This window comes from Paenibacillus sp. JCM 10914 (assembly GCF_001315105.1).
GTDB lineage: Bacteria > Bacillota > Bacilli > Paenibacillales > Paenibacillaceae > Paenibacillus_AQ.
Map to the genome: position 1 here is coordinate 1 of NZ_BAZR01000005.1, position 115,343 is coordinate 115,343.

A 115,343-nucleotide genomic window follows, 5' to 3' on the forward strand; every position below is an offset into this window, starting at 1 on the left:
TAACAGCGGCTTGTTTTTTGCTATGAAAATACCGACCGGACCCATATGATATAATCGAGTCAAATCTTGAATCTATTGCAGGAGGATCATACTAGAAATGGCGATATTGAAGAATGACTGGGCGTCCGAATTAGAACAGGAGTTTGAGAAGCATACTACTTAAATTTGCGGAAATTCCTGATCGATGAGTATCAAGAGAGGACGATTTATCCGGACCAATACGATATTTTTAATGCCCTGCACTATACATCACTGGCTAATACGAAGGTTGTGATTTTAGGTCAGGATCCTTACCATGGACCGGGGCAGGCTCACGGCTTAAGCTTCTCTGTGAAGGAGGGGGTCCGCACGCCTCCATCCTTGCAAAATATGTTTAAGGAACTGAAGGATGATTTAGGCTGTTACATCCCCAATAACGGCCATTTGTTGACATGGGCCCAGCAAGGGGTGCTGCTTCTGAATACGGTGCTCACGGTCAGGGCGCATGAGGCGAACTCACATAAAAACCGAGGATGGGAAAGATTTACAGATCAAGTCATTGAGACGATTAATCGGAAAGACGAACCGGTCGTGTTCCTGCTGTGGGGAAGCCATGCACAGAAGAAGGCGGAACTCATTATGAACCCGCGGCATCGGCTGATTCGTTCGCCGCATCCGAGCCCATTGTCTGCGCATCGCGGTTTCTTTGGCAGCCGGCCGTTTTCTCGTGCGAACGAATTTCTGCGAGATATGGGGCTTCCAGAAATCGATTGGCAAGTCCCCAATCTGTAAGAATAAGATAGGCTAATATCGAGTTCGAAGGGATGACATCTGAAAAATGTAAGACCACATCCGCATGAGGATGTGGTCTTTGGGCGTGTTCTCGCCTTTAGCGGCATTAGATAACCGATTCCCAACGATACGCCCAAAGATAGCCTTTTGATTCTAGAAGAAGGGCATTCGGACTTTCTTTGGCTATGACGATACTATTGTTGGTATTCATCATGTAACCATCGTTCATTCGTTCAATGACGATGGGAATATCCAACTCCATGAATAGCTGCCGCATCCGATAAATCGTATTATACAAATTGGAAAGAGCCCTTTTCTCCTCTACATTCGTCCAGAGATCATCGATAATTCTCCACTTATAGCACAATTTATTGTCGTGAAGCAAGAAATAATAGAATAACTCCTCCGTTATGCGAGTCGGCCATTTAACAGGCTGCTCTCCTTTCATAACGGATACTTCTCCATATAGCTGGACGTATAGCTTCTTATGGTTCAATTTCTGCCTTTGACCATAATACTTCTGCAGACGCTCATCCAGCTGTTCTACCATATTGGGTGTCATTGGCTTCAGGAGATAGTCCAGAGCCTGGACGCGAAAGGCTTGTATGGCATATTGCTGGTGGGCGGTTGTGAAGATCACGGGCACGTCAATACCGTCCTCCACCAAGTTCTGAGCCAATTGAATTCCCGTCATTCTCGGCATTTCGATGTCGAACAAGAGGGCGTCTGCATCCAGTTTCGGTATTTCCCGCAGTGCATCGAGTGGCGATTGGAAGCAGCCCACAATTTGAAAGGGGCCATAGGTTTCCAGTAATCTGGCATTCATCCCCAGAATCGGTTTCTCATCCTCTACGATAATTACCTTCCACATCATCTCGTCTCTCCTTCATTGAATGCATCCAGGAATGGTCCTTTTTTCCAATAGGCCGTGGAGCATGATCCAGTCCAAAGTACCTATTACTCTCACCATGTGGTCGCATCTCTATGGGTACTATCATATGTTAAACATCTCTCAAAAAGCTACCCATCGCCGGGTCGGATTTGAGAGTTTTTTGAGAGATGTCCCTGATACATTGGAACTAACCATTTTTACAATCTGCTTCGTTGGAGGGTGTTATCCGCATAGTTAATCCATGAATAGGGGTAAGGGGCACAAGAAGTCGTAGGATGTTACCAAGGTTACTAATTTACAGGATGGGTGAAACAATTGAAGAAAAAAATGATTTCAATGATCGTGGCCGTATTGTTCGTTGTTACGAATATGCCCATGGCGTATGCACTATCGCCAGTGGCGGAGGTTTATTATAATGTCGGAACCAGTACCTATGATCCAAGCGAATTTGAAAGCCAATTAAACGATGCTGTCAAAGCCAGACTGATAGCAGAGGGAGTAAATCCTAAATATGTGTCGATCATGGACGCAAGCGCGGATCCGGCAGCGGTAACGGATACGACTCATGTGCATTCCGGTTATGATAGTTGGTATATAGATCGTGGTTATGTGATCCCACCGGCGGTCGAAACCGCTGATTACAACCACGTCCAAATTTCCAACAACGGCAATACGTTGACCTTCTATGGTTATACTTCACCTGCTTACAAGGACTTCATGCTGACGAGAGGGAGCCCTTCAGGCAAAAAGATCATCACCTTTGACATGGACGAATCCAAAGTAGATTACCACAGCATGGAGGGCGGAGGTTTTCTATTTAACACACAGATCGACAGCAACGGGAAGCTGAGCGGCTACGCGATTTTATATATCCAAGGCGCTGTCAAAGTATATAAGATCCATGAGGTAGACGCAGCCGCCCTGCACAATGAAAATTCAAGATCTCTTAGCAGCATGCCAGGCGTTAGCGAAATCGGAAGTTATGCGAAAGGGGCCTCCACCCACCACAGCATCAAAATTGTTGCAACGGATACGACGTTGAATATGTGGGATAATGGCGACCAACTTATTCGAAATTTAGCGCTCTCGAATGTTTACGGCAACGAATTTGGCCCGATCGTGAGTCATGTAGGCCATAGCTGTGGGGTCATCTCGATTTTTGAGTTTGAAAATATGAGATTGTTTTCCACTTCGAGCAAGACATTAGATGTCGCCGTAGATAATATCCAGTGGGGGACAGCACCTTTGCGTTATGTCGTGAACATTAACGATGACCCTCGCGGTGAACTGGACGGTGGATCGAATCAATCCAATTTGACGGATTCGTTCAACAACAGCGGCGCCCAATATGTAGGCGTGACGGACGCAACGTATAAGGACATCGACCAAGCGTTTATTGACGGAATCCTACATGGCGGACTACGTGTCGATTCCGACAAATCCGACACCGATATCATTCAAGAGATTGCTGATCGTATAGCAACTCAACTGATTTCGGATTATAGAGAGGCTATTCTGGCTATTGAAGCGGCCGAGAACAGTACTGACATCCAATATCAACCTGGTGACAACAAGAACTCTGTAAAAAACAATCTGACCTTGAATGAAGACAGTGGTGTAACCACAGTCTGGTCCTCTGACCAGCCGTCGATCATTGCACCAGACGGAACCGTGACCAGGCCTGTTATTTCTCAATCGGGTACTTACGTGAACTTGAAAGCTACCATCACCAAAGACGGGCTTACAAGCGAGAAGACGTTTACCGTTTATGTTATTGCCGCAGATCCTGCTCCTTTAAGCACGTTGGCAGCAGTTGCCGGCAATCAACAAGTGACATTGAACTTCCCTGCGCTAACAGGAGCAACGAACATCGTTGTGGAACAATCTACGGACGGAACTACCTTTGCTCCGGTTAGCCCGGTAGAGACGCTGGATGCCGCTTCAACGAGCGCAACCGTGACCGGATTAACGAACGGAGAGACCTACTATTTCCGGCTAAAAGTTGAATCGGGACTCTACGATGGTCAATCCAATGTCGTCGAAGCTTTACCTTCAGAATCGTTAACCACATTGGCAGCGGATGCTGGCAATCAACAAGTGACATTGCATTTCCCTGCTTTAACAGGAGCAACGAACATCGTTGTGGAGCAATCTACGGACGGAACCACCTTTGCTCCGGTTAGCCCGGTAGAGACCTTGGATGCGACTTCGACGAGTGCAACCGTAACCGGATTAACGAACGGTGAGACCTATTATTTCCGTTTAAAAGTCGAATCGGGTCCACATGCAGGCTTGTCCAATGTGGTCGAATCCATGCCTTCGGAACCGATAACGACCTTATCGGTTGTGGCAGGCCATCAGCAAGTGACACTGAATTTCCCCGCATTAACAGGGGCGTCGAATATTGTTGTTGAACTATCCACGGACGGCATCACCTATATACCGGTTAGCCCGGTGGAGACGTTGGACGCTGGTTCGACGAGAGCAACCATCATCAATCTATCGAGTCGTGAAACCTACCATTTCCGTTTGAAGGTCGAGTCAGGTCCACATGCAGGCTTATCCAATGTGGTCACGATCCGAACAATTGAGCCTTCAGAACCTCCGGCAAATCCGCCGGCAGGGAACACGGAAGTTGTGCAGCCGCCAGCTACAATGAAGCCGGAAGTCATTGTTTCTGATCAAGCCAATGGGGGCAAAGCCGTTCAGGAGAAGATTACGAAGCTCGTCGGAGAGAATTTAAAAGTATCGGGGAAAATCAAATCGGCGACCGGCCAAGAGCTTCATCTGCCGAATATCGTCATGAACCAGGATGGCAGTTTCACGCTTCCGAAAGTCGCGCCTGGCGAGTATACCTTGTCACTGAATGTGATCGCCCCTAACGGCGAAAAATTGGCTGGTCCTGCGGGCAAGCTAAGCGTTGATGGCGATGGAAAGGCAAAGTTATCCGTAGATCTAGTCGATCCGTATGGCACGATTCTCGATAAGGTGACAGGCCAGCCTGTTGCAGGAGTAAACATGCAATTGTATTGGGCCGACACCGAACTGAACCGATCCAAAGGCAGAGTGCCGGGTACGCTTGTTCAATTGCCGGAACTTCCGGATTTTGCGCCGAACAAAAACCATAACCCACAGATGAGCTCGGACAGCGGTGAGTACGGCTGGATGGTTTACGCAGAAGGAGATTACTATTTCCTGGGCGAGAAGAACGGCTATACGATTTTTGACAGCCGGAATGATAAGCGAGAAGAGCGTTTTGGGAATGACAGCTACATTAAAGACGGCATCATCCACGTCGGCGAGACGATCGTCAAATTTAGCTTCTCTGCACAACCGAAAGTGAAGGACTCAGGCGCTCATAGTGCGTATATGGTTGGATATCCTGACGGCACGTTCCAGGCAGATCGCGGGATTGTCCGGTCAGAGATGGCAGCAATCCTGTCCCGTTTGTATGCATCTGCAGCGGGCTCTAATCAAGTATCGTATTTAGATGTCAATGCAAAACATTGGGCTGTGAATGCAATCACGATAGCCACCAACAATAAATGGATGGTCGGTTTCGGCGACAACACGTTCCAGCCGAAGAAACAGATCACCAGAGCGGAATTCGCACAGATCCTCATGAATGTATACCAATGGGACGTCGCCCAGACAAGCACGTATACTGATGTAGCGGGGCATTGGGCTGAAAAAGCCATTGCAACCGCCCAGAAGCAAGGGCTGCTGTTCGATTTCACGGAGGACACTTTCAATCCGGGTCAATCCATTACGAGATTAGAGGTCGTTCGGATTCTGAATCAGTTGCTGGATCGCAAACCTTGGGAAATCAAGGTCGGACCCAAATGGACCGATGTTCCGGAAGATCACATGAATTATTCAGACATTATGGAAGCTTCGATTCCGCATTCATTTGAGCACTTCGAGACTGGAATCGAGAATTGGAAGGAATAGGGGTAGCGGCGAACTATGGTTTTATACAGCCACGGTTTGCCTCCATATCTATGCAAAAAGCCCGCTCAGTGAGCGGGCTTTTTGCATAGTTTTAATGAGAAGGGACTATATTTTCTGTCCTTTCTTCCGCATAGCGCTTTAGTTTTTTTGAAGCGCTCATGGTGAAACAACTCTCGATGTAGTTTCCATTAAGACAACCAGTCCTTCGCTCGGCATTGTTTTTAGCTCTCGTTTTCCATTCCCTGGTATACTAATGACTGGTACTCATACTAATGAATATTAGCGAATACTTCATTATGATTTCACTATTGGTGAACTACAGGAGGATTTATGATACAAGAGGGATGTAACAAGTTTTTCTGGGGATTTTTGTTTATCTTATTTAATTTCAGAATCCAGGGTGTAGATATATTACCGGACATTATCGGGTATATCTTGTTCGCGATGGGATTTCAAGCGCTTGCCGGGTATAGCGAACATTTTGCCAAGGGGAAAATCTTCAATTTGGTTCTAGTGTTCCTGTCTGTATTCACCATATATCAGCAGCCTAATCAAGGGGAAGAGACTCAGATCAATCCGATTGGCATCATTATGGGGGTGGTAACGCTTGTGCTGCTTCTTGTAGTCGTCTATCGTTTGCTAATGGGAATCAAGGACATGGCGTCCAGTCGGAATCGTTCAGATATTATGAAGGAAGCGAGAAGAAATGGAGCTTTTTTCTTGTCTTTCAAATAGCCAGCCTATTTCTATTCGTTCTGATCCTCATCCCACCCTTGTTTATGGTGACGGTTATTGTTATGTTCGTGGTGTCGATTGTTTTAATGGTGTCTTTCATGCGGTTTATGCGGGTGTGTGGCGAGCAGTTATCACATTCTTGAAGATGGACATTCATCGTTAGGAAAAAGTAGGTTGGAGAAGGGTTGACATTGACCATAACAAAAAGACCCAGCAAATGCTGGGTCTTTTAACTATGCAATCCTTACACGCTTAGATCTGATCCTTCGGTGCCAGCTCAATGGCAGAACGGATCGCGGCGAGCATGCTCTTGTCGTCGGCGATGTTCTTCCCTGCAATATCGAAGGCGGTACCATGGTCGACGGAGGTGCGGATGATGCCGCCTTTCAGTCCGACCGTGATGTTCACGCCCTCTTCGATGCCCATGACCTTGACTGGTGCATGTCCCTGATCATGATAGCAGGCAACAACGATATCGAAATCGCCTCTGCCGGCTCTGAAGAATAACGTGTCCGCCGGCAGGGGGCCCACGACGTTAATGCCTTCCTGCTGGGCACGTTCGATGCCCGGCTGCAGTTTCTCCTCTTCTTCGCCGTTGCCGAACAAGCCGTTCTCGCCCGCATGCGGGTTAATTCCGCAGACAGCAACTCTTGGATTGTCGAGACCGGCTTTCTCCAAGGTATCATGGGCCAGCTTGACGACGGTGTACGTTCTTTCCGGGTTGATGCTCTGAATGGCTTCGATCAATCCCATATGCGTTGTGAGGTGAATGACACGCAGATTCGGAGTCGTCAGCATCATCGAGAAGTCTTTCGTGTCCGTGAGATCAGCCAAAATTTCCGTGTGTCCCGGATACAAATGTCCGCCTTGGTGCAAGGCTTCCTTGTTCAGCGGAGCCGTGCAGATGGAGTGGATCTTCCGCTGCTTCGCCAGATCGATCGCTCTAGCCAGGAATTGAAAAGCCGCATCTCCCGCAACCGCGGACACTTCTCCGAATGGGAGGTCAGCGGGAACCAGATCCAGATCGATGACATCTACCGTGCCGAATTCGTATTTGGCCTCGGTCGCATCTTGAATCGCATGTACCTTCAGGTCTGAAGCGATAATGGGCAGCACCCGCTCTAAAATTTTTGCATCTCCGATCACGAGTGGGTTGCAGTTATCGTACATTTCCTGATGGGACAATGCCTTCATAATAATCTCCGGTCCGATGCCTGCCGCATCGCCCATCGTGATTCCAACAGTCGGTTTCATGCTGAATGGCCTCCTTTTAACTTTTGAATCGCATGGATAAATACGTCGGGTTGGCCGAATCCGCCAGCCTTGGTGATGACATATAGCTCATCGTTGCCTAGGAATTTCGAAATCGGCACGCCGATTTCAAGCTCGTCCAGCAATTCAAAACCGCTAATATTCCATTTCATGCAGATCTGTTTAGCGGTATCTCCGCCAGTCATGGATACGCCTGTGAAATACCCGTTCCCGAGCAACTTGGCACAGATTTCACCAATGGCACGTACAATCTCATTACTGACTTCGGTATGATCGAGCCTCTAGCCTCGCCAACGGCACGTGCTTGTTCGATATCACGCTGTTCAGCGGTCGAGTAGAAGACGATATCTTTACCTTCGAGAGCGACGGTCTTTACTTCTTCATATACCCGGCTGATTTCCGCATCGCGCTCGGCTTGCTCGGATACAGCTTTGTAGGAACTGAATGGTACCGGGTAAACATCGGTTTGTTCAAGCAGCTGTTTAAGCTGTGCGCGCGAGTTCTTGTTCACGCTGCCTACGACAGTAAGGATCGGCCCTGGATTGCGCGCGATGGCAAGCTCGACCGAATGGCTGGAAATGCCGTAATGAGCCGGCAGATAGTTGGCAATGCCTGCAGAACCAGCCCATGCGAAACGAAAGTCAAGTTGTCTGGTGATGTGCAGGATTTGCTCTAAATGTGCTTCTTCCGTGGAGTCAACCACCACATACGGAATACGCTGTTTTTTCATTTCGTTCAACTTGATCTCAACGTGGTCTGCTCCAGCATCCAGATCGCTGACTGAAATCATGCCGACGGCATACTTCGTTTGCTGTCGGAGCAAGTCAGGAAGATAGGAATGGGTGACCGGTGTCTTGGGATCGTTAGCGATCTCGGTTTCCGCCAGCGGTATACCATTCAAGTAATGGGTCGCGTTGAGAATGGTGCGATTGTTCTTGGGATAACCCGGGACGATCATCATAAAGTCGGGCTTCACTACGTCATACACGGCATCGATTTCGAGCCCGATATTGCCGCGCATGGTGGAGTCCATTTTCTTAAAAATCGTATCAAATCCGGCTTGCGTTAAAAATTGAGCGGCCCGGCTTACTCGCTGATAAGCTTCTTCCGGGACGATGGAACGGCTATCGGTATCGAAGACGACCGCATCATAATGATGGATGTTGTCTTCGTCCATGTCGAATAACACGCTTGTTTTTAGGCCATGACGAGCGAGTTGGACCCCGCTGTCATTGGCACCGGTCAAGTCATCGGCGATAATAGCTAGTTTCATGCAGTTGCCTCCTCCTAAATAGCTGATGGGATAGAGGGGTTAATCCATACCTCTATGATGTGGGTCTTTGGTTGTATTTCTCCACGCCGCCTGATTTCTCAAGTCGTTTGGACAGGAAACCAATGAAGATGGGCAGAAGAATCGCGGTTGTCACTACGCTTGCGGCAATTTGTACGGTTGCCAGTTCGGCGATGGGAGCAAATGATGCGTTCGCAGCCACAATCGCAGCTGGAGTACCTACTGCATTACCTGCTGTGGAGCCTTCCGAAGCCCCGACGATCGGGTTCCAGCCAATGGCTCTGAATAACAGGAAGCCAATTCCGCCGGTAAGCAATACGGTCAGCACGCCAAGCAAGATACCGCTGAGTCCGCCTTGGATGATGGACGAAAAGTTGATGCCCATACCCAGAGAGAAGGCAAAGAAAGGAACCAGCTTGTCGCTGCCTTTATGCAGCCAATCGGCCATATCCCGGTCCAGGTTTCCGATCACGACACCGACGAGCAGGGGAAGTAGTACCGCAACGAAAGACATCGGCGAGAACATGCCATTAGCAAAGCCCATGGCGCCGAAGATCGAGAGCGCGACCATCGTCAAGAACGGCCCGTCGCTCAGTGCAAGGAAAGGGTAGGCAGCTTTGTCATCTTCTTTCCCGTATTGTCCTGCTAACGCAATATACAGTCCGCCGTTGGAATTCGTCATCGCGGCGATAATGGCGAGCGGGGCAAGACCAAGGAATAATCCATTGGAATCCGCAAACAGAATGGCGATCAAACCTAGTGCCGCACCGATCACCCATTTAAACACCAGCAATGTGACGCCTTTTCCGACGGAAGATCCCGCTGTCTTAAACGTGATTTGCGTTCCGGCAATCAATAAGAAGAGGGCGATGAGCGTACTTGAGCTATTCACGAATAAGGCCTCCGTGAAACCGCCGATCCGCAAAGCGTTTGGTGCAAATGTATTGATACATGCTCCGATGAGGAGAGGAACAACCATCATACCGCCAGGGATACGATCTAATGTTGCTTTGATTTTCATAATATTAGCTCCTTGTGTAATCGTTTTATTGAAGCGTTTGCAGTAATTATAGTAGTCCAAATTGTTTATTTTAGCAACATATAATTTTTGTAAATATTATAATTCCGTAAAAATGTTTAAAATTGCAACATATATGATGAAAAAGAGCGTAAACTTAAAGTTACTCTTTAAGTTTACGCCAAAGTGTGGCTCGATTAATCCCTAATCGTTCTGCCGCTCTCGATTGGTTATTATTTTCCTCATGAAGTACGTGTTGAATAATTTCTTTCTCGATCTCTTTTAGCGTCCCTTCCAGTTGGATGGGGCTTGAGGCGGAATTCCCATCCAGTAGACGCGATAATGTTTCGGCTGAGATTACGTAATCCGCTTCGTTCAAGGCGGCTTGTTTGATGATCTGTTTAAGCTGCCCGATTGTCATACGCGAAGCAGCTTGTCGCAGCAGCTGTAATGCGTCATCCTTAATCTTCACCGCAGTAGTCCCGTATTTCTGATGGTATCGGCTTAAAAAATGCTGAATGAGCGAAGGCAGATCGTCCAAGCGGTCAGACAGCGACGGCATGATGATCGTATTCAGCTTCGCCATCTCGGCTCCAGGTCGGTCAAGCGCCTGCTCGCTAAGCATGAATATGCCAATTCGCCTGTGTTGGCAGGCCTCAATGAATGCTGTGAACCGAGGATCATGAATACCTTGTTCAATATGAAGCAATTCGACATTGCGAACGTTGGACAGCGGAATCTTCTCTAACTGACCCGGGGGAACTTGAGCTGCATCGACCTGTAGCAGCAAGCCGCCTTCCGAGTACAATTGAGAAATGTATTGAACGATGAATGACTTCCCCGTATCTTTCTCCCCGAGCAGATGAATAGGTTCAAGGTGTTTATAAAGGGCTTCGATGTTCTCCAATGTTGAACGCATAGCGGAGGATTCAGCTACGATCGGCTCAGTTAAAGCATCAGTGATTACTTTTATCCCTGGCTGCGTTAATTCATAAGGTTGTTCCTTTTCCAGAGTGTAAACTTTATACGTTGTATGATTCAATGTCGTTTCATACGCCGTGACCGCAAGCTGGAAGTCGTCGACCATAAAGACGTTCTGAATGATGGATTTGTGGAAATCCAAGTTGGTATTGGTTAGGAAAATATGATGATCCGTCAACGGGCTATGGTCGAAATCGGTCAATTGCTCGAATATGATCTCATTCTGATCGTTAAATATGACGAGATTCGGATGTTCCTTCATAACCAGATCGTTCAATATCAACGAGACGACATTGTTTTTGCTAAGGTAGCGATAGATAAGCTGGGCATCCTCAAGGGCTCTTACGATTGATTCCTTGCCGGAATGTATTAACAAACCGTTCAAACCGTATGCCTTGGCTGTATTCACGGTGACCACGTCACCAACAATCTGACGGTAACCGTCGGCCTTCAGCTCTAGTAGTAACCTTGCAACGTCTTCAGAGCTATGTATCGTGTAAACTTTTAAAGGCAAGTCCATCAGATCTATAATCGATTGTGCGCCTGAGGTTATATTGGAAAAGCCGACGATGGCGGTTTTCTCGTTAAACTGGCTCGCTAGTGTCAATGAACGGATCATGTCGTATCCCGAGAGGTGGACGTCAATGACCGGGATGGTCACCGCGTCTTTGATCCGTTGCGCCGTACCGCCGCGACTAATAATTACTTCGGCCCCGTCTTTCTCGGCATGCGCTGCTAATTCGGCTCCTTTCATCAAGTCGCCGACCGCATACTGAATGTCCAGCTCGGGAAAATGGGGAATGCACTCTTGTATTACGGGAATCATTGCTTCATATGGAGCAATCATATGGACGCGTGTACGCATAACTTACCCTGCCTTTACTATAATCATCCAGTCGTATACCCGTATTCACGGAATCAAGATGTTTACTTTTTATTATAGCCAACTTATATCGGAATCGCACCTCGCGAGTATAAGCAGCATGTCCTATGACGAATGCCTATCGGCTATAAGGATCACTACAGATCGGGCTTCCAATGGGATTTTTTGTTCTTTTGCGTAGTACTAGAATCTATTTTATAATAATAGGCTAACATAAACAGCGGTAGGAGGAACCAATGGATTTTATCAGAAACCAACTAGACGGATACGGCATGAGCGAGCAAACGGTGATTTATCTATCCAACATGATCATGGTCCTTTTCATTGCGCTGGTCTCGATTCTGGCTAATTACATCGCGAAGAAGATCGTGCTGAAGACGATTATTCATATCGTCAACAACAATCGGTATACGTGGGACAATATCATCGTGGAGAAAAAAGTGTTCCACAAGCTGTCGCATCTCGTGCCGGCGATCATTATTTATTTCTCGGCGTCGATCTTTCCGGCGTACCAGACCCTAATTGAAAAAGCAGCAATGACGTATATGATCATTGTTACGATCATGGTGTTCAATGCGCTGCTGAATGCGTTTGACGAGATTTATCGCTCGTTTGAAGTGTCCAAGGTCAGACCGATCAAGAGCTACATCCAGGTGGCCAAAATCGTGCTGTTCATTATTGGCGGCATCATTGTCATCTCGAACCTCATCGGCCAGAATCCGCTGATCATTCTCAGTGGGCTTGGCGCCTTGTCGGCGGTTCTGATGCTCGTATTCAAGGATTCCATCCTTGGTCTCGTGGCCGGGGTGCAGTTATCGTCCAATGATATGGTGCGGGTTGGCGACTGGATCGAGATGCCCAAATATGATGCTGACGGCGATGTCATCGACATTACCTTGAACACGGTGAAGGTCATGAACTTCGATAAGACGATCACCATGATTCCCAGCTATGCACTCATTTCGGATTCATTTAAGAACTGGCGGGGGATGCAGGTATCCGGCGGCCGAAGAATCAAGCGGAGCATTTATATCGACACGAGCAGCATCTGCTTTTGTACCCAGGATATGATCGAGGAATTTCGGAAGATCCACTACCTGTCCGACTATGTTGCGAGCCGATTAGAAGAGATTGAGGAGTATAACCTGGAGCATCAGATCAATAGGGATAGCAACGTTAATGGAAGACAATTGACTAATATCGGCGTGTTCCGAATTTATATTCAGGAGTATTTGAAAAATCATCCGAGAATCCATAAGGACATGACGCTCATCGTCAGACAGTTAGCGCCCGGCGATAATGGAATGCCACTGGAAATCTATGCGTTCACGAATGATACGAACTGGGGCATATATGAATCGATACAGGCGGATATCTTCGATCATATCTTTGCCGTTGCCTCGACATTCGGGCTTCGAGCTTTCCAGAATCCAACAGGCCATGATATTGTTCATTTAAAAGAAAGCTCAGATTATGTACGCGAATATGGAAGCTAGGACGCAAATACCATTTCGTTGAAGAATTTGCAAGTGGAAGCATTGCTTCAAGCCCTTGTCTGTCGCACGGCGGATGGACTAGGGTTTGAAGTTTTATTTTTAATATGGTATATGTTACTATATAACCGACAGTCAGTCGGTCGGTATCAAGCAAAGGAGATATATACATGCGAGTTGTAAAACAAGCGGAGGAACGCAGGAATGAAATCCTTGATGCGGCGGACGAACTTTTTGGTCTAAAGGGATTTGACGGCACAAGTACAAACAATATTCTCGAGAAGGTCGGAATTGCGCGGGGGACATTGTATCATCACTTCAAGTCGAAAGAGGATATTATGGACGCGCTGATCGAGCGATATAGTGACCGTCTTCTAAGTGCAGCACAGGAAATTGCCATAGACAAGAGCATACCCGTAGTCGAGCGGCTTACCCGTGTTGTCATGGCACTGAACATAAGTGGTGGAGGCAGCAAAGAAATGATGGAGCATATCCATAAGCCGCAGAATGCGCTGATGCATCAAAAAATACAAAAGGTCATCGTCAATGGTGTGCCGCCGATCCTGACGGAAATCATTCGGGAAGGTATTCAGCAGGGAATGTTCAGCACACCGTTTCCGTATGAATGCATGGAAATGGTGGTGATCTATGCGAATACCCTTTTTGACGATGATGATATGATTACACTCACGAACGAGGAACGCTCTTCACGAATGATGGCTTTTATCTACAATGTAGAAAGATTACTTGGTGCAGAAAGCGGTAGCTTAATGGACGTTATGAAGATGCCTGGCAGTATCTAAGTTGGTCATTCTGTACAACCCCAAATCGGTTGAAAAGCCTGAATCCATGGAGGACTTATGTATTACAGAATCATCCGCAATGATATTTCAAACAGCAAAGGGATCACCTTGACAACCATGATATTTATTGCTGCTGCAGCTATGCTTGTTTCGCTTGCGGCCATCCTCTTTGTCAATCTTTCGGGAGCGTTAAATGAATTCATGACTATGGCGAAAACGCCGCATTTTATGCAGATGCACTCCGGTGAGATCGATCCCAAACAACTTCAGGCTTTTGCAGAGGAAGATACCAATGTCGAGGAATTTCAGGTGCTTGCATTTCTTAACATAGACGGCTCGCAAATACGATTTGGCGATCGTTCGCTTGCGAATAGCGTGCAGGATAATGGGTTCAGTATCCAGAGCGAAAGGTTCGATTATCTCCTGGATCTTGACGGTCGTGTCATAGATGCATCGGATGGAGAGCTTTATGTTCCAATCAGCTACATCAAGGACAGCTACATCCAGGTTGGCGACAAAGCTACCGTGAGCGGGAAGGAATTTACGGTCGCGGGATTCCTGCGAGATTCGCAGATGAATTCCCCGCTAGCCTCTTCGAAAAGATTCTTGATCAGTCCAAATGACTTCGCAGAATTGAAGAATGCTGGCAGCATAGAGTATCTAATCGAGTTTAGATTAAAGGATCTGTCCAAACTCGGCGAATTCGAAACGGCTTATGCCGCGGCGGGACTTGAAGCGAATGGACCCACGGTTACCTATTCGCTTTTCAAAATGATGAACGCACTTTCCGATGGCATGATGATAGGGATTGTTCTTCTTGTAAGCATCCTGGTTGTTGTAATTGCCTTGATGTGTATTCGCCTTACGCTCCTGGCGAACATCGAAGACGATTACCGCGAAATTGGCGTCTTGAAGGCAATAGGGCTGCGTATCAACGATATGAAGAAGATTTATCTTGCGAAGTACGCCGCGATTGCAATGGCAGGCTGCATTCTTGGTCTTGCACTTTCTTTTATGTTCAGAGGTATGCTTCTTGACAATATCCGTCTTCATATGGGGGGAAGCGACAATCGTTCTCTTGCCATCTTGCTCGGAATCATCAGCGTACTGCTTGTATTTCTTGCCATCATCTCCTATGTAAACAGGGTGCTGAGACGCTTTCGGAGAATATCGGCCGCCGAAGCGATCCGGTTTGGCACTTCACAAGAAAAAACCACGGGCGCACAACGTCTGACCTTGAGCGGGAACAGGCTGTTAAGTGCGAATATTTTTCTTGGTGTCAAAGATGTCCTCGCAAGGAAAAAAATCTACGCCACGATGCTGGCCGTACTGATAATCTCTACATTCATCATGATTGTTCCGCAGAACCTCCACAACACGATTTCCTCAAAAAGCTTCATAAAATATATGGGGATAGGTCACAGCGACATGCGCATAGACATTCAGCAGACGGACAATCTTTCGGGAAGAGCCGCTGAAATTATAGACACCATGAACAACGACAATGATATTTCAACGTATTCGAAGCTTGCAACCAAAACTTTTAAGACCAAGGCGGCGGACGGTTCGGAGGAAAGGTTGAAGATCGAACTCGGCGACCATTCCATCTTTCCCGTAGCATATGCTGAAGGTAGAGCACCTGTCGCAGAAGACGAAATTGCTCTTTCCACTATGAATGCCAATGAACTGAGCAAACAGGTTGGCGATACCATTACGTTGGTGATTGAAGGGAAGGAACAAAGACTCACGGTAAGCGGCGTTTATTCGGATATTACCAACGGAGGTAAGACCGCCAAGGCTGTTTTCAGCGACCATTCGACAGACATTATGTGGTACGTGATTTATGCGGAGTTCACGCAACAAACTCCTATCGATCGTAAGGTTGCGGAATATGCGGACAGATTTGATTATGCAAAGGTTTCGGACATTGATGAATATATTGCACAGACATACGGCTCCACCATAAGCTCCGTCGGTAAGGCTTCCAATACCGCAATTGTCGTCGCGCTAATGATAACGGTATTGGTTACATGGTTGTTCATGACAATGCTTGTCGCAAAAGACAGGCATTCCATTGCCGTCATGAAAGCGTTCGGTTTTACAAATTCAGATATTAAGGTGCAGTATGTTTCGCGATCGGCAATCGTTCTGATTGTCGGCATGATTCTCGGCACGTTATTGGCTAACACGCTCGGGGAGATGGTTGCGGGCGCGGTGATTTCTTCCTTTGGAGCGTCGGCGTTCCAGTTTACCGTCAATCCGCTTTCTGCGTATCTGATGAGTCCGATGATGATGGTAGGCTCGGTGCTTATCGCGACCGTGATCGGCACATTGGGCGCGGAACAAATCAAAATTTCCGAGAATATAAAGGAGTAGATTTATGAGGACGTTGGTTATCGGTGATCATATCGTGAAATCTTTCGGCGAGGGCGATGAAAAGCGCAATGTGCTCAACGGAGTGTCGGTTGAAATTAACGAGGGCGAGTTCGTTGCGGTAATGGGTCCTTCGGGTTCAGGCAAATCAACGCTGATGTTTGCGCTGAGCGGGACGGATGGCGTTAACGATGGAAAAATCGTTGTGGACGGCAGGGATTTATCGGAGATGGGGGAGAATGAGCTTTCAGATCTACGCAGAACAACCATGGGATTTGTGTTTCAACAGCCAACGATGCTAAAAAATCTGAATGTCCTCGACAACATCATTCTTCCTGCCATGAGGGACAACAGGAAAAACGTCGCAACAATAACTAAAAAAGCGAGAGCGCTTATGCAAAGAGTAGGTATTGCGGAACTTGAAAAGCGCGACATTACCCAGGTTTCGGGAGGTCAGCTGCAGCGGGCGGGAATATGTCGTGCGCTGATGAACAATCCGAGCATCATCTTCGGCGACGAGCTACGGGCGCGCTCAACACAACATCTGCACAGGAAATGATGGACTTATTTTCCGAAATCAATAGCGAGGGTACTGCGATTATGCTGGTTACGCATGATGCTAAGGTTGCGGCGCGGACGGAGCGTATTATGTTTATGCGTGATGGAACCATCGTAAGCGATTTACGACTTCCAAAGTTTAATGGCACAAATATGGAAGACAGGGTCGAGAAAGTAACCGTGAAGATGAGGGAATTAGGAATATAATGTTAGCGATAGGGGCCTTTTAATAAAAATAGCAGACGCCGGCTTATAGCTGGCGTCTGCTTGTTGTTTAGCTGTTAGAGGGTCCCGTCGCTGCCCTATAAATCCCAGATACGGTACAGAATGACCGTCGCTTCGGCGCGGGTAAGCAGATCTTGCGGTGCCAGAAGGCCGTTCTTGCCGTTTACGATTCCTGACTTTACCAAGATCGCAACGCTGTCCGCTGCATAACCCGAGACGCTTGCCGCATCGCGGTATGCGGTCAAACTTCCACTGCCCGCGGCTGACTTGCCGGCAGCGGATAATGCCCGTGCTGCTAGCGTCATCATATCTTGGCGAGAGATGGGGTTATTCGGTTTGAAGGTACCATCAGCAAAACCGTTCACGATGCCAAGGGAGTGGGCCACGTCCAGCGCACCTCTATAATTAGCGTTAGTTTCTACATCGCTAAAAGTTGCTGTTGGGTTCTCGGAACTCCTCAATTCAAGCGCTCTTACCAGAAGCGTAACGAAGTCGGCTCTGGTGATGGACGTCTCAGGAGAGAAACGGTTCTCGCCACACCCTCGACGACATCGCGTGCTGCCATGTGCTGAATGGCCTGCGCAGCCCAAGGGACACTCGCCAAATCCCCGAAACTGTGGGATACATAGGCTACCGCATAAGTACCGAAGTGAGTGGTTTGGAAGACCACTGCCCCGGAGGATGCGTTATACTGGCTGTTAGGTATAGGAGAGATTCTGCCATCGCTGTCGATGTACCAAGCAACGATCTGATGGGCAAGCTCGCCAGCGGTCGATGTGTAAGGAATTTCTACCGTTACGGGTGCTTTGGGATTACTCCATGCAATCACGCGGTCGCCTGCAGTCAGCTTCAGATGGATCACCGGACGGCTGCCGATTCGTTCACGGTCCACTGAATTTAATTCCACTACCGTATCGGTCTCGATATGGATGGATACCTGTTCTGTGTTGACTGTTACATTGGATAACATGTTGCTTGGAATATGAAGAATTCCGCTTTTCGTCTTTAGTACAAGCGCAAACGCTTCTTGACCTCTTAGGCTGTGACTTGGCAGTTGTACTTCATACGAGTGAACACCCGTTGGTGTTGATGTCATTTCGATCACGATTTGCTTCTTGCCACTAACAACGGAAGTCGCTTGCTTGAGCGCTTGGTTCAGAGTATCGCTCGAAATGGTACCTAAGGCGTGGCCGTTGACTACCTTCACTCCCGGCTTGATCGTTGCCACGCCATCTGCGCTGACGGTGATCTCCGATGGGCTGCCTGCACCATTGCTGCCGCTATTGCTGTTACTGCTGCTATTGTTGTTAGTCCCGTTACCGTCGTTCCCGCCGCCTGGGTTATTCCCGCCTGGATTTCCAGGTTTACCGGTCAGGGTAAGCACGCCGAACACGGACGGATCCTGATAGCCGTTGCCGGTCGTATCATTCCACGCGGCCACACTTTGGCGAGCGCCGTCCTTGGCGTCGTTAACCTGAACGTCGAAGCCGATCTTAACCTCGTTGGCTGGCGTGATCGATTTGAATGGAATTCTGGCTTCAATTGTATAGTTCGTGCCTGACACATTCGCGGCTGAGATGAAACCTGCTGCGATGCCGACAGGATTGAATGACGTCTCATTGTCAAAATTGACGCGGTATTGTCCGTCATCATCTTGATAGAAGGTTGTTTTGGCGTTGTTCTCATCGATGAAGATTTCAACCGAATCCTGCTCCCAGACGTTCGCGCTGGATTTATCGAGCTGAGTGTCGCTGACCTGGATCAATACATACAGATTCTCATCGTCCCAGAGCGCTTTCGCGACGCCGGTCGCTCCCTGCCAAGCCATCTGATACTGGTTGACTGCCATGGCGGGCGCTTGGCTCCAAATCGAATCAACGACTCCGTCTATGGTTGGCGTGCCATACACGGCCGTAGAATGATGGGCATCTCTGGAATCGGGCTTATGTTCTTTGATGAAGGTATCAGGATCGATGACGCCGTAATAAGCCGGTTTGGCTTGCAAATTCTTATCGAATAGCAGCGGGTTGGATGCGGCACGCCAGCTCGTGTTGTCATCCATGCCCCAGAAGGTGACGCGGCTGATGTGATCCGCATGATCACGGAAAATATTCATTAACTGGGCGTACAGATACCCTTGCGCATTGGCAAGCTGCTCCGAGAGCTGGTAGTTACTGCCGGCTTGAATGTCCAGCTCGCTAATCGTGACTTCCACGCCCAGGGAAATAAATTTCTCCAGCGAGCGTTTCACATTCTCCGGATTGGTATTGACATTGTAGTGTCCCTGCATGCCCACGCCGTCGACCAGCTTCTTGCCAGGATGGTCGACCGCATACTTGTCGTTCATCGCCTTCACCATCTGATAGATAGCCTCGGCTTTGTTCTGGTTGTCTTCGTTGTAATCGTTGTAGTGGAGTTTAATGTCCCATTCGATGATCGTCCAGTACTTCTCTTGCGGCCAGGAACGCTTGCTCTACATAATCCGGACCTATGGTTGATACCAAGGCGATTGCCGGAGCGATCCTTGCCAGTTGGCCGGATTCGGCGGATTATCGCTCATCGCTTCATTGACCACGTCCCAGGAGATCACCTTGTCGCCCGAAGTGCTCCATAACCGTGCGGATATGCGTCCGTAGGTTTGCCAGCGCTTCGTCACGACTTAATGGCACGGTGTTTCCTTGCCCATCCTGCGTTGTATTCATCCACACCGGAGACTGCTGATGCCAGACGAGCACGTGACCGTGCATCTGCATTCCTTCGTCCAGCACTTTATCGACCATGGCGTCCGCCGCGGCGAACGTGAAGTTGCCTTTCGTTGGCTGCATTGCATCCGGCTTCATCGCATTGCCGGCCGTGGCGACGTTGTGATGCATGGATAACAACTCTAGTCTTACACCTTCCAAGTCCTCCGCCGTAATCGCGTTGCCGATCAGAAAATCGTCTTGATACGCTTGCTTGATCGGAATCAGGTCTTTCTCGATTTCAATGGGCCCTGCACTGGTTTTTTCAAAGCTAATATCGTCGATATAAAAGGAGGCCGTTGCATTATTTGAACTTTCGATATAGATGGTCAAGTATTCATCACCGACGCTGTTATATCGGTAGGTTCCTTCGAACTGCACCCAGCCGTCGCTGGTGCTGATTGTTTTGGGCGCAAGGGCCACGTAGTTCGCGCTGCTTCCGCTGCCGACTTGGGTGGATAACTGCAGCTGCGAGCTGGTGGGCTCAATCAATTTGACCCATGCCGATACTTTGTATTCGCTGCCTTTGTCCACGTATTTCTCTACTCGCAAGGACGGACCATGCCACGAGGTGGTGCGGCCTTCGACTTTCAAGGCATGCGAACCACCCGGTGTACGGTTGGCTTCATTGGTGACCGTTAACGTTTCCGTACCGGCTCTGCCTTCAAAACCGCCAGTTGACTGGTCTTCAAAATCAATGGTGGCAAAAGGTAAGGCGGGGTCTCTTGGTTGCTCTTCCTCACTGCCACCGGACGATGTTTTCTTGGTGATGCGCATGTCTCCGACGTAGAAGGGCACCGTCTTTCCCTTGCTCTCGGATTTCACCCGTATCGCTATATTTTTGCTTCTATCCACGGTCAATTCTTTACTAAGCAAGGTTGCGCTTCCTGCCTTGAAGTCCCCTTTAATCTCCCAATCGTAGCCTTCCACCGTCTGAAGCTGTGCCTGAGCTCCACTCGGCACATCTACATTGGCGTCCACATAGACGGATGCAGTTACCGTATAGGTATCGCCATTAACCAAACCGGTGTCGACGAATTTAAAGTCAATCCCGTCCCAATCGTTCGTCCTGTCGCTGATATACAGGGCGTGTCCATCTTCATTGCCGTCAAATATTTTGTTCGATACGAGCGTCAAAGTCGGGCTCCCGGCCTGCACGGCTTTGCCCTGCCCATCTGCAAAGGTCTCGTGGTATATCGTTTCGGTATGATCCTCTCCTTGCGCATCTGCGCTAACGTTCCAGGCTCCTAGACCCGATGGAATGAGTAAAGCCGCCGCGAGCATGGCCGAGATGACTTGATGGATCCTGTTTTTCATTTATTGTCCTCCCCTTGACTATATTCGCCGTAATTTAAGCGCTTTCATGAATTTGAATGTTACCTCCTTTCCTCCCGAATTGTACCATCCTGTCATAGGCGAGTCTTTTTGCAAATTAAAGATTATACTTTGTTTTTTATATATCATTCGCGATTGACGGCGTTACCGTTAGCCGATAAGTTAAACATGAAGATAGACAGAAATGATGGTCACTGGGGGCGCTTATTGTGAAATTAATCCGAAGTCCGTGGAAGAAAATCGTGTTGAATCGGTTGATTTTATCCTTTATCTGCATTTTGCTGCCGCTGTATTCACTGGCTATTGTCATTTATAACTGGGGGATTCAGACGCTGAAGACGGAGATATCCAGCTCGATGACCTCGCAGGTGTCGCAATACTTCGCGGGACTTGAGAACGAGTTCAGCCGCATCCTCGATCTGCAGCTCGATGTTTTGACGGACAACAATTTGAATGCGCTTGCAAGCATCCCGGAATCGATGAACGCCATCGAAAAGGTGCAGAAGATATTAGCCTTGCAGCAGCGGCTGAACGCGATCCGCAACAGCAGCGCCTACATCAAGGAAGTGCACGCCTACATTCCGTCGATACAGAAGGATATCTCGGCATTAAGCGTGTCGGATTTCAATCGCAAGAGCTACGTCGAGCATATGAAAATGTCGGGTTTGGATGAGGTGCAGGTCGTGAACATGCAGGGGAGCATGTACATGGTGGCCGCCTACCCTTATGTATTGCCGATGAGTGAGCGCGAACCGATCTTCATCGTCGCCATTGAGCTGTCGCTGGACAACCTGCAAGATGCGCTGCATACGATGCGCAGCGTACCCGAGGAGGGACTGATCTTCAGCAGCCCGCAGTTCATGCTTGCGACCAGCCACGAGACGGATTTGAACGAGACGATGGTGCAGCAGATCGGTCAAGGCCAGGTAGACGACGTTGCTCAGGTTGTCCGCTATGACGGTCAGCGATATTTGAGCGTGAGCACGGCATCGAGCTTTTTCGGTGCGCTGCTGATCAAATATGTGCCGGAAAGCGCCGTATTTCAACCGCTGGAGAAGTTCAGGAACTGGTTTTTGTTGTTCGCGGCCGTCTCCTTGGCGATTATCGTCATTTATTCGTTGTATGTCTACCAGTATATTCATAAGCCGCTGGCCTTGTTGGTCAAAGCGTTTCGCAAAATAGAGATCGGTGACTTTAGCGAACCGATTCGTCATGAGAGCCGAGATGAATTCCAATATATCTACACCCGATTTAACGCCATGCTCGATAACCTGAAATCTCTGATCGATCAGGTGTACAAGCAGCGGATAATGACGCAGAAGGCCGAGCTTAAACAGCTGCAATCCCAGATTAATCCTCACTTTTTGTACAACAGCTTCTTTATCTTGAATACGATGACCCGCCTTGGCGACTATGAGCAGGTAGAACGGTTCGCGAACCAACTCGGCGAGTATTTCCAGTTCGTGACGCGCAACCATTCGGACGAAGTGCCGCTCGGCAGAGAAGTGCAGCATGCGAGGGTATATGCCGAAATACAGGGGATGCGATTTGCGAACCGCGTCACCGTCGCTTTCGGAGAATTGCCGGAGAATTCAGGTCATGTAATGGTGCCGCGGCTGATTCTGCAGCCCCTTATCGAGAACGCATTCGGGCATGGCCTGGAGCAGAAAGCGACCGGGGGCAGGCTGGACGTGCGGTTTGAGAAAACGGATCATGTCATCCGATTGATTGTCGAGGATAACGGTCAACAGCTCGATGATGAAGGGCTTAAGTCAATCCAGCAGAAATTGGAGATGCCGGGTGAAGCCGAGACGACGGGGCTGATTAATATTCATCAGCGGATACGGTTGAAATTCGGTCCGGACAGCGGGTTGACGTTATCGCGTAACGAATGGGGCGGCGTGAAGGCGACCATTACAATTCAATGATAGACAGAGGGGGTTGGAGCAATGTATCGACTGCTCGTAGTGGATGACGAGGCGATCATCGCAGACGGATTAAGCGAAATTTTGCAAGGAATAACGGATTTGGAACTGGACGTGTATAAGGCGTACTCCGGGACGGAGGCGCTCAAGCTGTTTGACCGGACGCGCTTTGATATCGTGTTGACGGATATCCGCATGCCGGAGATGGACGGTCTGCAGTTGTTGGAAGAGATCCGCTATAGGTGGCCCAAATGCCGCGTGATCTTCCTGACCGGATATGATGAATTCTCGTACGTATATACGGCGATTCAGCATGAGGGCGTGAATTATCTACTGAAGACGGAGGGCTACGATAAAGTGATCCAGACCGTTACGCAGGCCGTATCCGATATGGAGGCGGAGTGGAGTGCGGAGACGCTGCTGATAGAAGCTCGGGAACAGTCAGACAAGGCAAAGGAGTTGTTACGCAAGGATTTTTTATACGGGGTGTTAAAAGAACGGATTGACACAAGCGAGGTGACCTCGCGCCAATTCGCAGAATTGGACGTTCCGCTGTGTGCACAGAATCCCGTCATGCTCTTGCTCGGCCGGGTCAATCGGACATCGGGCAGCATGACGTATTCGGGAAAAATCAAACAGCTGTACCATATTAGAACCGTTGCCCGATCCTACTTATCCTCGCATGCGGTGTTCGTTGATTTCGCCCATGAGCAAGATGATCTCGTCTGGCTGCTGCAGCCGCTAAGGGGCAGTGCGGACCTAGTGGATGCGGAACTCAGTGAGGCATGGTCAAGGCTGTCGGCATTTCTGAAAGGCAGTCTGGAGATGGTACAGGCAGCCTGTAAGGAATCAACGGGCTGTGAGCTATCGCTTGTCCTGGATGATGAGCCGGCCGCATGGCCGGCCGCTTGCGAACGATTCGCCCAGCTTCATATGCTGATGAATTATCGCATCGGGCGGTCACATGGGCTGATTCTCGGCAAGCAGGCGGCAAGTCATAGCCAAGGGACGGAATTTCAGAAGGGGAACAAGCTGCGCATAGCCTCGGCTGTATTGGATGCTCTTGCCGAACGGCTGGCACTCGGCAGGAAGGACGAGTTTGACAGGATACTGGAGGAGGCTGCGGCGGAACTGCGCGAACTGAATAGCATGCACCATGTGCATGCTCAGGAAATGTATTACGCAATTGCCTTGATTCTCTTCGCTCATATCAATCGCTGGCAGTTATCGGAAGCGCTGACCCAGATCGTAGGGCTGCACAAATTAATGAATCCGACCGAGCATGAGTCGTGGCCGGCTGCGATCGCTTATTTGGGCAAGGTTGCCGATGCATTGTTTCGGCTGCAGAATCAGGAAGAAGAGCGAAGGGCTATCAGAATCGTCTCGATCATCCAGCAGCATATTCAGAACCATCTCCACGATCCCCATGAGATTTCACTCGTTCGGCTGGCCGAGCTGGCCTTTTTTAACCCTTCCTATCTGTCGAGGTTGTTCAAGCAGGTGACCGGCATCAATGTGTCCGAATATATCGCGGCCGCTCGCATGACGAGAGCCAAGCGACTATTGGAAGAGCCTAGCCTGAAGATACAGGAGGTCTCGGATCGGCTTGGATACGGTACGGCGACGAATTTCACGCGCTCGTTCCGCAAGGCAACGAATATGACGCCACAAGAATATCGGACATCGATCATGAACAAGTAAATTGCTGATCGGAATGTCAAGCAAGGAATATTGTTGAATTACGGGCGTAAGCGCTATCATAAAAAGCGTAAGATCTATGCGTTACACTCTGGGGGGAGGATCATTGAACATGAAACGCAGAACCAATATGGTTATCGCTTTAACAATGGCGGGTATGCTCGCGTTGTCGGCTTGCGGCGGGGGATCAAGCAATAACGGCAGTACGGCGGCTCCGGAAAGTCCACCGAGCAGCACCGAGCAGCCAGTCGATCTGTCTGGAAAGTACGAACCACCTATCGAAGTCTCGGCATGGCGCTACACGGAGTCCACGTACAAGTACGAGAATGGCGACTCGATCGGCAGCAACATTTACACGAAAGCTTACCAAGAAGAGCTCGGCATTCATTTAAACTACAAATGGACGGTTCCAATCGAACAGTTCGAGCAGAAGATGAACGTATCCATCGCTTCCGGCGATTTGCCGGACATCATGTGGCTGACGAACAAGCAGCTTACGGATTTGGCCGACAATGATATGCTCTATGATTTGACCGACTTATACGAGCAGTATGCAACACCGCTCGCCAAGGAGATTCTGCAGCAGGATCAGAAGGCGTTCGACACGGCCAAAATCAACGGCCGCCTGATGGCCATTCCGAAGACCGCTTCTGCGGTAGACGGTCTGCCGATCCTGCACGTACGTACGGATTGGCTGGAGAAGCTGAGTCTGCCAGAGCCAAAGACGATGCAGGATCTCGTAGATATTGCCAAGGCATTCGTGACGCAAGATCCGGATGGCAACAATCAAGCCGACACCATCGGTCTCGGGTTGACGAAGACGTTCCTCACGGATAACCATTTCGGTACGGCGGGCTTCTTTGCCGGCTTCCATGCATATCCGCAGAAGTGGACGACAGATGATTCCGGCAAGTTGGTGTACGGCAGCATTCAACCGGGCGTGAAGGAAGGCTTGCAATGGCTGCAGGATATGTATAAGGAAGGGCTGCTGGACATGGAATTCGGCGTTAAGGACCGCGCCAAGGTAACGGAATCGGTCGCCAGCGGCAAGCTGGGCATGTTCTACGGTGGTATGTCTTCGCCGGGTGCCGTCATCCAGGATAACGCGACGAATGATCCGAATGCGGAGTGGAAGGCGTTCGCACTTGTATCTGCCGATGAAGTGAAGGCGATGCCGATGGGCAAAGTGCCGGTCCAGCTGTATTACGCCGTGAGCAAGAAGAGCAAACATCCGGAAGCGATCATGAAGCTGCTCAATTTCAGCATGGAGGGCTTCGCCCCGGATGCACCGGCGGACACCGGCTTTGGCTTTAGCCCAAGCGGCCTCCCGGTATACTTGTATAACTTTATCGGACCGGAGCCGGCGATGAAGAATCTGAATGCCCATCGTAACGTGCTCACAGCACTGGAGTCGAATGATCCATCTTCGTTGTCGTCGGAAGAGAAGACCTACTACGACAAGATTGTCGATCATCGTGCCGGCAATCGGGAGAACTGGGGACAGGATCGCATCTTCGGAACGCCGAGCAGCTTCGATGTCATTGAACAGTATGTCGACGAAGACAATTATCAGCTCGATGGCTTCTACGGCGGTTCAACGCCGACGATGGTCGAGAAGTTCGCTTCGCTTCAGAAGCTGGAGGAAGAAGTGTTCACCAACATTATTATGGGTCAATCGATCGATTCCTTTGATAAATTCACGGAGGATTGGATGAAACTTGGCGGGGAGCAAATTACGAATGAAGTCAATGAGTGGGCTTCCAAGTTGTAATCTCGCTGCATCGATTGTGGCATAAGTGCGATGGGGAAAGCATTCAAGCGGCTTTCCCCATCTTTATTCCGGAAATGAAGCGGGAGGTAACATCATGTCTTGGAAGAAGATCCTGCAAGAAATGCCCTTGCACATCATGTTAATACCAGGCGTTATTCTGACATTAATATTCAGTTATGTGCCGATGGCCGGCATCGTGATTGCCTTCCAGAAATTCCAGCCAGCCAAAGGCGTGTTCCGCTCGGACTGGATCGGGTGGGAGAACTTTGAATATATGTTGAATCTGCCAAATTTTACGAGCGTGTTATGGAACACCGTATTTATCGCCGTATTGAAAATCATCGCCGGCCTAATCGTACCGATTACCGCCGCGCTTATGCTAAACGAAGTGGCGAAGGCTTATTTCAAGCGTACGGTGCAAACCGTCATCTATTTCCCGCATTTTCTATCGTGGGTCATTCTCGGCGGCATTGTGATCGACATCTTGTCGCCTTCCAGCGGCATCGTTAACCAATTCCTCGGTCTCTTCGGGATCAAGCCGATCTTCTTCCTTGGGGACGAGAACTGGTTTCCGTTCACGCTCGTCATTACGGATACTTGGAAGCATTTTGGTTATGGAACGATCGTCTATCTGGCTGCGCTAACGGCAATTGACCAGTCCTTGTATGAGGCTGCGGTGGTCGACGGAGCGAACCGTTGGAAGCAGACGCTCTATGTTACGCTTCCCGGTATGATGCCAATCATTACGCTGATGACCGTGCTTAGTCTCGGGAACGTGCTGAATGCGGGCTTCGAGCAAGTGTTCAACTTGTACAGCCCGATGGTCTATAGTACAGGCGATATCATTGATACCTTTGTCTACCGGATTGGGCTGCTCGATGCGCAGTATGGTCTGGCAACGGCCGTTGGCCTGTTTAAGTCGGTGATATCCTTTGGTTTGATCGTATTGTCGAATAAGCTCGCGAGCGAATATGCCGGGTACCGGGTGTTCTAAGGAGGAATCAGCATGCACAAACTTTCAATGGGGCGCCGAGTATTCCTCATCGTTAATTATACTTTGTTAGTCGTTGCCGCTTTGTTATGTATCCTGCCGTTGATTAATGTGCTGGCCGTGTCATTCAGTTCCAAAGCGGCGGCAGCTGCCGGCTACGTCAAGCTGTGGCCGGTCGAATTCACGTTAGCTTCTTATAAGTACGCGCTGTCAAAGCCCGAATTCTTGGACGGTTTCCTCGTCTCACTTAAACGCGTGGGTCTCGGATTTATCGTGAATATGCTGCTGACGATCCTGACGGCTTATCCGCTCGCAAAGGAACGGTCGGCGTTTCGCTTTCGCCATATTTACGCCTGGTTCTTCATCGTGACGATGTTATTCAGCGGCGGCCTGATTCCCACCTATATGACGATTAAGGAAACGGGACTGCTCGATTCGATCTGGGCCCTTGTGCTGCCAGGCGCGGTTCCCGTGTTTAACGTCATTCTGTTGATGAATTTCTTCCGCAACCTGCCAAAGGAAATTGAGGAGGCTGCCTTGATTGACGGGGCCGGGCATTGGCGGATTTTATGGCGGATATTCTGTCCGCTGTCCTTACCGGCACTGGCTACCATCACATTGTTTACACTTGTGAATCATTGGAATTCCTGGTTCGACGGGCTGATCTTCATGAACTCACCAACAAACTATCCACTGCAGAGCTATCTGCAGACGGTCATTATTACGCCGGACCTGAACGCCGTGTCGGGCAACGAACTGGTGGATATGAGCGAGGTGTCTGACCGCACCTTCAAGGCAGCCCAGGTATTCTTGGCGGCATTGCCTGTGCTGGTGGTGTATCCGTTTTTGCAGAAATACTTCATGAAAGGTCTCGTTATGGGTAGTGTGAAAGGCTGAAGCGTTAATTACCTGATCAGTGTTGGGAGGTACACATAGATGCTTGAAGGTTATGAACAAGTGGATGCACCGGATACGGGCGACAACATCATTCCATCTCTGCACGAGGCATTTGCAGATTGCTTCCCTGTGGGAGCGGCAGTGAGTCCGGAGGTATTGGAATCAGCGGGTCCGCTCATCGCTCGCCATTATAACAGCTTGACCGCCGAGAATCATATGAAGCCGATCGAGCTTCAACCGGAGGAAGGCGTCTACACGTTCGAGAAGGCCGATCTTATCGCTAATTTCGCAAGAGTGCACGGCATGCGCCTGCGAGGCCATACCCTGGTATGGCATCACCAGACCCCGGACTGGGTATTCGCAGGACCGGATGGTCAGCCTGCTGCGCGAGAGCAGTTACTATCCCGGATGAAGGCGCATATAGACACTGTCGTTGCGCGATATCGCGGTACGGTTTATGGTTGGGATGTCGTGAATGAAGCGATCCACGATAAAGGAGTGGAGCTTCTGCGTCGAAGCCGATGGCTTGAACTGGTCGGCGAAGATTATATTCAGAAAGCCTTCGAGTTTGCGCACGAAGCGGATCCTGACGCGTTGCTGTTCTATAACGACTACCATGAGACGGTTCCAGCGAAACGGGAGAAGATTTATACACTTGTCAAAAGTTTGCTGGATCGCGGTACGCCGATTCATGGAATCGGCTTGCAGGCGCACTGGAACATGTACGAGCCATCGCTGGAGGATATTCGCGCAGCTATCGAGAGATACGCTTCCCTTGGCCTGAAGCTGCAATTCACGGAGCTGGATCTCCCGATGTTCGGCAGCGACGACAAGCGCAGAGACGTTAAGCGGCCTACGGAAGGGATGATTGAACAGCAGCGGCTGCGATATGCCCAAATTTTCGACCTGTTCCGTTCATACAAGGACGTCATCAGCGGGGTGACGTTCTGGGGGGCGGCGGATGATTATACGTGGCTTGATCACTTCCCGGGGAAAGAGCGGAAGACTTGGCCGATGCTGTTTAACGACGCGCACGAGCCCAAGCCCTGCTTCTGGTCGGTGGTTGAGAAGTAAGTAAAATAACCAAGGTTCTCCAGCTTAACCTGGAGAACCTTGGTTATTTGCTATAACGGATCACCTTCGTCATTAGGTACACCCGTATTACCTCAACATCCTACTTATAACTATCCGTTTCCCGTTCGTTGTATTTGCCATCGCCATCGTGTTGCGATTGTTTGCGGCGGTCATTTCGTGCCTGCTGCTCTTGCTGCGCTTCCAGGCTGTTTACCGGCGTATGTTCCAGATCCTTAACCGTATTGACCAGGTTTTTGTCAGGATGATTCGTACTCATTGGATCGTTCCTCCTTGTTGATGGTAATAAGTGATGGCACTTATTATGTATCCGTCCGGGTGAGGTTATTCGCACGGTTCTGCTACTTACTTTTTGACTTCCTTCTCCACGATGACCTCGATCGTCTTGCCGTCGGACAGAAGCAGAATGTTGCCGTTCAGAGCGGTCGAGACGGTGGTGGCCCCGTTCTTCTCATAGCGCTGCTTGACGTCCAGATTTTGAAAAATATTGGCGCTGAGCACCGCGATCTCCGGTGAGGTCGCTTTGACGAACGCAGGAGATGAAGAAGTCTTGTCCCCGTGATGAGGCGCATGGACCAGATCGGCGTCCAGCACAGCTTCATGACGCTCAACCAGATCGTATTCCCCGGATTTATACAGATCGCCCGCGAACAAGAAGATTTTCTCGCCATAGTATACTTTCAATACCAAGGAATGATTGTTGAGATTCTCTGTGGACCACGCTTCGTATTTGTCCGGTGACGTGCCTTTCTCCGGGTTCAGCAGCTCTATGCGAACATGTTCTCCGATGTGAAGCTCATCCCCATCCTCTATGTAATGGAGCGGAATTTGCTGCTGCTCAATCAGATTCATGACGGTACGGTAGGTCTCGGTCGTATGCGCAAGGTTCGGCATATAGAAGCCGCCGATCTTCATCGTCTTCAGCAAGGACGTATAGCCGCCCATGTGATCGTAATGCGGGTGCGTATTGATGGCGTAATCGATCCGGGTAACGCCAAGCTTGTCCATGTATGCTTCCAATTGATCGCGCGTCGCCGGAATGCCGGAATCGATCATGATGTTGAAGCCATCCGGCGTTTGTAGGAGAATGGCATCCCCGGATTTCTCTTCGGAGTCCAGGAAGAAGTAACGAATGGATAGCTTATCCTTATGTGATTCGGTATCGAATACATCGGCGATTTGGATTGTCGGTCCAGAACCGGTTACAGGGCTCTCATTCGATGCATCGATTGAGTTGCTGGCTGGAGAGGTAGTGCCAGAAGCGCCGGCATTCTCTGGAGGATTAGAGCATCCCGCCAGAATCAATACCATTAGAAGAGCAAGCGTGAGGAGTCCCTTGGTCCCGCTGCGCAGCTTTATCATTTTCATCATATTAAGCAGTCCCTTCGTTGCCGAGTCGGCTGGTAATCTTGAAGTCATCTTGCAAATATGGCTGCATGCGCTGCGCCATTAACTTGTAGCCTTCGGCATCAGGATGTAGCTTGTCGGACAGCAAAGCCTGATCGGCCGCACCGAAAATATCGAGCCCGTCAACATAGAACAATTGATGATCTCCATGATTCCGCAGTATTTCATATACCTCGCGCAGCTCTTCGCGGATCTTCACCAGGTTCAGACTGACTTGGTTCTCCTCCGCTTCACGTTCTGGCGCGAATATCGGCGACATCAGCAGGATCGGAATATTCAGATGCTTCTCGCGGATCGTCTGAATGAATCCGATGACGCTGGATTTAAACGTGCGCGGCCCCAGGCTGGCCTGCCCCATGATATTGATGCCAAGACATAAAGAGATGAAGTTGGCCGGAAGATCGCGAATCATTCGTGCAACCATCGGTTCAAGATGACAATTAGCCGAATAGCCGAGACAGGTCAGGTGCAAATCCAGGTTCTGTGCAACCAGCGCAGGCCATGTCTGCGAAGGGCTGGCGGCTGCCTTGCATTGTGTAATCGAACTGCCGTACGTAACCCAGCGCGGCCTAGTGTCTGCGAAATAGGAGAAGCTGGCCTTCGTCTCAATGGCTACTTGTTGAATGCAGACGCTTTGTTTCGGTGACAGATAGATTTCGATCAGCTTTTCGATTGCCGGTAGTGAGTTCCAGGTTACGCTGGTTTCTCCCGGAATAGCCGTGAGCGCAGCGTGCAGTCGGCCGTCAATCAAGCAGTCGAAGCTGACTTCTTGTTCACTTTGAACGAAGCAGACTTGTACGGAGGTGGAATCGCTCTGAAATGCCATGCGCACCCCGGCGGGGACAATAGCCTCGCCGCCAATGCCGTTCGGCGGAAATAATGCAAGTTCACGATAGGGGATGCGCCACGGACGGAAGCCGTCATTATTCATCTCTACGCTAATTGCACCGTGGAATAAAGCTTCGTTGATCGTTATTACGTTCAAATGGGTTCACTCCTCACGAGAAATAGTATGCAGAACCCGGCAAACGAAAAGAGAAGCCTCTGCACCTAGACCTTCAGAAAAAAGGTTTAAATGATGCAAAGGGCTTCTCATATTCTCTGCCCGATATTTTGTAATTAACTCTCATAGTACACGCAACCCTATGGGAGCACAAGTCATATTCTGAGAAGTGACCTGTCCATAACTGGACTTTATGAATCTTTTCGTAATCCAGGCGAATGAGATGATACAATATGGTTCTAAAGCTTGTTGAAGGAGTTGTAATGATGGTCAATACACGAGTGCAATCTCTGGAACGAGAGACCACGATGTTGGTGGGTCTCTCCGTAACCGTCTCGCTCAATGAGGATCTGGAGAACGGCGTTATCGTACAATTGCGTGAAGGCTTAGTGGAAAGCTTGCATAGGATACCCAACCGTGTGGGAGACGGAATTTATTTGGTACAGATTTATCCGGATGGCGAATGGACTCCGGACGTACCGTTTCAAAGCATAGTTGCCGTTGAAGTTCATGCTATGGGAAAGCTTCCGACTGGGTTTACCCAGCATACGTTACCGGCTGGAGTCTATGCCAAGGTGATTCATACAGGGCCTGAATCGCAAATCGGAGAAACGTATGACTTTATTCAAAGTCAGGATATCGCGAGTGCAAGGCCATTTGATTTTGAATATTGGACCGATGTTCATTCGGTTGACGAAGAGGCATCGGTAATCGATATTTATTTGCCGCTGGAGGCGCAGGAGTCATCGTAACCAACAGCTGACTTCTTCTGCTCGATATAGCAATACAATCCACCTTGCTATTTCCTCTAACTTGCGCTATAATAAGTTTATTGGGATTTTGACCTTAGATTCACATATTGCAGAGGGTTATTATTTTGATTATTAACCTTGTGTAATATGTGAATTTTTTGTTTTTAACCAAAAATGAGAAAATCATATAAATTTTGGAGGTGTTTCTATGCAAACAGGAACAGTAAAATGGTTTAACGCAGATAAAGGCTTTGGTTTCATCGAGGTTGAAGGCGGCGAGGATGTATTCGTACATTTCAGCGCAATCACGGGCGATGGCTTCAAGTCTTTGGACGAAGGTCAACGCGTGGAATTTAATGTTGTCCAAGGTAACCGCGGACAACAAGCTGAGAACGTTGTAAAAATCTAGTTAGCTAAAGAGATCCCCGAACGAACCTATCGTTTGGGGATTTTTTTATAAATGCAACATGCGTGGGCTTTATAAATTGTAACATGAGGAGGAAGGTTTCATTGTCATATTCATGGAATAGGCCACTGGAAAATTTGCCGGAAGAAATGACCGCCATCTGGTCCTGTACGAAGGAAGGATGTAACGGATGGATGCGGGATAATTTCTCATTCAAGGAAGTGCCCATCTGTTCACAGTGCAAGTCGTCCATGATCAGCAGCAATAAAATCTTACCGATACTCATATCGTCCGATCAACAGATTAAGCTTTATCGCAAAAATCAGCGCAAAGATACGAAATCGTAAGGTTCGATACGTACGTCTTCCGCTGGTACTTTGTATTCATTAGCTGCGAAAGGTTGCGGATCTAATGCAAGTATTTGAGGATTATAATTTGAAGGTGAAAAAGACGTTTAACGCGACCAGCAACGAAGAAGTGTTAACGGTTTCCGAGGCAGGGCAGCGGCTCGGTTTGTCCAAGGATCAGATGAAAGACTACGTCGATCGGAACAAGCTGACCAAGGTTTCCATTGCAAGAAGCGTGCACCGCTATTTGTTGCTGAAGAGCGAGATCGACCAGATCGTCCATCCCAAATAAGAATCTGCCTTCGTTGAAGGATTTAGCCCGACCTGTGAAGGTCGGGTTTTTTGCCGTGCCGCGTTACTTAAGCAGTGCATGGAGGCTGTTTCTGATGGTTTTAAAATCTTCAAAGTCTGAAGCTGTCTGGAACTCACTCACGGGGATTTGATCGATTTCTTTAATTAATGCGTTAATCTTTTCTTTAACTTTGTAGATTCCGTTGTTTTGCGGAGATTGCTTCGTTCGTAACGAATAAAGTTTTCCATTCTTGACCAGAACACCGTTATCTTTGGTGTGTGCACGGTTTATAATTCCACTACATTGATTTGAGTTAATATTAGGGAAAGCAGTCTCGAGAATTTGCACTAAGTCCCGATATTCCTTTTGTTCACCTATATTTAGTTGAGCCTGTAGCACTTGATTTCCTTCTTCTTGAGAAACCGATATTTTTGCTGGGTTGATACTCATCAGTAAACAACTCCCTCATCTAATTTTATAAATCTATTTTAATTCCGGAACTTCTAGAAGTAAAGAAGTTATTTAAATAAAATAAAAGTTTTGGACGTGAAAAGAGCTGGTGATATATATAACATTAGATTATTTTAAAATTCAATTTTGATTATGCAAGATAATTAATCATCAGCACTCAATATTTTACTTAAATCGACCAGTAAACTTTTGGAATAATTTCCAATCAATTTCGTCAGTTGAAACCTTTCCGCGGGTTATCATGTATTATAGGATAAATGTAAACTTTTCGAGGGAGGAGCATGTGCATGGGAATCTTGTCGAGGTTTAGAGATGTCATGAAGGTGAATGTGAACGCCTTGCTCGATCGGTCGGAAGATCCGGAGCAGACGATTGATCAATATATGCGGAGTTTGCATAGCGATCTGGGGAAGGTAAAGGCAGAGACGGCATCCGTACTGGCGAATGAACGAAGAGCGAAGCGGGCACTGGATGAGTCCAGCGCGGATATTAGCAAGTTCCAGCGATATGCGGAGAAGTCCGTGGAAGCGGGCAATGAAGCAGATGCGCTGAAGTTTCTGGAGCGGAAAGCGGCTCAGACGGAGAAGCATAAAGAGCTGAAGTCCGCATATGATCAAGCAGCAGCGAATGCAGTCAATATGAAACAGATGCAGGACAAACTCGTGTCGGATATGGATAAGTTGTCTGCGCGGCATACGGAGCTTAAGGCGAGAATGGCTAAGGCGAAGGCTCAGGAGCAGATGAATGGCAACGGTACCTCTTCGGGCGGCACAGCCTTTAAGAAGATGGAAGAGAAGGCGGATCTGGCCATATATGAGGCGGAGGCACTGGCTGAGCTTCGCGGTGGCGAACAGAAAGACGATTTCGATGAATTATTTGCTGAGTGGGAGAAAGGGAAATCAACCGTCGATGCGGAAGACGATACCGCTCCACCGAGCGCAGAAGATGAATTAGCTGCATTGAAAGACAAAATGAAAAAGAAGGAATAGCAGGTTCCTTGTAAGCGAGGTGAGTAGATGCCGGTATTAGAATATAAATGTCCCAATTGCGGCAGCGGCATGCTGTTTGACGGCAACACGGGCAAGCTGTCGTGCCCCAGCTGTGGACGCCAGGACAATATCGAAGAAATTCCGGATCCGGTTAAGCAGCAGGTGTTCGCAGAAGGTGAAGTGAAGGAGTACCACTGCAACAGCTGCGGTGCTGATCTCATTACGGAAGCGCAGACGAGTGCGACGACGTGCAGCTTCTGCGGTTCCGCCGTCGTGCTTAGCGACCGTCTGACCGGAGAGCTTGCACCGATGATGGTCATTCCTTTTTCCATTACGAAGGAGGAGGCGATGAAGGCTTTCCGCAAGTGGTGCAGGAACGGCTTGCTCACGCCGGGCGGCTTCATGACGGCGGATCGGATCAAGGGGATTACTGGAATGTACGTGCCTTTCTGGTCTATGATCTACATAACCGAATCGAGGTCCAGGGAAGAGGCACGAAGGTAAGAACCTATACGCGAGGTGACTATCAAATCACGGAGACGCGGCACTTTGAAGTGTACCGGAAGATTCGTCTGAATTACGTGAAAGTGCCGATCGACGCGGCCGAGAAGATGAATGACGAGCTGATGGATAAGCTGGAGCCTTTCCCGTATCAGCAGCTGAAGGATTTCAAGACGCCATATCTGGCCGGATATATCGCGGAGAAATACAGCTATGATGACAAGCAGCTCTTTCCACGCGCGAAAGACAAGATTAAATCCTACATCGAATCTTATATATCGTCCTCGGTCTCCGGCTATACTACGATGAGCTACACCAACAAGCAGATCGATACAAACCCGAAGCGGGCGGATTACGTGCTGCTTCCGGTATGGATGGTTCATTACGATTATAATCAGAAAGAATACACCTTTGCGATGAACGGACAGACGGGTAAAGTCGTTGGTAAACCTCCGATCAGCAAAGGCAAGGTGGCCGGATGGTTCGCTGGTGTGTTCGGCGTGTCCCTATTATCGCTGAAACTGATCTCCTGGATGATGGGAGGCGGATTCCTATGAACCGGAGACATGGACTTATTGTGTCAATTTTACTTTGTATTGCTATAGTTATGGCGGTTCCCGCAGGTGTGATCTCAGCCGCGCCGGAAATGAAAAATCTGATCTATGATGACGCCGGGTTGCTCACCATGGAGGAGCGTAATGAGCTGAACGCGATGGCTAACGAATACGGGGCCGAGCGGGACACGGATTTCATCATCTTTACGACGAATAATGAAGAGAATATCGACGTCATACGCCTTACGCAGAATTTTTATGATGAGTACGAGCAAGGTCCTGGCCGAACACGTGTCAATGCGGCTATTTTAACGCTGGATAGACCGCTGGATATAGAGAATCGGGAATTATATTTAGCGGGTTTTTACAAAGCCGAAGAATACCTGGACAATGCAAGGATGGATAAAATACGTAACCGTATCACCCCCGACCTGTCGAGCGGCAATTACAAGCAAGCTTTTGAAACTTATATCAAAACCGCCCATCGATACATGGGCTTTGAGCCTGGCAGGAATCCAGACAATATTCTGTTTAACCTCTGGTTTCAGCTTGGAGCAGCAGCAGCGTTAGGCGCTATCGTTGTTGGTATCATGGCCTACCGTTCAGGCGGGCGCGTCACCGTCAATCGACGGACGTATGAGGATGCGGCAACATCGGCGGTATTGGAACGCGAGGACCGTTATATACGAACGACGACAACCAAGCGCAAAATTCCGAAGAACACTGGCGGGTCCGGTGGCGGCGGAAGTGGCGGTGGCGGCATCTCCAGAGGCGGTCATTCGCATAGTGGCAGCCGCGGTAAATTTTAATGGAAGGGAAGGGATCGATAGATGGGTTTTTTTAGAAATCAGTTCTCGAATGTGGTGGAATGGGAAGAGTTCCGCGATGATATGATCTTCTGGAAATGGAATAACCGGGAGATTAAGAAGGGGAGCAAGCTGATTATTCGCTCCGGGCAGGATGCGATCTTCGTCAACAACGGCAAGATTGAAGGGATATTCGAGGACGATGGCGTATATAACGTCGACTCGGAGATCATTCCATTCCTGTCCACGTTAAAAGGCTTCAAATTCGGCTTCAACAGCGGGATGCGGGTAGAGGTTTTGTTCGTCAACACGAAGGAGTTCACCGTACGCTGGGGGACCCAGAATCCGGTCATGATTCCAACGCCGCAGCTCCCGGGCGGCATGCCGATTCGGGCCAACGGAACGTTTAATTTCAAAGTGACGGACTATGTTACGTTGATCGATAAGATTGCCGGGATGCGAGACAGCTATCTGGTGGAAGATGTCAAGATTCGCATCACGTCCGTACTGGATCAACTGCTGATGAAGTGGATCAGCCGCGAAGGGAAAGACATGTTCAATCTGCAAGCGAACGCTTCGGATATTGCCAAGGGCATCCGTGAGGACCTGGACATGGAAGTGATGGATAACGGCATTACGATTACGGGCTTCCAGGTCATGAGCTTCAACTATCCGAAGGAAATCCAGGATATGATCACGAAGACGGCTTCCCACGAAATGATTGGCAATCTGGCGAAGTATCAGCAGGTCAGCATGACCGACGGCATTGCTTCAGGCAAGGTGCAGGGCGGCGGCGCTGCGTCCGATATGGCCGGCATGATGATGGGAATGAATATGGCGGGCGAGATGATGAAGAACATCAACCAGAATCAAGGGCAACAGAACCAAAATCAGAACCAGCAGAGTCAAACCCAACAAAGTCAGAACAATCAGAGCAACCAGCAACCTCAAGGAGAGAAGGACTCTTCAAGCTCCGAAGGTGGCAAGAAGCCGAACTTTTGTCCGAACTGCGGTGCGAAGAATGAAGGCGCTAATTTCTGTCCGAATTGCGGTCAGAAGCTGGGTTAAACCCTTGCTATCGTTGGATAATTGGGTATATGTGACACTCCCATCCATGATATAATAGATTCTAATCGTCTATGATCCGAGGAATTGGGACTCATTGGTGGAATACCGGCTTCGGGGGTGTTGCAGAAGATGAAGAGATATAACGTCTGGCGGCCGATCTTTTTGCTTGCGATCGCGCTGCTGACGAAGAGCTTGGTAACGAATTTGGGGATGTTGTTCGGTATGGCGCCGGAAGCAGCAGACAATTTGGGTTTCTTGGCCATGATCATTGCTGCTTTTGTGATGTATTTCCGAATGACGAAGATGCGCCGTAAATAAACAAAGATGATCTATGTCTAAAGCACCCAATTGTTGGGGTGCTTTTCTTTTGTTTTGATATTTTTTGTATGATTTCTGATATAAAGTGGGAAACTTTCTTTACGGTTAATTTCCATAACTATCCGTTTCTGTTTTGGCGTATCACACGGCTTGTGATCCTGGTGTTATCTATAAAGATTGATGGATCAGCTTTTGTTTGAAATCGATTTGGAATTATTGTGCAAACGGTTGCTGAAAAGGACTTAAACCATTCACCGCGGTACAGATGCAATTTGACAGTAACATCCAAAATGTTGTTGAAAATGGGCGGTTTTATTACTATATTGTAAATAGCGCGAATGAAAATTCGGGCATATATACCTAGGAGGGTTATCCTTAATGAAAAAAGGGGTCATATCATTAATCAGTTTGGCGTTGTCTGTTACGATGTTAGCGGGCTGCGGCGACAATTCCAAGAGTGGATCAGGCGGTGCCGGAGAGGACAAGCCGAAGCCAAACTTCTCAGTAGGGATGGTTACGGACGCAGGCACCATTGATGACAAGTCTTTTAACCAAGGAACATACGAAGGTATCGAGATGGCGAACAAAGACTTCAACATGGATTATAAATACTTGAAACCGGCTGGAACCACAGAGGCTGATTATACTAAGGAAATCGCGAATCTCTACGATGCCGGTTACAAATTCATCGTAACACCAGGCTTTAAGTTCGAGACGGCGATCTTCAAAGCACAAGAAAAATATACAGATGCGAAGTTCGTGCTGATTGATGGATCACCTCGTCCTGATCCGGATGCTGAGGCTGAACTTAAAGAAAATACAGTTGCCATTTATTATGCAGAGCATGAAGCTGGTTTCGTGGCTGGTGTTGCTACCGCACTCCATGTGAAAGATGGACAAGCCGGTTTTATCGGCGGCATGGAAATTCCTCCGGTGCAGAAATTCAACTGGGGCTTCCAGCAGGGCGTAACTTATGCGAACGAGAACCTGGGCACGAAACTGGTCATTAACCAGGAAAACGTCATCTACCAAGGAACATTCGATGATGTAGCGGCAGGCGGTCAGATCGCTGCGCAAATGTACGATCGCGGTGTTAACGTAATCTTCGCGGCAGCAGGCGGCGTAGGCGTTGGCGCAATCGGCGAAGCGAAGGATCGCGTGCAAAAGGGAGATGACGTATGGGTTGTCGGCGTTGACGTTGACCAATATGCAGACGGTATCTATCAAGACGAGAAATCCGTAATTCTGACTTCCGCTGTGAAGAAAATCGATCAATCGGCATATGACATGATCAAGGCTGAAACTGAAGGTAAATTCCCTGGTGGTCAAACGTTGATATTCGATGCATCTAACGATGGTGTAGGTCTTCCTGAGAACAATCCGAACTTGAGCGAGGATGTTCTGAAGCAAGTGGATGAAGTGTACGGCAAAATCAAAGCCGGCGAGATCAAGGTAGCTGGAGAGCAAGGCGACTTGATTAAGTAAATTTCCAAAGTTGACAATGTAAGGTTTAAAAAGACGGATAACCTCCGTCTTTTTTTAAGGTTATAAGCCAGCACAATACAGAAAGCGAGGACGCAAAACCATGGACTATGTTGTCGAGATGGTAGGCATCCGCAAGGAGTTTCCGGGTATCGTAGCCAATGACGATATTACGATCCAATTGAAAAAGGGGGAAATTCACGCGCTATTAGGCGAGAACGGGGCGGGAAAATCGACCCTGATGAGCATTCTCTTCGGCATGTACCAACCCGATCGCGGAACCATCAAAGTACGGGGGAGCGAGGTACGGATCGGTAACCCGAACGTAGCCAATAAACTGGGGATCGGGATGGTGCATCAGCACTTCAAATTGGTGGAAGCGTTCACGGTTACCGAGAACATTATACTGGGCAGTGAGACGCGTAAATGGTTCTTCGGACTGGATACCCAGACCGCGGCCAAACGCGTGGAAGCCCTCTCGAAGCAATACGGCTTGAATGTAGATCCACATGCCAAAATCGAAGACATCTCCGTTGGCATGCAGCAGCGGGTAGAAATCCTCAAGATGCTGTACCGCAATGCGGAGGTATTAATCTTCGATGAACCAACGGCCGTACTGACGCCGCAAGAGATTGATGAGCTTCAGAAAATCATGAAGAATCTCGTGAACGAAGGCAAATCCATCATCTTGATCACGCATAAATTGAAAGAGATTAAGGCTGTTGCCGACCGCTGTACGGTTATCCGCCGGGGCAAAACGATTGGTACGGTGGATGTCGCCGATACCAGCCGTGAGGTGATGGCTGAGATGATGGTGGGTCGCAGCGTGTCCTTCAAGGTGGACAAGCAAGAGAGTAAGCCTGGGGACATTGTACTGGAAGTGCAGTCGCTCACGGTGCAAAACAGCAAGAAAACCGACGCCCTCAAATCGTTCAGCCTCACGCTGCGTGCAGGGGAGATCGTAGGTCTCGCCGGTGTCGATGGCAACGGTCAGACCGAGTTGATCGAAGCCATTACAGGTCTAAGGCAAGCGGCGGGTGGATCGGTGAAATTAAATGGCAAGGATATTTCAGGACTCTCCGTGCGCAAGCGCAACGAGAGCGGCATTGGCCATATTCCGGAGGACCGCCAGAAGCGTGGACTCGTGCTGGATTATACCGTGGAGGAGAACCTGATTCTTCAAGTGTATAACAAGCCGCCATTCGCTAAACGAGGACTTCTGCAGCCGTCCGCGATTCGCGAGAATGCGGATCATATTATTCAGAGCTTCGATGTCCGTTCAGGCAGCGGTGCTCGCTCCGTTGTGCGTTCGATGTCCGGGGGCAACCAGCAGAAGGCGATCATTGGTCGTGAGGTAGAGCGCGATCCGGACCTGTTGATCGCCGTACAGCCAACGCGTGGTCTGGACGTAGGTTCGATCGAGTACATCCACCGGCGTCTCATTGAACAGCGGGACAAGGGAAAGGCGGTTCTGCTGGTCTCCCTGGAATTGGACGAGGTGCTCAATCTATCCGATCAGATTGCTGTTATTAACAATGGCGAACTGGTAGGTATCGTGAAGTCCTCCGAGACGAACGAGAGAGAACTTGGTCTTATGATGGCCGGGGTTCACCAAGAGGAGGGTTCGGCATGAATAACGCTGTCAAATCATTGATTGCCGTTCTGCTAGGATTGATTGCCGGTGCGATATTGATGGCGTTGACCGGACACAATCCGATAGAAGGTTACAAATTCCTGCTTCAGGGAGGACTTAAGAACCCGGAGCGGATCGGGAACACGTTAGCCACGGCAACGCCGTTGATCCTGACGGGGCTGTCGGTCGCCTTCGCGTTCCGTACGGGCTTGTTCAATATCGGAGCAGCGGGCCAAATGCTGTTCGGCGGGTTCTGCGCAACTGCCGTCGGCCTGTCTTTTGATCTTCCGCGCCCGGCTTTATTGCTCGTGATGACCCTCGTCGGATTCATCGGCGGTGCGCTATGGGCTGTCGTTCCCGGATTCCTGAAAGCACGCTATAACGTACATGAAGTCGTATCCACGATCATGATGAACTGGATCGCGTACTGGACCGTGTATTACGTGGTTCCGGCCTATTTCAAGGGCACGAGCTTGGAGACGGAATCGCGCCAGCTTCCACCGGAAGCGAGGCTGCATCAACAGTGGCTGAGCGATATGTTTCAAGGTTCCTATGTTAACCTTGGTCTGTTTATCGCGGTCATTGGCGTGATCGTGATCGCTTTTATCATTAATAAAACGACGCTCGGTTATGAGCTCAAGGCCGTTGGCTTCAATCGGCACGCTTCCGAATATGCGGGGATTGCCGTAAACCGCGGCATCGTCTTGTCGATGTTCATCTCCGGCGGGCTTGCCGGACTTGCCGGGGTCGCCCAGTATACGGGAAATGCTTCAAGCTTGCAGATTGGCGTCATGCCAAGCCAGGGCTTTGATGGCATTGCCGTTGCCCTGCTAGGACTTAATGCGCCAATCGGCGTTCTGTTGTCGGCACTATTCTTCGGCGTCTTATACGCCGGTAAAGGCTTCATGAATGCGATGACGGATATCCCGCCAGAGATCGCGGATTCGATTATTGCTATCATCATTTATTTTGCAGCGACAAGCATTCTGATAGAACGTCTCTACCGTAAATTCAAGCAACGCCGTTCGGCGAATAAGAAGCAGGAGGAGTAACGACATGTGGACGACGATTGAACAGATTTTTCCGTACGCGATCGCTTACACCATTCCGCTTCTGATCACCGCGCTGGGCGCACTATTCAGTGAGCGAAGCGGCGTTGTCAACATCGGTCTGGACGGGTTGATGATCGTAGGTTCTTTCATTGGGGCTTTCGTGATTTACACGATACAGGCACAGTTCCCCGGCTCGCCTTGGGTAATCTGGGTTGGGCTTCTGGCTGCCATGGTAGCTAGTGCGTTATTCTCGCTGTTGCATGCTTTTGCCAGCATTACGCTTAGCGCGAATCAGATTATAAGTGGTACGGCGATTAATATGATCGCCGGTGCGCTGACGATTTTCCTGGCGCGTAACATGACAGGTAGCGGTAAGATCACGATCAATGGCTTTTCATCACAGACGATTCCGATTCTTTCTGACATTCCGATTCTCGGCCCGCTGTTGTTCACGAAGACGTACTATACCACGTGGTTTGTGCTGGTGCTGCTGATCGTGAGCGCATTGTTGTTATACAAGACGCCATTCGGTCTGCGGCTGCGCTCCTGTGGCGAGCATCCGCATGCGGCGGAAGCGGCAGGGATTCGCGTGCAGTCGATGCGCTATGTGGGCGTGATGATCTCCGGTGCCTTCTCGGGTCTTGGCGGAGCTGTCATTCTGGTAACGTATTCCGGCGAATTCACCGGAAATGTGGCAGGCCTAGGTTTCCTGGCGCTCGCTTCCCTCATCTTCGGACAATGGAAGCCGCTCGGAATATTGCTAGCGACCTTGTTCTTCGGTTTTGCGACAACGGTCGCCAACGTATCGCAGGTGATTCCGCAGCTGGCGGTCATTCCGCCGGTATGGCTGAAGATTTTCCCTTACGTGGTAACGTTGATCGCGCTTGTCATCTTCTCGAAATCCTCCAACGCGCCGAAGGCCGTCGGGGAACCGTTTGATTCGGGCAAGCGCTAAATGATAGCGGCAAATCATTAATGCGTAATCCCCTTCGTGTCGTTTTTACCTTTACGGTGGAACGGCTGGAGGGGATTTTTTGTCGAATCTGAATAAATCATGATCGTTTGCGTTAATTTACAGTAAGCGCTAGATTTTTCGGACAAAAGGATGTGGATGAATTTGAAGGAGAACAATATCGTGGTCGCTGTATTCCATGAGGATAGTAAGGCATATCAGGCATTATCGGAATCCAAGCACCTGCAGCATGAACAGTTCAAGATACACGAAGCCGCAGTTATTAAGAAAGGATATGGCGGCATTGAGTTCAAGGATGGATATAGTCCTCGTACCGCAACGGATCGAACGCCGCTAAAGGGAGGGCTGCTCGGTTCCGTTATTGGCATTTTGGGCGGACCGCTCGGTATTCTGCTGGGTGGCAGCATCGGGACGATGATCGGGGCCTCGCGGGTGGTCAGCCGGCAGCGGGAAGGTATCAGCCTGATTGAACGTACGGTGGAGGAACTCTATAACGGCGAAGTGGCCTATGTAGCGAACGTGGAAGAATCGAATGAGATTGCGTTTAATCATTTTCTCAACGGGTTCGATCCGGAATTTATTTACCGGAAGGAAGTATCGCAGATGGAAGAGGAGATGACCAAAGCGCGGGAGGCGGAGCGAGAGCTGCAAGAAGAGCAGCAGCAGAAGCGCAAGGAGGAGCGGCAGGAGGATATGAGGCAAAAGGCCGAGGAAATGAAGGAACGGATCAAGACTGAATTCAACAAAATGAAAGACAAGTAAGGAATATGGAGCGAAAGCGATAAGACCTCCGAAGGACCTGCCGGAATGCGGTTGGGTCTTTGGGAGGCTTTTTTACATAATCGATACATATGTTTACTACTGCGCAAACATTTCTGGTATATATAGTTAATAGGTCCATTAATTCAATAGAATAGAGGAGTGAAAATCGGAATGCGCAGTCGATTACATCGAGGCAAACCGCTGCTAAGTTTGTTTCTGGCAATCGTTATACTTGTAGGCATCATTGTACCACTCGGTCCTGCAAGATTAGCAGAGGCTTCCCCTTCAACTGACCAGGTTGTTATTAGCCAGGTGTACGGAGGTGGGGGGAATAGCGGAGCCGAATACAAGAATGATTTTATCGAACTCTTCAATCCTACGAACCACCCGGTTAACCTGACTGGCTGGAAGGTGCGTTATGCCAGTGCAGCAGGTACATTTAACCCAGAGAACGAAACGCAGTTAACAGGAATCATACAGCCTTATTCTTATTTTTTGATTGAGCAAGCCGGAGGGACCAATGGAGCTTCGCTGCCAACGAATGATCTGAAGAATTCGATTAATCTTAGCGCTACGAATGGAAAAGTAGATCTGATCAGCTCCACCGGTCAGCGTGTCGATCTCATTGGCTACGGCACTGCATCAGAGTATGAAAATAGTCCGACGGCGGCTTTGTCCAACGGCACGGCAGCGATTCGCAAAGAATTGACCACTGGTCAATCAGACCGTGGTCTTGATACGGATCATAATGCGCTCGATTTTATCGTTACGAAGCCGGATCCGCGTAACAGTGCAAGTCCAGCAACACCCGTAAATCCAGTTAACGGCCTGGCACGAGTGACGGCAAATCCTGAGCCGAATGCGTGGCCGGCAGGCACAGAGATTAACCTTAGTAACGCTAGTGTGGGCGCTTCCGTCTATGCGGATGTGTATACATCCGGGGGAAACACGGGTTATGAGCTTGTAACAGGCCCGATCGTATTGCAGGAGCCAACGCGCATTGACGCTTACGCGGCCCAAGATGGAGTAGACGATGGCCCGGTGGCCTCGTTTAACTATGATCTGCTAGCCCCGGTTCCTGTTGCAGATGCTCGTCTCAAGCTTAAAGGCGAACATGTGTGGACGGAAGGTATCATTACGCATATCGAAGGCAGAGAAATCTATATTCAAGATGATAACGCCGGTATCGTACTGTATGACTATCCGCTGAGCGCCAAGGTCGGCGACAAGGTCAGCGTAGCTGGTATAATGGAAATTTACAACAATTTGGAAGAGATCAAACCTCATCCGTTGCTACCGAGTCAAGTTGTGCAGGAGAATGCAGGTGTGCCACAGCCGCTCCGCATTGAAGGAGCCGACTTGAGCAGTGCTAACGGAGAAGAGTATGAAGCAAGGCTGGTTTATCTGGAGGATGTAACAATCAAATCCATGAACAAGCCTGGTGAGTATACCGCGGTACAGAACGGGCAGGAATTCAGCATTTATTCCAGCTTGCCGAAGCTTGTGGTCGGCAACACTTTCAGCCGGATTACAGGGGTCATTAAGCAGTTCGGCAATGTATACCAGCTGATTCCGCTCAATAATGAAGCGATTGTGGAGGACATGTTCTCCGTCGTTGCCAGCCCTGGGAGCGGCCCGATTATATCTGGCGGCAAGGTAGAGTTGTCTAGTCCGACTCAAGGGGCAGATATCCATTACACGCTGGATGGATCCGATCCGACAAACTCCAGTCCCCTTTATGCAACTCCGATTTCCGTTGATCAAGATGTAACGATCAAAGCGATCGTGGTATCGGGAGCAGAGGTAAGCAAGGTATACGAATTCAAGTATACGATCACGGACCAACCGCGAATTGCCGACATTCAAGGCGAGACGCACACTTCTCCGTTCAAGGGGCAGACCGTTCAAAACATCGAGGGCGTCGTTACGCAATACGGTTATACCTTCTCGAACGGGAACATCAAAGGATTCTATATCCAAGATCCGCAGCCTGATGACAACCCGAACACATCGGATGCAATCTTTGTATACACTACGAGTCCCAACCGTCCTCAAATCGGTGATCTGGTCACCGTAAACGGTACGGTGGATGAATATAACGAGGGAAGCGCAAGCAACCTGACTTCGACCCAGATCAATCTTCAGTCCTTCCAGAAGCTCGGGACAGAGGAACTGCCAGAGCCCGTGACTTTGGGCAAGGGCGGACGTCCAATTCCTTCGGCTATTATTGACAACGACCAATTCGGGCTGTTTGATCCGGAGGAAGACGCGATCGATTTCTATGAATCACTAGAGGGCATGTTGGTCAGACTGGAGCAGCCGACCATCATCAGCCCATACTGGACAAGCGCAGGTACGTACAATATTCCGACACGTGTGGAGAATCATGTTCCCGATGTGATTACGCCAGCCGGTGGGTTGGTATTGAAGGAAGACCGCAATTATAATCCGCAGCGCCTGCTGATTGCTTATGGAAATCCGGGACAAGAAGTAAGTACCGGGGATGTGTTCGCAGATGATGTAGTCGGCGTGATTGGTTACAACAGCGGCAACTTCAAAGTAATTCCACCTAAAGACGGACTGCCTGCCATCAACAGCAGTTCGTTCCAACAGGAAGTATCTACGATTGAAGTAGATCAAGAGCGCCTGCTTGTGGCTACTTACAATATTGAGAACTTCTACCCTGGAGTAGGCGCAGCCAAAATCAATAAGCTAGCCGAGTCGATGGTCCATCATATCAAGTCGCCGGATATTATCGGCTGGTGGAAGTGCAGGATAATAACGGGGAGAAGAATGATGGAATAACGGCTGCCGATGAAAGCTATCAGGCGCTAATTCAAGCCATTAAAGCTAAGGGTGGTCCAACTTACAGCTACACGGACATTGCCCCTATTCATAATAACGATGGCGGTGCACCGGGAGCCAACATTCGCGTCGGGTACCTCTACAACGCAGACCGAGTTCAATTATCGGACAGCGTGAACGGCAAGAAGGGATCGGCTACGGAAGCGGTAGCTTACGACGCGAGCAAGGATCAATTAACCTACAATCCAGGCAGAATTGATCCGACCCATCCAGCGTTTAATGCTTCGCGTAAACCACTGGCGGCACAGTTCGAGTTTAATGGCGAGAAAGTGATCGTCATTGCGAATCATTTTAATTCCAAGTCCGGTGATCAAGCACCGTTCGGAATCGCACAGCCACCGGCGTTATCGAGTGAGTTCCAGCGACATCAGATCGCAGGTGTCGTCAACGGATTTGTGAAAGAAGTTGTGACTTCTAATCCGAATGCGAACGTGGTCGTGCTAGGCGATTTCAATGATTTTCAATTTACCGAAACGGCTTCGATCCTGAAAGGGAACGAGCTGGACAATCTGATTGACGAGCTTCCGCTGGAAGAACAATACACCTATACGTATGACGGCAATTCGCAGGTATTGGATCATATTCTGGTCAGCAAAAATCTGACCGCCGCATCTGAGATCGACGTGGTGCACTTGAATGCCGATTTCCCGGTTTCCAAGGGACGCGTGTCCGATCACGATCCGGTGTTGGCTCAGATTGATCTGAAGCCGTCGGCGGCAGAAGGCTTTCCGCTAACGATTCTGCATACCAATGATACGCATGCCAATCTGGACACGGTTAACTCACCGAATAACATCGCCAGACGTGTGACTGCCATCAAGGAGGCTAAAGCCGCAGCAATCAATCCACTGCTCGTGGATGCTGGAGACGTATTCTCTGGTACGCTGTATTTCAATCAATATTTAGGACTAGCTGATCTGGAGTTCATGAATCTGGTTCAGTATGACGCGATGACCTTCGGTAATCATGAGTTTGATAAGGGCTCCGAGGTGTTGAATGATTTTATTGAGCAAGCTGAATTTCCATTCGTGTCATCGAATGTGAATTTCTCGGCTGACCCATTACTGCGCGGGAAATTTAAAGATGAGGTTACCCGTGATCCACTGAAGGGCAACGTATATCCTGCGATCATTATGGAAGTAGATGGTGAGCAGGTCGGTCTCATCGGTCTCACTACGGAAGACACAGCTAACATTGCTTCTCCAGGATTAGTTACCTTTGATCATGCGGTGCAAAAAGCTAGAGAGACGGTAGCGATGTTGCAGCTAGAAGGAATCAACAAAATCATCGTACTCTCACATCTCGGTTATGATGAGGATGTTAAACTTGCCAAGCAAGTAGAAGGTATCGATATCATCGTTGGCGGACATAGTCATACCAAGCTGGATCAGGCTGTTGTAGACCGTACTGACAATGAGCCAAAATTAATTGTGCAGACAGGTGAGAAGGGGCAGTTTTTAGGCCGACTCGAGGTACTATTTGACGATGAAGGCGTTCTTCAGAGCTGGGACAGTAATCTGATCTCTATCGATGAGAAGGTCAATGATCAATATGTGGTCCAGCCGGATCCAGAAGCGCTGAATATTTTGAACACCAAGTATAAGCCGGGTGTGGAGCAGTTGAAGCAAACCGAAGTTGGCGTGACAGAAGTGAGATTGAACGGCGATCGTGCCGACGTACGGACAAAAGAAACCAATCTCGGTAATCTGATTGCGGACGGCATGCTGGATGCTGCGCAAGCAGCAGGAACGAATGCGGTCATCGCCCTTCAGAATGGGGGAGGAATCCGTGAACCGATTGAAGCTGGTACAATTACCATGGGTGACGTGATGACCGTGCTTCCGTTTAACAATGATCTAGTCACCATTACGTTGACTGGACAGGAAATCAAGGATGCAATGGAGAACGGCGTTTCCAAGACACCGGCCCAGGACGGGCGTTTCCCACACATCGCCGGCATGAAGTTCTTCTATGATTCTACGAAGCCGGAAGGTTCGCGTGTGCTTCGTATCCAGGTGAAAGGCAAGAACGGTTATGAGCTTCTTGATCTTACGAAGTCGTATGAGGTTGCAACCAATGCCTTCACAGCAAAGGGTGGAGACTTCTATGCGCCGCTGGAGAAGGCCTATAGTGAAGGGCGTGTGAATCTGCTCTATATCCCTGACTATGAAGTATTCTCGAACTATGTGAAAAAGGTAGGAACGATCACAGGCGAAACCTCAGCGGTCGAAGGACGAATCGTCGATTTGAAGGGCGCAGCGCTTCCAGAGGAACCGGGCACCCCTGGTAATCCAGGCAACCCAGGCAACCCGGAAAATCCAGGTAGCCCAGGACCGTCCACGCCGCCAACCAATCCGTCAACTCCTTCCAATCCTGGTCCAGGAACCCCCATTCCTGTTGAACCGGGTAAGGTGAAGGTACAGGCAAAGGTAGAGAATGGAGCAGCAACAGGCGATGTTACCGGAGCAGCGATGAAGGAAGCTCTGAAGCAGCCTGCCAATGGAAGAGTCACAATAGAGGTAACCAGCACGCAGCCATTCGAATCTTCAACAATTACGCTGGACAACGAAGCGCTCCGAGCATGGATTGCTCAGAATCAAGCGCGGGTGTTGGCGGTAGTAACGCCATACGGCAGCTATGAGCTTCCGCAGAATGCGGTCAATCTGCAAGCGCTGGCAGCTCAGGCGGGTGCAGATGCAAGCAGCCTTCAGCTTGTGATTCAGATTCATCTGGATGCTGAGGCACTTAAACTAGCGGCGTCCAAAGGCCATCGTGCATTGCAGGCAGTGAACTATACCGTCACTGTGAAGTCCGACAATGGCAAGACGCTGACGCTGGATACGTTCAACTCCTACGTGAAGCGTACGATCAGCCTTCAACCTACAGAACGAACATCTAGTCTCGCAGTGGTACGACTGGATGGCCCAACGGGAAATGTCTATACTCCGGTTCCATTCAAGGTGAACGGACAAGGAGTAGATATTTATAGCCGCTCTAACAGCACGTATCTGGTGCTGCAACATGCGGTTACATTCGAGGATATCGCATCGCATTGGTCGAAGCAGGACGTGGAATCCCTTGCGGCCAAAATGATTGTCAGCGGCCGTTCGGAACATGCATATGTTCCGAACGCTCCGGTCACTCGGGCAGAGTTCACGGCACTTATAGTGCGTGCTCTGGGCCTGTCTTCCACTACGGGAGCAGCTTCCTTCCAGGATGTAGCCTCGACCGACTGGCACGCAGGAACGATTCAGGCAGCGGTTCAAGCAGGTATCGTCAATGGATATGCGGACGGTACGTTTAGACCGGGCCAGACGATTACCCGCGAAGAAATGGCGTCCATGTTATACAAAGCCATGCAATTTGCGGGCTATGACAATCGGAGTTCGGCATCCGAACGCTTTGCCGATGAAGAGCGCATCGCTTCATGGGCGAAGGAAGCGGTGCATACGCTGCGCGGACTTGGTATTGTGAACGGAGATGGTCAGCAGCGCTTTGTACCAAAAGGGAATGCGACCCGCGGCGAAAGCGCGGCGGTGCTGAACCGTACGATTGAGATTTTGACGTATGTGAAGTAAGACTATAACAGGATTCGGGCTAACCCATCAGGGTTAGCTCTTTTTTTGTACCCAAATGTGACCAAACGACGTCCATAATGGTGTTAAGGGTAAAAGGAGGTCTAACCGCGATGTCAATTGATTCGCTCCGGCCGGGCGGAGATATGAGGGAAGTATATGAATTATATGGCAGCATGCTTTTTAAAATAGCGATGGTCTATCTTGGCAACAAGCAGGACGTGGAAGAGGCTCTCCAAGAGACATTCATCAAATGGATGCATAAATCGCCGGATTTCCGTGATCAGGAGCATCAGAAGGCTTGGCTCATCCGCGTGATCACGAATCATTGCAAGAACATGCAGGGCAGTCTGTGGCGCAGACGGGTAACGAAGCTGGAGCAAATGGATGACTATTTCGAAGAGGCTTCGGAACGCTTGCTGATGGATCATGTGATGAGCCTGCCGTTCAAATATAAATCCGTTATCCACTTGTTCTATTACGAGGATTATTCCGTGCGAGAGATCGCCGGCATCTTGCAGATCAGTGAATCTGCTGTGAAAATGCGTCTTCAACGCGGCCGGAAACTGCTGCGGATGGACTTGGAAGGGGAAGAATGGGCATGAACCGTAACGATTACAAGAAATTGATGAATCGCATAGAACCTGATGAAGGAATGGAGGAACGACTGATGAAGGATATGAATCGAAAGGTAACCAAGCAAGCACGTTCAAGATGGGACCGGATCGGGATGGCGTCCGTCAGCATGGCGGTGGTTCTCGGTGTGGTACTGGTCATTTCGCTCGTATGGAGCCAGCAAGCAGGCCAAGATCAAATGGCGATTGGCGAGCCCCAAGTCTCCGGGGAGGACGGAACGCCACCAACCTCCGGCAACCACGAGTCGGTGACGATACCCAAGATTGAACTCCCTGACGACAGCGGGGTCTCCATGAGCATGATCGGACTAGTGGTATATCAAGGCAACATTTATACCCAGAGTGGGACGGGGATATCACCAGAGACGGCCAAAGCGCTAAGAGGAGAGAAGTTAGGACGGTCGAAGTCCGGCATTACGGAATGGAGCACGTCTTCCGATTATACGGAGCTAGCCTCAACGATCGGAGAGATGGATATCTATTCGGTTCAGGGATACGATACGGAGTTCCGGATTATGTCGTATGCGGAGCACGACGGCCAGATCTTCGCGGAACTGTATGAGCATCTGAATGGCATTACGGTGCATACAGGCGAGGACGTTGTCGGCAAGCTGAAGCTGTTGGATCGAATGATCTCGGCGAACTGGCAGGATTTTGACAGCTGGAATATGGGGGAAGTTCAGTTGAACGAACTGGCGGTGGACGAAGCGCTGCAAGCTTTCGTTCAAGCACTCTATGAAGCGAAGCCGGTTGCGGCCGAGGCGTTATATGAAGCCGGTATATATGAAACAGGGGCGGAGGAACAGAAATTCCTGCATCTGAAACTGGAGGATGAGACCCAAGTACAGCTGCGGCTGTTTAAGAGCGGCCCGTATGTGCGGTACGGCAACGCTGAGGTGTTTCTCCAATTGGATAAAGAAGCCTTTGATGCGCTGTGGGAGCGGATGGAGTAGCTGAATTTGTATTGTAAAAAGAGACCTGTGACAGGTCTCTTTTTTGGGATGATCAGATGATGCCAGCAACATAGCGGTCCAGTTATACATTCTTGATTGATGCTGGGGAATAGAGGGCTGCGCTTTTATACTTCAGCTCTGCGTGATGCTTAAAATGGATTCAGCACATGATAGAATACGTTCGGCGAGGCCATGCGGTAATAATGGCTGCACCAGCCGACGCCTTTGTGGTTGTCGCGGTTGGTTGTGCTAAAGACGAGTCGTTCTTGTTCTAACTCTTCAATGCGGGCCAACCGTCCTTCTGCGAACTCCAAAATGCGAAACGACGCCGTATCCAGGCGGGTAATGACGCCGCCGAAGCGGATGTCGATTACTTCCCAGCCGAAGGGCTTAAACATCTTGTGCCACTGCGTGCGGTGGGCGATCCGCAGCTCTTGGACCGCTTGAGAGATGGCCGGCAGGACGCTCTTGGCCATATGTCTCAACGTATCGAGATCATGGGCATCATAAGCGCTTTTTAAGGCGATGCCGATCTCACTCTTGCGCTTCAGCACGGCGCTTAGCTTCTCCGGCATCTCAAACAGATAGTCCAGTTCGGCGTCTGGGTTACGATGATCACGTATCCGCTGTTCCAGCTCCGCATAGTGGTTGGCCAGGTCGAGCCCTTCAATCTGTTTGTCAAACATTCCGAGTAATACATCCTGATAGAGCAGGAACTTGGATGGATTGCTCTGTTTGGCGTTGTTCGGCTCTTGTCCCGGAATTTCATCCAAGTCCTTCAATTGCAGGAACGCCTCCAGCTCGATGCCGGTGCAGAATTTCACGCGCTCTGCCAGCTGCGCTTGTGTTGGCGGTTGCTGCGAGTAAGCATGCTCAGCATACAGCTGCAGACCGAGCAGCGCCGCGAATGGATTGCCTTCGTTCCCGTCGTCGCCCCACATCGTGGCGTAAACCTCTCGAATCCCTTCCTGCTTGCATACTTGCAGGGCGACATTCGAAGCGTTCAGTGATAGGCCGTAGTTGACGCCGAACGTATTGAAAATCCATACGGCACCTGCAAATACCAGATTGCAGCCTAGTGGACGATGATTGGCAATGAGCTTCTCGTAATCTCCCGGCTCCATGTGCGTGTAATCCCAGTACACCATGTCGACGTCCTTCGGAATTCGGCGAGCCATCTCTTCTGGAATTGAGGTTTCCTTATCGTAATAAGCCGCATCCCCACCTCCGCCAGCGGCGAGCTTGAGGAACATATCGCTCCACATCATCGGCTTCAGGCCTCGTTTGCGGACGGCAGCCAGCACCTTATCCAGGTGCGAGATCATGATATCAAACCGGCTATGGTATCCGTTCGAGTCGAGATATTTACCGCGTCCAAGCTCCTCGGCCTCGTCCATGCCGATATGAATCTTTTTGCTGCGGAACGGAGCGCTGGCTGCCTCGATCATGTGCTCGATCAGCGAGTCGGTCCGTTTGCTGCCGACCAGCAGCGCGCCTTTGGTATCGCGATAATGCTTAATGGGTTCCCACTTGAGGAATTCTTCTAAATGAGCCAGCGTCTGAATGCTGGGAAAAGCCTCGATGCCGAATTGGTCGGCGTAATCATCGATCTCTATCAGTTCAGCCTGTGTATAGCGTCCACGCATGTAGCCGAAGTATGGCTCACCTTCGATCTCATAGGTGTCCTCCATATATAACATCACGCTATTCATCCCCATCAGGGCCAGCTTGCGAAGCATCGATTTGAAACTGTCTACCGTAAGGACCGCATTGCGGGACAGATCGAACATCGGACCGATCTGATCGAATTGCTGCTGTTCTTCAAGCTGGAAAGTATCTTGCTCGCGGCTATGCTGAACAAGTAGGCCTAACCCCCGGAAGAACTGGTGCTTGCTTCCGTAGCGAATGGTTGCCGCATTGCCTTCTCGACTTACCACAAGCGGGCCTTCCGATGGACCGACATGGACGAGAATGCCATCCCCGGCTAATTCCACGCCCAGCTCTGTTAGTAATGCTTGAATACCGGGCATCAAATCCGTTACATCGCCCTCGAAACGAAATTTCATCCGAAACTCCCCCTGCATCCATGATATTTTGGTATAAACATTATATCATTATAATGTTTAATGTTATTGGATTGTGGTAGGGAAAGCAATCATAAAGTTTGGGCCAGGCATAGCGAAGAAAATGAATCTATAACCAGAATCCCCACCACAGATAAGCAAATTCCCTGTTGTAATCCATAACGTATCCACAGATGCTAAAGAGGAAGCCGGATGGTGGGTAGTTACCAAAGAAACTCGTTCCATTCATATCCAAGTGGAAGCTGAGCATGCGGATATGGTGCTATTCTGGACTTCTCCTACAGGCACGGAGGTAGGCAAAGAGCGTGAACTTGTGGGATATGACGTTGATGGTGAGGACGGATGGTCCTTGGAGTGGAATATTGAGGGGCAGATGCTCCACAACCATCTGGATATTCAAGCATTAGGTATCGACGGTGTTTCATATGCCAGGGTGAGCTTTAATGTTCATACCTTATACGAATGAAATCTTGAATAAAGGCCATGCTTCTGGAATCATGCAAAAAGCCAAACTTTACAACGATAAGAACTTTCAAACAAGAAAATAAGCTTGTTTGCTTATGATGAAAGCCATTCTAAAAACTCAAGTCGATTTCCAAAGGGGTCGTTTATATAGAAGCGTCTTACTCCTTCATCAGCTCTTGCTTCATCATCAATTACATGAACATTACTGTGATGCAGATATTCACGCAACTCTTCTAAGTTCTGTACGTGAAATGCCGGGTGAGCCTTTGTAGCGGGAACAAAATCTTTTTGTACTCCGATGTGTACTTGATGATTACCGCATTGGAACCAAACGCCACCACGTTTTTTTAGAATTTCAGGTTTTGGAATCTCCGTCCAACCCAATAAGTTATCGAAAAAATTCCGAGCCTCTGTTTCGCAACCTTCTGGGGCTGCCAGTTGAACGTGGTCAAGACCATAGAAATTGTAAGTCATATAAAATCCCCTCCTTTTAGTTTCATTTAATGAAACTAAGTTTCAAATTATAGTTCCATTTTATAGTAATTCTTAATAAAAATCCAGGTCTTTTTACTACTGCATTGGCATCCATAAGTTCTATTTTATTTATGTTTGGATAATTCTCCTATGCATTAATAACGTCTTGTTTATATGAAAACTACTCTTGCGTAAACGTTTGCGCATTTTATCGTTTCAACACACCAATTATCGATAGTAATCTTGTATGGTACACAGGGTTCATTTTGCCGCTGATATGAGAAATATGGACTAATACCAAGGATATAAAACGCTTTCAGTTCGATGGAAATCAGTTATTATGGATTGACGTTCATCATGAGCGATACTACAATAAGAATGCAAACGTTTTCAAATGTTTGGCATGCTGCTCCATGTCTTGAAATAAGATATTTAGCTACTCCGCACCTGGAATTATGCGTGACTTAGCTTGATAAACCTTAAGCATGCGGCAATTTGCGCAATCGTTTGCTCATCGAGAAAGTTACACCATTTTCAAAAGAAAAAGGAGGCTTACACAATGAGCTTGGCTGCAAAACGCACGTGGTCCATCGTGATCATGGTTTCATTGATTTTATCTATGATCGGCATTCCCCCGGTTGAGGTACATGCCAACGCCGCGAATTCACAAGCGACGGCGAATGCGGATACTCCGATTCCCGCAGATCATTTGCGTGTTCATTACAACCGTTCGGATGCGAATTATAGCCCGATGGGACTGTGGATGTTTGATGATGTTGCGGCACCGTCCGTGAACTGGCCGGCAGGGGCCGTATCCTTTCCGCAGGGACAACTGGACAGCTACGGAGCATTTGTCGACATTCCGCTGCAGGCCGCTGCCGCAAAAGTGGGAATCGTGGTCGTTGACCGTGTTAGCGGTGAGAAAGACGGGGGCGACAAGCATGTAACATTCATCTCTCCAGAGTTGCAGGAAGTATGGCTTCAGGAAGGCTCAGACCGGGTATTTCATTTCGAACCGGCGAAGCTCCCGGCAGATACGATACGCATTTATTATGAGCGACAGGATCAGCAATATGATTCATACGGACTGTGGATATGGGGAGATGACGTCGTAGCGCCTTCTCAGGACTGGCCGCAGGGTGCGACGATGTTTCAATCGAAGCAGGCTGGCCGTTATGGCGCCTATGTTGATATTCCGTTAAAGGCGGGAGCGCAGAAGCTGAACTTTCTCGTACTGGATCCGGCTAAAGGCGACGAAGGCAAAGATGCAGGAGACAAAGGGTTCGCTTTGGTGGACCGCTACCAACATCTCTTTATCAAACAAGGGGACGACACGGTTTATGTATCCCCGTTCGGCGAAGTGGCGACTGGCATGGTGTCCGCTGAAGTATTGGCTCCTGGCAAGCTTCAGTTAGGGTTAACGATGACGGACGGTTTAGAGCCGGATGCATTAAAGAACGAGTTACATATTAAGGATAAGGATGGCAATAAGGTGAACGTAAATCGAGTAAAAGTAAACGGAAACACAGCTGTGGAAGTGTCAGCCAAATTCACACAATCGCAATTACCGCTTGAGGTTACCTATGCCGGGAAGACGGTATCTGCCGCCTCGGGCTGGAGAATGATCGATGAACTGTATGCTTACGATGGTGATGATCTTGGCGCGACCTATCAAGCCGGCGGCGTGCAGTTCAAGTTGTGGGCGCCTACGGCTACGGCCGTAACGGCGAATCTGTACAGTAAGGATGATGCAACGAAATGGATCGGTAAAATTACTTTGCAGCAAGGGGATAAGGGGGTCTGGTCGGTTCAGTTGAAACCAGGCGCTCAGGGGATCTCCGACTTTCGAGGAATCTTCTATCAATACGAAGTGACCAACGACGGTGTTACCAAAAAAGTGCTGGACCCGTACGCCAAATCAATGGCGGAATTCCGAGTGAATACGAAGGGAGAGCCAGGTCCGGACGGGGATACGGTCGGCAAGGCCGCGATCGTTGATCTGAGCCAGACGAATCCTTCCGGATTCGGTTACGCGGACATCCCAGGTTATGAAAAGCGGGAGGATGCGATCATCTGGGAGATTCACGTACGCGACTTCACCTCCGATCCTTCGATCGAGGATGATCTGCACAACGCTACCTGGGGTTCGTACGCCGCTTTCGAGAAGAAGTTGGAGTACATTAAATCACTGGGTGTAACCCATGTCCAGTTGCTGCCCGTCATGGCTTGGTACTACGGTGATGAAGCAGCAATGAAGAACCGGGAACTGGAGTACTCGGCGAAGGATAACGAATATAACTGGGGTTATGACCCGCACAATTACTTCTCCCCTGACGGTGCCTATTCCGAAGATCCGAAAAACCCGGAGCTGCGCATACAGGAATTGAAGGCGATGATTCATGCGATTCATGAAGCGGAGATGGGCGTTGTCCTTGATGTGGTATACACCCATATGGCGAAGGCTGATTTGCTGAATGACATCGTACCGAACTACTATGCCTTCCAGGATGCCAATGGCAAATTCATCGGCGGCTTTGGGAACAATCTGGCCACGAACCGGAAGATGGCGGAGAAGCTGATGGTGGATTCCGTCAAATATTGGTTCGAGGAATACAAAATCGACGGCATGCGCTGGGATATGATGGGCGATGCAACCTATGAGTCGGTTCAGAACGCATATGATGCGGCGGCGGCTATCAATCCGCAAGCCTTGTTTATCGGCGAAGGCTGGGTAACCTTCGGCGGGCATCTGTCCGATCCTTCCTTGGAGGGTAAAGGGGCGGATCAGAACTGGATGGATAAGACAAATGACGTCGGGGTATTCTCGGACGAATTCCGTAACGAATTGAAGTCCGGCTTCGGCCACGAAGGCGAGCCGCGGTTCATTACAGGCGGAGCACGCGATATCAACACCATTTTCAACAATATTAAGGCACAGCCAAGCAATACCAAAGAAGATGATCCGGGCGACATGGTGCAGTATATTGAAGCGCATGACAACCTGCCGCTGTACGATATCATCGCGCAGTCGATTAAGAAGGACCCATCGATTGCCGCCAACGACTTGGAGATTCATAAGCGGATTCGTTTAGGTAATCTGATTACCTTAACTTCGCAAGGAACTGCGTTCCTCCATGCGGGTCAGGAGTATGGCCGGACAAAGCAATGGAAAGCCGCGGGCGTGCCGGAGCAGAAGTATCATGAATTAAAGGATGCTGCGGGTAAGACCTTTGGATATTTTGTTCATGACTCTTATGATTCCTCCGATGCGATCAATATGTTCGATTGGGAGAAGGCGACCAACCAAACGAAATTCCCTGAGAATAATAAGACCCGCGAATATACAACCGGATTGATCGAGTTAAGAAAGTCATCCGATGCATTCCGTTTGGGCGACAAGTCTCTCGTGAATTCGAACGTGACCCTTCTGTCCATTCCGGAAGTGAAAGAACAGGATCTCGTCATTGCCTATAAGAATCGATCCACGGACGGAACCGGCAGTTACTACGTTTTGGTTAACGCCGATAAGCAAGCCAGAACGTTGTCGCTGAACGTAGACCTGACAGGTGGCACGGTATTGGTAGATAATCAAGTTGCCGGCACGACAGGGGTGCAAGAGCCATCTGGCTTTACGCTGACTACCAACGCTATTAAGCTCGATCCTCTGACGGGTGTCGTGATTAAGCTCGATTCGTCTCTGGAACCGGATCCATCGCCATTTACCGATCTTGCGGGCCATTGGGCAGAACAAGCGGTGAGGGAACTTGCTGCCAAGGGCATCGTGAAGGGGACGAGCGATAAGGCATTCAGCCCGGATCTGAAGCTGACCCGTGCCCAGCTCGCTGCGATGCTTGTACGTGCGCTGCAACTGGAAGGTACTAGTGATCGCCACATGTTCAAGGATGTGGATAGTGAGGCTTGGTACGCTAGCGCCGTTGCCGCTGCTCATCAACACGGATTAGTGAAAGGCAGAAGCGAGGATACGTTCGCGCCTCATGCTGTAGTTACGCGGGAGGAGCTGGCCGTCATGCTTAACCGCGCTTATGAACAGAAGGGGAACGCTTCTGCTTCAGGACCAATACCGAGCCTGAAGGATAAGCAGCAGATTTCGGCATGGGCTGCTCGCGAAGTGGAGGCCGCGTTGTCCCACGGATTGATGAAGGGGCGTACGAACGGTACATTTGCGCCTGGAGCAGCAACGACTCGTGCGGAGAGTGCACAGGCTGTACTGAATTTACTTGGTCAACTCAAATAACCTTAGCTATGATGTGAAATGACATATACGCGTGAAAAGAGCTGTCGGGAGAGATGCCGATGGCTCTTTTTTTATTTGCACGAATTGCAGATCAATGTGCTGGGGGAGGCAATGATATGAAAATATTGACACTGCATTTACAATTCCAGTATTTCCCGTTTACAATTCGCTCCTATAATAACAATCAGATGAGATATTTTACCATTAGCGAAGAGAAGGGTGACAAATTCCATGTCGATGAAAAAAACATTCATGGTTACAGCGGTCGCAGCCGTATTAACTACCTCGGTCGTCGGTTCAGTATCTGCCGCACCGGCAGTTTCTGCATCAGGAACCAAATCAGTTGCAGTCCAAGTACAACAAACCAAGTACCGCATTAACGGAAGCGAGGCAGCGATTCGTTCGATCATCCAACAAGGGGAGACTCTCGTTTCGGTGCGCGATATGATCAAAGCGGTCGGTGCTCAGGCTGAAGTAGCCAAAGGCGTGACTACTGTCAAACTGAACGGTCATACCCTCGTCTTAAAGAACAACTCTTCGCAGATTAAGGCAGATGGTGTTACAACGACTCTAGCTCAGCCAGTCACGGTCATAACCGGAACGAGTTACATAGCATTGCGCCCGTTCGTATCTCTGCTTGGCGGTACGATTGGCAAGCGTGCGGGTGTGCTGGAGATTAGCACGATACCCTTGTTGGCAGACGCTGAGAATCCTCGATTTGCAGGTACGGGCAAGCTGATTGTGTCCCGTAGCGACGAGCAGGGGAGAACCGATTATCTGGTCGATACCACGAGCGGTAAGTCTGAACTGCTGCTGACAACAAGCGGCGGATCGGATCTGGTCGTGTCACGAAGCGGCGAACAGGCAGCCTACACGGATGCGGAAGGTGCAGTGTATGTACTGGATCTCAGGAGTAAGGCATCCCGCCTGATTACAAAGGATACGAGCATTAAGCCGGAGCTGGTCTGGTCCGCGGACAGCCGCGCCATTTATTTCTTGCAAGGGGATAAAGGATCGGTTATCGCCAAGCTGGACGTAACGGAGGGCACGATTACCAAGGTTGTGGAAGACAAGGTCGATTATAAGGAGAACCTTAGCGTCTCGGCAGACGGGAAGAAGTTCGTCTATACCGTAACGACACTCGGGACCGTCACCTCGGATGCGACGAATGTCGACGAGGATAACGTATCGATTGATTTTTCCTCCAATCAACAACAGATCTATTCGTTTAACATCGGTGGATCGAAACTGGAGGCCGTAAAGTTGACGACATCCTCAGACGACAAAGTGTTTGTATGGTCCAGAGATGGACTGAAGGCGTACTACGTAAGTATTCCGTCCACAGATGATCAAGCGACGCTCTTGTCCGTCGACGCATCGCAAAAGCCTTCGAGAGTCTTCGCCGATTACGATGTGGAACAAGTGCTTCTGGCTGGCGGAATTCTGTATGTGCTGGCCGCCCAAGACGACAGCAACAGCGTGATTTATTCGATCGATACCCTGACGGGCAAACAGACGAAGCTGTACACCGTATCGGCTGACGTTTCGGCGATCGCCGTTGCAGACTCACAAATCGCGATCGTGGAGAACGGCCGGGTCTTGGTCCATGCAGGCAACAGCTGGAGAGCGGTTACGAAGTAAGAACCTTTTCCTTAACTGATTTATATATGATGAAGCTTTCCTAATTTGAGAGGAGAATATAAACGATGAAAAAATGGATGAAATCCCTGACGGCGATCATGATGGCTGTCTCCCTGATCAGTACTGCTGCGCCTTCAGCCGAAGCAAAGAGTAATCTCAAAGGCAATATCGTCATTAACGGTTCCTCGGCCTTGCTCCCGTTGACCCTTCAGGCTGCAAGCGAGTTTAAGAAAGAGAATCCGAAGGTTAAAATTTCCGCTTCCGCCGCCGGTTCGATTACCGGGCCGCAGTCGGTTCGCAAAGGCATCGCCGATATCGGGGCCGTGGATTGGGACGCTTCGAAGAACGTACCGGGCTTCAACAAATTCGATGGTTTGGTAGCCAACCCGGTGGCTGTAACGGTCTTCGCCGCTGTAGTGAATCCGAACGTGGGAGTAAGCAGCTTGACAACCAAGCAGTTGCAGGACATTTTCTCCGGCAAAGTGACGAACTGGAAGGAAGTTGGCGGCTCGGATGCCAAAATCGTCGTCGTGAACCGCAAGTTCGGTTCCGGTACACGGGTTAACTTCCAACAGAAAGCGCTGGACGGCAAGGAGTTCATGAACAAAGGCGATAATTACAAGGAGGTCGGCTCCAGCGGCGATATGAAAACAAGCATCGAGACGACGCCGAATGCCATTGGTTATATTGACCTTCCGTACGTTACCAGCAAGATGAAAGCTTTGTCAATCAACGGTGTGGCGCCAACCGAGAAGAACGTCTTGAACGGCAGCTATAAGGTATGGGGCATCGGCTACTACATGACCAAGGGTCAGCCAACCGGTGCGACCAAGGCGTTCATCGAGTATATCCAGAGCAGCAAATTCCAGAATGGTTCCCTGAAGAAGCTGAAATTCATTCCGCTTTCTGCTGTGAAATAAACAGGGCATTCGGTATCCGCTCGTCTCAACATGAAAGGGTTAGCCAGCTACAGCGCAGCGACGCTAAAGCTGGCTTCTCCATGTGAAAGGAAGAACCCTATGATCGATATGAATCCATCCAAGGACCATAAAGCAGTGGCAGACACGGGTCAAAGCTTCGTCCAGGTATCCGGAGCCAAGTTCGACCGCAAAGCGCGTCTTCGCTGGTCCAATCAGCTGTTCCGCTGGGTCTGCATCGGCAGCGCCTTATTCGTGTGCCTCGTATTGTTATGCATCTTGGTCCTGATGCTCCAGACGGGCATTCTGACTTTCTCCAACGTTTCGTTAACCGAATTCTTCTTCTCCACGAATTGGGACCCGGAGAATGATCACTACGGTGCGCTTACCTTTATTCTCGGTACGCTCGCGCTAACCAGCCTTACGATGCTGATCTCGATTCCAATCTCCGTCGCGATTGCCGTATTCCTGGCGGAAATGACGCCGAAATGGCTACGAAATCTGCTGCGGCCCGTGCTTGACCTGCTGGTTGGGATTCCTTCGGTGGTGTATGGCTATCTGGGGTTAACCCTGCTTATCCCTTGGCTGCGAGACATAAGCGGGCATGATCTGGCCGACGGTCTGCTCGCGGCATCGATCGTCCTGACGATCATGGTGCTGCCGACGATCAGCCGGATCAGCGATGACGCCATCTCCGCTGTGCCGAACCAATATCGCGATGCTGCGTATGCGCTCGGCACGAATCGGTTCCAGACGGTGATCCGCGTTGTGCTGCCAGCAGCGCGCAGCGGCATCACATATGCTGTGATTCTGGGCATGGCCCGCGCGATTGGCGAGACGATGGCCGTTGTGATGGTCATCGGCAACACCGCGCAGCTGCCGAACAGCCTGTTTACACCGACGGCGGTGCTGACAAGTAACATCGTCATGCAGATTTCAAGCGTGGAATTCGAGTCGACCTGGAATTATGGCCTATATATGATGGGCTTTATTTTGCTGGCGATCTCGCTGCTGATGATTGTAGCTGTAAGAACGCTCCAGAAGAGAGGGGGGCGCTACTCATGAGTGCGAAGAAGAAAGTAGATACGCTTCCCGTTTTTTCATTTGGCAAACGCAGAGGCGCTTCCGTTTGGCTGGATCGTGTCTTTACAGGGTTGGTATGGGGTGTAGGCGTCGCTGTTATTGTATTCATCGTCGGCCTGTTGTTCCTGCTGCTCGAGAAAGGATTGCCGCAGTTAAGCTGGAGCTTCCTGTACGGGCTCCCGAGCGAGATCGAGGAAGGCGGCGGGATTGGACCGGCACTCTTCAATTCCTTCTATGTACTGTTGATCTCGCTGCTTATCGCGATTCCGATTGGCATGGCCGCCGGCATCTACTTGGCGGAGTTCGCCCCGAACAACAAGCTGATCGAGGTAGTCCGCATATGCGTAGAAGGCTTGTCGTCCGTGCCGTCCATCATCTTCGGATTGTTTGGAATCGCTTTGTTTGTGGAGTTTTTTGAAATCGGACTTACAATTCTGGGCGCCGGCATCAGCTTGGCCTTCCTCAACCTGCCCGTGCTGACCCGAGTGACGGAGGAATCGATCAGGGCTGTACCGGCCCAGCTTCGGAACGGTTCCTTTGCGCTCGGGGCAACCCATCTACAGACGATTCGTCGCGTGCTGCTGCCGGTGGCGATGAACGGTATCATCACCGGCATCTGTCTGACGGCTGGACGGGCGTTTGGGGAAAGCGCGGTCATTATTCTGACGGCGGGTGTATCCACCTCGGGCGAGATGTGGGATTTCAATCTTTTATCGCCGGGTGGAACCTTGGCCGTGCATCTATGGTACGTCCAATCGGAAGCGATTGTGCCGGATGCCCAGGAGATCGCGCAGAAGACGACCGCCGTGCTGATCTTCGTTGCGCTGCTCATTAATATCGTCTTTCGGGTACCGCTGTGGCTGAACTCGCGCAAGACGAAGGCTTAATTCAGTCACAAGCGTCATCATTTCATCACCGGGAGGATTATGGCATGCAGCCATTCATCGAAATCAATGAACTGGATTTATATTACGGCGGATTTCAAGCCCTGAAGAATGTATCCATACAGATCCCACAACGGGCGATCACGGCGTTTATCGGTCCGTCCGGCTGTGGCAAATCTACCCTGTTGCGCACGCTGAATCGAATGAATGATCGAATACCAGGAACACGAATCGAAGGGAAGGTCGCGATTGGCGGAATCGATATCTACGCTGGCGACGTACATGTGGAATCGCTGCGTCAGAAGATCGGGATGGTGTTCCAGCAGCCAAATCCGTTCCCCAAATCGATCTATGATAACGTCGCTTTCGGGCCGCGGCAGCATGGGGTTCGGGGTAAGAAGAAGCTGGATGAACTGGTGGAACGGAGCCTTCGCGATGCCGTGCTGTGGGATGAAGTCAAGGACGACTTGAAGCGTCCGGCGCTTAGTCTGTCGGGAGGACAGCAGCAGCGGCTCTGCATCGCTCGCGCGCTCGCGGTTGAGCCTGACATCTTGCTGATGGATGAGGCCACCTCGGCGCTGGACCCAGTCTCCACCTTCAAGATCGAGGAGCTGACGCATGAGCTGAAGGATCGTTACACCATCGTGATGGTTACGCATAATATGCAGCAGGCGGCACGCGTATCGCAGCAGACGGTGTTCTTCCTGAACGGTGAAGTGGTCGAATATGCGCCGACCCAAAAACTGTTCGCGCACCCAGCCGATTCGCGTACGCAGGATTATATCAGCGGCCGCTTTGGCTAATGATGCGACGGATGAAATTCAATCTATCATGATAAAAGTCTCTTCAGATTCGTCTGAGAGACTTTTTTTTGCTTCTTTTGTCATAGAGCCATTGGATTATTTATGTAATTTTGATATATTTGGCCTACCTGAATCATGATTTCGCTTCTTTCCATCCTTCTTCGCCTAACATCGGATTGATAGAATTGACAGCATGGTCTTGAGCCTGCTTTTTGAGGAAAATGCATCTATCTTTGGAAATGCACGTATTATGAGTTATACCCTGAAATTACCTGTTGAATTAACGAAGATAGGCGGTTCAGTTGCCGAAGAACGTTCGCGACAGAAATCAGAGATGGTCTTGTTCTATAGGGGGAGGTGTTCGTGATTGAATGGGTGGAGGTCTGTGAAGCTGGTGCTGCTGATCGCTGTCATTGCCGCGATAAATATAACTTTATTCTCGCCGGGCTTGCTTGGACTTGATATCCAGGGCGGTGATGCGCTTCAGACAGCTTTTGGCGTAACGGTGCTTGTCGTCAGTGGCCTGGTTCTGCTGTATGGCAGTTATGTTCTACTATTTAAAGCTCCGGTTACGAAGCCGGTGCGTAAGATAACAACGCGTGAAGATTACATAGAAGCCCTTCATGATTATCGCCATCATAAAGCGTTGAAGAAGGATATCGCTCTAGCTTTGGATCAATTGGACCGGATCGAGAAGAAGAAGCACACGCTGTTCGGGGTGCTCAGTCAGCGGTTCGAGGAGAACGAGCTTAGCTATAAGAAATTCCACGGGGTCATTATGGAAGTGGAGAAGCTGTTCTATCTGAACATTCGCGGGATTCTGAATAAACTCAGTGTATTTGACGCCTCGGATTTCTCCAGGATGGGCGCACCGCACGGGTCGCAGCCGTTCTCGAACAGATTGGTGCAGGAGAGAAGCGATTTGTATACCGAATATCTATCCTTCGTTACCGGATATCTCGGGGTGAACGAGGAGATTCTGCTCAAGCTTGATAAGTTGCTGCTCGAGATTTCGCTGCTGGGCAGCACCGATTACCGGGATGTGGATGAGATGCCGTGCATGCAAGAGATTGATGCTTTAATCAAGCAGACTAAATTGTATAAACAGTAAGGAATAAAGGGGAGATGGACATGAAGAGAAAGGGTAACGCGTTCGTGGTGCTGCTATCCATTGCGGTAGTGGTGTTTGTGCTGGTGTATGCCGGCATTTACTTTACCTCGAATCTAGGGCAAAGCGCATCGGAAGTCAGTGCCAATGACGCTGCGAAGAAATTGGATAAAGTGTACAAGAACATCAAGGTAACGGTCGAGGATCCAATTAAAGGACAGATTAATCTGGACCCGGTCGTTGTAGCCGACTCGTTGCCGGATATATCGAAATTTCAGGTGTCGGTAGAGAATACGACGCCGAGTTATGTCGAGATCTTCTCATCCACGGAGAAATCGGGCACGGGGATAGATGGCTGGTTGAACGAAGTCGCGAATGATTTTAATAAGGCGAATATCAAGGTAGGCGGTAAGCCGGTTTCGGTCATGATCCGCAACATCGCTTCCGGGACAGCAACCGATTACATAACGTCAGGCAAATATGTTCCGGATGCCTTCACGCCTTCCAATGAGTTATGGGGCGAGATGGTGAAGGTACACGGAGTGAAGGCAGAACTGGTATCGCAGCGTCTGACCGGCAACGTTGCGGCGTGGTGACCCGGAAGGCCAAATACGATGAATTGGTAGAAAAGTACGGCTCCTTAAACGTCAAGACTCTGACGGATGCGATCTCGAACAATGAGCTGGCCATGGGTTACACGGACCCTTTTGCCAGTTCAACCGGTCTGAACTTCCTTGTCACGGCGCTGAATTCGTTCGATAGCGGCGATCTGCTCGGCGCGAAGGCTGTTGAAGGCTTCGAGAAGTTCCAGGCGAACGTTCCGTTCATCGCATCCACCACAATTCAGATGCGTGACGCTGCCAAATCGGGGATGCTGGATGCCTTCGTCCTGGAATATCAGACGTATGTGAACGCAGCCGATATGAAGGGCGGGTTCGTATTCACGCCATTCGGCGTAAGACACGACAGCCCACTCTATGCGCTGGGTAACCTCTCTTCGGAGAAGCAGGAAATCATTAAGAAGTTTGGCGAGTTCGTGACGCAAGATAAGTATCAGAAGCTGGCTACGGACCGCGGATTTAACGGCTTGGACGACTATCAATCGGAACTGGGGCAGATGGATAGCAATATCCTGCCTTCCGCGCAGAAGCTCTGGAAAGAGAAGAAGGACGGCAACAAACCGGTCGCGGCCGTGTTCGTAGCGGATGTGTCCGGCAGCATGGAAGGCGAGCCTCTGCATAGACTGAAGGAATCGCTTCTGAACGGGCAGAAGTACCTCGGCCGGGAGAACAGTATCGGTTTCGTGTCCTATTCATCCGATGTCGCCATTAACCTGCCCATCGGCAAATACGATGCCAACCAGCAATCGATGTTCGTCGGGGCGATCAACAGTCTCGAGGCCAGCGGCAATACGGCAACTTTCGACGGGATTGCCGTGGCGATGAAGATGCTGGAAGAGGAGATGGCTGTTAACCCCGATATTAAGCCGCTGATCTTTGTGCTTAGTGACGGAGAGACGAATGTGGGGCATTCTCTCGAAGATATTCGAAGCCTGATTCAAGCTTACAAAATTCCGATATACACCATTGGCTATAACGCAAATATTCAGGCGCTTCAAAATATATCCAGCATCAATGAAGCGGCCAGCATCAATGCGGATACCGACGACGTGGTATATAAGATCGGTCAGTTGCTGAACGTTCAGATGTAACGGGATTGGGGAACTTGGGGAATTCGCTTGAATAAATGTTTAACCAATATAGATTGTGGGAGGGGTTCGTATTGTCAACATTCTCGATGGAAGTGATCCAACCGGATCTGATCAAAACGGCGATTGAGGAAGAGGTCAAGCCGGAGCCGGAAGAAGTGGTACAGCTCCGAGAGCTTGCCGTAACGAATGTGCAGGCGATCATGGAGCTGGACGTGGAATCGCTGGAGAAGCGCAGGCAAGTGCTGCAGTCTATCGATACTTTCGGGATGAGCTCTATGAGATCATCCTCTGAGAAGAACGCACTGCTGCAAGTTTCAGTGGGTAAATTGTCCAGAACCGGGGATGAGGGAGGCCAGGTGGCGAAGGGGCTGACCGATCTTCAGATCCAGTTGAAGGATCTGGACCCGAGCGTTATTGATTTCGCGAAGGTTGGCATTCTGGGGAAGCTGTTTAATCCGCTGCGCAGTTATTTTGCCAAGTTCCAGAAGGCGGATGCGGTCATATCCGACATCATTCTCTCCTTAGATAAAGGGAAGTCTGTGCTGAAGAACGACAACACGACGCTGGAGATCGAGCAGCAGGTGCTGCGCGACCTAACCAAGAAGTTGCAGAAAGAAATCCAGCTCGGGATGCTGATGGATACGGAGATTGAATCCCAGATTGAGGCGGCGAAACTCCGTCAGGAATCGGAAGACAAAATCCGGTTTATTACGGAGGAAGTGCTGTTCCCACTGCGTCAACGCGTAATGGACCTGCAGCAGATGCTGGTGGTGAACCAGCAAGGCATTATGGCGATCGAGGTGGTCATTCGTAACAACAAGGAGCTCATTCGGGGCGTGGATCGCGCACGGAACGTAACCGTGTCTGCACTTAAAATCTCCGTCACGGTCGCTAGCGCCCTTTATAATCAGAAAATCGTACTGAAGAAGATCGAGCTGCTGAACGAGACGACGAATAATCTGATCAGCGCAACATCTAAGATGCTGAAGGATCAGGGGGCGGCGATTCATAAGCAGTCGTTAGAAACGAGCATCTCTGTAGATACCTTGAAGCAGGCGTTCACGGATGTGTTATCCGCGCTCGATTCCATCAGTACCTATAAGCAAGAAGCGCTTCCTAGAATGCGTGAGACAATTCATGCGTTCAGCGAACTGGCGGAGACCGGCGAGCAGCAAATCCAGCGTCTGGAACGAGGACAGAAGTTGGGGTTGTAACGAAGTAGAATAACGAGGCGATCGAGGGACCAGTCTAGCGGCTGGTCCCTCTTTTTATATAATTGTGGCGAATTATTGAATAATGAATTCGCTTCATTTAGACGGGCAGGGAATAACTTCTATTAAGGGGAATTCTGACATTGACAACCTGATATACATCATATAGTATTTTCATAACTTATTAAACCTACCATTTAACTAAGGTTTGGGGAATAGAGGAGACAACGGGGGGAATGACGATGAAAAAGGGGAAGCTGGGGTTGCTTTTGACATCCATACTGTTGATGCTGTTGGTCGCGGCATGCGGAGGTGGAGGAAGTGATAGCGAAGGGTCTGCAGGAAACGAGGCGGGCACTGGCGAGGGAACGCAAGCAGCCGAATACAAGGATGAACTGAACGTTGCTCTGACGGCACAGCCGCCAACATTAGATACAGCCTTGACGGTATCGGCGGTGGCGCTGGATACGGCAGGTAATATATTCGAACAATTGTACACGCTCAATGCGGAGTACGAGCCCGTTCCGCAGCTTGCGGAATCGGTAGAACGCAGCGAAGACGGGTTAACATATACGTTCAAGCTGCGCCAAGGTGTAAAGTTCCATAACGGCGAGGAGATGACGGCCGACGACGTGGTTGCTTCGATGAACCGCTGGCTGGTGACATCATCACGTGCCAAGGTGCTGCTGACGGGTGCGAACTTTGAGGAAGTAGATCCGTACACGGTGAAGCTGACGGTGGAAGCACCTACCTCGGACGTGTTGATCTTGATGCTTCGCAGGCACAATTCCCGTCCATTATGCCGAAGGAGATCATTGATTCCGCTCCGGCAGACGGCATTCAAGAATACATCGGTACTGGCCCGTATAAATTCCAGGAGTGGAAGCAGGACCAGTACATTCATCTGGTGAGAAACGAGGATTATCAATCGCTGGATTCGGAACCGAGCGGTTTTGACGGACGTAAGGAAGCTCCGACCGAGAATCTGTATTTCCACTTCGTAACTGATCATTCCACGCGCATCGCCGGCGTGAAGACGGGCCAGTATGATGTGGCCGACAGCATCCCGATCGAGAGCTATGATGAGCTTGCAGCCGATTCGAACGTGAACCTTGAATCGTTCCCGGGCGGAGCATTAACGGCATTCTTCAATACGAGTGAGGGATTGCTTGCCGATCAGAAGATCCGCCAGGCGATTCTGGCAGCCTTCAATAATGACGAGATCATGCTGGCGAGCTTCGCCAAGCCGGATCTGTACTCGCTGGCTCCAGGCTACCTGAATACGAATCAGGTGCAGTGGTCTACAGAAGCCGGCGCCGAATATTACAACCAAGCCAATCCTGATAAAGCGAAGGAACTCCTGGCAGAAGCCGGATACAACGGAGAGGAAATTACGCTGCTTACAACGAAGGATTATAACGAGATGTATACAGCAACTCTGGTCATCCAAGAGCAGTTACGCCAGATTGGCATGAACGTGAAGGTGGAGAACTTCGACTTCCCGACCTTCCTGGAAACGAAGAACGATCGTAGCAAGTGGGATATTTTTGTAGCGAGCACGGGCTATCAGATTACCCCGCCGCAACTGCTCGCGGTTAACCCGGATTGGGCCGGACTGGATAATGAGACCGTGAAGCAAGCGCTGGTCGATATCCGTGCTGCGGCAACGCCGGAAGACGCACAGAAGGAGTGGGCAGAACTGCAAGGCTTCATGTACGAGTTTGCTTCCTCTACGGTCATTGGTCACTACAATGGCGTGGTTGCAACATCGAAGAAGCTTGAAGGGTTCGAGCTGTTTGAGGCTCCTGTGGTGTGGAACGCTAAGGTAGCGAAGTAAGTTGAAACAAGAGAGGGTGTTACAAAGTTACCCGCGTAACTTCGCTAACACTCTCTTTTTTTGGAGGGATTCGCAAGTGCTGGCCTATATCACAAAAAGACTATTATCGCTCATTCCAGTCTTGGCCGTTGTCACCATCGCCATATTTCTGATCATTCATATTACGCCCGGAGACCCGGCTGCCACGATTCTCGGCATGGAGGCATCACAGGGAGAGATCGATAATCTGAACAAGGAGCTGGGCCTGGACCGGCCGCTGATCGAGCAGTATACAAGCTGGCTTGGCGGGGTGTTCAAGGGAGATCTGGGGAACTCGATCTTCATGAAGCAGCCGGTTAGCGAAGCGATTGCGGAGCATATCGGTCCGACGCTCTCGCTCGCCATATTGGCTCAGGTCATCGCGATTCTGCTCGCCATCCCATTCGGCATTCTCGCGGCTTACAAGCGTGGATCAGCAGCGGATTATTCATTGATGGGCATGTCCCTCTTAGGCATGGCCGTACCGAGCTTTTTGCTGGCACTGCTGCTCATGCTGCTGGTCGGCGTCAAGCTGCAGTGGCTGCCGGTTGCCGGGTATGCGCCGCTAAGCAAAGGGTTCTGGGAACATATTCAGTATCTAATCATGCCGGGGATTTCTCTCGGAACGATCCAGGCGGCACTGATCACCCGAATGACGCGCTCATCGATGTTGGAGATCTTAAATCTGAATTTCATCAAAACCGCTAGGTCCAAGGGGCTGCATGAAGCGAAGGTGCTGTTCAAGCACGCCTTTCGCAGCGCGTTCCTGCCGATTCTGACTGTCATCGGCCAGACCTTTGGCACCTTGGTTACCGGGGCGGTCGTGGTGGAAGCGATATTCAACATCCCCGGTCTCGGTCAGTTGATCCTGAACTCGATTGCAAGACGGGATGTTGCGGTGATCCAGGGCGTGGTGCTCGTCGTGACGTTGATGTACGTCACCATCAATCTGGTCATCGATCTGTTATACGGCGCGGTGGATCCGCGAGTTCGTTTGGACCGTAAATAAAAGAGGTGTAAGAGATGGCTACAGTTCAGGAGAAAGAAACGATCACACAAATAAGCAAACGGATGAAAAAAGAGCAGCGCGCGATCGGGTTTCGCCGCCTGAAGTCAAATTACGGGCTGCTGATCGGGGCTTCCGTGTTTGGCGTACTCGTGCTGCTGGCCTTGCTGGGTCCGTTGTTCACATCCTATGGACCCAATGACATGAAAGTCGTCGAACGGCTCATGTCTCCGAGCGCGGCGCACCTGCTCGGTACGGACGAATTCGGCCGGGATCTATTGACGCGATTGCTGCATGGCGCGCGGGTATCGCTTGGCGTCGGCCTGATCGTGGCGTTGTTATCTTCCGTGCTTGGCCTGATTATTGGTGTCTACGCGACTTATTATAAAACGCTGGATCATATCCTCATGCGGATCTGTGACGGTCTGATCGCGATCCCGGGGATTCTGCTGGCGATTGCACTCATGGCTGCACTGGGCGCTTCGGCGCTGAACGTGATCATTGCGCTGACGATTGTGTTCACGCCGAACATCGCCCGGGTTGTCCGTTCATCCGCATTGGTCGTTCGGGAACAGACGTATATCGAAGCGATGCAGGTTCAGGGTGCTAGCTCAACACGCATCATCTGGCTGCATATCGTGCCCAATACGTTATCGCCCTTGATCGTTCAGGCTACCTTCGTATTCGCAGAAGCGATCATATCCGAAGCGGCTCTAAGCTTCTTGGGTGCAGGCATTCCTGCCCCGGACCCGAGCTGGGGGAATATTCTGCAGGCAAGCAAACTCGTTATTTTCAAAGCCTGGTGGATGGTGGTCTTCCCTGGAGCGGCGCTGGTGTTGTCCGTATTAAGCCTGAATTTACTCGGTGATGGGCTGCGAGATTTACTCGATCCGCGTACCAAGCATAAACACAAGCTGAGAAAATCATGAGATCAGAGAATGGAGGTATTTCCATGAATCCAGAGCCTCTATTAGAAGTGAAGAACTTAAAGACGCACTTTCATACCGAGCGCGGGCGCGTAACGGCTGTGAATGGCGTCAGCTTCTCGATGAACAAGGGCGAAATTATCGGGATTGTCGGTGAGTCGGGTTGCGGCAAAAGCGTCATGTCCCAGTCGATCATTCGTCTGTTGGATCATACGGATTCGATTGAGTATGAAGGCGAGGTGCTGTTCGAGGACCAGAATCTGCTCACGCTTCCGGCTGCTAAACTGCGGGCGGTGCGTGGCGACGGTATCTCGATCATTTTTCAGGACCCGCTCACATCCTTAAGCCCTGTATATACGATCGGCAATCAGATTGCCGAAGTCATACGCCTGCATCAGAAGAAGAGCAAGAAGGAAGCGCATCGGCAAGCGATCGACATCCTGCGAATGACCGGCATTCCTTCACCGGAGATCCGGGTTAACGAGTATCCCCATCAATTGTCCGGCGGGATGCAGCAGCGTGCCATGATCGCCATGGCACTTGCCTGCGAGCCGAAGCTACTCATTGCCGATGAACCGACAACGGCGCTCGATGTTACGATTCAGGCTCAGATTCTGGAGCTGATCGCGGAGTTGAATGAACGGCTGGGCATGGGCGTATTGTTTATTACGCACGACCTTGGCGTGGTATCCGAGATATGCACCGGCGTAAAGGTCATGTACTTAGGTCAGATTGTGGAGGAGGCTGCTACGGAGCAGTTGTTCCAGAAGCCGCTGCACCCTTATACGCAAGGCTTGATTCAATCGATCCCGAAGCTGGATGGAGATCGTCACGATAAGCTGCATGTCATTGAAGGGTCCGTTCCGTCGCTTGCAAATACCCCGAAGGGGTGCAAGTTCCAGACGAGATGCCCGTTTGCCGATGAACAATGCGTGAGTCAGGAGCCGCCGATGGAGGAGCTGCTGCCGGCCATCGGGTGAAGTGCTGGCACTATAAGGAGATCAACGGGATCGGGAAAGGAGAGGAGCAAATTGGAACCTACAGTAGTCGATGATTCCTTGCTTAAGGTGCGCTCCCTCCATGCCAAGTTCCCCGTGTATGGACCTTTTGGCAAAATCCTCGGGGCCAAAGCCCACGTGAATGCAGTATCGGACGTCTCCTTCGAACTGAAGGAGGGCGAAACGTACGGATTGGTCGGTGAGTCCGGGTCGGGGAAGAGCACGACCGGGCGCGCAATCCTGGGTCTTACGCCGGCAAGTGGCGGTGAAGTGCTGTACCGTGACCGTAACGTTACGGCCATGACCAAGGAAGAGATGAGGAATTACCGCAAGGATGTGCAGCTCGTATTTCAGGACCCGTATTCATCGCTGAATCCCCGAAAGCGGATCGGGCAGATGCTGGAGGAGCCACTCATCATTCATCGCTTGGGCAACCGCGAAGAGCGGCAGGAAAAGGTGTTCGAGATTCTGCGCATCGTGGGGCTGCAGCCGGAGCATTATTTCCGCTATCCGCATGAATTCTCCGGTGGACAGCGACAGCGGCTTGGACTTGCAAGAGCGCTGATCATGAACCCCAAGATTATGATCTGCGACGAGCCCGTGTCAGCCCTGGATGTATCGATTCAATCCCAGATCCTGAACATGCTGCGCCAACTGCAGCGAGAGTTTAAACTGACACTGCTGTTTATCACCCACGATATTAGCGTGGTGCGTTATATCTCGGATCGGATCGGTATTATGTATCTGGGCAAGATCGTGGAAGAGGCGCCTACTGATGATTTGTTCCAAGAACCGCTGCATCCCTATACGCAAGCCTTGTTCTCGGCGGTACCGGATTTTACCCGCAGTCGGCTGAAGGAGCGAATCGTGCTGCGCGGCGAGATTCCTTCTCCGATATCGCCGCCGAGCGGCTGCGTGTTCCACACCCGTTGTCCGTTCGCGACGGACATCTGCAAAGCCGAGATACCGCCGATGCGCGAGGTTCGAACGGGCCACCGCGTGGCATGCCACCTGGTAGAATAGAATAACATCTCATTGAAGAAAAGAAGGAGTGAACATTATGACCACGATCAAAATCATCGACGGCCAGGATCAGATCTTCAATCAAGCCGGGTTTCAGCTTATAGGAAGCCACGCACCGAATACGGAGGGTTTGTCGCCACGAGAGTTGCTTGAAGCATCGCTTGCGCTGTGCGTTTCCATCTCTCTGCAGAAGATCATGGCGTATGACGGTGTCGAATATGATAAATCGAGCATTCATATTGAAGTTACTTCACTAAAGCATGAGGATAAGAAACTTAATAAATTCTCGCATTTCCACGTACAGGTGACCTTGCCGCCGAATCTTGCGCCAGAGTACAAAGAAAAGCTCAAATCGGTGGTGGAGCGGGCATGCACGATCGGCAATACGCTGCGGAGCGAAGCGGTGGTTGAATTGATCGAGGTGGAAGCGATCAGCACGGTAGAGTAATTGGTTAGATAAAAGATGCCCTATACAGATGGATCTGTATAGGGCATCTTTTTGTCCTCGAATATTTTGCGAGCCCATGCAGCTTATTATAAGGTTCCACTCATTGGAATTGATCCCTATTCCGATATTAATGCAAACGGCATTTCCGCCCTCTGCAGCATCAGGCTGCGGTAGACTCTCAATTTTAAGGTGAGAAGGGGATATCTAAGAATAAGCCCTGAATTCAGGAATCGAGGGCTTATACGTAATGAAGCTGTCAGGATTGGGGCTGTGCATTGCGCTCAAAGGCGACAATCCAGTCGCCCTGGATGGCGGCATAGCCGGCATCCCCCTCTACCACAAGACCGTACAGATTCTTGACATCGAGGTATTCTTTTCGTTCCCCGTTATCGAATTCAAGCGTGATGTAGTAATACGTACGAGATGAATTGCTGGAATGCATCATGCCGTTATCCCCGTTGTGGTGATTGGTGTGGTGACGCACATCCATGCGTTTGGCGACCACGCGGGCAAATCGGGAATTGCGCGGAGACTGTACGTTCTTTACATAACGGGCACCGTTTGCGATTAGACCCGCTATAACAACGATGAACACAATCCCGATGATGATCGGTACGAGTGTAAACATAAAATCAAAGCCACCGCCAAAAGATGGTCCTGGGGATATCATGGCTGGTTCCTCCTGTCCTTGTTCGCATTCTAGTGTTGAATATATGTACGGCAATTATAGGATAATGTTTCAAATGGAGGAAGATATATTTTAATTCCATGGATTATTGTTATGATAGAAGGAGTTTGTTTAAGAGGTGATGCGCATGTTAATGATAATTATTTTATCCCTAACGACTTTGGTCTGTTACTTCGCATTGTGGATAACCTATCGACCACAAGCAAAGTACAAGAACGGCATGCTGTTTGCTGTGCTGTTACCGGAGCATGCACTGGCACATCCAGACATCCAGGCGATCCAGGCGAATTTCAAACGGTCATTGAATCGGATCACGCTATGGATGCTGATCGCCTATATTCCGTTCTTGCTGCTCCACGACTGGATGGCTTATCAGATGTTGTACTATTTTGCATGGCTTACGGTGTTCCTCATTGTGATGGTGCTTCCGTTTCGCCGGGCTTTCCGGGATACGCTTGCACGCAAGCGGGAACACGACTGGTTTGTTGGACAGAAGGAAGAGGTCTTGGATAAGGACGGCCAGATCATCTACTCGGAGGGAGATGAATACTGGTCCAGCGGCTTTACCTATCATAACCCGAACGATAAGCGAGTGATGGTTACGAAGCGGGTAGGGATTGGCGAGACAGTTAATACAGGAACCGTAGCTGGGAAGATCGTGATCTGGGGAGCTATCGGACTTGCAGCTGTCACTATACTGGGTACCTCTTTCATGATGATCCGTTCGGAATGGACTTCACCCAAGTTGGCGATAACATCGGACCATCGAATTGAGATCGATTATCCGATGTATTCCTTTGATTTCAGTATGACCGAGATTCAGGAACTGTCATTGGAGGAGCATGTGCCGCCCGGCTCTAAGCGAAACGGCGAATCCATGGATAAGTATGCGAGGGGGCATTTCCGTCTTGAAGGAATCGGAAAGACAAGGTTGTATATATTCAAGAACAATCCACCTTACATTAAGTTCAAGCTGGGAGAAGGTTATGTATTCTATAATGACGAGGACCCTGCACGGACAAGGCAAGTGTATGAGGAGCTGGAGAAGAGGCGGGCGGGGGATTAAGGCTTAATGAGAGCAGATGAAGCGGCCTTCGTTCAGGCCGCCTTTTATTTGCTGTGCATGTTTACGAGTTCTCTCCGTAATGCAGCCCCAACTGATAAGCACGCTCCAGCACCCCCTCCATAATCTCGGTCTTGTACAGTACAAAGAAACCTCTCTTTTTGAATGATTTACCGGACACATCTCTTTTAACAAAGGATAATTTCTTTTTGTTTGATCTGAATGAAAGAAGGGGGCACATGGTCATTTACTGACGACTATGTGCCCCCCCTTGCTAAAACCAGAAAACTTATCGATTCTGTACTTCCTCGATTTCAACCTTAAACCTCTCTTCAACAGCTCTTTTGATAGTATTATGCTTATCTTGGTCCCCCTCATGGCCATGATCTAAGGAGTCTAAAGTCAATGTATCCGAACCTAAGCTAAATCTACCATTGTTCATATTAATAACACCATATTCTCCGTAGGTATTTAGCTTGAGGTACAATACATATTCTTCTCCCTCTTTAATCTCATTGTAATTTTCAAGGGCGATTTTTTGTGATGAACCATCTTGTTCAATTATAGAAACAGGTTCGATAATATCCAACTTCTCATTTTCTATGACAGGTACAGATTCTGGTGTTTTCAATACCTTGAGAACTGTAATTGGGGTTCTTGTGTAGAAATCTTCAATGGCTTGTGGAGAACCCTCTTGGACGGAATCCGGTTCGAAATATTTGACTACATGTTCACGATCCAAAAAATGGGTATCCGTTTCCGCAATGACAACTAAATCAGCATCATTAAACAACGGGGCTTCTTCTTCAAATGCTTTATAATTACCATGCGTCACTATGGTTTCCAAGCCCTCGCCGGTGTTCACGCCTTCACTAGCGTTGTCTACCGGTACATTATTACTGCATGCGAACATGAATAAAGAGAACGAGGATACCAACAGCATAAGTTTAATTCTTTTCATGCAAACCCTCCTAAAATTCACTTTCTAAAACCAGCGTAGACATAACCGTCATTACGGAAAGGTTCTCCACTTTAGATCAACTTGTCCGGAGTCATACGAAGTAATGGAAGCAGGAATCGCCCACCAACCTTGTACCATAACTGAATTTGTGGGAATAGGAACGTGAGCCATTTTAATAGTGTGTCCTATCTCGTGGGCAGCATTATATCTTACATTAGCAGGTTGATGACCGGCTGCCCTCATATTATTATCATACATAGTTACCTCTACATAGACCCAGTACTCATCTGGCAAAGCCAAATTCCCTGAGCTATTGGTTGGAGCAATTTGACCCCATAAATTAGGTGTAGCAGAGTTGCCGATATAATAGGTATCCGGGGGATCTATAGCGTTGTATATCGGTGTTCTAGTAATATTGACCTTTGAATTAGCATTCCAATAGCCTCTGCCTGCATCATAAGCACCTGTATAACCATACTGATTTACAGAGGAATGATAAAAGGCACTTGGATTCGGTCCGCCTTTTCTATTTCCACCCCAATAATCGGCACTTGCAATACTCCCAAACATAACCAGAGCCAAAATAGAAAAAGACAACGTAGACAAATATTTTGCTTTACGCTTCTTCACAGTTCGACCTCCAATTTATCTTTATTTATCAAACAATCCCTCGCTTAATTGCCAAGTTTTACGACGATTTTTGTCCCCCCTTCAATCTCTTAGTTGCCACTCATTTCGATTCTCATCTTTGCTGCCTATAGATGTCGAATTGGAATTAAGTGGGCTTATACTTATAAAGACAACGAAAATAACCAGAAAGTTGCACTTTTATTATAAAAAATCCCATAAAATCCTTTTCTATTCCAAATAACTAGAATTTTTAGGAATGCTGAATCAACCCCTCACAGAATTAAAGTTATCAGGTAGTGGGAGTATAGGTGTCATTACTGTTATAGTGGTGGATGAGGCAGGTAATAAATTTATAGAGAGCCTGCCGTATCACATGATCGAAGATGTGTAGCATATATGATCATTAATTACCGATGAATTTGCTCAGGCAACATCCTCGTAATGCAGCCCCAACTGATAAGAACGCTCCAGCAACCCCTCCATAATCTCGGATTTACCTTCCAGGGTGTCATAGAAGAATTCCACATGGGAGTCCTCTATCCCGGAGTAATTGGAAATACCGACATTCAGGAAGCGGGAGAGCATCGAATCATAGCTTCGCTTCACAAAATGGTCCTCCGACGCGCCTGCCAAGGCCAGCCATAACACCCGCTTATGATGCAGCTTCGAGCCGCCGCCGTATGCAAATCCATGATTCCATACCCGATCAATGTAGCCCTTCAACATGGCGGGGATTCCATACCACCACACCGGGAAGATGTAGGCCAGTGCATCATATTCCTTCATCCGTGCCATTTCAGCCTGAACCTCAGGTGAATAAATCTTCTTACTATCCGACCAATCCGGCTCGTCTGCTTCCCACAGGATCGGATCGAAGCCGATGCGGTGTAGATCCAGCACTTCCACTTCATGCTCGGCGTCCCGAAGTCCCTGCACGAACTTCTCAGTAACCGCAAATGTAAAGGAATCTTCCCTTGGATGAGTAACAACAGTCAGTACTTTCAACAGAGTACACCTTCCTTTTTGTGTTAAGATTTGAATGGTTTCTGGTATAAGTGGATTATGTATCATATAATGACCGAAAGAAAGTACGTACTAATTTGTTATATAGGCACCTAAAAGTACCATTAGAACTCTAGAGTTCCTGTTAGAATTGGCATAATTCTATGGTTCGGGAGGAGAGAAGAGTTTATATGAATGCAGAACGCCAATATAATATTCCCGCTGAAGCCACAATGGCAGTGATAGGCGGCAAGTGGAAGGTTGTTGTACTGTGCCACTTAAGTTATGGACCTAAGCGAACGAATGAGATTAAGAAGCAGCTGCCGGATATTACGCAGAAGATGTTAACCCAGACCCTTCGGGAGCTGGAGGAGGATGGAATTATCACCCGAACCGTTTTTAATCAAGTGCCGCCGAAAGTGGTATACGAGCTGAGTGAGACGGGGATTTCCCTGCAACCGATATTGGATCAAATCTGTGAATGGGGAGAGAAGTACATGGACAGAAAAGCGAAGGTAAGCGCCCCTTGAGGGCTAAAGTAAAAGCTGCTAACCCTTAGGGATAGCAGCTTTTATTGTTCTATTTCTGCAAAGGATACCGCTTCGCTTCAAATTGAAAGCCCTTTCTGGAATATGTGATATACTACGACATAACAGGCATACCATTTATATCAACCTATATATATTAGCCTTATACTTTTATAAGCAAAGGAGATTTCATGATGTTTAATGTTCTTGTTGTTGACGATGAATCCGTTCAAAGAGAAGGCATTAAGGATTTGATCTCTCAGTACCGCTTTCCGTTTCAAGTGCTGGAAGCTGAGAATGGGATAGCAGCGGAGCGGATTCTGATTCAGAACGCGATTGATATCCTTATCACAGACGTCAGAATGCCACTCATGGACGGACTGGAGCTTAGCAAGCAAGCTCGCAAGACACAGCAGGACCTTAAGATTGTCATCTGCAGCGGTTATGGAGAATTCGAGTATGCCCGCAGCGCCATTCGGCTGGGTGTGGTGAATTACTTGCTGAAGCCGCTCGTGAGGGAAGAATTTCTACAGGTGATGGAGGACATCACACAGATTCGTCCCCACAGCGGACCAGGTGAGCTGGAGACGATGGAATCCAAGGTAATTCGTCAGGTCAAGGATTATGTGAAGGACAATCATCAGCGGGATATTTCGTTATCGGAGGCAGCCCATGATGTGTATCTGTCGCCGGGCTATCTGAGCCTGCTATTCAAGAAAGAGACCGGTGAGAACTTCTCGAAGTATCTGACCGATTATCGACTTAGGCGGGCCAGTCATTTGTTGATGCAATCCAATATGAAAATCAATGACATCGCCGGCGCGGTTGGCATCGACAATCATTCTTATTTTGCCAAGCTGTTCAAGGGGAAGTTCGGCATCAGCCGGTACAGTACAGAGAGTGCGGGGGGCTACATGATCGGGTGGATCAAGAACAGGTTCAATGATATCCGGTTCCGTAACAAGCTGCTGCTGTCGCATCTAGTGATTGCCCTCATTCCCATTCTTCTGCTCGGGCTGCTCTCCTTCATCCAATCCTACCGCATTCAGATGAAGGAACTGCGAAGCGAAGCCGAGGCCAGTCTGGAGCAGGTGGCGAATATTATGGACTATAAGATCAATCGGTACAATACGCTGAGCGAGTTCATGGTATTGAACCGCGAGTTATCGCAGATCTTCATCAAGGACTATGAAGAGAACTATTTCAATATGTACTTGGATTTTCGTGACATTCTGGAGCCCCTGATCTCGAACATTCGACTGATGGATGATGATATTGAGGACATCACCTTTTATACATCCGGCAAGTTAATCGGGATTCGCGACAATATTGTGCCGATCGGCGATCTGAAGAGCAAGCGTGGTATGACGGGTTTCGGGGTCGGCGCTGGATCGTGGACGGGGAGAAACTGTATCTCGTACAGGAACTGATCAGCAATCCGAAGGACCGCAATTACATGGTGATCTCGATTCAGCATGACAGCATCTTCGGAGACCTGGACAAGCTGTCGGAGCATGTAGCCGTTCATATCGAGGATGCGAGTCAGCGCATGATTTTCGTGGAGGACAAGAAGGCGGCAGGCAGTCCCACCATCTCTGGAGAAGGGGAAGCTAGCGGTTTGAATCTAAGCCGATCCCTTGCGAACAATGGTTGGACGATTCGCTATCAGCTGCTGAATACGAATGCGTATGCGAACGCGATGAGCTTTTTTCAGATTACACTGTTTGTCATTGCCCTTAGTTTAATCATTACCTTCTTGCTCATTTACGTGATCTCCAATAACTTTACACGCCGAATCATTCATATTAAGAACAAGGTAGACAAGGTGGAGCAGAACAATCTCGATGTGATTATCCAGAGTTCGTCGCGGGATGAATTCGGAGAGCTGACCAACGGCATCGGCAAAATGCTAAGGCGAATCAATAGCCTCATCTCCCAGGTGTATCAAGCCGAGATCGCCAAGCGAGAAAGCGAATATAACAAGCTGATCAATCAGATCAATCCGCATTTCTTGTATAATACCCTCTCTTTTCTTCGATGGCGGGCGGAGAAGAAGGCCGATATCGAAACGAGTTATATGGTGTCGGCGCTGGCACGATTCTACCAGACGACTCTGAATCAAGGACGGCATATGGCGACGATCAAGGATGAGGTGCAGCATATTAAGGCGTATCTGGATTTGCAGCTCATTATGAACGATGGTCGATTCGACGTGGATTACGAGATTGATGAGCAGGTGCTGCATACGGAGGTCATTCATTTTATTCTGCAGCCGATCGTGGAGAACGCCATTAAACACGGATTCGCAGAGACGGAACTGATCCATTGTCATATTCGGATCAAGATCAGTCGGGTAAGCGAAGGCGTTCAATTCACCGTCAGCGATAACGGCGTGGGCATGACGCCCATAGTGGCGGAGCGGCTATTGACCGGTGATCACGGAGGCTGTGGCGTGCGGAATGTGAATGATCGGATGAAGCTGTATTATGGACGAGATTATGGACTCACGATTCATAGCGAGCCAGGCAACGGAACGGAGGTGTCAATGGTGATTCCGTCCGCTTGAACAGGCAGGGACAGCGGTATGCGGAAGCAGCCGCTTTTTTTGTTTTTTTTATTTACTGTGGCATCGTCTGAGGTGATGAAAAAAGTGATACATATCCGAAAAATGTTGCATATACGCTAAATTTGAAACCGCATACAATTTGACTATGAACGAAAACAGATAAAGGGGATGACAGGATGGACAAGCGTAGAAAGCTCGTTTCACTGCTGCTCGGCTGCATGATGCTGATCGTATTTAGCGGATGCGGCGGCGATAATGATCAGGTGCAGCCGCAAATTTCAGAACAAGATTACGAGCCCTATGGTAAATATGAGTCGCCTGTGGAATTCACGATCGGTCGGAATACGAACCACGTGAACAACTTGCCGCCGGGCGATACGATTGAGAATAATTTGGCAACCCGTTACGTGGAGGATCGGGTAAACGTGAAGGCCAAAGTGGCTTGGGAGACGGACGATATGGATCAGAAGCTGTCCCTGTCGATGACGACCGGGGATCTGCCGGACGTCATGCTCGTCAGCCGTGAAATCTTCAACCAACTGGTGGATAACGAACTGATCGCCGACATGACGGAAGTGTACGAGAAGACGGCATCCGAGGGCGTTAAGAATATCTACGCTTCCTATGGCGACTTGCTGCTTGACCAGGTGAAGGTGGACGGCAAAATCATGGGCCTTCCCATGACGAATATCGGCAACCAGCATCAACTACTTTGGGTTCGTAAGGACTGGGTGGATAAGGTCGGCGCGAAGCTGCCGGAATCCGTCGAGGATGTGTGGGATCTCGCCAGAACCTTTGTGGAACAAGACGTCTCGGGAACAGGGAAGACCGTAGGGATGGTGATGGATTCCAATGCCATGAACTTCACGCCGGTGTTCGCTGCGCACGGTGCCTTCCCCATGAACTGGATCGAGAAGGATGGTCAGGTTGCATATGGGTCGGTACAGCCCGAGATGAAGCAGGCGCTGGCGGAGCTGAGCGCCATGTATAAGGAAGGCCTGATTGATAAACAGTTCGCCGTCCGGTCGAACGAAGAGAAGGAAGCACTCGTCATTAACGGACAGGTGGGGATACTGTTTAACCCGTGGTGGATCGGCTACACGAACTACAAGGATTCCATCAAGCAAGATCCTGATGCCGTCTGGGTAGCCGTATCGGCACCCGTGGATGAGAATGGCAAGTTCAAGACGATCCGCCAGGATCCGGTGGGCGGCGGTATCGTTGTGGTGAAGAAGGGTTTTGCCCATCCGGAAGCGATTATGAAGTCGGTCAATTTGACAACGGATTTCCTGTACTCCTTAACGGATGATGCAATCACCTACAAGAAAGAGCATCCCGATGAGATGTTGACCGATGCCAGCCGCTGGAACAATGATCCGACGCAAATTCCGATGCAAGTGGATTATGACGATGTGTTGAAGCGTTATTACGACGATCTGATGAAAGCGGATGAGTCCGGGGATGCTTCCTCCGTACAGGAAGACCGGGTGGTGTCCTTCAGGGCTTTTCAGGAGTTTAAGGACAAAGGTAATGCCGTCGATGTGAACACATACGGTGAATATCTCTCCCGTATCGAGGGTCAGCGTGAGGCGAATAATCCGAATCTGGAAGTAATTCCTGCTGGTTTCTATGGAACGACCGAGACGATGAAGCTGAAGTGGGCCAATCTGCAGAAGCTCGAAGAGGAGACCATGCTCAAGATCATTATGGGGCAAGCTTCTGTAGAAGAATTCGATAAGTTTGTAGAGACCTGGAAGCGTACCGGCGGCGATGAGATTACGAATGAGGTCATTCAGATGAGCAACAGATAATGTTGACGTGAGCTTAAGTGTGGAGGACTGATGGTGTCCTCCCGCACGGGCTTGTTATTCGATAAGGCCGGTCAAGATGGAGGTGGAGCGGACGATGGCACAAGTGGAAACAACCGTCAATCAAGAGCGGGAAGTACGATACCGGAGGAAAAAGAAGCGCAAAGCCTTTGACGAAATGACCTATCATGCGATGCTACTGCCTGGCATGGCTATGCTGTTCATTTTCTCGATTGTGCCGATGTTCGGGGTGGTCATGGCTTTTCAAAAGTTCATCCCTGCCAAAGGGATATTCGGTTCTGCATGGGCAGGACTCACCAATTTCACGTATATGTTTCAACTACCGGATGCGAAGCAGATCTTTGTCAATACACTGGTCATCGCGGTCGGGAAGATTGTGCTCGGATTGATTGTACCCATCGTATTTGCCCTACTGCTCAATGAGGTGCGTCTGAAGCTGTTCAAGAGTACGATTCAGACCATTGTGTATTTGCCGCATTTTATGTCCTGGGTCGTCTTGGGTACGATGCTGACCATGATCTTCTCTTTTGACGGCATGATTAACAATTTCCTTGAGTTTCTGGGGTTGGAGCGGATTATGTTTCTGGCCAGTAATGACTGGTTCAGGCCGCTGCTTATCGTGACGGATACCTGGAAGGAGTTCGGTTACGGGACGATTGTGTATTTGGCTGCATTGACGGCGATCAACCCGGCACTGTACGAATCCGCCGCCATGGACGGTGCGAGCCGCTGGAAGCAGACGCTGAATATCACGCTGCCGGGTATGTTCCCAACGATCATCCTGCTGGGGACGCTGAGTCTCGGCAATGTACTGAATGCGGGTTTTGATCAGGTGTTCAATCTGTATAATCCGCTGGTATATGAGACCGGAGATATTATTGACACGTTTGTGTACCGCATGGGCCTGATCAATATGCAGTATTCGTTCGCAACGGCGATCGGCCTGATGAAGTCGGTCATCAGCTTTGTTCTGATCGTTATTTCCTACAGAATGGCCTCGAGGTATGCGGGGTACAGAATTTTCTAGGAGGGTTAGCATGATTCAATCCAAAACGCTGGGCTCAAGGCTATCCCGTCTGATGATTATGCTCGCGCTGGTTCTGATAACATTTGTGTCGCTGGCTCCTATCGTCAATACGATTATGGTGTCCGTCAGCAGCAGCACGGCTGTTAATGCTGGCCGAGTCTACTTTTTTCCGGTCGAGCTGAATTTCACTTCTTATGGACAGATCCTGAATGATACGAAGTTTTGGAGGGCTTTTCTGATCTCCGTGGAGCGGGTGCTGCTTGGGGGTACCATCAACATGATTCTGACCATCCTCATGGCTTATCCGTTGTCGCGGAGCGTCTCGCAGTTTAGATCGAGGAACAAATACATGTGGGTCATCGTGTTCACGATGCTCTTCAGCGGCGGGATCGTTCCGTGGTATATGGTGATCAGCAAGCTGGGATTGATCAACAGCATTTGGGCACTGGTTCTGCCAGGTGCGGTTCCCGTCTTCAATGTGATTCTCCTGATGAACTTTTTCAAGGGAATTCCGAAAGAACTGGAGGAGGCTGCATTCATCGATGGTGCCGGTCCGCTTAAAATCCTGCTCAAAATCTTTATCCCGATCTCCATGCCGAGCCTGGCAACCATTACGTTGTTCGTCATCGTCGGGCACTGGAACAACTTCTTTGACGGGATCATTCTGATTAATGACAGCGCGAAAATTCCGCTTCAGACCTATCTGCAGCAGCTCAGTCTGACGCGTGATCAAATGCAGAACCTCTCCGTCGAACAGCTTCAGCAGTTTAACAAAATGTCGAACACTACACTGAACTCTGCTAAAATTCTGGTCTCGATGATTCCGATTCTGCTCATTTATCCGTTTCTACAGCGTTATTTAATCCACGGGATCGTCCTGGGGGCCGTGAAGGAATAGCTGATCTGCCTAAGATCGGCGAAAGGGGGTGAGGTAGAAGTAGCAACAGCGAGAGCTGGAGCCATTTGCGATGGAGCCGTCAGGTTAACGTTAAATCGAGGAGAGGAAGGGATATGATGAGCGGAAAAAGAATGGTGAGCCTTACGCTGGTGCTCAGCATCATTCTGGTCACTTGTATGGGGGCCAGCCACGGTAAGGATCGTTATGCACATCAAGCGCAGTGGGCGCAAGAGAAGTTGCACGAGTATTACTGGAACGACGATGCGAAGATGATGAACAACGCGTATCCATCAACGCCGGAAGGCGAACATGCCTTGAATTACTGGTGGAAGGCACACGGTGTTGACGCGCTGGTGGACGGCTATGAACGGACAGGAGATGAGACGTACACCGAGCGTGCGGAAGAATTGGTTCGGAGCATTATTGAGCGCAACGGCTCGCTTCATAACGAGTTCTACGATGATATGGAATGGCTGGCGCTTTCTGCACTACGCCTCTATGATGCGACCGGCAGCGAAGAGATGAAGGGATACGTCCTGGAACTGTGGGATGACATCAAGACAGCCTGGTGGGAAGATGAACTGGGGGGTATGGCCTGGAAGAAGGATCAGCGGTACAACCGCAATGCCTGCTCCAGCGGACCCGCAGCCATCTTGGCTGCAAGGCTGTATGAACGTTTTGGCGATGTCGAAGATCTGGAATGGGCGCACAAAATTTATGAGTGGGAGAAGCGTTATCTCGTAAATCCAGACACCGGTCTGGTAGCCGATGGCTTGGTGCTGCGGGAGGATGGTACGCTGGATGTGAATGAGGCGTGGATCTTCACGTACAATCAAGGCACATTTATTGGAGCGGGTGTAGAGCTTTACCAGATTACAGGCGATAAGCAGTACTTGCGGGATGCCGAGAAGACGGCGGCCGGCACTTTGGGCGCCTTGACGGATCAGAAGACAGGCATATTCAAGGAGGATGGTGACGGGGACGGTGCCCTGTTCAAGGGCATACTCATCCGTTACATGGTGGAGCTCTACGAGGTCGGACATAATAAGAACCTGGAGAAATCCATCTATCGTAACGTAGATGCTTTGCTTAAGAGCAGCCGTAATAATGGATTGTTTGGGCAGGCTTGGGGCAAACCAGCGCAGAATCCGCTGGATCTGACCGCTCAGCTTAGCGGCGTGTTCCTGTTGGAGGGAGCCGCTAAGCTCGAGGCAGGCAAGACTGGTAAACCAGAAAAGCCAGGGAAACCGGGTAAGCCAGACAAACCAGGTAAGCCGGGTAAACGGGACAAGGGATAAGACTGCTAGTCTGATTATCGATGAATGGATAGACAGATAGGTAATCGACAGAGGCCAGCGCCTGCATGAATCTTTCAGCTGAAAGATCGTGCGGCGCTGTTTTATAATTTTGTAAGCAGTTGTCCGCACAACATGGACAATTTGAATATATCATGTTATATTGTTATATAAATTTAATAGGTTTTGGAGTACCGTTGGAGGGATATCGATTTGAAAGATGCAGCTTCCACGAAGCCGATGTATGAACAAATTTTTAATGAGATGAAGCGAAAGATATCAACACATACTTTCCGAATTGGAGATAGAGTCCCATCGGAGAAAGATCTCGCAGACGAATACGGCGTAAGCGAATTACGAGCAAAAAAGCACTCGATTTGCTGGCAGCCGAAGGTGTGATCGTACGAAAGCCGGGCAAGGGGTCATTCGTAGCAGATCCCGATGAGCCAGTCGTACATAGGGATCCATTCGCTACAGATGGTGGAGATGCCGGCGTCACCAACCGTGAGAAGATGATTGGACTTGTTATCACGGACTTCTCTTCAAGCTACGGAACACGTCTCATATATAGCATGGAGCAATATTCCAGGGAGAATGATTGCTTTCTGGTGTTACGCAGAACGTTCGGAGATCAGGATAACGAACAATTATCCATCCAGAAGCTGCGCAATCTCGGAGTAAACGGCCTGATCGTATTTCCCGCTCAAGGCGAATACTTTAACGCGGAAATATTGAAGATGGTCATCGCCCGGTTCCCGCTTGTTCTCATTGACCGCAAACTGAAGGGAGTCGCCGCAGCTTCCATCAGTACAGATAATGTTGGAGCCGCCGTGCGGGCGGTGGAGCACTTGTTTGATCTGGGACATCGTCACATATGTCTGCTGTCCCCTCCGCCAAGGGATACGACGGCGGTGGAGGAGAGGATCGAAGGATTCGTCCAGGCCCATGCCGCGCGAGGGATTGCGTTTGATCGGGATATTTGGATTAGCGACGTCACCGCGACGTTGCCAAACGCCTTTCACGAGAGCAATATTGAACGAGAAATCCAGCGGATTATGCAGCAATTGCAAGATCATCCGGCGGTTACGGCTTTTTTGGCGATCGAGTACAACATTGCCTTATTGGCCAAGGTCGCGGCAGAACGTCTTGGTTTAAGGGTACCGGAGGATCTGTCCATCGTTTGTTTTGACAGTCCACAACTCAATATCGGAGAGGGTTATATGTTTACCCATATGCGGCAAAGTGAGGAAGAAATGGGCAGACTGGCGATTGAGACGGTGCTGGGCATCATGAATCATGATGCGGTTGCGGTCGAGAAGAGGCTGCCGGCGGAATTGGTTGTGGGTTCGTCCACCGGCCCTGTAAGGAAATAACAACACAATATCGACCTGCATGTTGTAGCAAACCATGCGTTCACGCACGAGGCGGTGAATGCATGGTTTTTTTGTGTTTGGGTGAATGGATGAATCAACTGTTCAGAATAACCTAATATGACATATTGATTATTTTGTATATTGACATATTAACTAGATAACAATATACTAACCATTGATAGCGGTTTCATAATTCAGACAAGCGAGAGGGGTACATAATGTGTTTCCGATTACAGAACTTCCAGAGGCAATTCGAAGGTTAACGGACATAGTGCGGGAGAAGCAGCCGAAACGAACAGCCGATATGTTCGAGAGATGCCTCTCCAACACATGGAATACCACCTTGAAGCGAATGGAGGATGGTACAACGTTTGTCATTACAGGGGATATACCCGCCATGTGGCTGCGCGATTCGGCAGCACAGGTAAGACCTTTTCTCGTACTCGGAGAGGATCCCGAGATTGGCGACATGATTCAAGGCGTGGTAAGACGCCAGTTTGATTACATTTTGCGTGATCCTTATGCTAATGCATTCAATGAGTCTGCCAATGGCCAAGGGCATCAGGATGATGCAACCGACATGAGCCCGTGGATTTGGGAACGTAAATACGAGATCGACTCGCTATGTTATCCGATTCAGCTCAGTTATCTGCTGTGGAAGAATTCCGGCAGGACCGATCATTTCGATGAGACATTCCGCGTGGGAGTGCAGCAAATTATCGAATTATGGACAACGGAACAGCACCATGAGCAGAAATCGACTTATACCTTCGAGCGAAGTAACTGTCCTGCATCGGATACGCTTGTCCGGGAAGGGAAGGGATCAGAGACAGGGTATACCGGCATGACCTGGTCCGGATTCAGACCTAGCGATGATGCCTGCATGTACGGTTATTTGGTACCGTCGAATATGTTCGCGGTCGTTGTGCTCCGATATGTCGTGGAAATTGCCGAGGAGATTCTGAAAGACCGGGATCTTGCAGTTGCGGCAGAGAACCTCGCGGCACAGATCGAGGCAGGCATTCAGAAGTTTGGCGTTGTAGAGGATGATGAATACGGTCCCATATATGCGTATGAGGTGGACGGACTTGGTTCAGCTAACCTGATGGACGACGCGAATGTACCCAGTCTGCTATCCATTCCTTACTTGGGGTACCGGAATGCAGACGACCGGGTGTACGCAAATACGCGGAGGTTCATATTGAGTGAGCGAAACCCGTACTACTTCCGTGGGGAGGCCGCGTCAGGTATCGGCAGTCCGCATACGCCGGATCAATACATCTGGCATATTGCGCTCGCGATGCAGGGCATGACCGAGAAGGACCCGGAGGAACGGCAGCGCCTGCTTGAACTGCTGCTGGCAACGGACGGCGGAACCGGCTCATGCATGAGGGATTTCATGTAGACCGGCCCGAGGAATATACCCGGCCATGGTTCTCGTGGGCCAATATGATGTTTTGCGAGCTGGTGTTATGGTGCTCCGGTATCGCTGTTAAACGGTAAACCTGGGGTTAAACGTAGTGGTGAACGAGGAAGAAATCCAATAGGGGAGGGTTAACGAATGAAGAAGCAGTGGAAAATCGTATGTTCGGTGATGATCGTAATTGGACTTCTTGTGGGCTGCTCAGGAGGCAGCGGCGGCACGAGTGGAGAGGGATCGAGTGGTGGCAAAACCGTGCTCACCTTCTGGGGTGACTGGGGTGGAGAAGGGCAGGACCAGATCCAGACGATGGTGGATGCATTTAATAAGTCCCAGGATAAAATCGAAGTGAAATATGCCTTGCAGCAGGATGTGGTAACGAAGTTTCTGACCGCAGCCACGAATGGAGGAACGCCGGATCTCGTGTTCTGGGACCGCTGGCGGACTGCACTCTATGCTCCGAAGAACGTGCTTCACCCCGTGGATGAATACCTGGAGCGCGACGGCGTCAACAAGGAAGATTTCTACGACGAAGCACTGAAGGAACTTACCTATAATGACAAACTGTATGGGCTGCCGTTGACGGTGGATGCGCGGGCCTTGTTCTATAACAAGAAAATGCTGAAGGACGCAGGACTTGAGCCTCCAACGAACTGGGGAGAGCTGGAGACGGCCGCCAAAGCCCTGACGAAGTGGAACGGAAGCAAGCTCGAAACAGCGGGGTTATCGATGGGTGATCCGGGGCTGTTCAGCATGTATTTGCAGCAGGCGGGCGGAACGATGCTGACCCCCGACAACACGATGAACCTGAATAATGAGCAGGGCTTGGCGGTGCTGGACTTCTGGGGCCGTTTACTGAATGAAGGCAAGGTATATAAGATCGGTTTCGAGGATGGATTGGGAGAAGGCACGGATGCGTTCGTAACCGGAAAAGTCGCGATGCTGTACTCTGGACCGTGGATGCTGAGCACTTATGATAAATACGGGAAAGACCTTGAATATGGCATCGTGCCTCCTCCTGCTGGGCCGAATGGTGATAAAGGAAGCGTCATGGGCGGCTTTGGTCTAGTCATTCCGCAAGGCTCCAAGCATCCGGAGGAAGCGTGGGAATTTATGAAATGGTGGACGGCCAACAAGGATAATGCCGTGTTATGGGCCAAGACCAGCCAGAATATGCCAGGATTCAAACCGGCGTTAGAAGATCCGTTCTTCGCCGAGGATCCGAAATGGATTCCGTTCATGGAGACGCTGGAATTTGCGAAGACAAGGCCGACGCATGCCGGATATTCCGTTATGGAGGAGAACGCGGTGATTCCGAATTTGGAACTGTTCATGCAGAACAAGCAGAGTGCAGAGGAGACGCTCCGGCTCAGCCAGGAGCAAGGTGACAAGCAGCTGAAAGAGAATGCCGTTACCCGTTAAAAATGCCCTTGGAACACAAGGACTACAGAAAGGAGCATGAACATGACCTCCTCCACGAAACCAGTCAGCGCAAGATCTGCTTCCGTTACGAAACTTGGCAAACACCAGGCAAGAATGGGTTATCTATTCATCATGCCGACGATGCTATTATTTGCGGTATTCATGGTGATCCCGGTCGTGATGGCGTTATATTTGAGTTTTACGAACTATGATGTGCTTAGCTCGAACGATTGGGTCGGGATGGATAATTACAGACGTCTGATCGGTGATGATCTGTATTGGAAGACCTTCGTCAACGTGATGCTCTATGCGGTGGTTTTTGTACCGTTTAACGTACTTATCTCGCTTCTCCTGGCGATCTTGCTGAACCGGGCGGCTCGGGGAGTCAAGGTGTTACGAACGTTTTATTATCTGCCGACGCTAACATCGGCGGTCGCGGCAGCGACCGTCTGGATCTGGATGCTGCATCCGGAATACGGCTTGGTTAACGGGATCTTATCCATGTTCGGCATCACGGGCCCTGCGTGGGTCTCTCAGACCGATACCGCCATGTTATCGATTATTATGATGACGCTATGGCAGAGCGTGGGCTCTAATATGATCATATACCTGGCTGGGCTCCAGGGCGTGCCGGATTATCTGTATGAGTCGGCCCGTCTGGATGGAGCAAGTAAATTCGATTGCTTGCGTTACATTACATGGCCGCAGCTGCGGCCGACCACGTTCCTTGTCAGCACCATGTCAATTATCGGCGCATTGCAGCTGTTCGATCAGGCGTTCGTGCTTACCCAGGGCGGACCGGCCAATGCAACCAAGACGCCGGTTTATCTCATCTATCAGCAAGGCTTTAATCAACTGCAGATGGGATACGCATCGTCACAGGCGTTTGTACTGGCGATGGCGATTCTGGTCTTCTCGCTCATCAGCATGAAGATTAATAAATCGGAAGAATCGATTGTCTAATCGGCGGAAAGAGGAGGAAGACAAGAGATGAGAGCAATTGAGAGTCAGGTGAAGCGGCGGCGACTCCTTACCGCAAGCCTTTTTTATATCGGTGCAATCCTAATCGCCATCGTCATGTTTCTCCCGTTCTATTGGAGCGTGATGACCTCATTTAAACCGGATGAGGATATGTTCTCGATGCCGATCAAATGGTTCCCGACGGACATCACGCTGGAGCATTACCATAAGGCGTTCACAACCGTTCCATTCGGTCTGTATTTCTGGAATTCTTTCTTCCTGGCGTTTACCGGCGTGCTGCTTAACCTGTTCTTCGGTTCGCTCAGCGGTTACGCCTTCGCCAAGTTGAAATTTAAAGGGAACAAGGGACTCTTCCGCGTGCTGCTGGCCGCGATGATGGTACCGGGAATTGTAACGATGATTCCGAGTGTTTACGTGCTGCGCCATATTCCGCTGATGGGGGGTAACGATTGGTTTGGGAGCGGCGGCATGGGGCTTATGAATTCCTTCTGGGGCATTATTCTTCCCGGCGCTTCCGGTACGTTTGCCGTGTTCTTCATGAGGCAGTTCTTCCTCACGCTGCCCTCTGACATGATGGAGATGGCTCGGATTGAAGGCTGCAGCGAGTTTAAAATTTTTTGGCGCATCTATTTGCCATTAACCAAGCCGGCGTTGGCAACGCTGAGCATTTTTACCTTTCAGGCGGGCTGGAACAGCTTCCTGTGGCCGATGATTGTGTTGAACGATCCGAATAAGGCTACGATCCAGATGGGGCTTCAAGCATTCTCGTTCAATTTCCAGACGGATTATGGGCCGATGATGGCCGGGGCGTTGGTGGCGATATTGCCGATACTTGTCCTGTTCTTGGTTTTGCAGCGCTATTTTATCCAGGGCATTGCTTTCAGCGGGATCAAAGGATAAGAGGCGATGGAAGTTGGGCGTTCTTAGCAAGAAGATACTTGCATATTGAGTCAGGAGTGATTTCGCAATGGTAACGGTGTCCGGGGTATGGACGAAAAGGGCCGATGAGGCGCAGCGCGCACTCGAGCAGCATTTCTGGAATGATTCAATTCGTATGTACAATATAGAAACACCGTGCCCGGACGGGGCATGCAACACGATTTTTCATTATTGGTGGATGGCGCATGCGGCAGATGTGCTTGTGGATGGTTATCTCCGCACGAAGGATCCGGTATATGCAGAACGGCTGGAGCAATTGTACGAGGGTGTGCTTCGCCGCAATGAAGGCGAATGGCCGAACGAGCTGTATGACGACATGGAATGGATGGCGTTGGCTTGGCTGCGTGCGTATGAGGCGACGGGGCAGGATAAGTACAAGCAGGCCGTTCTAACACTCTGGGAGGATATCCAGCACGGCTGGAACGATATCCAAGGTGGCGGAATCGCGTGGCATAAGGAGCAGTTAGGGTATAAGAATACCCCTGCTAATGCACCCGCCGTTATTTTGGCAGCACGGCTGTATCGTGCTTTTGGGAACCCGGCGGATCTGGAATGGGCCCAGCGCATCTATACCTGGCAGAAGCACTCCCTTGTGGATCCTTCCACGGGCTTTGTCTGGGATGGGATGAATCGTATAGGGGATGGGGCAATCGACAAGGATTGGAAGTTTACGTATTGCCAGGGGGTATTCATCGGTGCTGCCGCTGAGATGCACCGGACTACGGGCGATTCCGTTTATTTGGCGGATTCGCTTCGGACCTTTCAAGCGATGCACGCAGAGCTGGCGGATGCAGTAGACGGCTTGCTCCCGGACGAAGGCAGCGGAGATGCGGGACTATTCAAAGGTATTCTCACACGTTATGTGGCGGAGGCAATCAAATTGTGGCCTGAGCGTGCGGACGCAACAGGATGGCTGGAGCGGAACGCAGGCATGCTGTGGGAACAGGGGAAGGCTGTCGATGGTGCGTTGTTTGGCACCGATTGGCGGCAGCAGCCTGGTTCGATCACGCAACTCAGCTCACAGCTCAGCGGCGTGATGCTGCTTGAGTGCGCGGCCATGTTGGAAGCGTGGACGAAAGAAGCGGATGCCGGACATGGCGGGACGGTCGATGCAGATATGCAACGAGCAGTCACTCTAGGAAAAGATCATGATTCGGTACATTCGGAAGAGATTCCCGCAACTATCTGGGATGCAAGAGCAAATCGGCTGCAGGAAACCATGTATCGGAATTACTGGAACCGTGACAGCGGCATTATGGATCAATGGTTTCCGCGTGAGAAGGCAGTGGCGGGCGAGAATTTCTATTATTGGTGGCAGGCGCATGTGCTTGATGTGCTGATCGACGCGTATAACCGAACGGGTAAGCCGGAGTATGCCAGTCAAATGGAATCGTTCAGCCGAAGTCTGTATAAGTACAACGGCAATACCTTCATTCACCATTATTATGACGACATGGAATGGACGGCGCTAGCCCTGCTTCGTGCCCATCAGGCTACTGGCAGCCTGTGGTACAAAGAGCAGGCGCTTGCGCTGTGGGAAGACATTAAGACCGCCTGGAATGATCACGGCGGGGGCGGCATGGCATGGAAGAAGGATCAGTTGGATTATAAAAACACGCCGGCTAACGCTCCCGCTGCCATTTTGGCGGCGAGGCTGTATCTTTTGGAACGGAATGAAGAGGATTTGAACTGGGCGAAGCGAGTCTATGAGTGGAACAAGAGCCATCTCGTTGACCCCAAGACCGGATTTGTGTGGGACGGCATGAACAGGCTGGGTGATGGACAGATCGATTACGACTGGAAATTCACATACTGTCAGGGCGTGTTTCTCGGTGCTGGTGTTGAGCTATACCGCTGTACGGGGGAAATGCATTATCTGGAAGACGCAAAGCGTACGGCAGGCGCTTGCATGATGGAGTTATGCGATCCGGAGACTCTGCTTCTGCCCGATGAGGGCATTGATGATACGGGCCTCTTTAAAGGCATATTGATCCGATATCTGCGGCTGCTGCTTGAAGAGGCCCCAGAAGAAGAAGCTGTACGCCGGATGATTCAGCTTAATGCACAAACCTATGGGAGAGAGGGATCACCTGGGAAACAGGTTTATGTAGCCCAGCTTGGGACACTTTGCCCGTGCTTCCTGTCCAGCTTAGCGTACAGCTGAGCGGAATGATGCTTACCGAAGCTGCTGCATTAAATAAGTAGGCGTACTTCTGTGTTCGTAAACGGCGGGCGGGTGTTGTCGTTATATTTCAGTTGAGTATAGTAGATATTTTTAGCCAATCAGAAATTATGGATTGGCTTCTTTTTTTTAGAAAAAAAAGGGATACATGCATTCCATGTTGAATATGTAGTTCTTTAGTCTTGGTACTCGGTATTCTCGGATGGATGGAGAATGGGGCTTGTCGAGAAATTGAAGAGTTCGGTTATGTATAATATATAACGAGGATCAGGGTAAAGGAGGCCATAAGCTAAGGGATAACATCTACCGATAAGATGAATGTAGGATCAACATGACGATAGGGAATATTGACGTAACAACGTATCGTGACGCTAGGACTTAAGAATTAAAAAACGATGAATGACTGATAAGGGAGTGGCAAAGTTCAAATGGACGGCAGCTATAACTTTTATATCGTGGGGCTATCAATCGTAATCGCGATCCTTGCCTCATACTCGGCGCTTAACATCACGTCCAAGATCTCGGATGCAACGGGGAAAACAAGGTTTTTCTGGTTGGTTGGCGGCTCATTGGTGATGGGGAGCGGGATCTGGTCCATGCATTTTGTCGGAATGCTTGCACTGCATCTTCACACGAATGTGAAGTACGATGCCTTTTTGACCATTATGTCGATGCTCGCAAGCGTGGTATCGTCTTTCATTGCGTTTTATATCACCATGCCCAAGGATATCAATTGGGCGAAGATCGCCATTGGCGGCTTCTTTATGGGCAGCGGGATCGTGACCATGCATTACATGGGGATGGAAGCCATGGTGATGCATGCCGAGATCCAGTATGATCCGTTCATCTGGACCTTGTCGGCCCTAGTTGCGTTCGCCGCATCTTATGCAGCGCTGCTGCTGTTTCTGCGATTTCGAAGCCACTCCCAGTCGAGTGTTCTCAAGTGGATATCTGCTGTGATCATGGGGTTTGCCGTTTGTGGCATGCACTATACGGGCATGAAGGCAGCCCGTTTCGAAGCGCATGCTGGGATGGGACATATGCAGCAGCCGGAAACGGTCGATCTTTTTTTGCTTTATAGCGTGACCATTACCATTTTTGTGATTCTGTTTGTCTCATGGGGGGCCATGTTCTTTGATCGGCATGTGCTGGAGCGGTTGGCTTATCAGGACACGATTACCGGGTTGCCGAACCGAAATGAAATGAATCGATTCTTCGAAACGTACAGCGGCTCCGATAAGATTAGCATTTTATTCCTTGATCTGGATCAATTCAAGGCCATTAACGATACCCTCGGTCATAATGTTGGCGATCTGCTGGTTCAGGAGGTAGGCCAAAGATTGCGCCAATTCATTAGCGGCAGTCAGCAGGTGTTTCGAATTGGTGGGGATGAGTTTCTTATCGTCCTTAAACAAAGCGACCAGAATTATGCGCAGCAATTAGCCGATGATATTTTGAAGAAAATAAAACAAGTGTACTTTATCGATGGGAATGAGCTCTACGTGACGGGAAGCATTGGGATCAGTATCGGCTGCATACGCAGTTCGGACCGTTCTACGCTGCTCAAGAACGCGGATACTGCCATGTATAAGGCGAAGGGACTCGGGAAGAATCAACAGTGCCTGTACAACGAGGAAATGGGCGTCCAGGAAGTACGGAAGATGGAACTCGAGAAAGACCTCCAGCGCGCACTGGAGTTGCAAGAATTCTTCATTGTATATCAGCCCAAATGGAATGTGAAGACGGATAGCCTCGTTGGATTCGAGGCGCTGCTCCGCTGGAATCATCCACGACTAGGGGTCGTGTCGCCGTTGGAATTCATTCCGATCGCCGAAGAGACGGGACTCATCATTCCCATGACAAGGTGGACGCTGGAGGAAGCCAGCAGACAGTGCAAGATCTGGCAGGATAATGGTGTGGTTCAGCCGGTCTCCGTTAACCTGTCGGTGCGCCTGTTTCATGGGGATAATCTACTGGAACTGATTCAAAGTATACTGCTCAAAGCGGGGCTTGCACCACATTTGCTAGAACTTGAAATCACAGAGTCGATGGTACTCTACGACGTGAACGATATTATCCGTCAACTGGAGAACATTCGGTCATTAGGCGTCAAAGTATCCATGGATGATTTTGGAACTGGATATTCCTCGATTGGATTGCTGGACCGGATTCCGATTGATGCGCTGAAGTTGGACCGCTTATTCACCAATGATCTGGATACGCCAAGCAAACGCGCCATTATTAATGCCATTGTATTGATGGCTGAGAACTTGAATTTGGACGTTATTGCAGAAGGTGTAGAGAATAAAGAGCATATTGATTTTCTGACGAGCTTGGGCTGTCACGTCATGCAGGGTTACTATTATGGCAGACCGATGGATAGTGAAGAGATCGATGTGTGGATGCAAGAAAAGCCGGCTTAGGACGAGCGGGAAATAGCGGTCACACGAAGGTGTGGCCGCTATCGGAATCTAAAAGCCGGCTAGACGAAGTAGGCAATCTCCGCCCGGGGAAAATACTCATGAATAGCCTGTTCAAACAATTGTTGAAACTCTTCTACAGTTTCGGCTTTATACACGTATTTGAATTTGCCGTACCGGCCCCATTTGAGTTGACGTTCTTCCTCATCCATGTTGAGTTTGGTTTTGGGATATCGTTTGAGAATTGTATTTTTGGCGGTCTTGGTGAATCGGTGCTGAATGAGCTCAAACGTAAGATCTTGCACTTCAACCCCGTGCAGCCGCTCATGCAGCTTCTCTAACAGATGCCAGTATCCTTCCTGCCAGCCATCATATTTCACGATAGGAGCAATAATAAAGCCTAAAGGGTAACCGGCCTCAGCTACCCGGCCAGCCGCTTCGATTCTTTCCTCGAATGAAGAAGTGCCCGGTTCGAAATAACGAATGACATAGTCGGAATTAATGGAGAAGCGGATCCGGGTACGACCGCCATGATCAACGTCCAACAAGGAATCGACGTTGGCAAATTTGGTAACGAATCGTAATCGTCCATACTCTTGCTTAGCCATAAACGCTATATATTCACCCAGTGCACCGGTTAAGTGCTCCAACGATACAGGGTCGCCCGTGCAGGCAGCCTCGAATCTCGTGATTTCCGGTTTTCGTTCATCGATGTACGCTTCCGCTTTTTCCAAGATTTCGGCCAGATTCACATAGATCCGTACGTAAGGTTTGTTACTCATCGTCGTTTGTAAATAGCAATAGTGACAGTGACCGGCACAGCCTGTCGTTAGGGGGATGGCATATTCGGCAGATGGCTTGGACGTATCGAATGTCAGGGTTTTTCGAATGCCGACAACGAGCGTGCGCTTGGCGTTACGGTATTGTTCGGTTTCGGTCTCGCCCGGAATACCGGTGACCCGGTTGTGGGATGTTGTCATGCGAATCGGAGTGCCTAACTCCGTAAAGTGGGCGTGAAGCTTCTCGCCAAGTGGATATTGCAGAGCTTCCGGTTCAAAAAATACAAGTTCGGGGTCAAATCGTTCCAACTTTCAAGCTCCCTCCTCCGCAAATTCCAGTCTGAATCTAGGGTTTACTAAGACGGAAGTGATCATGCATGAATGTCATATGACAAGATTGATGACAACACACACTATCTAACCAACTTGCCTTGCTCTAAAATTTAATTATAAATTCAGTTGTATGTATAACCATTAAATCATCAGAGTCGAGGTGGTATATGTCTATTCGTCTTCCTATTGAATTGGTCTGTGAACAACTTGGAATGGATCTAAATAAGTTCAGAACCGGCACCGAGCAGGAGAAGAAAGCCAAGAAGGGCTCGAATGATTGCCATCCCGTTGATGAGAAACAGCCGGGTCAGTCCGATTCTCCTTCTTCAGATAACAAGCCGTAAATTCGATAGTGTCGTTTATCCAGTAACGGTGGGTAAACGGCTGTTTTTTTGAACAAAAACGGCTCAACCATAAAGAGAAACCGCATAGAGAGTTAGCAATCCCCATGCGGATCTTATAGATTAGATTGGGATAAAACAGGCAATCCCGACCGGTCTTCATAGACCCTTGGGATTGCCTGTCGTTGTTTAGTCTTGGTCGAAGTCGAGGACGCCTGTGGTGTGAAGCAGTACGAAAAACACGAGAATCGGGGCAACATATCGCAGCATGAACAGCCAGATTCGGAACCATCTCGCGGTAAGCCCGGAAGCCTCGGCGGCTTTGCTCCAGAAGTATCCTGCAAAGATCGTGGTGACTAATCCACCGATCGGGAGCAGGATATTGGATGTGATAAAGTCCAACCAATCAAAGAGGTTCTTGCCGTTGATATCGGACAGCCCTGGCACGATGCCAAATGACAGCGCGGAAGGCAATCCTACTAACAGGACAAGCATACATATGATCAAGACGGACTTCGTTCGCCCCCACTTCCATTTATCCATCACGAATGAGATAGGTACCTCCAGCAAGGACACGGCAGAAGTCAGTGCAGCGATCGCCAGGAGTACGAAGAATAGTCCTCCGAAGAAGGAGCCGAATGGCATAGCCGAGAAGGCCGCTGGCAAGGCGATAAAGACCAACGACGGACCTTCATTCGGTTCGATCCCGAAGGAGAAGGTGGTCGGAAAGATGATCAGTCCGGCGATAAACGCATAGATCAAGTCCCCTGCCCCGATAGCCAGTGTCGCTGGTCCCAGGGGCTGGCGCTTATCCACATAGGCCCCGTAGGTTAACAAGATACCCATACCAAGGGACAGCGAGAAGAACGCATGTCCGAGTGCAACGAGTGCCGCTTCTGCGCTTAGTTTGGAGAAATCGGGATTCAGGAAGAAGGACACACCTGCTCCTGCTCCCGGCAGCGTTACAGCACGAATCATCAGGATGATGAGTAGGACCACGAGCCCGGGGATCAGAATTTTATTGAATTTTTCGATCCCACCGGAAATTCCTTTCGCTACGACCCAGCCCGTAATCGCAATCGCCGCAACCTGCCATACGAGCGGCATATACCCTTCAATAAAGGTATTAAACTGACCGCTAAAATCTGTATTCGTATACAGATCGCCACTGAAAGACATGATGGCATAATGCAGTGTCCAACCAGCGACAATCACATAAAATGTCAGGATCAGGAACGGTACGATGACTTGAAGAAGTCCAAGGTGACCGAACACTTTCGGTCCACCAGCCTTCACGAATGATGTAGCGGCACTACCTCGTCCGGAACGCCCAATGGCAAGCTCAGCCAACAACACAGGCAAGCCAATGATGATAAGACAGACAATGAAGAGCAGAAAGAAGGCAGCTCCGCCATGCTCGCCTGTAATATAAGGGAACTTCCACATGTTCCCGAGCCCGACGGAGCTCCCGATCGCAGCCAGGATGAATCCGGCTGATGAGAAGCGATCTTGTTTACCCGGTGCTGACGGGCTATTAGATTGTGATTTCATAGATGTTCCTCCAGTTGGGTTATCGTCAAGTTCCTCTACTATATTTCAAGATGGCTGGAAGGGGAATAAGCTGAATTTCCTAGCTCATGGGAGGACCTGAAGCTTATTGTGTGGAGAAATCTCCATTTCCACTACATGATTAACCACAAATGGCAGGTGTAAACATTCTAAGAGGATAGATCCTTTAACCGAAGCGCTCCGTCTTATACCACTTGGACTCCCGCCCCGTCAGTTTATCGCCGATGATGGATACGAAAGCCCTGATCGAGATAATCAGAAATAGCTGTGCGTACGTAAAATAGGAGATACAGGACAGGATGAAGTTGCGTGTGGTGCTTTGGCCGATATCGGCTGCCAGTGCCAGATTAATCTGGAGCACGTAGATGTAATACATCAACGCCCATGCAATGATCAGATAGACATACACATCGCCCTCGAACCGGAACGGAGAAATGACGGCCGGGTTAAACAAGGCAATTACTTGGTACACGATATTCGCTACAAAAATAATGTCCGATATAATGATGGCTATCATGAACCAGAAGTAGCTCGCGGCATAATAGAGCACATGCAGCTTGATCCGCCAGCTCGTCCGATCGAACAGATGATGAATATTGTCCATGACGACGCTATAATTGCCTTTGGCCCAGCGTTCTCGCTGTTTCATATATACCTTCAGATCCTCGGGTTCCTGCTGGTAGGCTTCGGCTTGCGGGGCTAGCGCGATTAACTGTCCACGAGTGAGAATCTCGAAGGAGATCGCAGTATCTTCTGTAATCGCATGCTCGTCCCAGCCGCCGATATCGCGCAGAAGCTCCGTCTTAACGATGAAGTTCGTTCCCGGAATCGTGCCAAGCTTAAAGAGCTGCCACAAGCCGGTGTGATGAACCCGCTGAATGGTAACCAGCTCAAGATTAATGCATCGAGACAAGAAGTTCTGTCCGCGGTTTCGTGCTTTATTACGCCCGAATACCGCACCGTAAAGCTCCGGCTTCTCCAGCGCTTTCTGAGTCAGGAATAACAAGGCGTTCTTCTCAGGTGCGGCGTCGGCGTCATACACGCAGACCCAGTCGCCCGTGGCTAGCTCCAGGGCATCGTTGAGCGCACCGGATTTGCCGCCGGTACCGGTTCTCTCCATGATATGAAAGTCACGTTCGGCATAACGCTCATTCGCTTGCAGCGCTCGAAGCCGATTCGCCGTCTGATCCTTGCAGTTATCGGCGATAACGATCAATTGCATTTTGTGATGCGGGTAATTCATCTGGAGAATATGCTCCACTGTCGCTTGGATGACCAATTCCTCATTATGTGCGGGAACCATCACCGTGACCGTAGGAAATTGTTCCAAATTGCTTGGGTTTACAAGTTTCTGGCGACTTTGCTTATGAATGAACAGGATTGCGCCTGCCATGATGATAATGGACTCCAGAACGGCGATCCAAATGCTGATCATGGCAATGACCAGTAAAATATCAGTCAATGAACTTCCCCCGATCATACTTGCGCTTGATTGTGGAACGGAAGCTTAGCGTGGCAACGGTCAGTACAAGAATGGCTACCGTGAACAACAGACTAACCCCAATGCATAGGGGAATAAACCAACTGGTGTAAGACATTTTCGGTCAAAGAACCTCCTGTGGCATAGGCTATATATATTCACCGATGAGATCGGTTTCCGCATTACGTTCGAGCGAGGAAATCACGTCATCGACATCAACATATCGACTAAACTGCTCTTTCTGAAAGACGAGGCCGCCGGCACGGACAACCAGCTTGAGGGACATTCCTTTTTTATCTCGAAAAGGCACGTTCATCATCGCAATCTTGATGCGATCCATCAGACGCTTGAGATATTCCGGCTTGGTCATCGGACATAGAATAATGAAACGACCTTCTCCGATCGAGAATTTATAGTCTTCATAACGGATTTGATTCTGGATCGTCTGCGAGAGCTGCGTAATCAGCTTGCCGAAACGATGCGAGCCCACTGATTCACGGGTCAGCGGCAGGAAATCCAGTTTAAACATGACGATGCAAAAGCCATACTGGTCCGAGTACCGGTTCGCCAGATTCGCCTGCTTGATCAAGGTATCCGCGAAGGCGTCTTTACTCCCCAGGGACGTATCGAGGTCAACGTCCGTTGGTTCTTCGTAACTGTTCCAGACGGCGGATGAACCTTCGGCTGCGTACCAGGGCAAGCTTGATGACAATAGCAGCGACCGTGTTGGCAGGCAGAACGAGAATCCATGATAAGGTAAGCAGATTGATGGGGGCTAGGGTCGATAACCAGACGAAATAGGTGACGAGAAACAGGAACAACAGGACGGTGGACACGCCGACCGGCAGGAAAAAACCGATCAATAAAGCGGCCAGCGTGGCGATGCTGAACATGAATTCTGTCATGGTGTAGTCTTGGTGCAGATAGATGTTCCAGAATATGAACAGTTGTTGGATCATGGCGAGCGCAATCAGCAGGAAATAACCAAGTTCAACGCGGCGTAAAGGGGTCGTTTTTCTCATATTGAACCTACTTTCTAAGCTCTTACATCCTCTATGATGAGATCAGGTCATCACATATGTTATTTAAAAATTACCCAAATGTCGATAGCTTTATCGAAGGATACCAGAATGTACAAGAAAAAATGGATTGTGAACATAGAAAAAGGGAGCCCTGAGGCTCCCTTATGAATTTATTTGAGCTGGATACGCAGCTCATCGTCCGGTTTCTCGGTCATATAACGCCAGATAAAGATCTCCAGCTCGGTTCCTTCGAAATTCTCATAAACGTCCGTATGTTGGTTATTCCCATCCCCGACCATGCCCGTGAAGGCGGGCTTCCCGTAATTACGCTGGTCCCCGCTCAGATAATAGGTTTGATTCACGCCGCCGAACTGCCGGTCCGCGCTGTATGATTCAACATAAAGGTTATGTTCTTTCATATAGTATGACCACGTAATAGCATGACCTGCGACGTTAGAGCTGATGAACTGCTTATCGGTAGATATGTTCGTTAGACGAATCGGAGTACCGTCACCTTCATGATCGTCTACGCGGTGCTTCGCGATGAGGGAAACCGGTTGATCCGCGAGCGCGGAAGGATCCAGTCCGGCCATCTCAAAGCGTAGTTCCGATTGATGAGGCTGATTGCTTAACAACCACCATCCTCCTTGAATTAAGGTGCCGCCTACATCCAGTTGATAGTCCATGTAAGGGAGACGCGAATATTTTTCTTCATGTCTTAAGTTCAGACGGACTTGAGTCGGTGTTACAACCATGCCTTCGATGGTTGTTCCTCCTGGCACCTGCTCCAGTGCGATATCCAGTTTCTCCTTAAAAGAACCGTTCTCCAGTTGTTTCTTCGACAAGACCATCGGCACGCTCCATGTTCCTTCGGCTTTGGCTACGTCGGCCAAATATGCGATTTGGAAACGCGTGCCTTCTGCGAGCAATGCCTCCCGTTGAAATACTTGCTGATTAAGAATCTCGCCGTGCTCTCCCGGCGTGCCGTATATGGAGGGTTCGGTTTCCTTGAGCTGCTCATTATGCCCATTGATTGCTTGAATCCGCACCCAGTTGTTCTCCTGGGCCTGGGGATCGGTAAAAGCAATCGCTGATTTCAGCATCGTCTTACCTTCTGGCTGCTCAAATGACTGCAGCGTTATACTGCCGATGCCATCCTGTTCAATAGCAACCGTCTGCTGCTTGGATTGAAGCGGGTCAAAGGCAAGTGGTTTCTCGACCTCTCCTACAAACCGGATATCAGTCAGAGTGAAAGCAACCTCGATTTGGTTATCCTTCGCCACCCAGTCCGTTTCAAAATATCCCTGGAAGACTCCTTCCCGTGCATTCCAGTCATGAGCCGAATTCCCCTCGATCCAGTTCCCGTTACGGTCTTGCATACCGACTTTGCCGTAGCTGACTAGTTCACGATGCTCCGAGCTTCCAGGGTCCAGGCTATACAGCAGGAAAGTCCGGTTCTCGTCCGTAAAGGCAGTGTGGACGGTCAGGGTGATGCCATCTCTTGTAACCGATTGCGCTATGTTCTGTCCCAGGCCTTGTTCAAGTGCGGATTGGATGCCGGCGCGATAGGTCAGTAAGCTGGACCAGTCATACTGGAAAGCAGCATAGACCGGCGTAGCATCAATGCGATGGATATACCTGCTACTAGTGCGATTCGCTTGCGCTTGCGAGGACGGAGCAGGAGCGACTCGCCACCGGATACTTTCAATTCATCCCGCTCGATACTGCTCCACATTTGGTCGAAATCGGGGTAGGGTATGGTATTCCCGGAATTCATCTGTTTCTTCAGATTCTTCTCAATACGTTCCATAATGCTTCTCTCCCTTCAGCCACGGCGCTTGGTGGCTTTCAAGTTTCCTGCGCATGAGCTTCAGCGCTTTGTGCAGTCTGGATTTCACGGTCCCTACAGGAATCTTCAATGTTTGGGCAATCTCTGCCATCGACAGCTCACCAATATAGCGGAGCGTGACGACGGCCATCAGTTTATCAGGAAGCTGTTGCAGCAGCTTATCCCATTCCTGCGCGGCTTCCTGTTCGAGGATGATGGTGTCAACGGATTTGGCCGAAGCTGCGGTTTGCTCATGAAGCCACCGGACTTCCGTTTGCTTGCTGTGCTTGGTTTGATTTCTCCTGAGCAGGTTGAGGCACTGATTCATGGTAATGCGCATGATCCAGGCTCGGAGGTGCTCAATACGTCTCCATTCCTGACGAAATACGGTGACGAACACGTCGTGGCATACATCTTCGGCATCCTGTGCATTCCGCAGCATGTAATAACAAGTGCGGTACACATCTTGGTTGTACGAGTCGAACAGCTCGCGTTCTGTCATTCAGAGCGCTCCTTTCGTTTGGGTTATGCTATATAAACAGATGACCCGCCGCTGCGGTTCATATTTTTTGCGGGTTATGCGGGAATGGCTCACAGAACATCGTACATCCTTTCCACATAAGCACGTGGAATACCTGTTATGATGGACGCACCGCAGTCACAAATAAAAAGCGCGAGGTATCTTGGATGTGACTCCAATACCTCGCGCTTTTGCATGCGCTTCTAGTTCTATTCCATGCGGAACCAGCTAAGCTGGGCCTCGCCCTTGAGGGTGAGATATACGATGCATGTTCCTGCTTGCAGACCTGTAACCGAAGCTTGGGCGGTAGTCCAAGCCTGATGGCCACCCGTAGGCAGAACTTTGCAGCTTCCCACGACAGGACCATCGGGACTGCCTGTCGTTACCCGTATTTCACCGCCGCGGGTATCCCCGCTAACTCTCGCCTCAAATGTAGTCGGTGCATGGTTGAAATTCACGTTGTGAAAGGCGATCCATCCCTCTTCGTCTTTTAGGCGAATACTGTCACCGCCCTCGCGGCATTCATCAAGGTAGACACTTTGATAATCGTCATAATTCGCAGCTTGGACTCGCTGGACCAGTGAGCGCGGAGGAACGGTTTCCCCGGATACTTGCAGTCGCATACTTGCCAGTGCCTGACTGGAAGAAGGACCGATCATTAACAAGTAGGTGCCACTCTCCACGCAGTATCGATCTCGGGTGACGTCCCAGTATGCAAGCTCCTGCGCGCTCAGTTCGAACTTCACGGTCTCGCTGCTTCCCGGGGCAAGATGGATACGGCGGAAGCCCTTCAGGGTTCTGAGCGGTCTTGGAATACGCGAGTGCTCAGCGCGAACGTATAGCTGAACAACCTCGTCTCCGGCTATGGTGCTTTCGTTCTTGACATCGATCGCAACCGTCACGCTCCCATCCTGCGTCATTTGGGCATGACTAAGGGATAGGTTCGTATAACGGAAGCTAGAATAGCTTAGTCCATGCCCGAACGGGTACAGGACGTCTCCATCAAAATATTGATACGTCCGCTTACCCTTGATGATGTCATAATCCATAATGTCCGGTAGCTGATCAACGGATTTGTACCACGTCATATTCAAGCGGCCTGCCGGATTGTAGTCGCCATACAGGACATCTGCTACGGCGTGGCCAAGCTCTTGGCCGGCATGGGAGGTGAAGAGAATGGACGGTATGTGCTCCTGCTCCCAGTTTACCGCGAACGGATAACCGCCTACGATGACGACCACCGTATTTGGGTTGGCTTCATAGACGGCTTGAATCAGCGCGTGCTGAGAGGGAGGGAGTGTGATATCCGGTCGGTCGATCGTTTCTTTCCCGTTGATGAACGGGCTGTTTCCGACGAATACGATCGCTTTATCGGCAGCGGCTGCTGCGGCTACCGCTGCCTCAATGCCGTTCTGTACTTGTTCCAGAATAAAGGAGGCTCCTTCATCTGGCCCATCCTCATGGCATGCAAGGAGACGCCCTTGTGCATCCATACCGACTGGAGAGCCGTCCCACGATTTCATGGTCACCGCGCCCTCTGCCGTGTCCTCAAAACGGAAGGCCTCCTTCACGAACCAGCCGCGTGCTTCGTCCGCGGTGGGTTGAAGCTGCTTGCTCTCGCTTTCTGTGACGAACTTACCGCTACTGATCAGCCGGAGCGTCTCTGAACCCCAGCCCCAATCGTTTCGTTCAAGAATCGTGGCCTGGGCGGAATCTGTCGCGTCTGCACGAAGAGAATGATCTTCGGCACATATGGTAACGTATCGACCTGTAGCCTTGCAGCGCAGGCGTACCCGATCTAATCCCGTATGGAATTGAACCGGGGCGTCGCCAAGCTTCTCTTGTATCCCTTGCAAAGGAGTAATGCGGTATGGAGGTGTACCGCTGTACCAGTCCGTATAAGCCTCATTGGCAAGCGGTCCAATGAGGGCAGTGGAGGCACGTGGATCACGCGCGAGTGGCAGCAACCCATCGTTCTTCAGCAGCACGACCGATTCGCGTGCAGCCTGAAGTGATAATTCGGCATGATCTGGCGCACACAGCTTCGACTCGGGTACGTGATGATAAGGATTGCGATCGTCCGGATCAAATTCACCGAGGCGAAAGCGAACACGAAAGGTGTTGCGCAGCGCACGATCCAGATCCGATTCGCACAGCAGGGCTTGATCCAATGCATCCCGCAGGGCTTGAAAGGAGATGTTCTGATCATCGGTGATGCTGTCGATGCCGGCTCTGACCGAGCCGGCAACGGCCTCTGCATACGATGCCACATAGTGGTGATCCATCACGGTGCCGAGCACATCGCCCGCATCCCCGACAACAAATCCGTCCATGCCCCATTCATCCTTTACGATATCGTTGACTTCATGGTTCAGATTACATGGTACGCCGTTGATGCTATTATAGGCGGTCATCATCGATTTAGCGCCGCCTTTGCGGAATGGAGTCTCAAAGGCCTTCAAATAGTACTCTCTTTTGTTGCGCGGATCGATGCTGACCGAGGCGCTGCCGCGGTCAACTTCATTGTTGTTCCCGTAATAATGTTTCAGCGTGGCTACGGTTTTGAGATAGAAGGGGTGATCTCCTTGCATGCCTTGCACGAGTCCTGCAGCGAGTTCGCCGGTTAGATGCGGATCCTCACCGTATGCTTCTTCTGTGCGACCCCACCTGGGGTCGCGTTCCATATCTACCGTAGGCGCCCAGACTGTTAACCCGTTCATAGCTTTGTCGCGTTGGTAATACACGCGAGTCTCATCTGCAATAACCGAACCAATGCTGCGCATCAGCTCAGGATTCCAAGTGCAGGCGAGTCCGGTATTCTGGGGGAAGACCGTCGCTTCACCGAGCCATGCGACACCGTGGGCACCTTCGGTGCCATGTTTATATTGAGGTACGCCGAGTCTGGGGACCGCTGTCTGGTATTGGCACATTAAGGCGATTTTCTCAGCCAACGTGAATTGAGATACCAGATCGTTGACCCGCTGCTCTAATGGAAGATCCGGATTCTGAAATTGATAGTTCATCTGTACAACCTCATTTCTATGTAGTGTAGGAATGTAAACGTTCTCATATATAAGGGAATTGCGATGTACGGCTTAATATCAGCCAACTTTTATCATAATGGGTGGTGTGACGGGTTCATACCGGGAGGATTAGAGCTGTTTTCATATAGAAATTACGACTAATCGCCAATCGAAAGTATTACAAACGGTCGAGCGAATGTTCATTTGCGGGTGGGTGATGTCCGGCTCTTTGTATTGGCGGGGCAGGCCCTAGGGGAAAATAGACGAATCTTAAAAGTTTTGTCGAATATGAAAAGGTCCTATAATATTCTAGTATAATGTATTAAAAAGCCCTGGTAGGTCAGGCGCTATCACAAGCGACATCTTGAGACAGCTCTCGAAGTTGGTCGTGTTGATATATTTACAGATTATGCGATATGGCTGAATGGGATCCTCGTAGCACATGGTATGGAAGCCAAATTTCCTGATCTTGGCTAGGGGTACTGAACAGGTATATCATTACTTTCTGGCAGAAGCTATAACCCGGCTTGAAACATACTTGGCTACATTACCAAATGGAGAGACGGAAGGGGAAGAGGCCGATGATGGAACATGAACAAAGCGAATATCCCATAACGGATTCAGTGCCGATACTAGGCTCAACGGAGATGACACAGGCAGCTCAAGGCCCAACATGCATCGTTGGGGTGGGTGCCTCCGCGGGGGGGCTTGCAGCCTTGGAAGTGTTTTTCGATCATATGCCCTCTGATGTTGGACTTGCCTTTATTGTAGTGCAGCATCTTTCTCCAGATTATAAAAGTTTATTGGGCGAGATATTAAGAAAATATACCGTGATGCCTATCGTTGAAGCGGAGCATGACATGCCGATACAATCGAATCACATCTACCTGATTCCGCCTGGTAAGATGATGACGATGAAAGAAGGTCGTCTGCAGTTAACAGAGACGGTCAAGCATCCGGCTGTTCATATGTCCATCGATATGTTCTTCCGCTCCTTGGCAGCCAACTATGGTAATAGAGCAGTCGCAATTGTATTGTCGGGTACGGGAGCAGACGGTTCAAACGGCATCATGGACATCAAGGAAGCAGGAGGGCTGGTCATAGCACAGGACAGTCAAACCGCGAAATTCGATGGGATGCCGAACAGTGCCAAGATGACCGGGAAAGTGGACGATGTACTCTCGCCGAAGCAGATGCCAGAGCGGCTGATACAGCATATGCGTGGATTTGGCGTTGTTAATCTCTCGAGCAATCAAGAACAGCTCACGACGGAGCAATTGATTCAGCTGATTTTGAGAAGATCCGGCAGGATAGCGGAATTGATTTTACGTATTACAAACGAAACAGTGTGCTGCGTCGAATCGAACGCCGTATGGTCATGAACAACGTACCGACGATTCAAGAGTATATGGCTTATCTGGAAAACCACCGCGAGGAACTGGGCGCCTCCGTAAGGATTTGTTGATCGGTGTAACCAATTTCTTCAGAGATGCTGAAGCGTTCCGGATTATTTACGATAAGGTGCTGCCGCTTATTTTTGAGAGAAAGAGCTTAATGAAGGAGATCCGGGTGTGGGTAGCTGGCTGCTCAACGGGTGAAGAGGCCTATTCGATCGCGATGTTGCTGCGGAAATATGCAGATCAGATGGAAGTTCCGTATCATATTAAAATCTTTGCGACCGATCTTGATAAAGAAGCCATTGCATACGCTAGTCAAGGTATTTACTCGGAGAGCATTATTAACCATTTATCCGAGGATGATATGAATCGGTTCTTTATTAAAGACGACGATATGTTCAAAATCAGCAAGGAAATTCGGAAGATGGTCGTGTTTGCGCCGCAAAATATTATTAAGGATCCGCCTTTTCGAAATCTTGACCTGATTACTTGCCGGAACATGCTGATCTATTTACAACCGGAGATGCAGATGAAGGCGCTTTCTCTTTTTCGCTTTGCCTTGAATCCGGATGGCTTTTTATTTCTCGGTCCAAGCGAGACGATCGGTCGATTCGTGAATCAGTTTGAGCCATTTGATCGGAGATGGAATATCTTCACCCACCGCCAATCGAAGCAAAATAACGATTCACTTCGTTTCGCTACCGAGAATGAGACGGTGTTTCAGGGAAATATCCCACCTGTATTGGGGCCATCCGCTGTCAGGGAGCAGCAGCCGCACGGTCGATTGGATGAGCTGCAAGGCACATTAACGGAAGAACATCTGTCGCCGGGTATGATTGTAGACCGCAATAACAACGTGATCCATTTAAATGGCACGATTAACGAGTATTTGATGCTAGCCCAGGGCAAACCGAGCTGGAATGTGTTCAAAATGCTGGATTCCAACATCTCGCTCACGCTCTCCTCGGGCATTCAGAAGGTGAGAGAATATAAGCGAGAGGTTGTATATCGGTCTATCATGATGACGACCAACTACGGCGAGCGGCAGGTCGATCTGCATATCCGCCCATTCTCGATGAAGAACAATTCCTACGACAAATATGTTTTGATTTTGTTCGAGGAAGCGAAGGAACTGGATCGTGAAGATCTACTGGTTCTGGAGCCGATGCAGATTGACAGTGATGTGAAATCGCGGATACTGGAGCTGGAGCAGGAACTGCAGCGATCCGATGAGCGGCTTCAGGCAATGGTGGAGGAGCTTGAGACCTCCAACGAGGAGCTGCAAGCAACGAATGAAGAGCTTGTGGCAGCGACTGAAGAGTTGCAGAGTGCGAATGAGGAGCTTCAGTCCGTGAATGAAGAACTGGTCACAATGAACACGGAATTCCAATTCAAGATACAGGAATTAATCGATGTGAACAATGACATGAGCAATTTTATGGGGAGTACGCGGATTGGGACGATTTTTCTGGATAAGCGAATGTGCATTCGGCGGATTACCCCTGCCATCACGAAGGAAATCAATCTGATGGAGGTCGACTACGGACGGCCGATTGAGCATATCTCGCATCAATTCCAATACTATTCTTTGGTTGAGGACGCCAAGCATGTGCTGCAGACGCTAGAACCGCTGGAGAAGGAGATCCAAAGCGTGGACGGCACCTGGTACAGCATGCGAATTCTGCCATACCGGACCGAGGACAATTTCACGAGCGGTGTCGTACTAACCTTCGTCGACATTACGGATCTGAAAGCAGTCAACGAAGAGCTGCTGAAGTTATCTTATGCGGTTGAACAGAGTCCCAGCATGACGGTGATTATGGATGTCGCCGGGAGGATTGAGTATACCAATCCACACTTTACCGAGGTAACCGATTTTGGCGCGCACGAAGCGAAGGGCCAGGGTATACATAATTTCATGGAATGCAGCCCAGACGATCATATGCTTGATGCCATGATGAGGACGGTCAAGTCCGGCGAGATGTGGAAGGGTGAGTTGACAGGCTGCAAGAAGAATGGCGACCTTTACTGGGAATCGGTCAAGGTGATCCCGATTAAGGATAAGAAGGGCGAGATTATCCATTTTGTGAAACTATCGGAGGATATCAGCGATCGCAAGAACGCGGAAGAGATGCTGCGCAAGACAGAGATGCTCTCAGCGGTTGGACAGTTGGCTGCTGGGATTGCGCATGAAATCCGTAATCCGTTGACGGCACTGAAGGGATTCACGAAGTTGTTGTCATCCAAGGAGAACAGCAATAAGACGTATATCGACATCATGCTCGACGAGTTGGATCGGATTGAGCAGATCGTAAGCGAACTGCTCGTCTTGGCCAAACCGCAAGCGATCGATTTTGTGAAGAACGAGCTTGAACCGATCATCGAGGACGTGATGATGCTGCTGGAGACGCAAGCGATCATGAATAACGTAGAGATCAAGGCCGATTTACGACCTGGAATTCATGTGCTGTGCGTGGAGAATCAATTGAAGCAGGTATTTATCAACGTATTGAAGAATGCAATCGAGCGATGCCAGGCGGCGGTGAGATATACGTCAGCATGGCCGTATCCGAAGAAGGGGCCGTGGTCGTTCAGTTCCAGGATAACGGAGCAGGGATTCCTGAGAGCAAGCTTGCCAAGCTGGGCGAGCCGTTCTATTCTACGAAGGATAAGGGTACGGGACTTGGACTGATGGTAAGTTATAAGATCATCGAGAATCATCAAGGCAATATCCAATTCCAGAGTGAAGAAGGCCAAGGCACCACGGTTATTATTACGATTCCCATGAGTGAGTGATAGATGAAAACTCCAGTTATAGAAGAGACCTCTTGCAAGGGCCAGAAGCTGATTCTCGCCTATGCTTGAGGCGGAACAAACAACATGCTTGATCTTGCCATGGTCGGCCTGCTGCTCTCCATCTATCGCCACAAGAATATGATACCGAATGGGGCGGGAATGGCCTAGGACCGTGTGACAACGTAAAAAGATGCAAAAATGCAGGCTTTACCTCTTGAAAGAGTACCTGGATACGAAAAAGATGCCAATCTGCATCTTTTTGACCCTGAGAAGCCCTTTAGGTAACTATAACAGCGACAAAAGATGTAAATTTGCAGGTATTTGCTGTTCAAGCCGCAATTTACTCGAAAAAAGATGCACTTTCGCAGCAATTTCCGTGAACAGTTGCACTCTAGCAGGTTGCCTGAGAAAGGCGGGGCCTATAGAAGAGTATCGTCCTCTTCTAAAGGCCCCGCCTTTATGTGTTGCAGGGGAGCTATAGCGAGCCTGTCGCCACTCCAATATCTTCAATATAATGGCAGGCAGCCAAGTGGCTGCCACGCTGATCGACTACCCGCAGGATGGGTGCCTCTGATTTGCAGAAGTCGGTGGCGTACATACAGCGGGTATGGAATCTGCATCCGGTGGGCGGATCGATGGGGGAAGGTACATCCCCTTTAAGAATGATCCGCTCCTTTTTGCGGTCGGGATCGAGTGTTGGGATAGCCGATAACAGCGCCCGGGTATAGGGGTGCTGGGGCTGGCGAAAGAGCGAGTGTTTATCCGCAATCTCCACAATAGTACCGAGGTACATGACGATGATCCGATCCGAGATATGACGCACCACGCCCAAGTCGTGGGAGATGAATAAGTAGGTTAGCTTGAACTGCGCTTGCAGGGACTTCAACAGATTCAATACCTGCGCCTGAATGGAGACGTCCAGCGCGGATACGGCTTCGTCGCTAATGATGAGCTTCGGATTAACGGATAATGCCCGGGCAATCCCGATCCGCTGCCGCTGTCCACCGCTGAACTCATGTGGATATCGATCTGCCTGATGCGCGGCTAATCCTACCGTCTCCAGCAGTTCGATCGCTTTTGCTCTCCGCTGCTGTGCCGGGACCACCCGCTGGATTTCCATCGCTTCTTCCAATACCTGTACCGCGGTTTTCCGCGGATTCAATGAGGCATACGGATCTTGAAAAATCATCTGCAAATCCTTGCGCTTGCGATTCAGTTCGGTTCGGCGCAACGAGAGCAGATCCGTTCCCTCAAACCAGACCTCGCCCGAGGTCGGTTCGTCGAGGCGCAGTATGGCTCTGCCCGTGGTCGATTTCCCGCAGCCCGATTCACCCACAATACTGACGGTTTCTCCTTCATGCACCGAGAAAGATACCCCGTCCACGGCTTTCACGACATTGACGGTCCTGCCGAATATTCCTCCCTTGATAGGAAAATGCTGCTTCAGATTCCGTACGGTTAACAGCTCTTTGCTCATGACCTTGAATTCACCTCGGCTTCATTCTCCCATTGATCCGCGTACTGCCAGCACCGGACCTGCTGTTGTTCATCAAGCTGTTGCAACTCTGGCTCATGGTCATGGCATAGCTGGCGGGCGTGT

General features: G+C 49.8%; 89 protein-coding genes and 11 pseudogenes (1 of these 100 running past the window's edge). 68 read left to right on the forward strand and 32 right to left on the reverse strand.

Annotation, left to right across the window (positions count from 1 at the left end):
* Positions 1-97 precede the first annotated feature (97 nt).
* Positions 98-771: pseudogene (locus JCM10914_RS08615) on the forward strand (uracil-DNA glycosylase).
* Positions 772-877: 106 nt separating this feature from the next.
* Here JCM10914_RS08615 and JCM10914_RS08620 read toward each other — a convergent pair.
* The gene (locus tag JCM10914_RS08620; protein WP_036717459.1) at positions 878-1,642 is read right to left on the reverse strand and encodes a LytTR family DNA-binding domain-containing protein; all 765 of its coding nucleotides are present in this window, start codon (positions 1,640-1,642) and stop codon (positions 878-880) included.
* A 327-nt stretch (positions 1,643-1,969) separates the two neighbouring features.
* Here JCM10914_RS08620 and JCM10914_RS08625 point away from each other — a divergent pair, with 327 nt between their 5' ends.
* Complete coding sequence (locus JCM10914_RS08625; protein WP_231638581.1) at positions 1,970-5,614, forward strand: S-layer homology domain-containing protein; 3,645 nt, start codon at positions 1,970-1,972, stop codon at positions 5,612-5,614.
* 330 nt (positions 5,615-5,944) lie between these two features.
* Positions 5,945-6,349, forward strand: a complete 405-nt coding sequence (locus JCM10914_RS08630) for a hypothetical protein (protein ID WP_023959683.1) — start codon at positions 5,945-5,947, stop codon at positions 6,347-6,349.
* 252 nt (positions 6,350-6,601) lie between these two features.
* On the opposite strand, the gene pdxA is transcribed toward JCM10914_RS08630, so the two are convergent.
* The 5 genes from pdxA to JCM10914_RS08650 form a co-directional block, all read right to left on the reverse strand.
* Entirely contained in the window at positions 6,602-7,603 is a 1,002-nt protein-coding gene (gene pdxA / locus JCM10914_RS08635; protein WP_023959685.1) for a 4-hydroxythreonine-4-phosphate dehydrogenase PdxA, read from the reverse strand.
* Positions 7,600-7,806 (reverse strand): nucleotide-binding domain containing protein, encoded by a 207-nt coding sequence (locus JCM10914_RS29915; RefSeq protein ID WP_023959687.1) that lies wholly within the window; start codon positions 7,804-7,806, stop codon positions 7,600-7,602. Before JCM10914_RS29915 ends, pdxA begins: the two co-directional genes overlap by 4 nt.
* Complete coding sequence (locus tag JCM10914_RS08640; RefSeq protein ID WP_023959689.1) at positions 7,803-8,894, reverse strand: four-carbon acid sugar kinase family protein; 1,092 nt, start codon at positions 8,892-8,894, stop codon at positions 7,803-7,805. Before JCM10914_RS08640 ends, JCM10914_RS29915 begins: the two co-directional genes overlap by 4 nt.
* A gap of 52 nt (positions 8,895-8,946) precedes the next feature.
* Entirely contained in the window at positions 8,947-9,933 is a 987-nt protein-coding gene (locus tag JCM10914_RS08645; RefSeq protein ID WP_023959691.1) for a 2-keto-3-deoxygluconate permease, read from the reverse strand.
* A gap of 160 nt (positions 9,934-10,093) precedes the next feature.
* Positions 10,094-11,776 carry a sigma-54-dependent Fis family transcriptional regulator gene (locus tag JCM10914_RS08650; RefSeq protein ID WP_023959693.1) on the reverse strand — a complete coding sequence of 561 codons (1,683 nt, stop codon included), beginning with the start codon at positions 11,774-11,776 and terminating at the stop codon, positions 10,094-10,096.
* A 254-nt stretch (positions 11,777-12,030) separates the two neighbouring features.
* On the opposite strand from JCM10914_RS08650, the gene JCM10914_RS08655 reads away from it, so the two are divergent.
* The 4 genes and pseudogenes from JCM10914_RS08655 to JCM10914_RS08670 all read left to right on the forward strand — a co-directional run bounded on the left by JCM10914_RS08655 (position 12,031) and on the right by JCM10914_RS08670 (position 17,228).
* Positions 12,031-13,290: a mechanosensitive ion channel family protein gene (locus JCM10914_RS08655; RefSeq protein ID WP_023959695.1), complete on the forward strand. Its 1,260-nt coding sequence runs from the start codon at positions 12,031-12,033 to the stop codon at positions 13,288-13,290.
* 167 nt (positions 13,291-13,457) lie between these two features.
* Positions 13,458-14,090 carry a TetR/AcrR family transcriptional regulator gene (locus JCM10914_RS08660; RefSeq protein ID WP_023959697.1) on the forward strand — a complete coding sequence of 211 codons (633 nt, stop codon included), beginning with the start codon at positions 13,458-13,460 and terminating at the stop codon, positions 14,088-14,090.
* A 57-nt stretch (positions 14,091-14,147) separates the two neighbouring features.
* The gene (locus JCM10914_RS08665; protein ID WP_023959699.1) at positions 14,148-16,466 is read left to right on the forward strand and encodes an FtsX-like permease family protein; all 2,319 of its coding nucleotides are present in this window, start codon (positions 14,148-14,150) and stop codon (positions 16,464-16,466) included.
* A 4-nt stretch (positions 16,467-16,470) separates the two neighbouring features.
* Positions 16,471-17,228 (forward strand): annotated as a pseudogene (locus tag JCM10914_RS08670) (ABC transporter ATP-binding protein).
* Between the two features lie 95 nt (positions 17,229-17,323).
* On the opposite strand, the gene JCM10914_RS31720 reads toward JCM10914_RS08670, so the two are convergent.
* The 4 genes and pseudogenes from JCM10914_RS31720 to JCM10914_RS31735 all read right to left on the reverse strand — a co-directional run bounded on the left by JCM10914_RS31720 (position 17,324) and on the right by JCM10914_RS31735 (position 21,304).
* Positions 17,324-17,707 carry an S-layer homology domain-containing protein gene (locus tag JCM10914_RS31720; protein WP_158442464.1) on the reverse strand — a complete coding sequence of 128 codons (384 nt, stop codon included), beginning with the start codon at positions 17,705-17,707 and terminating at the stop codon, positions 17,324-17,326.
* An 11-nt stretch (positions 17,708-17,718) separates the two neighbouring features.
* Entirely contained in the window at positions 17,719-19,095 is a 1,377-nt protein-coding gene (locus JCM10914_RS31725; protein WP_370570228.1) for a sugar-binding protein, read from the reverse strand.
* A gap of 180 nt (positions 19,096-19,275) precedes the next feature.
* Positions 19,276-19,806, reverse strand: a pseudogene (locus JCM10914_RS31730) (endo-1,4-beta-xylanase); the annotation flags it as partial.
* A 4-nt stretch (positions 19,807-19,810) separates the two neighbouring features.
* Positions 19,811-21,304, reverse strand: a complete 1,494-nt coding sequence (locus JCM10914_RS31735; RefSeq protein WP_023959709.1) for an endo-1,4-beta-xylanase — start codon at positions 21,302-21,304, stop codon at positions 19,811-19,813.
* A gap of 227 nt (positions 21,305-21,531) precedes the next feature.
* Between JCM10914_RS31735 and JCM10914_RS08680 the strand changes: the two genes are divergently transcribed.
* The 6 genes from JCM10914_RS08680 (at position 21,532) to JCM10914_RS08705 (ending at position 29,678) form a co-directional block, all read left to right on the forward strand.
* Entirely contained in the window at positions 21,532-23,250 is a 1,719-nt protein-coding gene (locus JCM10914_RS08680) for a sensor histidine kinase (protein ID WP_023959711.1), read from the forward strand.
* Between the two features lie 21 nt (positions 23,251-23,271).
* Positions 23,272-24,948, forward strand: a complete 1,677-nt coding sequence (locus JCM10914_RS08685; protein ID WP_023959713.1) for a response regulator — start codon at positions 23,272-23,274, stop codon at positions 24,946-24,948.
* 109 nt (positions 24,949-25,057) lie between these two features.
* Positions 25,058-26,716: an extracellular solute-binding protein gene (locus tag JCM10914_RS08690; protein ID WP_023959715.1), complete on the forward strand. Its 1,659-nt coding sequence runs from the start codon at positions 25,058-25,060 to the stop codon at positions 26,714-26,716.
* A 94-nt stretch (positions 26,717-26,810) separates the two neighbouring features.
* Positions 26,811-27,710 carry a sugar ABC transporter permease gene (locus tag JCM10914_RS08695; RefSeq protein ID WP_023959717.1) on the forward strand — a complete coding sequence of 300 codons (900 nt, stop codon included), beginning with the start codon at positions 26,811-26,813 and terminating at the stop codon, positions 27,708-27,710.
* A gap of 12 nt (positions 27,711-27,722) precedes the next feature.
* On the forward strand, positions 27,723-28,604 hold the full coding sequence (locus tag JCM10914_RS08700; protein ID WP_023959719.1) for a carbohydrate ABC transporter permease: 882 nt from the start codon (positions 27,723-27,725) through the stop codon (positions 28,602-28,604).
* A 39-nt stretch (positions 28,605-28,643) separates the two neighbouring features.
* Positions 28,644-29,678, forward strand: a complete 1,035-nt coding sequence (locus tag JCM10914_RS08705; protein ID WP_023959721.1) for an endo-1,4-beta-xylanase — start codon at positions 28,644-28,646, stop codon at positions 29,676-29,678.
* 100 nt (positions 29,679-29,778) lie between these two features.
* Here the strand turns inward: JCM10914_RS08705 and JCM10914_RS29205 are convergent, their stop codons facing one another.
* The 3 genes from JCM10914_RS29205 to JCM10914_RS08715 form a co-directional block, all read right to left on the reverse strand.
* Positions 29,779-29,955, reverse strand: coding sequence for a hypothetical protein (locus JCM10914_RS29205; protein ID WP_023959723.1), 177 nt, complete (start codon positions 29,953-29,955; stop codon positions 29,779-29,781).
* 86 nt (positions 29,956-30,041) lie between these two features.
* Positions 30,042-31,067: a ComEC/Rec2 family competence protein gene (locus JCM10914_RS08710; RefSeq protein WP_023959725.1), complete on the reverse strand. Its 1,026-nt coding sequence runs from the start codon at positions 31,065-31,067 to the stop codon at positions 30,042-30,044.
* Position 31,068: 1 nt separating this feature from the next.
* A complete protein-coding gene (locus tag JCM10914_RS08715) occupies positions 31,069-32,088 on the reverse strand; it encodes an SGNH/GDSL hydrolase family protein (RefSeq protein ID WP_023959732.1) in 1,020 nt (339 codons plus the stop codon).
* 281 nt (positions 32,089-32,369) lie between these two features.
* Between JCM10914_RS08715 and JCM10914_RS08720 the strand changes: the two genes are divergently transcribed.
* The 4 genes from JCM10914_RS08720 (at position 32,370) to JCM10914_RS08735 (ending at position 33,903) form a co-directional block, all read left to right on the forward strand.
* The gene (locus tag JCM10914_RS08720) at positions 32,370-32,858 is read left to right on the forward strand and encodes a GyrI-like domain-containing protein (RefSeq protein ID WP_023959735.1); all 489 of its coding nucleotides are present in this window, start codon (positions 32,370-32,372) and stop codon (positions 32,856-32,858) included.
* 208 nt (positions 32,859-33,066) lie between these two features.
* Complete coding sequence (locus JCM10914_RS08725) at positions 33,067-33,267, forward strand: cold-shock protein (protein ID WP_023959737.1); 201 nt, start codon at positions 33,067-33,069, stop codon at positions 33,265-33,267.
* A 101-nt stretch (positions 33,268-33,368) separates the two neighbouring features.
* Complete coding sequence (locus JCM10914_RS08730) at positions 33,369-33,611, forward strand: cold-shock protein (RefSeq protein WP_023959740.1); 243 nt, start codon at positions 33,369-33,371, stop codon at positions 33,609-33,611.
* A 64-nt stretch (positions 33,612-33,675) separates the two neighbouring features.
* Positions 33,676-33,903, forward strand: coding sequence for a DNA-binding protein (locus JCM10914_RS08735; RefSeq protein ID WP_023959742.1), 228 nt, complete (start codon positions 33,676-33,678; stop codon positions 33,901-33,903).
* 63 nt (positions 33,904-33,966) lie between these two features.
* On the opposite strand, the gene JCM10914_RS08740 is transcribed toward JCM10914_RS08735, so the two are convergent.
* Complete coding sequence (locus tag JCM10914_RS08740; protein ID WP_036717470.1) at positions 33,967-34,353, reverse strand: hypothetical protein; 387 nt, start codon at positions 34,351-34,353, stop codon at positions 33,967-33,969.
* 308 nt (positions 34,354-34,661) lie between these two features.
* Between JCM10914_RS08740 and JCM10914_RS08745 the strand changes: the two genes are divergently transcribed.
* The 14 genes and pseudogenes from JCM10914_RS08745 to JCM10914_RS08805 all read left to right on the forward strand — a co-directional run bounded on the left by JCM10914_RS08745 (position 34,662) and on the right by JCM10914_RS08805 (position 52,540).
* Positions 34,662-35,363 carry a PspA/IM30 family protein gene (locus JCM10914_RS08745; RefSeq protein ID WP_023959744.1) on the forward strand — a complete coding sequence of 234 codons (702 nt, stop codon included), beginning with the start codon at positions 34,662-34,664 and terminating at the stop codon, positions 35,361-35,363.
* A 27-nt stretch (positions 35,364-35,390) separates the two neighbouring features.
* Positions 35,391-36,421 (forward strand): annotated as a pseudogene (locus JCM10914_RS08750) (TFIIB-type zinc ribbon-containing protein).
* Positions 36,418-37,227, forward strand: coding sequence for a YgcG family protein (locus JCM10914_RS08755; RefSeq protein WP_036717473.1), 810 nt, complete (start codon positions 36,418-36,420; stop codon positions 37,225-37,227). Before JCM10914_RS08750 ends, JCM10914_RS08755 begins: the two are co-directional and overlap by 4 nt.
* A gap of 21 nt (positions 37,228-37,248) precedes the next feature.
* Positions 37,249-38,292 carry an SPFH domain-containing protein gene (locus JCM10914_RS08760; RefSeq protein ID WP_023959753.1) on the forward strand — a complete coding sequence of 348 codons (1,044 nt, stop codon included), beginning with the start codon at positions 37,249-37,251 and terminating at the stop codon, positions 38,290-38,292.
* Between the two features lie 129 nt (positions 38,293-38,421).
* A complete protein-coding gene (locus JCM10914_RS08765; RefSeq protein ID WP_023959755.1) occupies positions 38,422-38,610 on the forward strand; it encodes a hypothetical protein in 189 nt (62 codons plus the stop codon).
* Between the two features lie 378 nt (positions 38,611-38,988).
* Complete coding sequence (locus JCM10914_RS08770) at positions 38,989-40,095, forward strand: BMP family protein (protein WP_023959757.1); 1,107 nt, start codon at positions 38,989-38,991, stop codon at positions 40,093-40,095.
* A 100-nt stretch (positions 40,096-40,195) separates the two neighbouring features.
* Positions 40,196-41,725 (forward strand): ABC transporter ATP-binding protein, encoded by a 1,530-nt coding sequence (locus JCM10914_RS08775; RefSeq protein ID WP_023959759.1) that lies wholly within the window; start codon positions 40,196-40,198, stop codon positions 41,723-41,725.
* A complete protein-coding gene (locus tag JCM10914_RS08780) occupies positions 41,722-42,777 on the forward strand; it encodes an ABC transporter permease (RefSeq protein ID WP_023959760.1) in 1,056 nt (351 codons plus the stop codon). The genes JCM10914_RS08775 and JCM10914_RS08780 overlap by 4 nt, the downstream gene beginning before the upstream one ends.
* Before the next feature lie 4 nt (positions 42,778-42,781).
* Positions 42,782-43,732 carry an ABC transporter permease gene (locus tag JCM10914_RS08785; RefSeq protein ID WP_023959761.1) on the forward strand — a complete coding sequence of 317 codons (951 nt, stop codon included), beginning with the start codon at positions 42,782-42,784 and terminating at the stop codon, positions 43,730-43,732.
* Positions 43,733-43,894: 162 nt separating this feature from the next.
* A complete protein-coding gene (locus tag JCM10914_RS08790; RefSeq protein WP_148300189.1) occupies positions 43,895-44,512 on the forward strand; it encodes a hypothetical protein in 618 nt (205 codons plus the stop codon).
* A 171-nt stretch (positions 44,513-44,683) separates the two neighbouring features.
* The gene (locus tag JCM10914_RS29210) at positions 44,684-47,317 is read left to right on the forward strand and encodes a chitobiase/beta-hexosaminidase C-terminal domain-containing protein (RefSeq protein ID WP_023959763.1); all 2,634 of its coding nucleotides are present in this window, start codon (positions 44,684-44,686) and stop codon (positions 47,315-47,317) included.
* The gene (locus JCM10914_RS29215) at positions 47,275-50,955 is read left to right on the forward strand and encodes a 5'-nucleotidase C-terminal domain-containing protein (RefSeq protein ID WP_023959764.1); all 3,681 of its coding nucleotides are present in this window, start codon (positions 47,275-47,277) and stop codon (positions 50,953-50,955) included. The genes JCM10914_RS29210 and JCM10914_RS29215 overlap by 43 nt, the downstream gene beginning before the upstream one ends.
* A gap of 110 nt (positions 50,956-51,065) precedes the next feature.
* The gene (locus JCM10914_RS08800) at positions 51,066-51,557 is read left to right on the forward strand and encodes an RNA polymerase sigma factor (RefSeq protein WP_023959765.1); all 492 of its coding nucleotides are present in this window, start codon (positions 51,066-51,068) and stop codon (positions 51,555-51,557) included.
* Positions 51,554-52,540, forward strand: coding sequence for a hypothetical protein (locus tag JCM10914_RS08805; protein WP_023959766.1), 987 nt, complete (start codon positions 51,554-51,556; stop codon positions 52,538-52,540). Before JCM10914_RS08800 ends, JCM10914_RS08805 begins: the two co-directional genes overlap by 4 nt.
* 149 nt (positions 52,541-52,689) lie before the next feature.
* Here JCM10914_RS08805 and JCM10914_RS08810 read toward each other — a convergent pair whose 3' ends face one another.
* Complete coding sequence (locus JCM10914_RS08810; protein WP_023959767.1) at positions 52,690-54,606, reverse strand: beta-N-acetylhexosaminidase; 1,917 nt, start codon at positions 54,604-54,606, stop codon at positions 52,690-52,692.
* Between the two features lie 274 nt (positions 54,607-54,880).
* Between JCM10914_RS08810 and JCM10914_RS08815 the strand changes: the two genes are divergently transcribed.
* Positions 54,881-55,090 carry a hypothetical protein gene (locus tag JCM10914_RS08815; RefSeq protein WP_231638584.1) on the forward strand — a complete coding sequence of 70 codons (210 nt, stop codon included), beginning with the start codon at positions 54,881-54,883 and terminating at the stop codon, positions 55,088-55,090.
* A 92-nt stretch (positions 55,091-55,182) separates the two neighbouring features.
* Here JCM10914_RS08815 and JCM10914_RS08820 read toward each other — a convergent pair whose 3' ends face one another.
* Positions 55,183-55,563 (reverse strand): VOC family protein, encoded by a 381-nt coding sequence (locus tag JCM10914_RS08820; protein WP_023959769.1) that lies wholly within the window; start codon positions 55,561-55,563, stop codon positions 55,183-55,185.
* 559 nt (positions 55,564-56,122) lie between these two features.
* Between JCM10914_RS08820 and JCM10914_RS08825 the strand changes: the two genes are divergently transcribed.
* From JCM10914_RS08825 to JCM10914_RS08895, 16 genes and pseudogenes are all read left to right on the forward strand, one after another.
* Positions 56,123-59,818: a pullulanase gene (locus JCM10914_RS08825; RefSeq protein ID WP_023959770.1), complete on the forward strand. Its 3,696-nt coding sequence runs from the start codon at positions 56,123-56,125 to the stop codon at positions 59,816-59,818.
* Positions 59,819-60,049: 231 nt separating this feature from the next.
* On the forward strand, positions 60,050-61,459 hold the full coding sequence (locus JCM10914_RS08830) for a stalk domain-containing protein (protein ID WP_023959771.1): 1,410 nt from the start codon (positions 60,050-60,052) through the stop codon (positions 61,457-61,459).
* A 65-nt stretch (positions 61,460-61,524) separates the two neighbouring features.
* A complete protein-coding gene (locus JCM10914_RS08835) occupies positions 61,525-62,379 on the forward strand; it encodes a phosphate ABC transporter substrate-binding protein (protein WP_023959772.1) in 855 nt (284 codons plus the stop codon).
* A gap of 99 nt (positions 62,380-62,478) precedes the next feature.
* A complete protein-coding gene (pstC, locus tag JCM10914_RS08840) occupies positions 62,479-63,441 on the forward strand; it encodes a phosphate ABC transporter permease subunit PstC (protein ID WP_023959773.1) in 963 nt (320 codons plus the stop codon).
* Positions 63,438-64,346, forward strand: a complete 909-nt coding sequence (pstA, locus tag JCM10914_RS08845; RefSeq protein WP_023959774.1) for a phosphate ABC transporter permease PstA — start codon at positions 63,438-63,440, stop codon at positions 64,344-64,346. Before pstC ends, pstA begins: the two co-directional genes overlap by 4 nt.
* A gap of 44 nt (positions 64,347-64,390) precedes the next feature.
* Positions 64,391-65,146: a phosphate ABC transporter ATP-binding protein PstB gene (gene pstB / locus JCM10914_RS08850; RefSeq protein ID WP_023959775.1), complete on the forward strand. Its 756-nt coding sequence runs from the start codon at positions 64,391-64,393 to the stop codon at positions 65,144-65,146.
* A gap of 367 nt (positions 65,147-65,513) precedes the next feature.
* A complete protein-coding gene (locus JCM10914_RS08855) occupies positions 65,514-66,257 on the forward strand; it encodes a hypothetical protein (RefSeq protein ID WP_036717481.1) in 744 nt (247 codons plus the stop codon).
* 20 nt (positions 66,258-66,277) lie between these two features.
* Positions 66,278-67,965: pseudogene (locus tag JCM10914_RS08860) on the forward strand (VWA domain-containing protein).
* 35 nt (positions 67,966-68,000) lie between these two features.
* Positions 68,001-69,179 (forward strand): toxic anion resistance protein, encoded by a 1,179-nt coding sequence (locus JCM10914_RS08865; protein ID WP_052019688.1) that lies wholly within the window; start codon positions 68,001-68,003, stop codon positions 69,177-69,179.
* 233 nt (positions 69,180-69,412) lie between these two features.
* Entirely contained in the window at positions 69,413-70,087 is a 675-nt protein-coding gene (locus JCM10914_RS31305; RefSeq protein WP_023959780.1) for an ABC transporter substrate-binding protein, read from the forward strand.
* A complete protein-coding gene (locus tag JCM10914_RS08870; protein ID WP_269433871.1) occupies positions 69,976-71,013 on the forward strand; it encodes an ABC transporter substrate-binding protein in 1,038 nt (345 codons plus the stop codon). Before JCM10914_RS31305 ends, JCM10914_RS08870 begins: the two co-directional genes overlap by 112 nt.
* A gap of 76 nt (positions 71,014-71,089) precedes the next feature.
* Positions 71,090-72,040, forward strand: a complete 951-nt coding sequence (locus tag JCM10914_RS08875; protein ID WP_023959782.1) for an ABC transporter permease — start codon at positions 71,090-71,092, stop codon at positions 72,038-72,040.
* A gap of 14 nt (positions 72,041-72,054) precedes the next feature.
* Positions 72,055-72,966, forward strand: a complete 912-nt coding sequence (locus JCM10914_RS08880; RefSeq protein WP_023959783.1) for an ABC transporter permease — start codon at positions 72,055-72,057, stop codon at positions 72,964-72,966.
* Positions 72,967-72,989: 23 nt separating this feature from the next.
* Positions 72,990-74,017: pseudogene (locus JCM10914_RS08885) on the forward strand (ABC transporter ATP-binding protein).
* Complete coding sequence (locus JCM10914_RS08890) at positions 73,995-74,984, forward strand: ABC transporter ATP-binding protein (RefSeq protein WP_023959785.1); 990 nt, start codon at positions 73,995-73,997, stop codon at positions 74,982-74,984. The pseudogene JCM10914_RS08885 and the gene JCM10914_RS08890 overlap by 23 nt, the downstream one beginning before the upstream one ends.
* Before the next feature lie 37 nt (positions 74,985-75,021).
* The gene (locus tag JCM10914_RS08895) at positions 75,022-75,432 is read left to right on the forward strand and encodes an OsmC family protein (RefSeq protein ID WP_023959786.1); all 411 of its coding nucleotides are present in this window, start codon (positions 75,022-75,024) and stop codon (positions 75,430-75,432) included.
* Positions 75,433-75,688: 256 nt separating this feature from the next.
* On the opposite strand, the gene JCM10914_RS08900 is transcribed toward JCM10914_RS08895, so the two are convergent.
* Positions 75,689-76,102 carry a DUF2500 domain-containing protein gene (locus JCM10914_RS08900; RefSeq protein ID WP_023959787.1) on the reverse strand — a complete coding sequence of 138 codons (414 nt, stop codon included), beginning with the start codon at positions 76,100-76,102 and terminating at the stop codon, positions 75,689-75,691.
* A gap of 145 nt (positions 76,103-76,247) precedes the next feature.
* Between JCM10914_RS08900 and JCM10914_RS08905 the strand changes: the two genes are divergently transcribed.
* Positions 76,248-77,186, forward strand: a complete 939-nt coding sequence (locus tag JCM10914_RS08905) for a DUF5808 domain-containing protein (RefSeq protein WP_036717484.1) — start codon at positions 76,248-76,250, stop codon at positions 77,184-77,186.
* A gap of 286 nt (positions 77,187-77,472) precedes the next feature.
* Here the strand turns inward: JCM10914_RS08905 and JCM10914_RS08915 are convergent, their stop codons facing one another.
* From JCM10914_RS08915 to JCM10914_RS08925, 3 genes are all read right to left on the reverse strand, one after another.
* On the reverse strand, positions 77,473-78,144 hold the full coding sequence (locus JCM10914_RS08915; protein ID WP_023959789.1) for a hypothetical protein: 672 nt from the start codon (positions 78,142-78,144) through the stop codon (positions 77,473-77,475).
* Positions 78,145-78,195: 51 nt separating this feature from the next.
* Positions 78,196-78,774, reverse strand: a complete 579-nt coding sequence (locus JCM10914_RS08920) for a hypothetical protein (protein ID WP_052019690.1) — start codon at positions 78,772-78,774, stop codon at positions 78,196-78,198.
* 423 nt (positions 78,775-79,197) lie between these two features.
* Positions 79,198-79,779 carry an NAD(P)H oxidoreductase gene (locus JCM10914_RS08925; RefSeq protein WP_023959790.1) on the reverse strand — a complete coding sequence of 194 codons (582 nt, stop codon included), beginning with the start codon at positions 79,777-79,779 and terminating at the stop codon, positions 79,198-79,200.
* Between the two features lie 188 nt (positions 79,780-79,967).
* Between JCM10914_RS08925 and JCM10914_RS08930 the strand changes: the two genes are divergently transcribed.
* From JCM10914_RS08930 to JCM10914_RS08995, 14 genes and pseudogenes are all read left to right on the forward strand, one after another.
* On the forward strand, positions 79,968-80,306 hold the full coding sequence (locus JCM10914_RS08930) for a helix-turn-helix domain-containing protein (RefSeq protein WP_023959792.1): 339 nt from the start codon (positions 79,968-79,970) through the stop codon (positions 80,304-80,306).
* A 188-nt stretch (positions 80,307-80,494) separates the two neighbouring features.
* Positions 80,495-81,733: a response regulator gene (locus JCM10914_RS29920; protein WP_023959794.1), complete on the forward strand. Its 1,239-nt coding sequence runs from the start codon at positions 80,495-80,497 to the stop codon at positions 81,731-81,733.
* The gene (locus tag JCM10914_RS08940) at positions 81,697-82,869 is read left to right on the forward strand and encodes a sensor histidine kinase (protein ID WP_023959796.1); all 1,173 of its coding nucleotides are present in this window, start codon (positions 81,697-81,699) and stop codon (positions 82,867-82,869) included. The genes JCM10914_RS29920 and JCM10914_RS08940 overlap by 37 nt, the downstream gene beginning before the upstream one ends.
* A 176-nt stretch (positions 82,870-83,045) precedes the next feature.
* Entirely contained in the window at positions 83,046-84,680 is a 1,635-nt protein-coding gene (locus tag JCM10914_RS08945) for an extracellular solute-binding protein (protein ID WP_023959798.1), read from the forward strand.
* Positions 84,681-84,774: 94 nt separating this feature from the next.
* Entirely contained in the window at positions 84,775-85,725 is a 951-nt protein-coding gene (locus JCM10914_RS08950; protein ID WP_081739761.1) for an ABC transporter permease subunit, read from the forward strand.
* A 10-nt stretch (positions 85,726-85,735) separates the two neighbouring features.
* Complete coding sequence (locus JCM10914_RS08955; RefSeq protein ID WP_023959801.1) at positions 85,736-86,623, forward strand: carbohydrate ABC transporter permease; 888 nt, start codon at positions 85,736-85,738, stop codon at positions 86,621-86,623.
* A 113-nt stretch (positions 86,624-86,736) separates the two neighbouring features.
* The gene (locus JCM10914_RS08960) at positions 86,737-87,921 is read left to right on the forward strand and encodes a glycoside hydrolase family 76 protein (protein ID WP_023959803.1); all 1,185 of its coding nucleotides are present in this window, start codon (positions 86,737-86,739) and stop codon (positions 87,919-87,921) included.
* A gap of 210 nt (positions 87,922-88,131) precedes the next feature.
* A pseudogene (locus JCM10914_RS08965) lies at positions 88,132-89,291 on the forward strand (GntR family transcriptional regulator).
* Between the two features lie 304 nt (positions 89,292-89,595).
* Positions 89,596-90,794, forward strand: a pseudogene (locus tag JCM10914_RS08970) (glycoside hydrolase family 125 protein).
* A gap of 58 nt (positions 90,795-90,852) precedes the next feature.
* Positions 90,853-92,133 carry an ABC transporter substrate-binding protein gene (locus JCM10914_RS08975; RefSeq protein WP_023959811.1) on the forward strand — a complete coding sequence of 427 codons (1,281 nt, stop codon included), beginning with the start codon at positions 90,853-90,855 and terminating at the stop codon, positions 92,131-92,133.
* A gap of 42 nt (positions 92,134-92,175) precedes the next feature.
* Entirely contained in the window at positions 92,176-93,096 is a 921-nt protein-coding gene (locus JCM10914_RS08980) for a carbohydrate ABC transporter permease (RefSeq protein ID WP_023959813.1), read from the forward strand.
* Between the two features lie 27 nt (positions 93,097-93,123).
* Positions 93,124-94,014 (forward strand): carbohydrate ABC transporter permease, encoded by an 891-nt coding sequence (locus JCM10914_RS08985; RefSeq protein WP_023959815.1) that lies wholly within the window; start codon positions 93,124-93,126, stop codon positions 94,012-94,014.
* Between the two features lie 67 nt (positions 94,015-94,081).
* The gene (locus JCM10914_RS08990; RefSeq protein ID WP_023959817.1) at positions 94,082-96,217 is read left to right on the forward strand and encodes a glycoside hydrolase family 76 protein; all 2,136 of its coding nucleotides are present in this window, start codon (positions 94,082-94,084) and stop codon (positions 96,215-96,217) included.
* A gap of 446 nt (positions 96,218-96,663) precedes the next feature.
* Positions 96,664-98,658 carry a bifunctional diguanylate cyclase/phosphodiesterase gene (locus tag JCM10914_RS08995; protein WP_023959820.1) on the forward strand — a complete coding sequence of 665 codons (1,995 nt, stop codon included), beginning with the start codon at positions 96,664-96,666 and terminating at the stop codon, positions 98,656-98,658.
* Between the two features lie 59 nt (positions 98,659-98,717).
* On the opposite strand, the gene splB is transcribed toward JCM10914_RS08995, so the two are convergent.
* Positions 98,718-99,743: a spore photoproduct lyase gene (splB, locus tag JCM10914_RS09000; RefSeq protein WP_023959822.1), complete on the reverse strand. Its 1,026-nt coding sequence runs from the start codon at positions 99,741-99,743 to the stop codon at positions 98,718-98,720.
* A 191-nt stretch (positions 99,744-99,934) separates the two neighbouring features.
* Between splB and JCM10914_RS28820 the strand changes: the two genes are divergently transcribed.
* The gene (locus JCM10914_RS28820; protein ID WP_156332310.1) at positions 99,935-100,111 is read left to right on the forward strand and encodes a hypothetical protein; all 177 of its coding nucleotides are present in this window, start codon (positions 99,935-99,937) and stop codon (positions 100,109-100,111) included.
* 186 nt (positions 100,112-100,297) lie between these two features.
* On the opposite strand, the gene JCM10914_RS09005 is transcribed toward JCM10914_RS28820, so the two are convergent.
* From JCM10914_RS09005 to JCM10914_RS09030, 9 genes and pseudogenes are all read right to left on the reverse strand, one after another.
* Complete coding sequence (locus tag JCM10914_RS09005; protein WP_023959824.1) at positions 100,298-101,659, reverse strand: sodium-dependent transporter; 1,362 nt, start codon at positions 101,657-101,659, stop codon at positions 100,298-100,300.
* A gap of 184 nt (positions 101,660-101,843) precedes the next feature.
* Complete coding sequence (locus tag JCM10914_RS09010; protein ID WP_023959826.1) at positions 101,844-103,139, reverse strand: glycosyltransferase; 1,296 nt, start codon at positions 103,137-103,139, stop codon at positions 101,844-101,846.
* On the reverse strand, positions 103,132-103,275 hold the full coding sequence (locus JCM10914_RS29220; protein ID WP_162834831.1) for a hypothetical protein: 144 nt from the start codon (positions 103,273-103,275) through the stop codon (positions 103,132-103,134). Before JCM10914_RS29220 ends, JCM10914_RS09010 begins: the two co-directional genes overlap by 8 nt.
* 30 nt (positions 103,276-103,305) lie before the next feature.
* Positions 103,306-104,179 (reverse strand): annotated as a pseudogene (locus JCM10914_RS09015) (GGDEF domain-containing protein).
* 170 nt (positions 104,180-104,349) lie between these two features.
* A complete protein-coding gene (locus JCM10914_RS09020; protein WP_023959832.1) occupies positions 104,350-105,558 on the reverse strand; it encodes a hypothetical protein in 1,209 nt (402 codons plus the stop codon).
* Between the two features lie 111 nt (positions 105,559-105,669).
* Positions 105,670-105,813, reverse strand: a pseudogene (locus JCM10914_RS31740) (hypothetical protein); the annotation flags it as partial.
* Positions 105,750-105,989: a hypothetical protein gene (locus tag JCM10914_RS31745; RefSeq protein WP_023959834.1), complete on the reverse strand. Its 240-nt coding sequence runs from the start codon at positions 105,987-105,989 to the stop codon at positions 105,750-105,752. The pseudogene JCM10914_RS31740 and the gene JCM10914_RS31745, both read right to left, overlap by 64 nt.
* The gene (locus JCM10914_RS09025) at positions 105,976-106,509 is read right to left on the reverse strand and encodes an RNA polymerase sigma factor (RefSeq protein WP_023959836.1); all 534 of its coding nucleotides are present in this window, start codon (positions 106,507-106,509) and stop codon (positions 105,976-105,978) included. The genes JCM10914_RS31745 and JCM10914_RS09025 overlap by 14 nt, the downstream gene beginning before the upstream one ends.
* A 227-nt stretch (positions 106,510-106,736) precedes the next feature.
* A complete protein-coding gene (locus JCM10914_RS09030; protein WP_023959838.1) occupies positions 106,737-109,550 on the reverse strand; it encodes a glycoside hydrolase family 3 protein in 2,814 nt (937 codons plus the stop codon).
* 581 nt (positions 109,551-110,131) lie between these two features.
* Between JCM10914_RS09030 and JCM10914_RS29925 the strand changes: the two genes are divergently transcribed.
* The 4 genes and pseudogenes from JCM10914_RS29925 to JCM10914_RS29940 all read left to right on the forward strand — a co-directional run bounded on the left by JCM10914_RS29925 (position 110,132) and on the right by JCM10914_RS29940 (position 113,743).
* Entirely contained in the window at positions 110,132-110,932 is an 801-nt protein-coding gene (locus JCM10914_RS29925) for a chemotaxis protein CheB (RefSeq protein WP_023959840.1), read from the forward strand.
* On the forward strand, positions 110,899-111,015 hold the full coding sequence (locus JCM10914_RS29930; RefSeq protein ID WP_231638588.1) for a hypothetical protein: 117 nt from the start codon (positions 110,899-110,901) through the stop codon (positions 111,013-111,015). Before JCM10914_RS29925 ends, JCM10914_RS29930 begins: the two co-directional genes overlap by 34 nt.
* 56 nt (positions 111,016-111,071) lie before the next feature.
* Positions 111,072-113,234, forward strand: a pseudogene (locus JCM10914_RS29935) (CheR family methyltransferase); the annotation flags it as partial.
* 272 nt (positions 113,235-113,506) lie between these two features.
* The gene (locus JCM10914_RS29940; RefSeq protein WP_231638589.1) at positions 113,507-113,743 is read left to right on the forward strand and encodes an ATP-binding protein; all 237 of its coding nucleotides are present in this window, start codon (positions 113,507-113,509) and stop codon (positions 113,741-113,743) included.
* Positions 113,744-114,218: 475 nt separating this feature from the next.
* Here the strand turns inward: JCM10914_RS29940 and JCM10914_RS09040 are convergent, their stop codons facing one another.
* Positions 114,219-115,220, reverse strand: a complete 1,002-nt coding sequence (locus tag JCM10914_RS09040) for an ABC transporter ATP-binding protein (RefSeq protein ID WP_023959844.1) — start codon at positions 115,218-115,220, stop codon at positions 114,219-114,221.
* On the reverse strand, positions 115,217-115,343 hold the end of the coding sequence (locus tag JCM10914_RS09045; RefSeq protein WP_023959846.1) for an ABC transporter ATP-binding protein. Its footprint extends 884 nt past the window's final position; the window shows 127 of its 1,011 coding nt (coding positions 885-1,011); its start codon lies off the right edge, out of view; it ends in the stop codon at positions 115,217-115,219. Before JCM10914_RS09045 ends, JCM10914_RS09040 begins: the two co-directional genes overlap by 4 nt.

Bases quoted from the DNA above. Each gene is read 5' to 3' on its own strand.
- JCM10914_RS08620 (WP_036717459.1), bottom strand. From the start codon at position 1,642: ATGTGGAAGGTAATTATCGTAGAGGATGAGAAACCGATTCTGGGGATG.
- JCM10914_RS08630 (WP_023959683.1), top strand. From the start codon at position 5,945: ATGATACAAGAGGGATGTAACAAGTTTTTCTGGGGATTTTTGTTTATC.
- pdxA (WP_023959685.1), bottom strand. From the start codon at position 7,603: ATGAAACCGACTGTTGGAATCACGATGGGCGATGCGGCAGGCATCGGA.
- JCM10914_RS29915 (WP_023959687.1), bottom strand. From the start codon at position 7,806: ATGACTGGCGGAGATACCGCTAAACAGATCTGCATGAAATGGAATATT.
- JCM10914_RS08640 (WP_023959689.1), bottom strand. From the start codon at position 8,894: ATGAAACTAGCTATTATCGCCGATGACTTGACCGGTGCCAATGACAGC.
- JCM10914_RS08645 (WP_023959691.1), bottom strand. From the start codon at position 9,933: ATGAAAATCAAAGCAACATTAGATCGTATCCCTGGCGGTATGATGGTT.
- JCM10914_RS08650 (WP_023959693.1), bottom strand. From the start codon at position 11,776: ATGCGTACACGCGTCCATATGATTGCTCCATATGAAGCAATGATTCCC.
- JCM10914_RS08655 (WP_023959695.1), top strand. From the start codon at position 12,031: ATGGATTTTATCAGAAACCAACTAGACGGATACGGCATGAGCGAGCAA.
- JCM10914_RS08660 (WP_023959697.1), top strand. From the start codon at position 13,458: ATGCGAGTTGTAAAACAAGCGGAGGAACGCAGGAATGAAATCCTTGAT.
- JCM10914_RS08665 (WP_023959699.1), top strand. From the start codon at position 14,148: ATGTATTACAGAATCATCCGCAATGATATTTCAAACAGCAAAGGGATC.
- JCM10914_RS31725 (WP_370570228.1), bottom strand. From the start codon at position 19,095: ATGGCAGTCAACCAGTATCAGATGGCTTGGCAGGGAGCGACCGGCGTC.
- JCM10914_RS31735 (WP_023959709.1), bottom strand. From the start codon at position 21,304: ATGAAAAACAGGATCCATCAAGTCATCTCGGCCATGCTCGCGGCGGCT.
- JCM10914_RS08685 (WP_023959713.1), top strand. From the start codon at position 23,272: ATGTATCGACTGCTCGTAGTGGATGACGAGGCGATCATCGCAGACGGA.
- JCM10914_RS08690 (WP_023959715.1), top strand. From the start codon at position 25,058: ATGAAACGCAGAACCAATATGGTTATCGCTTTAACAATGGCGGGTATG.
- JCM10914_RS08695 (WP_023959717.1), top strand. From the start codon at position 26,811: ATGTCTTGGAAGAAGATCCTGCAAGAAATGCCCTTGCACATCATGTTA.
- JCM10914_RS08700 (WP_023959719.1), top strand. From the start codon at position 27,723: ATGCACAAACTTTCAATGGGGCGCCGAGTATTCCTCATCGTTAATTAT.
- JCM10914_RS08705 (WP_023959721.1), top strand. From the start codon at position 28,644: ATGCTTGAAGGTTATGAACAAGTGGATGCACCGGATACGGGCGACAAC.
- JCM10914_RS29205 (WP_023959723.1), bottom strand. From the start codon at position 29,955: ATGAGTACGAATCATCCTGACAAAAACCTGGTCAATACGGTTAAGGAT.
- JCM10914_RS08710 (WP_023959725.1), bottom strand. From the start codon at position 31,067: ATGATGAAAATGATAAAGCTGCGCAGCGGGACCAAGGGACTCCTCACG.
- JCM10914_RS08720 (WP_023959735.1), top strand. From the start codon at position 32,370: ATGATGGTCAATACACGAGTGCAATCTCTGGAACGAGAGACCACGATG.
- JCM10914_RS08725 (WP_023959737.1), top strand. From the start codon at position 33,067: ATGCAAACAGGAACAGTAAAATGGTTTAACGCAGATAAAGGCTTTGGT.
- JCM10914_RS08735 (WP_023959742.1), top strand. From the start codon at position 33,676: ATGCAAGTATTTGAGGATTATAATTTGAAGGTGAAAAAGACGTTTAAC.
- JCM10914_RS08740 (WP_036717470.1), bottom strand. From the start codon at position 34,353: ATGAGTATCAACCCAGCAAAAATATCGGTTTCTCAAGAAGAAGGAAAT.
- JCM10914_RS08745 (WP_023959744.1), top strand. From the start codon at position 34,662: ATGGGAATCTTGTCGAGGTTTAGAGATGTCATGAAGGTGAATGTGAAC.
- JCM10914_RS08755 (WP_036717473.1), top strand. From the start codon at position 36,418: ATGAACCGGAGACATGGACTTATTGTGTCAATTTTACTTTGTATTGCT.
- JCM10914_RS08760 (WP_023959753.1), top strand. From the start codon at position 37,249: ATGGGTTTTTTTAGAAATCAGTTCTCGAATGTGGTGGAATGGGAAGAG.
- JCM10914_RS08765 (WP_023959755.1), top strand. From the start codon at position 38,422: ATGAAGAGATATAACGTCTGGCGGCCGATCTTTTTGCTTGCGATCGCG.
- JCM10914_RS08770 (WP_023959757.1), top strand. From the start codon at position 38,989: ATGAAAAAAGGGGTCATATCATTAATCAGTTTGGCGTTGTCTGTTACG.
- JCM10914_RS08775 (WP_023959759.1), top strand. From the start codon at position 40,196: ATGGACTATGTTGTCGAGATGGTAGGCATCCGCAAGGAGTTTCCGGGT.
- JCM10914_RS08780 (WP_023959760.1), top strand. From the start codon at position 41,722: ATGAATAACGCTGTCAAATCATTGATTGCCGTTCTGCTAGGATTGATT.
- JCM10914_RS08785 (WP_023959761.1), top strand. From the start codon at position 42,782: ATGTGGACGACGATTGAACAGATTTTTCCGTACGCGATCGCTTACACC.
- JCM10914_RS29210 (WP_023959763.1), top strand. From the start codon at position 44,684: ATGCGCAGTCGATTACATCGAGGCAAACCGCTGCTAAGTTTGTTTCTG.
- JCM10914_RS08800 (WP_023959765.1), top strand. From the start codon at position 51,066: ATGTCAATTGATTCGCTCCGGCCGGGCGGAGATATGAGGGAAGTATAT.
- JCM10914_RS08805 (WP_023959766.1), top strand. From the start codon at position 51,554: ATGAACCGTAACGATTACAAGAAATTGATGAATCGCATAGAACCTGAT.
- JCM10914_RS08810 (WP_023959767.1), bottom strand. From the start codon at position 54,606: ATGAAATTTCGTTTCGAGGGCGATGTAACGGATTTGATGCCCGGTATT.
- JCM10914_RS08815 (WP_231638584.1), top strand. From the start codon at position 54,881: ATGGTGCTATTCTGGACTTCTCCTACAGGCACGGAGGTAGGCAAAGAG.
- JCM10914_RS08820 (WP_023959769.1), bottom strand. From the start codon at position 55,563: ATGACTTACAATTTCTATGGTCTTGACCACGTTCAACTGGCAGCCCCA.
- JCM10914_RS08825 (WP_023959770.1), top strand. From the start codon at position 56,123: ATGAGCTTGGCTGCAAAACGCACGTGGTCCATCGTGATCATGGTTTCA.
- JCM10914_RS08830 (WP_023959771.1), top strand. From the start codon at position 60,050: ATGTCGATGAAAAAAACATTCATGGTTACAGCGGTCGCAGCCGTATTA.
- JCM10914_RS08835 (WP_023959772.1), top strand. From the start codon at position 61,525: ATGAAAAAATGGATGAAATCCCTGACGGCGATCATGATGGCTGTCTCC.
- pstC (WP_023959773.1), top strand. From the start codon at position 62,479: ATGATCGATATGAATCCATCCAAGGACCATAAAGCAGTGGCAGACACG.
- pstA (WP_023959774.1), top strand. From the start codon at position 63,438: ATGAGTGCGAAGAAGAAAGTAGATACGCTTCCCGTTTTTTCATTTGGC.
- pstB (WP_023959775.1), top strand. From the start codon at position 64,391: ATGCAGCCATTCATCGAAATCAATGAACTGGATTTATATTACGGCGGA.
- JCM10914_RS08865 (WP_052019688.1), top strand. From the start codon at position 68,001: ATGTTTAACCAATATAGATTGTGGGAGGGGTTCGTATTGTCAACATTC.
- JCM10914_RS31305 (WP_023959780.1), top strand. From the start codon at position 69,413: ATGACGATGAAAAAGGGGAAGCTGGGGTTGCTTTTGACATCCATACTG.
- JCM10914_RS08870 (WP_269433871.1), top strand. From the start codon at position 69,976: ATGCCGAAGGAGATCATTGATTCCGCTCCGGCAGACGGCATTCAAGAA.
- JCM10914_RS08880 (WP_023959783.1), top strand. From the start codon at position 72,055: ATGGCTACAGTTCAGGAGAAAGAAACGATCACACAAATAAGCAAACGG.
- JCM10914_RS08895 (WP_023959786.1), top strand. From the start codon at position 75,022: ATGACCACGATCAAAATCATCGACGGCCAGGATCAGATCTTCAATCAA.
- JCM10914_RS08900 (WP_023959787.1), bottom strand. From the start codon at position 76,102: ATGATATCCCCAGGACCATCTTTTGGCGGTGGCTTTGATTTTATGTTT.
- JCM10914_RS08905 (WP_036717484.1), top strand. From the start codon at position 76,248: ATGTTAATGATAATTATTTTATCCCTAACGACTTTGGTCTGTTACTTC.
- JCM10914_RS08915 (WP_023959789.1), bottom strand. From the start codon at position 78,144: ATGAAAAGAATTAAACTTATGCTGTTGGTATCCTCGTTCTCTTTATTC.
- JCM10914_RS08930 (WP_023959792.1), top strand. From the start codon at position 79,968: ATGAATGCAGAACGCCAATATAATATTCCCGCTGAAGCCACAATGGCA.
- JCM10914_RS29920 (WP_023959794.1), top strand. From the start codon at position 80,495: ATGATGTTTAATGTTCTTGTTGTTGACGATGAATCCGTTCAAAGAGAA.
- JCM10914_RS08945 (WP_023959798.1), top strand. From the start codon at position 83,046: ATGGACAAGCGTAGAAAGCTCGTTTCACTGCTGCTCGGCTGCATGATG.
- JCM10914_RS08950 (WP_081739761.1), top strand. From the start codon at position 84,775: ATGGCACAAGTGGAAACAACCGTCAATCAAGAGCGGGAAGTACGATAC.
- JCM10914_RS08955 (WP_023959801.1), top strand. From the start codon at position 85,736: ATGATTCAATCCAAAACGCTGGGCTCAAGGCTATCCCGTCTGATGATT.
- JCM10914_RS08960 (WP_023959803.1), top strand. From the start codon at position 86,737: ATGATGAGCGGAAAAAGAATGGTGAGCCTTACGCTGGTGCTCAGCATC.
- JCM10914_RS08975 (WP_023959811.1), top strand. From the start codon at position 90,853: ATGAAGAAGCAGTGGAAAATCGTATGTTCGGTGATGATCGTAATTGGA.
- JCM10914_RS08980 (WP_023959813.1), top strand. From the start codon at position 92,176: ATGACCTCCTCCACGAAACCAGTCAGCGCAAGATCTGCTTCCGTTACG.
- JCM10914_RS08985 (WP_023959815.1), top strand. From the start codon at position 93,124: ATGAGAGCAATTGAGAGTCAGGTGAAGCGGCGGCGACTCCTTACCGCA.
- JCM10914_RS08990 (WP_023959817.1), top strand. From the start codon at position 94,082: ATGGTAACGGTGTCCGGGGTATGGACGAAAAGGGCCGATGAGGCGCAG.
- JCM10914_RS08995 (WP_023959820.1), top strand. From the start codon at position 96,664: ATGGACGGCAGCTATAACTTTTATATCGTGGGGCTATCAATCGTAATC.
- JCM10914_RS28820 (WP_156332310.1), top strand. From the start codon at position 99,935: ATGTCTATTCGTCTTCCTATTGAATTGGTCTGTGAACAACTTGGAATG.
- JCM10914_RS09005 (WP_023959824.1), bottom strand. From the start codon at position 101,659: ATGAAATCACAATCTAATAGCCCGTCAGCACCGGGTAAACAAGATCGC.
- JCM10914_RS29220 (WP_162834831.1), bottom strand. From the start codon at position 103,275: ATGTCTTACACCAGTTGGTTTATTCCCCTATGCATTGGGGTTAGTCTG.
- JCM10914_RS09020 (WP_023959832.1), bottom strand. From the start codon at position 105,558: ATGCAAGACCGTAACGGGAACTGGATCGAGGGGAATTCGGCTCATGAC.
- JCM10914_RS31745 (WP_023959834.1), bottom strand. From the start codon at position 105,989: ATGGAACGTATTGAGAAGAATCTGAAGAAACAGATGAATTCCGGGAAT.
- JCM10914_RS09025 (WP_023959836.1), bottom strand. From the start codon at position 106,509: ATGACAGAACGCGAGCTGTTCGACTCGTACAACCAAGATGTGTACCGC.
- JCM10914_RS09030 (WP_023959838.1), bottom strand. From the start codon at position 109,550: ATGAACTATCAATTTCAGAATCCGGATCTTCCATTAGAGCAGCGGGTC.
- JCM10914_RS29925 (WP_023959840.1), top strand. From the start codon at position 110,132: ATGATGGAACATGAACAAAGCGAATATCCCATAACGGATTCAGTGCCG.
- JCM10914_RS29940 (WP_231638589.1), top strand. From the start codon at position 113,507: ATGGCCGTATCCGAAGAAGGGGCCGTGGTCGTTCAGTTCCAGGATAAC.
- JCM10914_RS09040 (WP_023959844.1), bottom strand. From the start codon at position 115,220: ATGAGCAAAGAGCTGTTAACCGTACGGAATCTGAAGCAGCATTTTCCT.